Annotated in this window: 99 protein-coding genes and 5 tRNA genes (1 of these 104 running past the window's edge); 49 read left to right on the plus strand and 55 right to left on the minus strand. The window is 45.6% G+C overall.

Going from position 1 to position 115343, the window contains the following annotated elements; genetic code table 11:
* From HUU58_07845 to HUU58_07870, 6 genes are all read left to right on the plus strand, one after another.
* A partial coding sequence (locus tag HUU58_07845) for a carbamoyltransferase (GenBank protein NUN45582.1) occupies window positions 1–375 on the plus strand: 375 nt, incomplete at its 5' end.
* A gap of 12 nt (window positions 376–387) precedes the next feature.
* Complete coding sequence (locus tag HUU58_07850; protein NUN45583.1) at window positions 388–822, plus strand: hypothetical protein; 435 nt, start codon at window positions 388–390, stop codon at window positions 820–822.
* A gap of 6 nt (window positions 823–828) precedes the next feature.
* Window positions 829–1638, plus strand: coding sequence for a twin-arginine translocase subunit TatC (gene tatC, locus HUU58_07855; protein NUN45584.1), 810 nt, complete (start codon window positions 829–831; stop codon window positions 1636–1638).
* Entirely contained in the window at window positions 1622–2143 is a 522-nt protein-coding gene (locus tag HUU58_07860; GenBank protein ID NUN45585.1) for a thioredoxin family protein, read from the plus strand. The genes tatC and HUU58_07860 overlap by 17 nt, the downstream gene beginning before the upstream one ends.
* 9 nt (window positions 2144–2152) lie before the next feature.
* On the plus strand, window positions 2153–3343 hold the full coding sequence (locus HUU58_07865) for an ArsA family ATPase (protein ID NUN45586.1): 1191 nt from the start codon (window positions 2153–2155) through the stop codon (window positions 3341–3343).
* Window positions 3340–6549 (plus strand): PD40 domain-containing protein, encoded by a 3210-nt coding sequence (locus HUU58_07870; GenBank protein NUN45587.1) that lies wholly within the window; start codon window positions 3340–3342, stop codon window positions 6547–6549. The genes HUU58_07865 and HUU58_07870 overlap by 4 nt, the downstream gene beginning before the upstream one ends.
* Before the next feature lie 20 nt (window positions 6550–6569).
* Here the strand turns inward: HUU58_07870 and HUU58_07875 are convergent.
* Both HUU58_07875 and fdhF read right to left on the minus strand, forming a co-directional pair.
* Window positions 6570–6643 (minus strand) — tRNA-Asp (locus HUU58_07875).
* 83 nt (window positions 6644–6726) lie between these two features.
* The gene (gene fdhF / locus HUU58_07880; GenBank protein NUN45588.1) at window positions 6727–9387 is read right to left on the minus strand and encodes a formate dehydrogenase subunit alpha; all 2661 of its coding nucleotides are present in this window, start codon (window positions 9385–9387) and stop codon (window positions 6727–6729) included.
* Between the two features lie 368 nt (window positions 9388–9755).
* Between fdhF and HUU58_07885 the strand changes: the two genes are divergently transcribed.
* The 3 genes from HUU58_07885 (at window position 9756) to HUU58_07895 (ending at window position 12701) form a co-directional block, all read left to right on the plus strand.
* Window positions 9756–10040: a hypothetical protein gene (locus HUU58_07885; GenBank protein ID NUN45589.1), complete on the plus strand. Its 285-nt coding sequence runs from the start codon at window positions 9756–9758 to the stop codon at window positions 10038–10040.
* Between the two features lie 11 nt (window positions 10041–10051).
* Window positions 10052–10678 (plus strand): peptidoglycan DD-metalloendopeptidase family protein, encoded by a 627-nt coding sequence (locus HUU58_07890; protein ID NUN45590.1) that lies wholly within the window; start codon window positions 10052–10054, stop codon window positions 10676–10678.
* Window positions 10679–10814: 136 nt separating this feature from the next.
* Window positions 10815–12701 carry an amidohydrolase family protein gene (locus tag HUU58_07895; protein NUN45591.1) on the plus strand — a complete coding sequence of 629 codons (1887 nt, stop codon included), beginning with the start codon at window positions 10815–10817 and terminating at the stop codon, window positions 12699–12701.
* A 14-nt stretch (window positions 12702–12715) separates the two neighbouring features.
* Here HUU58_07895 and HUU58_07900 read toward each other — a convergent pair whose 3' ends face one another.
* Window positions 12716–13225 carry a TIGR00645 family protein gene (locus HUU58_07900; protein NUN45592.1) on the minus strand — a complete coding sequence of 170 codons (510 nt, stop codon included), beginning with the start codon at window positions 13223–13225 and terminating at the stop codon, window positions 12716–12718.
* A 400-nt stretch (window positions 13226–13625) separates the two neighbouring features.
* Between HUU58_07900 and HUU58_07905 the strand changes: the two genes are divergently transcribed.
* From HUU58_07905 to HUU58_07930, 6 genes are all read left to right on the plus strand, one after another.
* A complete protein-coding gene (locus HUU58_07905; GenBank protein ID NUN45593.1) occupies window positions 13626–14600 on the plus strand; it encodes an AraC family transcriptional regulator in 975 nt (324 codons plus the stop codon).
* Window positions 14601–14729: 129 nt separating this feature from the next.
* Complete coding sequence (locus tag HUU58_07910; GenBank protein ID NUN45594.1) at window positions 14730–16898, plus strand: carbohydrate binding family 9 domain-containing protein; 2169 nt, start codon at window positions 14730–14732, stop codon at window positions 16896–16898.
* A gap of 59 nt (window positions 16899–16957) precedes the next feature.
* The gene (locus HUU58_07915) at window positions 16958–17686 is read left to right on the plus strand and encodes a hypothetical protein (protein NUN45595.1); all 729 of its coding nucleotides are present in this window, start codon (window positions 16958–16960) and stop codon (window positions 17684–17686) included.
* Window positions 17683–18678, plus strand: coding sequence for an amidohydrolase family protein (locus tag HUU58_07920; protein NUN45596.1), 996 nt, complete (start codon window positions 17683–17685; stop codon window positions 18676–18678). The genes HUU58_07915 and HUU58_07920 overlap by 4 nt, the downstream gene beginning before the upstream one ends.
* A 430-nt stretch (window positions 18679–19108) precedes the next feature.
* Window positions 19109–21097, plus strand: coding sequence for an amidohydrolase family protein (locus tag HUU58_07925; protein ID NUN45597.1), 1989 nt, complete (start codon window positions 19109–19111; stop codon window positions 21095–21097).
* A gap of 20 nt (window positions 21098–21117) precedes the next feature.
* Complete coding sequence (locus tag HUU58_07930) at window positions 21118–21846, plus strand: hypothetical protein (protein NUN45598.1); 729 nt, start codon at window positions 21118–21120, stop codon at window positions 21844–21846.
* A 156-nt stretch (window positions 21847–22002) separates the two neighbouring features.
* On the opposite strand, the gene rsgA is transcribed toward HUU58_07930, so the two are convergent.
* The 4 genes from rsgA to HUU58_07950 all read right to left on the minus strand — a co-directional run bounded on the left by rsgA (window position 22003) and on the right by HUU58_07950 (window position 25533).
* Window positions 22003–23070, minus strand: a complete 1068-nt coding sequence (rsgA, locus tag HUU58_07935; GenBank protein ID NUN45599.1) for a ribosome small subunit-dependent GTPase A — start codon at window positions 23068–23070, stop codon at window positions 22003–22005.
* 137 nt (window positions 23071–23207) lie between these two features.
* Window positions 23208–24191: a hypothetical protein gene (locus HUU58_07940; protein ID NUN45600.1), complete on the minus strand. Its 984-nt coding sequence runs from the start codon at window positions 24189–24191 to the stop codon at window positions 23208–23210.
* Window positions 24128–24802: a DUF479 domain-containing protein gene (locus tag HUU58_07945; protein NUN45601.1), complete on the minus strand. Its 675-nt coding sequence runs from the start codon at window positions 24800–24802 to the stop codon at window positions 24128–24130. Before HUU58_07945 ends, HUU58_07940 begins: the two co-directional genes overlap by 64 nt.
* 11 nt (window positions 24803–24813) lie before the next feature.
* Window positions 24814–25533, minus strand: a complete 720-nt coding sequence (locus HUU58_07950; protein NUN45602.1) for a CAP domain-containing protein — start codon at window positions 25531–25533, stop codon at window positions 24814–24816.
* Window positions 25534–25651: 118 nt separating this feature from the next.
* On the opposite strand from HUU58_07950, the gene pbpC reads away from it, so the two are divergent.
* Both pbpC and HUU58_07960 read left to right on the plus strand, forming a co-directional pair.
* Complete coding sequence (gene pbpC, locus HUU58_07955) at window positions 25652–27913, plus strand: penicillin-binding protein 1C (GenBank protein ID NUN45603.1); 2262 nt, start codon at window positions 25652–25654, stop codon at window positions 27911–27913.
* 67 nt (window positions 27914–27980) lie between these two features.
* The gene (locus tag HUU58_07960; GenBank protein NUN45604.1) at window positions 27981–28715 is read left to right on the plus strand and encodes a hypothetical protein; all 735 of its coding nucleotides are present in this window, start codon (window positions 27981–27983) and stop codon (window positions 28713–28715) included.
* Window positions 28716–28730: 15 nt separating this feature from the next.
* On the opposite strand, the gene HUU58_07965 is transcribed toward HUU58_07960, so the two are convergent.
* From HUU58_07965 to HUU58_07975, 3 genes are read right to left on the minus strand one after another with little or no spacing between them, the layout of a single operon-like run.
* A complete protein-coding gene (locus HUU58_07965; protein ID NUN45605.1) occupies window positions 28731–29192 on the minus strand; it encodes a nuclear transport factor 2 family protein in 462 nt (153 codons plus the stop codon).
* 12 nt (window positions 29193–29204) lie between these two features.
* A complete protein-coding gene (locus HUU58_07970) occupies window positions 29205–29822 on the minus strand; it encodes a hypothetical protein (protein ID NUN45606.1) in 618 nt (205 codons plus the stop codon).
* 23 nt (window positions 29823–29845) lie between these two features.
* Window positions 29846–31237 (minus strand): hypothetical protein, encoded by a 1392-nt coding sequence (locus HUU58_07975; GenBank protein NUN45607.1) that lies wholly within the window; start codon window positions 31235–31237, stop codon window positions 29846–29848.
* A gap of 172 nt (window positions 31238–31409) precedes the next feature.
* On the opposite strand from HUU58_07975, the gene HUU58_07980 reads away from it, so the two are divergent.
* The 4 genes from HUU58_07980 (at window position 31410) to HUU58_07995 (ending at window position 34087) form a co-directional block, all read left to right on the plus strand.
* Complete coding sequence (locus HUU58_07980) at window positions 31410–32990, plus strand: GMC family oxidoreductase (protein NUN45608.1); 1581 nt, start codon at window positions 31410–31412, stop codon at window positions 32988–32990.
* A gap of 33 nt (window positions 32991–33023) precedes the next feature.
* Window positions 33024–33398, plus strand: a complete 375-nt coding sequence (locus HUU58_07985) for a hypothetical protein (GenBank protein ID NUN45609.1) — start codon at window positions 33024–33026, stop codon at window positions 33396–33398.
* Window positions 33399–33418: 20 nt separating this feature from the next.
* The gene (locus tag HUU58_07990; protein ID NUN45610.1) at window positions 33419–33826 is read left to right on the plus strand and encodes a hypothetical protein; all 408 of its coding nucleotides are present in this window, start codon (window positions 33419–33421) and stop codon (window positions 33824–33826) included.
* 93 nt (window positions 33827–33919) lie between these two features.
* On the plus strand, window positions 33920–34087 hold the full coding sequence (locus tag HUU58_07995) for a hypothetical protein (protein ID NUN45611.1): 168 nt from the start codon (window positions 33920–33922) through the stop codon (window positions 34085–34087).
* Window positions 34088–34154: 67 nt separating this feature from the next.
* On the opposite strand, the gene HUU58_08000 is transcribed toward HUU58_07995, so the two are convergent.
* A complete protein-coding gene (locus HUU58_08000; GenBank protein ID NUN45612.1) occupies window positions 34155–37454 on the minus strand; it encodes a hypothetical protein in 3300 nt (1099 codons plus the stop codon).
* A gap of 168 nt (window positions 37455–37622) precedes the next feature.
* Here HUU58_08000 and HUU58_08005 point away from each other — a divergent pair, with 168 nt between their 5' ends.
* Both HUU58_08005 and HUU58_08010 read left to right on the plus strand, forming a co-directional pair.
* Entirely contained in the window at window positions 37623–38918 is a 1296-nt protein-coding gene (locus tag HUU58_08005) for a TIGR04013 family B12-binding domain/radical SAM domain-containing protein (GenBank protein NUN45613.1), read from the plus strand.
* A gap of 68 nt (window positions 38919–38986) precedes the next feature.
* Entirely contained in the window at window positions 38987–39718 is a 732-nt protein-coding gene (locus HUU58_08010; GenBank protein NUN45614.1) for a c-type cytochrome, read from the plus strand.
* Between the two features lie 178 nt (window positions 39719–39896).
* On the opposite strand, the gene HUU58_08015 is transcribed toward HUU58_08010, so the two are convergent.
* The 8 genes from HUU58_08015 to HUU58_08050 form a co-directional block, all read right to left on the minus strand.
* Window positions 39897–41000 (minus strand): cyclic nucleotide-binding domain-containing protein, encoded by a 1104-nt coding sequence (locus HUU58_08015; protein ID NUN45615.1) that lies wholly within the window; start codon window positions 40998–41000, stop codon window positions 39897–39899.
* A 264-nt stretch (window positions 41001–41264) separates the two neighbouring features.
* Complete coding sequence (locus HUU58_08020) at window positions 41265–42296, minus strand: dipeptide epimerase (protein NUN45616.1); 1032 nt, start codon at window positions 42294–42296, stop codon at window positions 41265–41267.
* A gap of 5 nt (window positions 42297–42301) precedes the next feature.
* Window positions 42302–42967, minus strand: coding sequence for a site-2 protease family protein (locus HUU58_08025; protein NUN45617.1), 666 nt, complete (start codon window positions 42965–42967; stop codon window positions 42302–42304).
* A gap of 30 nt (window positions 42968–42997) precedes the next feature.
* Window positions 42998–43714 (minus strand): 16S rRNA (cytidine(1402)-2'-O)-methyltransferase, encoded by a 717-nt coding sequence (gene rsmI / locus HUU58_08030; GenBank protein NUN45618.1) that lies wholly within the window; start codon window positions 43712–43714, stop codon window positions 42998–43000.
* A complete protein-coding gene (rnpA, locus tag HUU58_08035) occupies window positions 43711–44034 on the minus strand; it encodes a ribonuclease P protein component (GenBank protein NUN45619.1) in 324 nt (107 codons plus the stop codon). Before rnpA ends, rsmI begins: the two co-directional genes overlap by 4 nt.
* 123 nt (window positions 44035–44157) lie before the next feature.
* Window positions 44158–45249, minus strand: a complete 1092-nt coding sequence (locus HUU58_08040) for a response regulator (protein ID NUN45620.1) — start codon at window positions 45247–45249, stop codon at window positions 44158–44160.
* Between the two features lie 14 nt (window positions 45250–45263).
* Entirely contained in the window at window positions 45264–47066 is a 1803-nt protein-coding gene (locus HUU58_08045) for an N-acetylmuramoyl-L-alanine amidase (GenBank protein NUN45621.1), read from the minus strand.
* 21 nt (window positions 47067–47087) lie between these two features.
* Entirely contained in the window at window positions 47088–47519 is a 432-nt protein-coding gene (locus tag HUU58_08050) for a tetratricopeptide repeat protein (GenBank protein NUN45622.1), read from the minus strand.
* Window positions 47520–47771: 252 nt separating this feature from the next.
* Between HUU58_08050 and HUU58_08055 the strand changes: the two genes are divergently transcribed.
* Both HUU58_08055 and HUU58_08060 read left to right on the plus strand, forming a co-directional pair.
* A complete protein-coding gene (locus HUU58_08055; protein ID NUN45623.1) occupies window positions 47772–48464 on the plus strand; it encodes a type II restriction endonuclease in 693 nt (230 codons plus the stop codon).
* Window positions 48457–49401 (plus strand): Dam family site-specific DNA-(adenine-N6)-methyltransferase, encoded by a 945-nt coding sequence (locus HUU58_08060; protein ID NUN45624.1) that lies wholly within the window; start codon window positions 48457–48459, stop codon window positions 49399–49401. Before HUU58_08055 ends, HUU58_08060 begins: the two co-directional genes overlap by 8 nt.
* Before the next feature lie 18 nt (window positions 49402–49419).
* Here HUU58_08060 and HUU58_08065 read toward each other — a convergent pair whose 3' ends face one another.
* The 12 genes from HUU58_08065 to HUU58_08120 all read right to left on the minus strand — a co-directional run bounded on the left by HUU58_08065 (window position 49420) and on the right by HUU58_08120 (window position 62665).
* The gene (locus HUU58_08065; GenBank protein ID NUN45625.1) at window positions 49420–50238 is read right to left on the minus strand and encodes a hypothetical protein; all 819 of its coding nucleotides are present in this window, start codon (window positions 50236–50238) and stop codon (window positions 49420–49422) included.
* Between the two features lie 121 nt (window positions 50239–50359).
* Entirely contained in the window at window positions 50360–51610 is a 1251-nt protein-coding gene (locus HUU58_08070; protein NUN45626.1) for an ABC transporter permease, read from the minus strand.
* Between the two features lie 32 nt (window positions 51611–51642).
* A complete protein-coding gene (locus HUU58_08075) occupies window positions 51643–52881 on the minus strand; it encodes an ABC transporter permease (protein ID NUN45627.1) in 1239 nt (412 codons plus the stop codon).
* Between the two features lie 15 nt (window positions 52882–52896).
* Window positions 52897–53619, minus strand: a complete 723-nt coding sequence (locus HUU58_08080; protein ID NUN45628.1) for an ABC transporter ATP-binding protein — start codon at window positions 53617–53619, stop codon at window positions 52897–52899.
* A 33-nt stretch (window positions 53620–53652) separates the two neighbouring features.
* Window positions 53653–54948, minus strand: coding sequence for an efflux RND transporter periplasmic adaptor subunit (locus HUU58_08085; GenBank protein NUN45629.1), 1296 nt, complete (start codon window positions 54946–54948; stop codon window positions 53653–53655).
* 35 nt (window positions 54949–54983) lie between these two features.
* Window positions 54984–56303 (minus strand): TolC family protein, encoded by a 1320-nt coding sequence (locus tag HUU58_08090; protein NUN45630.1) that lies wholly within the window; start codon window positions 56301–56303, stop codon window positions 54984–54986.
* Between the two features lie 234 nt (window positions 56304–56537).
* Entirely contained in the window at window positions 56538–57266 is a 729-nt protein-coding gene (locus tag HUU58_08095; GenBank protein NUN45631.1) for a YIP1 family protein, read from the minus strand.
* A gap of 77 nt (window positions 57267–57343) precedes the next feature.
* On the minus strand, window positions 57344–57718 hold the full coding sequence (locus HUU58_08100; GenBank protein ID NUN45632.1) for a VOC family protein: 375 nt from the start codon (window positions 57716–57718) through the stop codon (window positions 57344–57346).
* Window positions 57719–57726: 8 nt separating this feature from the next.
* On the minus strand, window positions 57727–58743 hold the full coding sequence (locus HUU58_08105; GenBank protein ID NUN45633.1) for a zinc-binding dehydrogenase: 1017 nt from the start codon (window positions 58741–58743) through the stop codon (window positions 57727–57729).
* 3 nt (window positions 58744–58746) lie between these two features.
* Window positions 58747–60669 (minus strand): M61 family metallopeptidase, encoded by a 1923-nt coding sequence (locus HUU58_08110; protein NUN45634.1) that lies wholly within the window; start codon window positions 60667–60669, stop codon window positions 58747–58749.
* A gap of 36 nt (window positions 60670–60705) precedes the next feature.
* Window positions 60706–61491, minus strand: a complete 786-nt coding sequence (locus tag HUU58_08115; GenBank protein ID NUN45635.1) for an acyltransferase — start codon at window positions 61489–61491, stop codon at window positions 60706–60708.
* Window positions 61492–61513: 22 nt separating this feature from the next.
* Window positions 61514–62665, minus strand: coding sequence for a pyridoxal phosphate-dependent aminotransferase (locus HUU58_08120; protein ID NUN45636.1), 1152 nt, complete (start codon window positions 62663–62665; stop codon window positions 61514–61516).
* 213 nt (window positions 62666–62878) lie between these two features.
* Here HUU58_08120 and HUU58_08125 point away from each other — a divergent pair, with 213 nt between their 5' ends.
* Complete coding sequence (locus HUU58_08125) at window positions 62879–64987, plus strand: acetate--CoA ligase family protein (protein ID NUN45637.1); 2109 nt, start codon at window positions 62879–62881, stop codon at window positions 64985–64987.
* Here the strand turns inward: HUU58_08125 and HUU58_08130 are convergent.
* From HUU58_08130 to HUU58_08205, 16 genes are all read right to left on the minus strand, one after another.
* Entirely contained in the window at window positions 64982–67174 is a 2193-nt protein-coding gene (locus HUU58_08130) for a hypothetical protein (GenBank protein ID NUN45638.1), read from the minus strand. The two genes, HUU58_08125 and HUU58_08130, sit on opposite strands and share 6 nt — an antisense overlap.
* A gap of 31 nt (window positions 67175–67205) precedes the next feature.
* On the minus strand, window positions 67206–67919 hold the full coding sequence (locus HUU58_08135; protein ID NUN45639.1) for a tetratricopeptide repeat protein: 714 nt from the start codon (window positions 67917–67919) through the stop codon (window positions 67206–67208).
* Between the two features lie 8 nt (window positions 67920–67927).
* On the minus strand, window positions 67928–69691 hold the full coding sequence (locus HUU58_08140; protein NUN45640.1) for a carbon starvation protein A: 1764 nt from the start codon (window positions 69689–69691) through the stop codon (window positions 67928–67930).
* Window positions 69692–69782: 91 nt separating this feature from the next.
* The gene (locus tag HUU58_08145; GenBank protein ID NUN45641.1) at window positions 69783–71588 is read right to left on the minus strand and encodes a S8 family serine peptidase; all 1806 of its coding nucleotides are present in this window, start codon (window positions 71586–71588) and stop codon (window positions 69783–69785) included.
* Entirely contained in the window at window positions 71585–73600 is a 2016-nt protein-coding gene (gene ligA / locus HUU58_08150) for an NAD-dependent DNA ligase LigA (protein NUN45642.1), read from the minus strand. The genes HUU58_08145 and ligA overlap by 4 nt, the downstream gene beginning before the upstream one ends.
* 3 nt (window positions 73601–73603) lie before the next feature.
* Window positions 73604–75052 (minus strand): radical SAM protein, encoded by a 1449-nt coding sequence (locus HUU58_08155; GenBank protein ID NUN45643.1) that lies wholly within the window; start codon window positions 75050–75052, stop codon window positions 73604–73606.
* The gene (locus HUU58_08160; protein NUN45644.1) at window positions 75052–75996 is read right to left on the minus strand and encodes a UbiA prenyltransferase family protein; all 945 of its coding nucleotides are present in this window, start codon (window positions 75994–75996) and stop codon (window positions 75052–75054) included. Before HUU58_08160 ends, HUU58_08155 begins: the two co-directional genes overlap by 1 nt.
* A gap of 12 nt (window positions 75997–76008) precedes the next feature.
* Window positions 76009–77850 (minus strand): bifunctional homocysteine S-methyltransferase/methylenetetrahydrofolate reductase, encoded by a 1842-nt coding sequence (locus HUU58_08165; GenBank protein ID NUN45645.1) that lies wholly within the window; start codon window positions 77848–77850, stop codon window positions 76009–76011.
* 60 nt (window positions 77851–77910) lie between these two features.
* On the minus strand, window positions 77911–79779 hold the full coding sequence (locus tag HUU58_08170) for an excinuclease ABC subunit C (protein ID NUN45646.1): 1869 nt from the start codon (window positions 79777–79779) through the stop codon (window positions 77911–77913).
* Between the two features lie 217 nt (window positions 79780–79996).
* Window positions 79997–80290 (minus strand): hypothetical protein, encoded by a 294-nt coding sequence (locus HUU58_08175; GenBank protein NUN45647.1) that lies wholly within the window; start codon window positions 80288–80290, stop codon window positions 79997–79999.
* A 7-nt stretch (window positions 80291–80297) separates the two neighbouring features.
* The gene (locus tag HUU58_08180) at window positions 80298–81374 is read right to left on the minus strand and encodes an NTP transferase domain-containing protein (protein NUN45648.1); all 1077 of its coding nucleotides are present in this window, start codon (window positions 81372–81374) and stop codon (window positions 80298–80300) included.
* 118 nt (window positions 81375–81492) lie between these two features.
* Window positions 81493–82503: an NAD(P)-dependent alcohol dehydrogenase gene (locus HUU58_08185; protein ID NUN45649.1), complete on the minus strand. Its 1011-nt coding sequence runs from the start codon at window positions 82501–82503 to the stop codon at window positions 81493–81495.
* Between the two features lie 95 nt (window positions 82504–82598).
* Window positions 82599–84221: a tetratricopeptide repeat protein gene (locus HUU58_08190; GenBank protein ID NUN45650.1), complete on the minus strand. Its 1623-nt coding sequence runs from the start codon at window positions 84219–84221 to the stop codon at window positions 82599–82601.
* A gap of 16 nt (window positions 84222–84237) precedes the next feature.
* The gene (locus HUU58_08195) at window positions 84238–84648 is read right to left on the minus strand and encodes an FHA domain-containing protein (protein NUN45651.1); all 411 of its coding nucleotides are present in this window, start codon (window positions 84646–84648) and stop codon (window positions 84238–84240) included.
* 3 nt (window positions 84649–84651) lie between these two features.
* Entirely contained in the window at window positions 84652–86397 is a 1746-nt protein-coding gene (locus HUU58_08200; protein ID NUN45652.1) for an Ig-like domain-containing protein, read from the minus strand.
* Window positions 86398–86545: 148 nt separating this feature from the next.
* Window positions 86546–87238, minus strand: coding sequence for a hypothetical protein (locus HUU58_08205; protein ID NUN45653.1), 693 nt, complete (start codon window positions 87236–87238; stop codon window positions 86546–86548).
* Window positions 87239–87449: 211 nt separating this feature from the next.
* On the opposite strand from HUU58_08205, the gene HUU58_08210 reads away from it, so the two are divergent.
* The 7 genes from HUU58_08210 (at window position 87450) to HUU58_08240 (ending at window position 92937) form a co-directional block, all read left to right on the plus strand.
* Complete coding sequence (locus HUU58_08210; protein NUN45654.1) at window positions 87450–88502, plus strand: hypothetical protein; 1053 nt, start codon at window positions 87450–87452, stop codon at window positions 88500–88502.
* Between the two features lie 20 nt (window positions 88503–88522).
* Window positions 88523–89296: a YggS family pyridoxal phosphate-dependent enzyme gene (locus HUU58_08215; protein NUN45655.1), complete on the plus strand. Its 774-nt coding sequence runs from the start codon at window positions 88523–88525 to the stop codon at window positions 89294–89296.
* Window positions 89293–90177, plus strand: coding sequence for a DivIVA domain-containing protein (locus HUU58_08220; GenBank protein NUN45656.1), 885 nt, complete (start codon window positions 89293–89295; stop codon window positions 90175–90177). Before HUU58_08215 ends, HUU58_08220 begins: the two co-directional genes overlap by 4 nt.
* The gene (locus HUU58_08225) at window positions 90174–91001 is read left to right on the plus strand and encodes a purine-nucleoside phosphorylase (protein ID NUN45657.1); all 828 of its coding nucleotides are present in this window, start codon (window positions 90174–90176) and stop codon (window positions 90999–91001) included. Before HUU58_08220 ends, HUU58_08225 begins: the two co-directional genes overlap by 4 nt.
* 11 nt (window positions 91002–91012) lie before the next feature.
* Window positions 91013–91240 carry a DUF2905 domain-containing protein gene (locus HUU58_08230; protein NUN45658.1) on the plus strand — a complete coding sequence of 76 codons (228 nt, stop codon included), beginning with the start codon at window positions 91013–91015 and terminating at the stop codon, window positions 91238–91240.
* A gap of 74 nt (window positions 91241–91314) precedes the next feature.
* Entirely contained in the window at window positions 91315–91857 is a 543-nt protein-coding gene (locus HUU58_08235; GenBank protein ID NUN45659.1) for an SRPBCC family protein, read from the plus strand.
* Window positions 91858–91926: 69 nt separating this feature from the next.
* Window positions 91927–92937 (plus strand): porin, encoded by a 1011-nt coding sequence (locus HUU58_08240; GenBank protein ID NUN45660.1) that lies wholly within the window; start codon window positions 91927–91929, stop codon window positions 92935–92937.
* Between the two features lie 118 nt (window positions 92938–93055).
* Here HUU58_08240 and HUU58_08245 read toward each other — a convergent pair whose 3' ends face one another.
* Both HUU58_08245 and HUU58_08250 read right to left on the minus strand, forming a co-directional pair.
* Entirely contained in the window at window positions 93056–93943 is an 888-nt protein-coding gene (locus HUU58_08245; GenBank protein NUN45661.1) for an exopolyphosphatase, read from the minus strand.
* Window positions 93944–94039: 96 nt separating this feature from the next.
* The gene (locus HUU58_08250) at window positions 94040–94915 is read right to left on the minus strand and encodes a M23 family metallopeptidase (GenBank protein ID NUN45662.1); all 876 of its coding nucleotides are present in this window, start codon (window positions 94913–94915) and stop codon (window positions 94040–94042) included.
* Between the two features lie 294 nt (window positions 94916–95209).
* On the opposite strand from HUU58_08250, the gene HUU58_08255 reads away from it, so the two are divergent.
* The 6 genes from HUU58_08255 (at window position 95210) to HUU58_08280 (ending at window position 96964) form a co-directional block, all read left to right on the plus strand.
* A tRNA-Gly gene (locus tag HUU58_08255) sits at window positions 95210–95282 on the plus strand.
* Window positions 95283–95404: 122 nt separating this feature from the next.
* Window positions 95405–95478, plus strand: a tRNA-Cys gene (locus HUU58_08260).
* Window positions 95479–95491: 13 nt separating this feature from the next.
* Window positions 95492–95577: transfer RNA gene (locus tag HUU58_08265), tRNA-Leu, on the plus strand.
* Between the two features lie 11 nt (window positions 95578–95588).
* Window positions 95589–95662: transfer RNA gene (locus HUU58_08270), tRNA-Val, on the plus strand.
* A gap of 79 nt (window positions 95663–95741) precedes the next feature.
* A complete protein-coding gene (locus HUU58_08275; GenBank protein NUN45663.1) occupies window positions 95742–96134 on the plus strand; it encodes a hypothetical protein in 393 nt (130 codons plus the stop codon).
* A complete protein-coding gene (locus tag HUU58_08280) occupies window positions 96104–96964 on the plus strand; it encodes an IS3 family transposase (protein ID NUN45664.1) in 861 nt (286 codons plus the stop codon). Before HUU58_08275 ends, HUU58_08280 begins: the two co-directional genes overlap by 31 nt.
* Before the next feature lie 67 nt (window positions 96965–97031).
* Here HUU58_08280 and HUU58_08285 read toward each other — a convergent pair whose 3' ends face one another.
* The 3 genes from HUU58_08285 to HUU58_08295 all read right to left on the minus strand — a co-directional run bounded on the left by HUU58_08285 (window position 97032) and on the right by HUU58_08295 (window position 100200).
* The gene (locus HUU58_08285) at window positions 97032–98177 is read right to left on the minus strand and encodes a hypothetical protein (GenBank protein ID NUN45665.1); all 1146 of its coding nucleotides are present in this window, start codon (window positions 98175–98177) and stop codon (window positions 97032–97034) included.
* A 216-nt stretch (window positions 98178–98393) separates the two neighbouring features.
* On the minus strand, window positions 98394–99164 hold the full coding sequence (locus HUU58_08290) for a response regulator transcription factor (protein ID NUN45666.1): 771 nt from the start codon (window positions 99162–99164) through the stop codon (window positions 98394–98396).
* Entirely contained in the window at window positions 99148–100200 is a 1053-nt protein-coding gene (locus tag HUU58_08295) for a histidine kinase (GenBank protein NUN45667.1), read from the minus strand. Before HUU58_08295 ends, HUU58_08290 begins: the two co-directional genes overlap by 17 nt.
* 569 nt (window positions 100201–100769) lie before the next feature.
* On the opposite strand from HUU58_08295, the gene HUU58_08300 reads away from it, so the two are divergent.
* From HUU58_08300 to HUU58_08345, 10 genes are all read left to right on the plus strand, one after another.
* Entirely contained in the window at window positions 100770–101654 is an 885-nt protein-coding gene (locus tag HUU58_08300) for an alpha/beta hydrolase (protein NUN45668.1), read from the plus strand.
* A gap of 45 nt (window positions 101655–101699) precedes the next feature.
* The gene (locus HUU58_08305) at window positions 101700–101894 is read left to right on the plus strand and encodes a hypothetical protein (GenBank protein ID NUN45669.1); all 195 of its coding nucleotides are present in this window, start codon (window positions 101700–101702) and stop codon (window positions 101892–101894) included.
* A gap of 54 nt (window positions 101895–101948) precedes the next feature.
* Window positions 101949–102986 carry a histidine kinase gene (locus HUU58_08310; protein ID NUN45670.1) on the plus strand — a complete coding sequence of 346 codons (1038 nt, stop codon included), beginning with the start codon at window positions 101949–101951 and terminating at the stop codon, window positions 102984–102986.
* Window positions 102983–103690, plus strand: coding sequence for a response regulator transcription factor (locus tag HUU58_08315; protein NUN45671.1), 708 nt, complete (start codon window positions 102983–102985; stop codon window positions 103688–103690). Before HUU58_08310 ends, HUU58_08315 begins: the two co-directional genes overlap by 4 nt.
* A 293-nt stretch (window positions 103691–103983) precedes the next feature.
* Complete coding sequence (locus tag HUU58_08320; GenBank protein NUN45672.1) at window positions 103984–105834, plus strand: cation:proton antiporter; 1851 nt, start codon at window positions 103984–103986, stop codon at window positions 105832–105834.
* Between the two features lie 94 nt (window positions 105835–105928).
* Entirely contained in the window at window positions 105929–107110 is a 1182-nt protein-coding gene (locus HUU58_08325) for a potassium channel protein (GenBank protein ID NUN45673.1), read from the plus strand.
* Window positions 107111–107131: 21 nt separating this feature from the next.
* Window positions 107132–107638 carry a cyclic nucleotide-binding domain-containing protein gene (locus HUU58_08330; protein ID NUN45674.1) on the plus strand — a complete coding sequence of 169 codons (507 nt, stop codon included), beginning with the start codon at window positions 107132–107134 and terminating at the stop codon, window positions 107636–107638.
* Window positions 107639–107666: 28 nt separating this feature from the next.
* On the plus strand, window positions 107667–109259 hold the full coding sequence (locus HUU58_08335) for a sodium:proton antiporter (protein ID NUN45675.1): 1593 nt from the start codon (window positions 107667–107669) through the stop codon (window positions 109257–109259).
* A 23-nt stretch (window positions 109260–109282) separates the two neighbouring features.
* Window positions 109283–110953, plus strand: coding sequence for an amidohydrolase (locus HUU58_08340; GenBank protein ID NUN45676.1), 1671 nt, complete (start codon window positions 109283–109285; stop codon window positions 110951–110953).
* Window positions 110950–111822: a hypothetical protein gene (locus HUU58_08345; GenBank protein ID NUN45677.1), complete on the plus strand. Its 873-nt coding sequence runs from the start codon at window positions 110950–110952 to the stop codon at window positions 111820–111822. The genes HUU58_08340 and HUU58_08345 overlap by 4 nt, the downstream gene beginning before the upstream one ends.
* 13 nt (window positions 111823–111835) lie before the next feature.
* Here HUU58_08345 and HUU58_08350 read toward each other — a convergent pair whose 3' ends face one another.
* The 3 genes from HUU58_08350 to HUU58_08360 all read right to left on the minus strand — a co-directional run.
* Window positions 111836–112885, minus strand: a complete 1050-nt coding sequence (locus tag HUU58_08350; protein NUN45678.1) for a hypothetical protein — start codon at window positions 112883–112885, stop codon at window positions 111836–111838.
* A gap of 232 nt (window positions 112886–113117) precedes the next feature.
* Window positions 113118–113828, minus strand: a complete 711-nt coding sequence (locus HUU58_08355; GenBank protein ID NUN45679.1) for a hypothetical protein — start codon at window positions 113826–113828, stop codon at window positions 113118–113120.
* Window positions 113800–115343, minus strand: partial view of a hypothetical protein gene (locus HUU58_08360; protein ID NUN45680.1) — the 3' portion only. The gene runs 427 nt beyond the window's last position; 1544 of the gene's 1971 nt are visible here — the last part of the coding sequence; its start codon lies off the right edge, out of view; the stop codon is at window positions 113800–113802. Before HUU58_08360 ends, HUU58_08355 begins: the two co-directional genes overlap by 29 nt.

Genomic DNA, 115343 nt, shown 5'->3' on the forward strand with positions numbered 1-115343 from the left:
GAACGGCGCATCGCCATGACCGAAGAACAGAAGAAACTTTTCGGTATAGACAAACTTAATGTGCCCCGTTCGGATGTTCCGGCGATCACCCACGTAGATTATTCTGCACGTATTCAGACCGTTCATCAAAATGATCATGGTGTGTATTACGAACTGATCAAAGCCTTTTATGATAAAACCGGGTGCCCGGTGATCGTTAATACTTCCTTTAATGTGCGCGGCGAACCCATTGTATGCACGCCTGAAGACGCGTTCCGGTGTTTTATGCGTACGGAGATGGATTATCTCGTTTTGGGCAATTTCGTTTTAGATAAAAAAGAACAAAAACCCGTCCAGGATAATAAAGACTGGATGAATGAATTTGAACTCGATTAAGAAGGACGAAATATGAAAGAAATTATTCGCGATATACGATTTGAAATTCAGCACATGGACCGAAGCCCTGCTTCGGCTCGTCGCTTCGGATTTATTTTAACAACGATTTTACTCCTGATCGCAGGTTGGCTTTGGTATAAAGAACGCGACATCTGGATGTATTGGGCGGCACCCGGAGTTTTAGTCGGATTGATATCTGCCGTCGCACCCAGCGTAGTATATCCGCTGTACACCGGCGCAACGATTTTTTCGATTTTTATCGGATATTTTGTTTCACGGGTCATACTTTTCACCATGTTCACTTTGTTTTTTGCCCCGGTAGGCCTGATCACGCGTCTGTTTGGAAGAGATTTGCTGAAAAAACAAATTGATCCTAAAGCAACCACCTATTGGACCCCAAAAGAATCACCGGTAAAAACACCGGAACACTACGAAAGAATGTTTTAGATTTTTATGGCTGACGAAGAGAAACGAGCCCTACCCGGTTCTACCGGTGGCGATATGACTTTTCTGGATCACCTCGGTGAATTGCGGGATCGCTTGATAAAAATCGTGCTTGCCGTTTTGCTGATGATGGCAATATCGTTTGTTTATAGTAATACGATCATCAAGTGGTTGCTTTATCCACCGATGATCATCCCCGATCTTAAACCGCCGATCCAGTTGATGCGGCCCGTGATCACGCAAGTGCAAGGTCTGATGATGGTCAAAATACAAGTAGGCCTTATCGCAGGTATCGTATTGAGCATCCCTGTCATTGCGTATCAATTATGGCGATTCATCTCTCCGGCACTCAAAAAATCGGAAAAACGTTTTGCCATTCCGCTCATGTTTTTTATCACGTTTTTTTTCCTGCTCGGAGCGACGTTTGCCTACCTTGTCGTCATACCGATCACGCTTAATTTCCTTCTGAGTATGGGAAATATTGATACCGAACTCGGTATTGTGGTTGAAAACATGATTGATGTTGATCAGTACCTGAGTTTTGTTTCCGGATTTATGCTTATCAGCGGAGCGACGTTTGAAATGCCCGTGATTGCTTTTTTTCTTGCCAAAATCGGCATTCTATCACCCCAATTTATGCGCGAGTACTGGCGCCACGCTGCTGTTGCGTGCCTTCTTGTATCCGCGGTCATCACTCCGACGACCGATATGATCACCATGTTTGTCGTTGCCGCGCCGATGGTGGTACTTTATGAAATGAGCATTTGGGTCGCCAAGTTTGCCACACGAAAAAAGAAATCCGATGAAAAGCATAATTAAGTCTCTGTGTACCATCATTCTGATTTCATCGCAATTTGGAATCACCGGTTGCAGTTCCGTTCCTAAAACCGTTTCCCATGCCAAAACGGTAAAAGGTGAAATGATGCTCATCGGCAATATTACGCGCGAAGAATTGTTCCAGGAAATGCCGGTTTTCCAAAAAAACTACGACGTCTACAATCCGGCCGGGAGTGCAATAGAAACGCTTCACCGCATGAGCACACCTACCGATATACTGATTGTATTGGGAACGTGGTGCGGCGATTCCAAACATCATGTACCCTCATTTCTCAAAACACTGGACGCCGCCAAAAATCCAAACTTGACTTACCGCTTATTAGCCGTGGATCGGACAAAAAAAGATTCTCTAGGTGTAACGGCCCAATACAACATCAAACGCGTACCGACCATGATCGTTTTGCAAAACGGCGCGGAAATCGGTCGCATGGTTGAATTTCCACAAAAAACCGTCGAAGAAGATTTATTAGATATAGTTAAGCCGTAAGGGAATCGTTTGACACGTAAACGTATCATTTTCTTTTCGGGTAAAGGGGGCGTAGGTAAAACTACGATCGCTGCTGCTACGGCGTTGCGATGCGCGGATCGCGGTATAAAAACGATACTCCTGAGTACGGATCCCGCTCACAGTATCGGCGATTTATTAGGCCTGCCGATTCATGCTACACCCACTCCGGTTGCACCCAATCTCGATGCGGTTCATATTGATCCCCATGCCGAACTTGACAGCAATTGGGGGCATATCCGCGACTATTTTTCCAATCTTATTCAGACGCTTGGCGCTGACGGAGCCGTCTCCGGTGAACTGGCCATTCTTCCGGGAATGGATAATCTTTTCAGTCTTCTGCGAATCCGGGATTTTCACGATAAATCCGATTATAAAGTCATCATCGTAGATATGGCGCCGACCGGCGAAAGTTTACGACTCTTGAGTTTACCGCAAATCGTATCACTGGCTTTAAAAATAACACGCGTGATCGAAAAATATATCGTTTCTCCCGTGATACGCCCTGCATCGCGTATGTCTAAATCGTTGCGCGTCGTCGTCGCACCGGAAGACGTGGCGCGTTCCTGGGAAGCCATACTTGAAAAAATTTTGGCTATGCGCGATCTTTTTGAAAAAGAATCACGCACTACGACTCGTCTGGTGATGCAACCCGAATCTATGATCATGAATGAAACGCAGCGTGCGCTGACCTACCTCAATTTATTTGGCATGGTCGTGGATCAGGTGATTATCAATCGTATTCTACCGGACGAAACGCAAAAAGGCTATTTTCGCACTTGGCATGAGACGCAAAAAAAATATATTCATGCGATAACCCGTGATTTCACGCCGATACCGATCGCCAATGCGCCTTTTTTTCACCACGAGATACACGGACTAAACGATTTACGTACTCTGGGGCATGCGCTGTACAACCAAGCCGATCCCGCATCGGTTTTTTACAATTCACGCCCCGTACAATTTGTGAATACCAAAAAAGAAAAGTTAATGAAACTCAAAGCGCCCTTTTTGGATGTACAAAATACGCCGGTTTCTCTTCATCGCAGAGGCAATGAAATCATGATCGAAATAGGATCCTTTTTGCGCACCCATACTATTCCCGATTCCATGGCCGCGTTGGAGCCCGAAGGTGCGGATTACAATAACGGTGAACTTATTATTCGGTTTATAAAAAAATGAAAAAGACATTTTTAATTTTCGAAATCCTGCTTTTCGTTTTGATTTTGATTCGATCCGGTTATGCGCAACCGGAAGCTTGGTCGCATGGCGAATTGCAATGGTTTACGATCCGTTCGGCACATTTTGATGTACATTATCATGATTCGCCATACACGGCTCTTGACGTTTCCCGCAAAGGCCCGGAACGCACCGCCCGCGAAGCGGCGGCCATCGCGGAATCTATTTACGAAACGATCACCCATCTCTACGACCATCGCCCCGAAAGGATACACATCATCATCCGCGATACGGATGACTACTCCAACGGCGGCGCCTACTATTATGATAATAAAATCGAAATCTGGGCGTCCAACCTAAACTTTGAATTACGCGGTACGCATCATTGGCTGCGCAATGTGATCACGCACGAATTTGCCCACATGATTTCGATACAGGCTATGATGAAGCTTTCGCGCCGTTTCCCCGGCATCTATTTGCAGTACATAGGATATGAAAAAGAGCGTCGTCAGGACGTACTGCGCGGTTTTCCGAATCGCATCGTTTCCTATCCTGTTGCCGGCGTTATGTTGCCCGTGTGGTTTGCCGAAGGCGTGGCACAGTACCAACAAAAAGATTTGGATTACGAATTTTGGGATGCCCACCGCGATATGATCTTGCGTGATCGCGTCTTAGGTGAACAAATGCTGACGCTTAATCAGATGGGCACGTTTGGTAAAAACAGTATCGGCAACGAATCGGCATACAATAGCGGTTATGCATTAGTGAGCTATATCGCTGCCCATTACGGTGATTCGTCGCTTAAAAAAATCACTCATTATTCATCCAAACTTTTTTATTCGTTCGAACGCGCCGTAAAAGCTGCAACCGGCGATGATATTGATACGATCTACCGTCAATGGAAAAACCTGATTACAGAGCAGTACACGCTTCATACGACGGATATACGCTCATATGCACGTATAGGCAATGAAATCGCCACAGAAGGAACAGGGAATTTTTATCCGACACTTTCTCCGAACGGCCAATACCTGGCGATGATTTCCAATCGCGGTTTTGACTATCTCAGTCAGGCGTCTCTCTATATCGTGGACCCGTCAAACGCGAATATCATTCACGAAATCAAAAAAGCGGAAGGCCCGCTAAGTTGGTCACCCGATAGCCGTTACATCGCCTATGCAAAAAATACCGACGATAACGACTATCATTCGCAATACAATGACATCTACGTGTATGATATGGTTCGGCGTAAAGAATTTCGAATCACCCGCGGTCTGCGTGCATTTGCTCCGGCATTTTCACCGGACGGGTCGTCGCTCGCTGCTATCATCAATGGCGATGGAACCAATAATATCATTCGCATCGTAGGATTTGCCGAGGATTTACTTAATAAAAAAAGTGCTTTTTCCAAAAACATGTTTGTACGTGACGGGATGCACTGGCGGCGTATAACTCATTTTGATGACGGGCGGCAAATTTACGGCCTATGCTATACCGATAACGGACGTACGTTGATTTTTGATACTTCGACCGACGATGGCCGTGATATTTTCAGCGTAGATACTTCCGGAAACCATTGGAAACCGGTGCGCCAAACACGCAAAGATGAACGCAGTCCCGTCGTCAGTCAAGACGGGCGAACCTTGTATTTTTCGGCTGACGAAACAGGAATATTTAATCTGTACGCTATGAATTTGCATACCGGCGATATACGTCAAATAACAAATGTTACCGGTGGCGCATTCTATCCGGCCGTCGGCCAGAACAACATCTTGTATTACACGTTGTATCAGAACACCGGATTCCGTGTGTATTCGATTGCGGATACAACCGGCTTTGATTCAAAACAAACTGTCTACGGACTTGAAAATCCGAATATATTATCCAAACCAAATGATAAACCATATCCCGGCAAGTGGCCTTCGGAACATCGCATATTTACCGTCATACCTCCCCGGACGGATACCGCGGCGCTATATAAAAATACATTCCTCAAATTTTCATTCCTGCCCGTTTTACGTTTGGACTACGGTACTTTCAAACCGGGCGTGTATTTTTACTCCAGCGATGTATTGTCAAAATCCTCTTTTTTCGGCGGGGCCATGTTTAATATCCCGGATATGGAGCGCGATTTATTTGGTATTTTTGAGTATAGCGGCTTCGGTCCGACATTATTTTTGGAACTCTATAATATTACGCGGTCGAGGACATTTCGCGATGACTCCAACCCGGGTAACGATATACCTTACGAATCCATTCAAACCAATTCGTTTGAACTGCGCGAAGTAGATGCCGGAATGGATTGGAGCTTATTTGCTCCGCGCGATGTGCGCGTCAATTATGCACATGTAGAGTCATTTGTTCGTATTCGAGGAAAGGAATACAATTTCGATTTAGAACGGTATAAACTTTTACCTCGAACCGGCGCAATTAAATATTATTACGGAAATGATTTTTCAACCACGTGGAAATTTAACAATGTTCCGCCGGCCATTGATAAAGAAATCAATCCTCGCGGCGGCCGCCAAATAAGTGTATCCATCGGCTATTACATGGACAATCTCATTGATGGATTTGCTTTTCAACCAAGTAGCGGCAGCTATACGACACTATATAAACACGATGCCTATTTGCGAAATGAAAACACATGGACTGAATTTATACGTTTGCCATTTGGTGACCATACTCTGGAAGCACGCTTGCATACAGGTTTTATTCCTACCAAAGTAGATAGTTTTTATAATTTTTTCGGCGGAAGTTTAGTGGGATTGAAAGGTTATTCTTACTACAGTATCGAAGGGCGTTATCTCGGCCTGTTCAATGCCGTATATCGTTTCCCTCTCATTCGCCGCATCGACAAAAAAGCCGGCCCTTTATACTTTGATAAAATTTTTGGCGGTTTGACATTTGGTATGGGCAACGCCTGGAGCACACGATCCACTATGGACCGATGGAAACGTGATGTGGGAATAGAATTGCGTGCAGAGATGTATTCATTTTACGTATACCCTACCCGGCTTACTTTTAATGCCGCCTACGGCATAGACCGGTTTACAGGATATGGCCCGATGATAACCAAGTACGATAGCGAAAACGGGTATTATGACGAACGCCAAAAAGTAAAAAGCGGCGGTTCGTGGCGTTATTATTTGACCGTACTTTTTGGGTTTACACTTTTTGATGAGGCCCCTAAAATGAAAAATCCCTGAGTTTTTCAGGGATTTGACTGCGGGCACGACGAGGCTCGAACTCGCAACTTCCGCCGTGACAGGGCGGTGCTCTAACCAATTGAACTACGTGCCCGTTAAAGCGGCGAAATGATAGTATAATCCGATCCGAAAAGCAAGTTTTTTTTCTGATTTTCGGTAAAATTTATCGCTCGCTCATCATACTTTTTCGATACGCACCTGCGTCACCTTATAATTAGGCGTCGCCGTCTTGTCATCACGTTCCATCCCGATAACGGCATTCAGCAAATTCTCCGGTTCCTGAAACGTCGCATACACTTCGCGATGTTTTACATGATCCGTAACGATCGCCGGTACGAAGGCTTGCCCGTTTTCACTGGTAATACGCAGTGTATCTCCGGTTTGCACGCCCAACTGGGCCGCATCCGTCGGTGCGATCTCCACATAATCCGGCCGCTTGATCTGCGCATTTTTAGAACGCCCGGTCATCGTACCTGAATTGAAATGGAACAAACTGCGTCCGGTAATAAGCGTCCACGGGTACCGTGCATCGTAATGCGGCGCAGAAAAAGGTAACATCTGCACTTCCGCACGGGCGCCAACCGGGAACGTCGTACGATGTAAAATATCCGTGCCCGGATGATCTTCGGTAGGACACGGCCATTGGATACCGCCTTTTTCTAATTTAGGATAGGTAATCCCGTAGCCCGCTTTCCATACACGTCTGATTTCATTCCATACATCTTCGGCGGATTCGAATTCAAAACCTTCACGTACGCCCATCGCATGAGCTAATTCACAAATGATTAACCAATCCGGTTTACTTTGGCCGTACGGTTCGATAGCCTTACGCACGCGCTGCACCCGGCGTTCTCCATTCATGAAGGTTCCGTCCTTTTCGAACGACGAGGTACACGGTAAAAACACCGTACCGAACAACCGCGCCGTTTCATTCATAAACATGTCCTGAATCACGACGAGTTCCATATTCTCAAAAGCACGACGTGAAAAATCCGTATCGGGATTAGTCATATATACGTCATAGCCCACGATCCACATGGCTTTGAATTGATTTTTTTCTGCGGCATCCAACATGTGCATGAGATTAAGACCTTTGTCCGTCGGTAAACTCACCTTCCATGTCGCTTCGAATAAAGTGCGCCCTTCATCCACCGTGCCATATCCCGTAAGATGGGTCGGTTCACAACCCATGTGCGCCGAGCCTTGTACGTTATTTTGTCCACGCAAAGGATTAACGCCTGTTCCGGGTTTGCCCATATTACCGGTTATAAGCGCAAGATTGATCAGCCCGCTCACGGAGTCCGTACCCTGCGTGTGTTCAGTCATGCCCAGACCGTGCATACACATCGCGGGTTTGGCGGTCGCATAAAGACGCGCCGCCTGGCGAATCGTTGCCGCATCCACGCCGCATTGATCCGCTATTTTTTCGGGTGTAAAATCTTTGAGAAATTCGCGCAATTTTTCGTAACCGCTCACATGGGCGCGGATAAATTCGTCATCCGTCAAACCCTCTTCGATCACGGTGCAAGCCATCGCATTGAGCAGAGCCACATTGGCACCGGGTCGAACCGCTAAGTGAATGTCGGCATATTCGGCCAATTCGATAACGCGCGGATCCATGACGATAAGGTGAGCACCGCGCAACGCGGCTTGTTTGATGCGGGCGCCCACGATCGGATGATTTTCAGTCGCATTGGCGCCACAAATAAAAATGGTCGTAGCGCGTTCGATATCATCAAAGGCATTGGTCGCCGCGCCGGTCCCGAGGATATTACCCAAGGCTTTGGCGCTCGGTGCGTGGCAAACACGTGCACACGAATCTACGTTATTGGTCTGCAATACCACGCGGGTAAATTTTTGCGTCAAATAATTGTCTTCATTTGTAGCCCGTGCCGAACCGATAACGCCGACACTGCTCGCTCCGTAGTTGGCGCTGATACGCTTGAGTTCGGATGCGGTAAAGGCATACGCTTCATCCCATGATACTTTTTGCCAAGCCCCGTCACGTCGGATCATAGGCTCTGTGATACGATCACCCGATCCGACAAAACCGTGCGAATAGCGCCCTTTGACGCAGAGATGACCTTTATTGACCGGCCCGTCCATAGACGGTTTTACGGTGACAATTTTTTGATCGCGGGTCCCGACCATCATCTCACAACCCACGCCGCAATACGGACAGGTCGTTTTAGTCCATGAAGTCGGTTCCCCCAACATAAATACGTTCTTATCAATCAGCGCACCGCTCGGGCATGTATCCGCACACGCGCCACAGCTTACGCAACCGCTTTCCAATAACGTCGGACGACCTTCCGGTGTCATCGTGGTCGCAAAACCACGCTGGATGGGATTCCATACGAATTGTCCCTGCACTTCGCTGCAAATACGCTCACAGCGATGGCAATCTACGCACAGACTCATATCAATGCGGATATAGGGATGTGTGGTATCTTTCCATGACGATTTGACCGTAACCGGTTCTTCAAAACGCGGCACGTAGTGTTGAAACAAACGATGCAATTCCTTCTCAGGGAAAGCCTCCACCACTTCTTGCGGGTAACGCGCATGAAGCATTTTCAATAGATCCGTTCTGTATTTTTCGATATGTGCGCTATGCGTTTCGATATGCATATCGGATGTGATCTCTGTACGGCATGCCGGTACCGGTTTGGAAGATCCTTCAATTTCTACAAGGCATAAACGGCAAACGCCGCTCGGATTGAGCCGCGGATCATGACACAGTGTTGGTATCTGAATTCCAACAGACGACGCAGCCTCTAAAATACGGGTTCCTTCTGAAACCTCATGTGTGCGGCCATTGATGGTAAATTTGATCATAATCTTCACCCTTTTGGTAACGAAGTTATGTTCTTGATGTGTTTGAACTAGGGGAATATGCAACTTTTTTTCATAAAAACATGATGATTTTTATCATACGATAACCAATGAACAATATAGCTCTATATTAATTTTTGCTTGAGTAACCTTGGCGGCTCAAAGGCCATTTCATGCACTCTACCCTATATCTGATGCATTCTGACGCCATTTGCTTTTGCTTGCTGCCGTATCGTCGTATTTTTCAATCAAGATCTATTCTTTGGTTACATGAATTTCTTGTGTCCTTACAAACGACAATCAGACGGATATGGGTTTTTATTCGTTATCATTTGATACTCTAGAGGCACCTAAAAACGCGGAGATCATACATGAAAAAAGTATCCACCATATTAACACGGCATCCGCAAGGTAAGCAAGGTGTACGAATAGACAAATCCAAATATGATATGATACGCGGTTTTATACTTTCGACATTAAAGGAAAGAGGACCTATGCCTTTTGAAGAATTGACTGACTATGCTGTAAAGATACTATCGTCGGATTTTGAGGGCAGCGTAGTGTGGTATATCGTCACTGTCAAACTTGATCTTGAAGCACGCAAATTAATAATTCGTTTACCACGGAAATCACCGCAATGGATAAGTCTTTCGTAACCGGAGTTGTTATGCATGTTTTGATTATGATCACTTGTATTTCGTTGGGAAGCTTTAGTTTTGGCAGTTGTCAAGATGGCGAGGCAACCGATTCGACAGTGGTTGTTGCCGATACATCGGATTTCGTGCTGCCATTTCCTGTAGGTAAACGATACAAGGTTTCTCAAGGTAACAACACGATCTGGAGCCATTCACCGAATAATTTTAACGGGGTTTTCCGATATGCGTATGATTTTGATATGCCGGTCGGAACTGTTTTGACAGCGTCACGCGAAGGCGAAGTAATATTTATAAACGATAATTTTGAAGATAGCGATCACACGTTGGGGCACGAAAATGTACTCGTCATACGTCATCGCGATGCGACGTATTCCCGTTATATCCATATCCGCAAACATGGCGCATTGGTCAAAACAGGCGCCACAGTTGCCAAAGGTGACACCGTGGCTTTGAGCGGTAATAGCGGTTATACGCTAGGTATTCCACATCTCCATTTTGATGTAGTTACCGCCCCAACCGGGCTTCCCGATATCAATGCACAATCCATACGCACTATTTTTAAAAATTCAACCGCCTATCCGAATACTCTCCAGCAGAACGAACGATACAGGGCTTTGCCTTATACGTTTTATAAATAATTTTTTTACAATTTTACTTTAATAGGTTCGTATGAAACTACTTATTTTAATCGGTATAAGCTTAAATTTGTTTTCGACATTCTCGATTGTAGCTTTATCTCAAACACACGCGTTCACAAACGTCCATGTCATACCGATGGATAGCTTTCGCATACTGCATCATCAAACTGTCATTATCGCCGACGGTAAAATCGCAGCGATCGGCAATACACGTGAAGTATCCATACCCAAAGAAGCTTCGATCATTGACGGCAAGGGGCAATATCTCATACCGGGATTGATTGACTGCTATGCGCATATTCATGAAAAAAACTTGATGCTTTTTCTTGCCAACGGAATTACGACCGTCCGTAATGTGCCCGGCGCTGCATTTCAGCATGCGATCAAAAAACTCTCTGATACCGGTACATTGCAAGGCCCGCGTATTTACAGCACAGGCCCGGCCGTTACAGGATCCGTTGCAGCCTACCATACTCAAGGCATGCTTCTCAATCCCGATGAAGCGCGATTCGCCGTTCGTGACGTGAAACGCATGGGTTATCAATCTGTATTTTCGTATGTCACGATTACGCCCGATATTTATTCGGCCGTTTTGGACGAAGCACGCCAACTAGGTCTTCCCGTGCAAGGTCACGTTCCCTATATGATCCCATTCAAAGAGTATGCTGAAGGCTCTCAATTATCGTTCGACAACCTGGTAGGTTTACTCAATCCGCGAAGCGGTGATACCTATCCTAAAGAACAACTTATTCAATTTGCCGAAGCATTTCGTAAAAACGGAAAATATGTTATCCCGACGCTGACAATTCACAAAGCACGTTCTTTGGCGCATAAGAGCGATAGTTTAAAATTACGCGCGGAAATGGATTATGTACCGCCGCGGCAGAGAGTATATTGGCATCTGAATTCACTCAATTACCGCTACTCCGGTGCATCCGAAGTGGTTAAAGTATTTTATGAAAACGGTGTAAAACTTTTGATCGGATCCGATGCCGGATTTCATTTTGCCATACATGGTTTTTCATATTTAGAAGAGGTTCAAAATTTTGCCGAGCTGGGCATTTCCCATTACGACATACTTAAATCCGGGACTTCATCGGCAGCGGAGTTTTTGGGATGGGATGATAAAATCGGAACCGTTTCCGTAGGTAAAGAAGCCGATCTCCTGCTGGTACCCGAAAACCCGCTTGAAAAAATCACAACCCTGGCCCATCACAACGGTGTCATGTCACGCGGTGTCTGGTATTCGCGTTCAAAACTTAATGAATCCTTACGATCGTTAAAGAACGAACTGCGAGATATGCCCGGTTCAGATCGGTTTAGCGAATTTTCTGCTCCGGATAAAAACTATCACCTTCTTGCTCATTATGCTATTTCTTACAAAGACATACGATGCGGGGACGAAAAAATATTCAGCACCATAAACAACAAAAACCAAATGAGGCTTCTCAGTCAAAACAGCATAGATCCCCCTTGCCAACGTAACACGACCACAACATGGCTGATTGACAATGAAAATATCTTATTTACCGACGTACATCGTACGTCCATCGAAGGATCAACCCAAGTAACCATGACACACCAATTCCCCTCCTCTACCCGTGTGCATGGCAATCACCCTGTTTACGGGGAATTCGATTATGTGGACTCGCTTAACACGTACCGCATTACCGGTGGCCCCAATACCTCCATCAATCTGGATATGGATATTGTTGCTAACTACCACATGTTGTTTATGAAGTTAAAACCCATGGAGGTTGGAGAAGCGGATTCACTGACGTCTAAAAAAATCGAACTAAATGCGGAAGAATGGGGAAAAAGATGCATCACCGGGGATACGTGGTATAAAATAAAACGTAGACCCGATAACGCATTCGGTGAAAGAAGTTATGAAATAATACAACCCGGATTTAACGGTTCTTCGGAATTTTCATTCCAATCTATTATCACACTGGGTAATGACGGAATAATCAAAGACATCCGATTTAATAATCATGTTACGGCCAAACGCATTGTGCCGTAAAGTAAAAATATCGACTACCCGTGCTTCTCGTGTAACAGTTTTTCTGAGTACGCCAACATGATTGCCGAAAATAGGAAAACCACGTGAATAATCGTCTGCCACATAACTTGTTCGGAATTGTGGTTTTTTATATTTATAAAAACCTGAAGAAGATGAATACCCGAAACCCCAACCAGCGAACCCGCCAACTTCACCTTGAGCGTACCGGCATCTACTTTTTGCAGCCATTCCGGTTTATCTTCATGCTCATCAATATTCATTCGGCTGACAAACGTCGAATATCCGCCGATAATCACCATCACAAGCAGGTTTGCAACCATCGTAATATCCACCAACGTAAGAACACCGAGCATAAGCACCGATTCGCTGATTTCATTTATTGTAAGGCACAGGTGGATCAATTCATTCAGAAATTTATATGCATATAAAATTCCGCCGATAATTAACCCGGCATAAAGCGGAGCTTGTATCCAGCGGCTGGCAAAAATGATACTTTCAAAAGCGGATTCAATTTTTTGTTTCATGGTTGTTGCATACTCCTTAAATGTTCTTTGGCGTGCCCAAAATGAAAAAAGTGAAATTAAAATTCAATCAAATAGTGACCAACCGACACAAAGTGAGCTTGCATGATTAAGCCGACTTATATAAGTTTCAATATTCACATCATATTATTACAAAAGTGCGCTTAACAATACCTTGCAACTTTAATAACGCTGATTGCGTAGAAACTTGAACCATTTTACTCGTACTGTAATGAGTTCCGAACTAATTTATATTGTCAAGATAATCACTATATTTCAATTGCTATTTTTCGCCTTTTTCCTGCTTGTCCAGACAAAAGGAAAGAAGGCCGGTAATTATATTTTTTCCGGCTTCCTGTGTGCTCTGACATTCGGAACCATATACCGATTGTCGTTTCATGACATGGAAACGTGCATTAAGACCTATCCACAATTAGTCATGATCGGAGAATCGTCGGGGTTCATATTGGGCCCAGCGTTGTATTTTTATGTTCGCTCCGTTATCAATCCTGATTTCAACTTCAAAAAATCGCAATTGCAAGCGCACTTAATTCCGTTTTTTTTGTTTTGGTTTTTTTTTCTACCACAACTTCAAATTGATTTTTCCATCGAAGGCAGGCTTTTTTCCACATCATGGAATAGAATATTTCCGTTCGAAGATGTATTTATTCATTTTAGCATCTTCACCCATTTTTCCGCCTACGTTATCAGTACCATATTGTACATCCACTCCTACCGGCGTCAGTTATTGGAAGAATATTCGACCGTGGATGATGTGCGCTTCCGCTGGCTTGCACTATTACTCGTCAGTTTTCTAATAAGCTGGCTTATCGGGGTCGTAAACTATATAACAACATTGTACATCGATCAATTAAGAGTTTTTACCATTACCTACGTTGTTTCAGTTTTTATTTTCTCAAACATGATTGTTGTACGAGGTCTTCGTTATCCCAACGTTTTTTTCGATTTTGCCCCCTTAAATTCGAACCGACCCAAATATTCAAAAAATTCATTATCGCCTGAAGAAATCGTGGATTACAAAGAGCGTCTGACTACATACATGCTTGATAACAAGGCGTTTACTAATCCCGACTTAACGCTGGATCACATGGCCCAGGCGCTTACGGTACCTACGCATATTGTTTCGCAGGTATTGAATGTAGGATTTCAGCAAAATTTTTATCAGTTCGTTAATCATTACAGGATCATGGAGTTCAAAAAACTGCTCAATAACCCCCAAAAACAATCAATGACCATACTTGACGCCTGTTATCGATCCGGGTTTAACTCCAAAACCACATTCAATACCACCTTTAAAAAGGTTACCGGAATAACACCAACCGAATACCTCAAGACCATCAAATCCTGTCAAAAATAGGGCATTTTCACGCCTTAAATCCCCGTTTATTCGTTCGACCTTATTTACCTGAACGATAACAACTCTTAAATAGTGTTAAATTCTCTCTCGAAAATCGATACAATTAATTTTTGTATTGGGAGAATGCTAATGGTTTCACACGTACATACCTTGTTATGTAAACTAATGCGAATCGTTTCGTTTCTCGTATTATTGTCTGATGTGACAAAAGCATTATTTGCGCAGCCATCAGCATTTCAAGCTTCGGCTCTCATCGCTCTGGACGGGATAGTCAACGAGGATGTATGGAATAACAACACAGTATATGAAACTTTTAAAACCCTATCTCCGGATTTCGGTGTAACTCCGTCCGAAAAAACGCGTGTTTATTTCCTTTCCGATAAAAACTATATATATGTAGCTTTTCGATGCGATGATCGTCAGGCGACCACGATTCGAAAAACACTGACCAAACGTGATAATTTGGAAGCCGATGATTGGGTTAGTGTGGAACTGGATATGTTCAACGCTGCACAAATGAGCTACTTGTTTCGCGTGAATTCTTTAGGTATCCAAGAGGATGGTACTATTAATCAGGATACAAAAGAAGATTTATCATTTGACGCCACCTGGTATTCTGCAGCGACTATCGACAGCTCCGGATATTCGATTGAAATAGCCATACCTTTCAACAGCCTACGCTTTCTGCAAACGGACAGCATAACTATCGGGGTTGCGTTTCAGAGAAGTATTGCACGGACATCGGAAATACTCATGTTCCCGGAATATTTTCCTGATCGGGGCTCCCGTCTATTACAACGACAGATCATAAAATTGAAACGACCTCAACAAACCAGAATTTTTGAAATTATTCCGTCTTATACCTTTGCAGCCCACAAAACAAAGAACATCGGGCATTGGCAACGCATAAACAGTAATCATGATTTTGGAATAAGCGGAAAATACGGGTTCTCTTCGGATCTTATTTTTGACTTCACCTACAATCCGGATTTTTCACATATCGAAACAGATGTCGGCCAAATAGATATCAATGTTCGATCGAGCCCTCTGTATCCGGAAAAGAGAGCATTCTTTTTAGAAGGACAAGAAAGTTTTCAAATAGCCGGAAACAACGCGGGATATATAGTCCATTTTCCAAAACTTGTCAACACACGGAACATTGCCGACCCGTTATGGGGTGCTAAAGTCGAAGGAAAGTTCGGTGCAAAAAATAACTTATCGGCGATTGCCGCATGGGATGAAAAATCATATGAGCAACCGAATGGAAAACCGGATAAGGCATTGTTCAGCATTGTGCGATACAGACGGACAGCGCGCGATGATGGATACTGGGGGTTAGGCTATACAGGCAAAACTATGGATTCGTCGTTTAATCATGTCGCCGGCTTGGACGGCCGTTATCGTATCAACGGAACGTCGAAAATTGAGATGCACACCTTTTTTTCAACGACTGAACAAGTAAATAATGATAAAACAAGTAATGGTTATGCCTACGGACTTGACTACGCATTCATCAATCGGCGATTGGAATTGCAACTGGGGGTCCGGGATGTTTCGGAACAATTTCACACACAAACGGGATATCTACCAAGAAATGGCATACTCATGTTTCCGGCTAATTTTTCCTATTCATTCTTTCCGGATACATCGTTTGTCCAGAAAGCTTCGGTTGTTTATTTCGGACATTTAGCAAAAGATCGGTTTGTTAATAAATACGAAACGTTTAATTGGCTTGGCATGGAAATCTATATGCCCTTGCAAAGCTGGTTTTTTTTCGGAGGAAATTATAGAACAGAAGTATATGCTAACAGGCTCTTAAATAAGAGCTATTGGGGTGTTGGCGGATCCACCCAACCTTGGAAGCAATTAGCTTTTAATACATGGATGCATAACGGGCGACAATTTTATTATGACCCTGTCAACCCGTTTTCAGGAAAATATAAAGAGATTGAAATGATCCTCACTCTCAAACCAATGGAAAAACTCAGCAGTGAAACTTCTCTGTATTATCAGGATTTTATCAGAACTTCGAATGATTCGCTGGTGTACGAGTTCACCATAATCCGGAACAAGTTAGTCTATCAGTTCAATCAGTACCTTTTTCTACGGGGCATAGGTGAATATAATGCGTTTTATAAAAAAATGGATTTAAGCGTATTACTTTCGTTCACCTATAATGTTGGTACCGTTGTGTTTATCGGGTATGGCAACCTCTTGGAACGAGATATACCGGAGCGCCAATATAAACCTGTAAAACACAGTTTTTTTGTCAAAGCTTCATATAATATACGCATGTAATAAGACGGTCAACTGTTTCACAGACATCATCACTATACAATAGCAACAAGAGTGAAAATATGATCAATGATGCCGCCAAAACGAATAATCCATTTCGTTTGTTATTATGGACAGCGACAATAAGTTCTTTTGCCGGCGCTGTCACAACGTTTTTACTTTTTACCATTCCGGCACCAGAAGCTCCGGATTTTGAATCGCAGGTGCGCCTTTTTCAGAATTCACTGTATGTGACAAAACTCTGGATTCTTTTTATTCATCCACAATTAAATTTCCTAGCTTGCTTGGGCGTTGTTGTTTTATTGTGGGAACGGCACGCGCCTCTTATGATTATATCCTTACTGTTTATGTTCGTATGGATGTATACAGAAGTTTCTCAGCAAGCGTTTATCATCGATGCGCTCAATCAATTTTGGAGGCCTGAATATCTACAAGCCACTGAAAATACTGCCAAAAATACACTGGCAACGCTGATCAAAGGAGCAAGTGCCTATTCCGATAGCCAATATTTTATCGTGATCTATGCTTTCGGCATAGGAAGCATCGTTATGGGGATGGCCATGATACAAGAAATCGGGTTAATTCGATGGATCGGTATTGCACAGTTATTTATAGGCATACTAAGTTTAGCCTCTTTCATCAGATATTATCTGGGATGGAGTAATATAGGCATGGTGGTGAACTGGTGCTATGAATATATATATTTTTACATTCAGCCTCTTACGCGCATACTGATAGGTATTTGGATTTTTCGCGTTATTTTAAAAAAACAAACTGAGGCCTTGTCATGAAAAAAAGCAACGTTATCAATTTTTGTATTTCTTGCCTGACAGGAACACTGATTGCACTCCCGATCTATAGCCAATCCGAGAATAGGTCGAAAGCGACACCGATTTTTGATCATCACGTTCATTTCCTATCACCAGATTTGATCAATCAATGGAAAGCTTTGGGAATTCCGTTTTCTAAAAAAGATTATTTTTATTCGGATATCGACTCACTCAGTTCGAAGCTGGGAACCCGTCACATGAAACTGATATCAATGGCTCACGTGTTTACCTCACCCGAATTCGGCCCACCCACATCCGACGCCTATGAAGCTGTTAAAAAGGAAAATGATTATTTAGCCGTTCTTAAAAAGAAGCATCCTCAAACCATAAATGCCTATTATGGTATAGATCCGTTGCATGATTACGCAATGACCGAAATAAAACGTTGCCATCGTGAACTTGGGCTTGACGGGATCAAATTACATTTTAACGCGTCACAGGTATATCTGACAGAACCCGAGCATCGAAAAAATGTAAAGGCGATTTTTATCTACGCCTCCGAACATACGATACCGGTCTTATTGCATCTGGATAACAGCCACCGGCGTTTTGGAGCACTTGATGTGCGTTTGTTGGCTGATTCGATATTATCCGGATTGAATGACGTTCAACTCCAGATAGCACATTTTGGGACATCCGGCGGATTCAATGAACGCACAAAAGTTGTAATCGACACGTTCCTTGAACTATTCGCACAACATCATCCGATTACGAAACAACGCTTATACTTCGATATTTCAGCCGTCGGACTGGATAAGGACGGCGACGGAGTTGCCCGGTTAAACGATGAACAATTCAAAGAACTGGCCGCATATGTGCGCAAATTAGGTTTTGATAAAATCCTATTTGGAACGGATTATCCTTTGTATTCCGCTTCAGAATATCTGAACGTACTTAAAAACAAGCTTAACATGACCCAAGATGAAATCATGCACCTTCTGAAGGAAAAATAATTTGTAAAATTTTGAACCATTAAAATACGTATGAACCGTGAAACAGGCCGCGGAACTTAACGCATTGCTATAAAGCCTTATTTATGAAAACGCCAATGAGAAAAGAAACCACCATTCTGACTTTACATCTCTAGGTGAAGCAGGACGTCAACATTTCACAATCAAAATATGATACTATAAGTCGTTCACCACAAAACAATTCGGAAACAAAAAAAATTCGGTTTGTTGAATTAATCGATTTGGCAGTAACGAAACTTAGCGATTCTTTCGATGGTAGCGGGTTGTTTACAGTCAAACTGGATTTGGAAGCACGTAGAATGATATGTCGAACCACTTGGAAAACACCACAGGACTTTTTATTCCGTAATATAAATGAGATGTATTCAGCAAATCGTATTTCTCCTGCATATCTAACGAACCCGGAGGCTATATGAAAATCCATCGAATACTGCCCTTGTTCACATTGTGGATTGCATTGTGTGACTACGGACACCTCATCGCTCAATCCTATGTATTTAATAATGTCAACATCATACCAATGGACAGCATGCATATTTTAAATGATTATACCACTGTTGTTACCGACGGAAAAATTGTTTACATCGGAAAAGATAAGCCCACACAAATACCCCAAAAAGCTCATCATATAAATGGCAAGGGAAAATATCTCATACCGGGATTGATTGACAGCTACGCTCATATTCATGAAAAAAACCTGACTCTGTTTTTAGCTAATGGAATTACGACCGTTCGCAACGCACCCGGAGCGGCGTTTCAGCATGCACTTAAAAAATTATCCGACGGGCGGAAACTTGTTGGCCCGAGGATATATAGTGTGGGGCCTGCAATGACCGGATCCATCACGGCTTATCACACGCAAGGCGCACTTGCCAATGCCGACGAAGCAAGATTCGCGGTAAGAGAAACCAAACGTATGGGGTACGATGCCGTTTTTTCGTACGTAACGATTTCAGCGGAAGTTTATAAAGCCATGCTGGATGAAGCGCAAAAGCTTGGGTTACCGGTTCAAGGTCATGTACCATATATGGTTCCGTATAAGGAATATACCGAAGGTTCTCAAACTTCGTTTGATAATCTTGTCGGCTTGATGAATCTGCAAACCGGTGCAACTTACCCGGCAGAACGTCTATCACAATTTGCCGAAGATTATAAGCGTACTGGGAAATTCGTAATACCCACGCTTACCATTCACAAAGCGCGTGCTTCCTCAGGAAAAACAGACAGTCTGAAACGACAACTGGCTATGAACTATGTAATGCCGCGACAAAAAGAGTACTGGCATTTGAGTTCACATCAATATGTTTATTCCGGAGCAGCGGAGATAGTAAAGATATTCCATCAAAAGGGCGTACAACTTCTTTTAGGATCAGACGGCGGTTTTCATTTCGTCGTACATGGTTTTTCCTATATGGATGAAATTCGGAATTTTGCCGAATTGGGAATACCTAATTATGAGATACTCCGTGCGGGAACGATCAACGCGGCGCGTTATCTGGGCTGGGAACAACGTATTGGGACAATAGAAGCGGGAAAAGAAGCCGACCTTATTTTACTTAATGGCAATCCTCTGGAGGATATCGGTAGCATTGCCGATCACAATGGCGTTATGATTCGCGGAGTTTGGTATTCCCGAGAAAAGCTTGATGAAATGTTAAACTTATTAAGTAAAGAGTGCGCGGACATGCCGACAACGCAACGTATGAAAAATTTTCCAAAGCCTGCGAATTCATATAAACTCCAGGCACAGTATGAAATTTATTACAAATCCGTCCGTTGTGGCGATGAACAGATATTTATTTCTCAAAAAAACCAAACCTCCAAGATACTGAGTTACAACAGTATCGACCCTTTGTGCCAACGCAATACCATCACGGAATGGACATTTAAAGATCAAAATATTCAAGAAACCAAAGTATCGCGCACTTCTATTGAAGGAATCACGGAAGTTAGCATGCGCCGCAACAAAACACATTCAACCGTCCAAGGGGAACATCCGATTTACGGTCCGTTTAATTTCAATGACAGTACCGATACGCGTATAACCGGCGGACCTAATACGTCGATCAATCTTGATGTAGACGGCGTCGGTAATTACTATGTAATGTTCAAGTTTTTAAAGCCATTGGATATTGGTCAATCCGACAGTGTTACTTCCAAAAAAATCGAACTGAATCCTGAAGAATGGGGCAGCCGATCTGTCATTGGTAATTCTTGGTACAAAGTCACACGGGTGTCGGGGAACGATACTGATGCGAATTATAAAAAATATGAAATTATCCAACCCGGATTTAACGGTTCTCCGGATTTTTCTTTCAAAGCCACTGTTACTGTCAATAATGAGGGCTTGATTGATCAGGTCACATTCAACGAAAATGTATTCATAAAGCGGGTGCAATGACCTACAAAGGATAGAATTGTATGAAAATAACATTAACACCCAAAAACACTACAGCATTAGTTTTTCTATCTTTCATCATGCAGGAAACCCACGAACTTGCGCACACTGTAGTAGGAAGAATGATTTGCGGTTGCTGGGGAAAACGAAATTTTAATGTTTGGACTTTATGTAAAGGGTGTTCCGATGAAAAACCATGGTACATTCTCGCCACATATGCCGGCCCTGCATATAGTTTTACGGTAATATGGCTGGGTCTTTATCTTCTACTGAAATCTTCTGCAAAGGTTAAATCAATTGGCTTTGCTTTGATAGTATCCAGCATGCCGTTTTCAAGAGTTTTGACTCCGATAATCGGCGGCGGAGATGAAGTTTACGCTCTTAATTCTTATTGGAACAATCACACATTGGCGTGGATTGTAGCCGTTGTAATTGTATTGACACTTGCCATACCGCCAGTTGTTAAAATATGGACTATCATAGAGAACCGACGAAAAAATCTTTGGATAGTCGGAATTATCTTTGGGCCGTTTATTGCGACAGGTGTGTTTGTTTTTGGAATCCTTCAAACTTTACTATTGGGCAACGGTATTCTCAAAACGTATTGGATATTGGGTTCACCGATGCTCATTACACTATGGTTTATACTTTGTTTGATTGTATGTGCCATTTTGGGAAACTCGCTGACTACGCTGTTACAGCCCAGTGAAACCAATGCGGAGCGAACACGAAATGTGAATTTGATCCACTGAGCATACTTCGGTTTTATTGAGTATTGATGCGAAATAATCCATAGCGCAGACGAATGTATGAATATATCATACGTATCTGAGCGTTACGCAAAACACATCACAAGTCACGTTATAATACAAAAAGCCCTGCTCTTATCAAAAGCAGGGCTTTATTATTTACCGATCTGAACGATTGTTTTTTTTATGCTGGGCGTGAATTTTTTTCCACCGCATTTTTTCCAATCGTGCGGCCGAATTATCTTGCCGCAATTCCAAGTACCGAATCTCTCTTCGCAGTTTCAGATAGCTTTTGTATCGCGCCGCATCCAGCGATCCATCGGCTAATGCCGCTTGTACGGCACAATCTGGTTCTGACTCGTGTCGGCAATCCCGAAAGCGGCATGCCGCCGCAAGCATCTCGATATCTTCGAACGTTCCTGAAAGACTGCTTTCATCCGTCCATAATTGCAATTCGCGCATACCCGGCGTATCCATCAGCAAACCGCCGCCCGGTAAAACAAATAATTCACGATGCGTCGTCGTGTGTCTTCCGCGATCCATATCTTTGCGTGTAGTGCGTGTTGATTGGACATCATCATCCAGCAACGCATTGATGATCGTTGATTTACCGACGCCGGAGGATCCGAGCAGGCAACCGGTTTTACCTTGTCCAAGGTAAAAATTCATCAACTCGATGCCTTGTTTGTGCATCGCGCTCATCGTTATGATGGGCACGGACGGTGCAATAGCCCGCACTTCGGATAACCGAGCATCCGATTCCGCACAAAGATCGACTTTGTTGAGTACGATCACCGGTTCCGCACCGCTATGCTGCGCAGTAAGCAAATACCGTTCAAGTCGGCGCAGATTAAAATCCTGATCCAGACCGCTTACCAGAAAAGCTATGTCAATATTCGCCGCGATCACCTGTTCGCGCGTGACCTCTTCGGTGACTTTACGCGAAAACTTGGTTCGGCGCGGGAGAACATGATGTATCACGGCAAAACGTTCGGCCAAACGTAACTGGATCACGACCCAATCACCGACGACAGGTCGCAATGTGGAATCAATCTCCGCCGATTTGCGAAGATTGCCCGACATTTCTGCCGAAATAACACCGGCTTCCGTCCATAATTCGTAAACCCGCGTCTGCTGAACGGCGATACGCCCTACCTGAAATTCACCGGCGTAAGGTTTGAATGCTGTATCAAAAAAGGGTTGCCACCCTAAATGATCTAACGTCATTTGATTTTGCTCCATTGTTTTAGCAACGGAGTACAAAGCTCCGTTACGTAGTTAATAAGTTTTCGTGAAACTTGAAAACAATGACGGCAATCATAGACTCTCCTTTGTGTAAAAAGTGATATAAATAATTAACAATTTTATTGAAAAACAGCCAACCCGCGATAAAAACCAACCCACAAACGGCCTCGACGATCGGCAAACATAGCCGTTACTTGATCATCAGGAAGTTCGCTATTCGTAGTATTATATACCGTCCACGTTTCACTTTTTAAAAAACCAACGCCACCGGCATACGTACCTACCCACAAACCATACTTATCCACAACAATGGTCGTTACATCATTTTGCGGAAGATCAGTATCTTTGCTGTTATAATTTTTCCATCCCGAAGTCGTATAACGATTGATGCCTCCGCCTTCACCGACCCATAACGTTTTACCGGTATGAAGCAGTGTAAAAATATAAGCCGTCTGAAGCGACGAATTATTTTTAGTAAATATCGTCCATTGATTTTCTTTGAAACGCGCAAGATTGAAACCCCATGTACCGGCCCAAATACTATTATCATCGCCCACACCTACGGATGTCAGAGCATTTGCAGGTAATCCGGAGTTATTTGTATTGAACGTTGTAAAATTATGGTTATCAAATTTTACCAATCCACCATTGGTAGCCAACCAAAAAACACCATCCGATGATTGAGCGATAGCCTGAACGCCATTCGATGGAATTTGCGAATTGGATGTCGTATAACGGCGCACAACGATCGTATCGACCAATAGCAAACCGCCACCGCCTGTTCCCATCCAAATACGACCGCTATCCGCCGGGAAAAAACATCCGACCGCGTTAGCCGGGAAACCCTGTGTACCATACGTTATAGACAAGGTGTCACCATCGTTTTTACTAATGCGGAGTATTTTTTCCTGCGCAGATACCCAATAATAATCACGGGATTCTCCGATAGCATAAACATATATCCGCTTATCCGCCACGTACCAGATACGGTGATCGGTATCCGAATTATCACAACTTATGACAGCTGATAAAAAACAAATCAATCCTGCGGCATAAATTGTGCCTCGAATTCCGGCAACGCTTTTACTATGATATTTTTGCATGTTTCTAAGATCGCTATCAAATCTGCAATTTCGTGCTCCGCAAAATTGTCTTGTCGTGTACGCCGAAGCATGCGGTTGATCGGCTCGTGCATTTTTTCCATTTGATCGTATTCGTATAAGAACTTAAAACGCATAAACCGGTCAAAAATTTCTGTAAATTCAGATGTCGAATTACCAAAATAACGATCCACATCCGTTTGTATTGTCGGTACCGTGATACGTTCCAGATTGCGATAATAGCGCGATGCAAGCGAAGTATCGTTTGACGACAAAACATGATCCAGTAATATTTCTACGACAATATGCGCCAGAAAAAACGGCCTGATATTTTTCTGGGGTGAAATATTCTCTTTGAGCAACTCGCGGATAGGTTCGTAACACGAAACAAAAAAACTTGAACCGTGAAAAGCCGCATCGGCCTCAAAGTGATTGAGCACGCCATGCCACATGCCAGGGCAATCGGCATGAGGAATATAAGCACGAACCGCATTTTCCTGAAAACGCAAAGTACGGTTGATCGCACTCATCAGGTCCGGCAATGCCGCGCCAAGATGAAATTCAGGGGATACTTGTTTTCTTTGATTTATCGCAAAATGTGAAAGATAATTCATTCATTAACGCTTTATTTATCGTCCGTCGCATTACCGTCCGCCGGATTTTCACCGCGGGTATGGACCGCATTTTTTTTAGCACTAAATCCTCCGGCTAAGGTCATGACGCACATATAACGATATTGTTTATGCGTACCACAGGCGACGCCGACTTTACGAAATTCAGGATTAAAAATATTTTCTCTGTGGCCGCGACTCGGTACGCCGTCATCTACGAGTAGCGATATGACAATACGCCGGGCGTCATTGGAACCATAATCAATATTTTCACCGGCCGTACGTTCCCATTGTCCGTAGCGCTCGATGCGATCAAAGGGCGAACTTCCGTCATCGCCGGTATGCCCGGTTTTACCGGAACGGCTCTGTTCTTTCATATGATCGCGAGCAGCTTTGGACATACCCTCCGACGGCCCCAACGTATCTATGGGCTGCGCGTTTTCAAGAAATTGTATACATTCATCTACTGCTTCAACGCCTTCATTGGTCATGAGCGTCGCTTCGCCGGGATAATACACCATATTTCCGTCATATAATTTCTTGAGCGCTTTAAGATGAGTGGCATATCCTTGGGGATCACGACGAACACGGTTAAGCTCGCGCACCACTTCCTTTTCAAGATCCGTAAGATACCACATCGAAGGTTTGGCCGGTGTTTGTGCATGCACAGGAGATAATGCGAAATAAAGAAAAAAAACTCCTATTGCTGCAGCGAAATAACCTCTGTTATACATGTCGGAAACTCCTTTTATTTTTTTGCAATATCGCAAGCCCCTCGGTGAATAGCAAACGTTACCTATGTATGTTTACATTTGTTTTTGAAATTAAATATTAAACTCTCTACACTCTGGCATGCTCAAAATTTTGAAAAGAAATCCGGATTTGATTTTTATCGTATTGGCAGTTGTCGGAACATTTTTTTATCCGATTTCCGGTGATGATTTACATTTTAAGGATGAAGCCTCCTTGCGTATCTATGATCGCAACGGACTTTTACTTCGTGAAGTATTATCCCGTGAAGGGGGACGCGGTCAATGGGTTTCACTGGATCAGATAGATGCGCGAATAATCAAAGCGGCTATCGCGGCGGAAGATAAACGTTTTTTTTCGCATCACGGTATGGATTTATTGGCCCTGGGCCGTGCTATCGGACAAAATATCATGGCGATGTCGGTCGTCAGCGGCGGATCAACCATTTCCCAGCAAGTCATCCGAAATATCTATCATTTCCCGCGCAACCCGTTTTACAAACTGGCCGAATTGTGGTATGCGATTCGCCTGGAATACACATTATCAAAAAATGAAATTCTCGCGCAATATCTCAATCGTATCCCGTTCGGTAATCAGACTTTTGGCGTGGAAGCCGCATCCCGGCTCTATCTCGGCAAATCGTCACAAACAGTAACATGGTCAGAGGCGGCCTTTCTCATGGCTTTGCCCAAATCGCCCACACGCTATAATCCCTATCGCAATGATACGGCCGCTAAAAACAGGCGAATAGCCGTTTTACAGCGCCTTCTTGTTATGCAGGCCATTCCCAACGATGACTACGAACGGGCCGTAAGCGAGCCGATACTACTTCATACGCAATCTCATAATTTTTTTGCACCGCACTTTACGGATTATCTGTTACAGCACCATGTCCATCTTAGCACCGCGTGGCACACCACGCTGGATTTACCCTTGCAACAATCCGCTGAACGCATACTTCGCGAACATATCACCTATCTGCAACCGGAAAATGTCACCAATGCGGCGGCCATCATTTTAGATAATCGTACGGGCGCTCTACGCGTCATGGCCGGTTCGTATGATTATTTTGATGCGCAACACGACGGTCAATTTAATGCGGCGCTCGCACGGCGGCAACCCGGCTCGGCTTTGAAGCCTTTTACATACGCAATAGCTTTTGAGGGCAACTACACGGCGGCCAGCATTTTAGCCGACGTACAAGCATCGTTTTCAACGGCGAACGGCACATTTACACCCATGAACTACGACCGACGTTACCATGGGCCGGTGCGGGCGCGTATTGCATTGGCTTGCTCATACAATATTCCTGCCGTACGTGTTTTGCAGGATGTGGGAGTACCCGTCTTATTATCAAAGTTGCATGAATGCGGAATACAAAGCCTCGATCAATCGCCTGCATATTACGGACACGGATTGACCTTGGGTAATGGTGAAGTCACGTTATTGGAATTAACACGCGCATTTTCTGTTTTGGCCAATCAGGGCGCGCTTATCCAAACACAAGTTTTTTCTGACTCCGTGACCCGCGTTGAACGCGAGCGTATTTTTACGCCGGAAAGTATTTTTCTCGTATCGGATATTTTATCCGATCCGATCGCGCGCATTCCGGCCTTCGGTTATGATTCGCCGCTTTCATTCCCATATCCGGTGGCCGCCAAAACAGGAACATCCAGCGATTTCAGAGATAATTGGACAATTGGGTATACCCGTGATTATACCGTCGGTGTGTGGGTGGGTAATTTTGACAATACACCGATGGACCGCATTTCCGGTATTACCGGTGCGGGTAAAATTTTTCATGCTCTCATGGATGCTTTATATCCTTCGACAGCACCGCACGGTTTTGTTACTCCGCATACTCTCCATAAAACCCCGATCTGTGCCCTATCCGGACAACGTGCGCATCCCGGCTGCGGTGCGGTGATTGATGAATATTTTATGAAAACTTCATCGGTGCTGACCACTTGCACTTGGCACGATCAACGCGGTATAATCCGTTTTGAAACGATACCACAGGAATACCGCGCGTGGTTTAGCAGCGCCGGAAACCACACCTCGATACATGCATCGGCTCCCGACAATATTTCGAATACCATACAAATCATACAGCCATCGAATAACACCGTTTATAAAATAGATCCCAATTTGCGTTTGTCGCACCAAAGTATAACTTTCAGGGTCATCGGGCCCAATCAAACAAAGCGCATTCGCTGGTATATCAACGGGACTTTGTATCGTGAAACGAATGATACATTTGAAATAGTATGGCCTATTAAACCGGGGAAACATACATTGAGAGCACAAGCCGAACATGCCCTTCAAACCAGCGAATCTACCGTACACTTTGAAGTGCTCCCGTAATACAAGTATTTACGATTCGATAACATTGGCCTTATAAATTCAAAACAACTTCGTAGTAAACTACGCTATGCCAAAATTACTTTTTATCGTGTTCACATTCTTAATGATACCGGTTTCTGCTGTAGAGGAAGCGGATCGCGCATTTTATGCGATGGATTACGCGCTGGCCATCCGTATGTATGAAGCGCATCTGAATCAAAAAAATGACAGTGAAGCGTATTGGAAGTTGGCCCGCGCGTATCTGTGTTCCGGTGATATCAGCGCCGGAGCGGAACGTGAGATGTTTTATCGTAAAGCGCTGACCGCTGTGGAATCCTCTATACAACTTGATCGTACTAATTCACATGCGTATGCGTGGTTTGCCGCATGCCTCGGTAGCGTGGCAATTTTTGAAGGCAGTGAATCTAAAATCAAAGCTTGTTACGGCATCAAAGCGGCTTTGGATACGGCACTCATGCTTGATCCGTCCAATGACGTCGCGTGGTCTGTTTTAGGTTCGTATTATAAAGCGTTAGGCGGAATCAATTGGTTTGAACGTCAATTGGCCAATTTGTTTCTCGGCGGATTACCGGAAGGCGGATACGAAGACGCGGAAAAAGCGTTACTCACGGCCGTTTCCTTAGCGCCGGATGTACTGCGCCACCGATTTGAACTCGGTGTTCTATATTACGATTGGGATAAAAAAGATAAAACGCTGGAATGTTTTGAATACGCCATGACGCTCAAACCGGCTATGGCCAGCGATAAGCGCCGCATTTCCAAAATGAAAGAATTTACGGAAAAGCGTAATCTGCCGCGTTGATCGGAATACGTCCATTCAAATATTCGGTTGACGCATTTCCGCTAAAATTTTCCACGAACCGTCATTCTGTTTTTTCCAAACCACAAGATAGGAACCCGACACAGTAGCCGGAGTTAGTCCCAAAGGCTGCACGGAAAAACTGTACGTACCGTATTCTGAGGCCATATCCTGCCCTACTTCGATGGACGTAGTTTTAAATCGCACATCCGTAAAACGTGATTGGTCAAATAAATTAACAAACTGCCGCTCAATCAGCGATTTACTGCGCACCGGTTCGATATTCGCCTGCAATACGACACCTTCTTCGGCAAATAGTCCGGCTATGCGGGTTGCTTCACTTTTTTCGTAGGCCTGCATGTATTCGCGATTGGCGGACTGTATAGCTTTTTTAACCGCCTCGGAATCCGTCTTTTCAGATGTCGGTGCGCTGCATGAAATCAAAAAATAAAACGTTAACAGGTACAACTTAACTCGCATGGTTTGCTCCTTTTACCACAATGGAATGATCGGATCAAGTATAGCCAGGATCAGACTTGTAACGATGGCCACGACAATGAGTACGCCATTAAAGCCGAGCACGAGCATCGTCGTTCTGAGTTTGGGGCGATTGATACGGTCAACCCATTTTTTTACACTTTTGATCGTAAGAAAAACAGAAAGACTGACAATCATCGAAGCCAAAATCAAACGGGCCGTTGTCGTCTGAAATATCCCTTCAAGGAAAAACAGGCCGCTTTCATACGAAGCGCCGGAAATGATTTTGTTCAGATAATCGCTCCATTGGATGATCAATGCGCTAAGCACGATCACCTCCAAAAAAACGAAAAGGAGAAAACTTACGATGCGCTCCCGGTCCACCGTATGATTGATTTCATCTTCGATTTCCGATAGGAGCGAATTGATCTTCATCATCACGATGTCATTGCCGCTTTGGGACGCGTGTTGGTCTCTAATTTTGATGAGTTCGTCCTGCGATTTGACCAAATCAATAAAATACTTCGTCTTTTGAAGTTTATCCCGCTTTTGAAGGTAAAAAACAATCAGCGGAACAAACACCGCCGATGCCGCACCGATCGCGCGCATGAAGTCTAATGAATTACTTTCCATACATTTTTCCGTTTAAGTAAAAACTAGGACGTAGTTTTTTTCCTGCGCTTTATGGTTCGCACAATAAGGACGACAAAAATAATACACATCCCACCGAAAATAGATCCGAAAAACAAAAAACGTTCCCCTCTTATTTTTTCATGCACGACACTTAAAAACAATTCCGAATCGGTAAAAACCGTATTGGAATAATCCGGATATGTCAGATAAAACATGATATGTTTATCCGCAGGAACGCGTTGCAATGCAGATCCGGGCTCGGGTTTGGTTTTTATTTTCCGATTGAATTCATTCATTTCTTCCGACGGCGCTTGATCCGGATTGAGCCATTCCAATGCATAAGCCAGTTGGGTCGCGTCGCGACTTAGGCTCATACTGCGAAGCAAATGTTGTCGCCAAATAGCTAAACAGCGATTCGCCCACGATTTTAATGTGGTATCCGAATTTTGCTTTGCCGCTGATTTGACAACCTCAACGATATCTTTCCATGCTTCCAATGAAGGAAGCTGAGTATCAACATTTTCGGAATCTCCGACCTCTGATACCATGCGTGAAAATCGTATTAAATGATCTTCCATTTTGGCTATGGACGATAATCCGGTCACATCATACGATGCGGATTCCCGCATGGCTGAAATACGACGCGGATGAACAGCGATTTCTACAAACCAATCGGATGCCGGTTCCCAGTTTTTTTTGATCCAGCGCCCGTCTTCAGGCCATTGGCTTACACCGTCAAAGAAAACAAGCATCTCATTTTTTTCCAAACCAACTGTACGTACATTGAGTTCGGCTTCACCGATGAGTCCATCCCACAAAGCACCGGTACGAAATACATAACCGGCATGTATAACATACGACGAATCGGCCGAAGGGCCTTGATGCAACAAACGTTGTTGGCTACGCCCGATAAACGGTTGACGGTATTCGACGGTTATGGAAGTCTTTTGTTTTTTGGAAAACGTGACTTCAAACAACCACCATGTTTCGCGCACGGTGTGACCGGGTTCGATGGCTTGAGTTACCATTTCATAACGTGCCTGGACAGGTGTGCCATTAATTAGCACACGAAAATCAACCATCGGAAAACCGGACATTAAAGCCGTCTGAAGCGGAAATCCCACGGTCATGGATATATCGTCGGATTTGAGATTTTCCATTTCAAAATCGGCATGCACAGCCATCATCGTAGGATACAATACGATCGAGACCGACTCACGAGTCATAGCGACGCCCACGGACTTTGTCGGCACATCTTTTTTTGCCATGCTCTGGCTCGGCATCAAAGGCGATTTGCCCGGAATGGATAAATTAAAACCGACCGCGGTTTGCATCGGCGCTACATCCGCATATACGGACTGGTTCGTAATAAACGACACATAAATTCCGACAGCCATCAAGTAAACGAACTTCATACATCTTTCGTGCAAAAATTTTTGTGAACGGTTCCAATGTAGTGGAATCCAAAGTATAACGCAATACACCGAATGTTTCTTTCACTATTGCATTGCATTCTTTACATTCATTACCACGTTGAATAACTTCGTCATACTATGACTTGCACGGAATTACACCGGATACAATGATATGCGTCACGATGTAGATTTTGTCATTATCGGAAGCGGGTTTGGCGGCTCGGTGTCTGCGTTACGTCTGGCCGAAAAAGGATACAATGTACTTGTAATCGAAAAGGGAAAACACCTTCGCGCAAGCGACTTTCCTATGACCAACTGGAATGTGCGACGGTGGATGTGGATTCCACTACTGCGATGTTTTGGATTATTCAAACTGACTTTTTTTCGCCACGTCACCGTACTTTCCGGTGTCGGTGTAGGCGGCGGTTCGCTGGTATATGCCAATACTCTTCCGGTGCCCAAAGAAAATTTTTTTACTTCGCCTTCCTGGTCTCATCTTGCCGATTGGAAAGAAGAATTAAAACCGTTTTATCCGCTGGCGCTTCGCATGCTCGGTGCTACACGCAACACACGCATGGACGCGGGTGACTTTGCGCTTCAGCGGATGGCTAAGAAGCTGGATAAAGCCGATCATTTCGAATTAACGCAAGTAGCCGTTTTTTTTGGCGAACCTGACAAAACCGTGCCGGACCCTTATTTTGACGGAAAAGGCCCGGAACGCACAGGCTGCAACTATTGCGGCGGATGTATGCTCGGATGCCGCTTCAACGCTAAAAATACATTAGATAAAAATTATTTGCATCTCGCTCAGAATCTCGGCGTGAAGATCCAAGCAGAAACGGAAGCGATTGCGGTCACTCCTCTGAACGATAACAACGGCAACGAGGGTTATCGCATCACGATACGTTCTTCGACCCGGTGGTTTTCTAAACAAAAGAACGTAACCACAAAAGGTGTCATTTTCGCCGGTGGCGTTATGGGCACGGTACCTTTATTACTTAAATTGAAAAAAGAACACTTACCGCGCTTGTCGGATCGCATCGGATGCCAGGCTCGCACCAATTCTGAAAGCTTACTTGGAGTAACGACGTTTGATAAAAACACCAATTTTTCCACGGGCATAGCTATCAGTTCCATTTTGCATACGGATGAGCACAGCCATATCGAACCGGTACGGTACCCGGCGGGTTCCGGTGCATGGAGAATACTTGGGTCACCCATGACCACCGGAAAAAACTGGGTTACACGTTTATCGAAAGCCTTGTGGGATATACTTCGCCATCCCATACGCAATGCGCGGATATATTTCGTTTCAGATTGGGCACGTCGCACGCAGATCCTTCTTTTTATGCAGACGATCAATAGCACATTGCGCTTTTCTCTCGGATCATGGGGTATGAAATCCGCGATGGAACAAGGCACCGCGCCGACCGTATTCATGCCGGAAGCGCAATCACTGGCGAAACAATTTGCCGAAGAAACCAACGGTAAACCGGTCGCACTGCTGACGGAAACATTGCTCGGCATTCCGACCACAGCACATATTTTAGGCGGATGCGTCATGGGACGTGATGCATCCGAAGGCGTTATTGACAAAGATCATCGTGTTTTTGGGTATGAAAACATGTACGTGTGCGACGGTTCTGCGATCTCCGCCAATCCCGGTGTCAATCCATCGCTTACGATCACAGCGTTGACCGAACGCGCCATGAGCAAAATCCCGAATGCATCGGAAAAATTAAATTCACTATAAATGCATTTAACAAAATCTAAATGAGGATTTCCTATGAAATGGATCGTGCTGGTCGCAATGATTTTTTCAGCAAATAGTTTTGCTCAGGAAAACAAACCCAAGTACGAAATGCGTGAGTATTTTTTTGTGATGCTCAAAAAAGGTCCTAATCGTAGTCAAGATTCAGTGACGGCTATGAAATTGCAGGAAGGTCACATGGGTAATATTACGCGCATGGCCGACGAAGGCAAACTCGCCATTGCAGGACCGTTCGGTGATAACGGAGACTGGCGCGGCATTCTCATTCTGACCGTCAAAACGATGGAAGAAGCTAAAACCGAAGTGGAGAAAGACCCCGCCGTACAGGCCGGACGATTGATATATGAAATCCATCCGTGGTGGAGCGCACGCGGCTCTAAGCTACCGTAATATGAAGGGGAATTCTAAAAATGGCTGATACAAGCTCAACATGGAAAAAATTGGCGGCGGAGTGGTTTACAATTTTCATCAGCATTACCGCCGCCTTTGCACTGGATCGGTGGAATGATGCGCGCAAAGAAAATGAATTGGAAATCAAAAGCGTGCACGCATTAATACAAGAAGTGCAAGCCGATACTCTCAGCTTATCAGATGCGTTACGCCGAAATAAAAAGAATATGGAAGCGCTGCTTCGCTTTGATCTGCTGATTCAGCAAAACAGAGTACCTGCAGACTCGTCGGTACTTTATGCGATACGCATGCTCAATATTTCTAATTTTGCATCCTCTAAAACAACGTATGATATGCTCAAGTCTTCCGGAGGACTATCCGTTATTCGTGATTTTGAAGTGCGTCAAGCATTAATTGCAACGTACTGACAGTTCGAATACCGGTCTCTGGTAGAAAATATGGGGCAAAACTTCATACAAACATTTGCCGTACCGATCTTATTCCGTTCCGTAGACTTTAGTATGCTGCGTACAGAAAATCAGGAATTCTACAAAACAACCGAATTTCGCAATACTTTGATCGGCAGCATACGCCAGATGCAACAAAAAATAGCTTATTACGATAACTGTTTAACTTCAGCGCGGGAACTTCATCAACGCTTGATTCATTACGAAAAGACCATACAGTAAAAAATGGCATATGGCGTACGTATAGCAAACTAAAATAAAATTTTTGGTAATAATTCAGATCGGAAGTCTATTCGGCTTTAACGGGAAGTTCGATGATGATTTCGGTTTCTTCGCGTTGATCCGGATTGAGGTATATCCTTCCCTTGTGACGTTCGATGATTCCATAACAAACCGTGAGCCCTAAACCCATTCCTTTGCCCACCGTACGTGTCGTGAAAAACGGATCGAAAATTTTAGACCGATGCTCCTCCGCTATCCCCTCTCCATCGTCGCGAATGCGTATGCGAATTGCTTCTTTAGCATGAAGCCGGCATGACTCCGTGCGAATACGAATATGACCGGACCGCGTAACACCTTTGCGCCACTGCCCCTCAATCGCTTGTACGGCATTTATCAATACATTCATAAACACCTGATTGATTTCTCCACTCAATCCGTGCACTTTGGGAATGTCATTAAAATCTTTATAGTATTCGATGGGCAGTTGGTTCTGCGCTTGCAGAAGTTTGATGGTCGCCTCAAGCCCTTCATGCACATCCACGGATTCATCTTCCGATGATTCGACGCTGGCAAAATGTTTAAGACTGATTACGATATTACGAATACGATCTGCGCCGTGTTTAAACTGATCTATCAAGGTAACGGTTTCATCCACCGCTTCATCCAGGGAAGCATAACCGGCATCCGTTAAAATCTTGAGCATATTTTGATTTTGTTCCGCTGTTCCACCCTGTTCGATCAGCTTAAGTAGTTGGCGAAACGTCGCTTGATGGGCATGTAAAAAATGAAGATTGCCGTAAATGAAGGTCAGCGGATTATTAACCTCATGCGCAATACCGCCCACCATGCGACCGAGGGCCGCCATTTTTTCAGAGTGAACTAATTGCGCCTGCGATTCTTTTAATTCCGTCGTACGTTGAGTTATTATTTTTTGCAATTCGCGTTGTCTTGCGGTCAAAACACGTACACGCCAGTGATACAATCCCCATGCGCATACGGCGGCCAGCACGGCGCACAATGCATAAAACCACAGTGTCTGATAAAAAAAAGCTTGGACATGGATACGAATCGCCGCCGGCTTGGAAGACCAGTTACCCATAGCCGACGCCGCTTTGACCTCGAACGCATAGGAACCCGGAGGCACATTGGTGTAATACGCCACGCGACGTGATCCGGCCAGATGCCAATTTTCATCCAACCCATCCAAACGATATTGAAAACGGATTTTACTGGCTTCAGCAAAATCCAAGGCCGTATAGTGCAACTCAACATGTTGCGTACCCGGCGGTAAATCAATAGACGAGGCGTCAGCGGGAATCCAATACTGTTTTTGATCGGCGATGATATATTCGGCTATCGGAATTAAAACCTGCGCATTTTCGGTCAACGATTCCGTTTTGATGCTGCTCAGGCCGCCGGCCGTCGCAAACCACATCGTACCATCCGAGCCGATAATGCCCGGTGATTGCGACGCACCGTTGCACTGTATGGTTTTGAGGCCGTCCTCAATACCGTAGTATGAACTGTGAACCGTGGGGATTTCTCCTCGAATAAAGGCGGCTACCTGATCTTTGCATATCATAAAAACGCCGCGATTGGAGCTCATCCACAGATCGCATGGTGATTTGAATAGGATCGTAAAAATTTTATCGGAGTGTAATCCCTCATTCACCGTTAAAATGGTCAATTCACTCGATTTATTTTGTGACGGAATTTTTGTGTTTTTGATCAGCCATGATTTATTGACCCGCACCAATCCGCCGTCCGTACCAACCCATAAAACAGAATCCCCCTCGAGAAACATCGCCAATATATTCGATGAAAAAGCGCCGCTATGCCATGTTTGAATACGGCCTTCGCTGATACGGTTGAGACCGGAAATCGTACCGACCCAGACACTGCCGTCCGCATCCGGCAAGATCGTATATACGTGATCGTTGGATAAACCGTCGCGTGAAGTGAATTTTCGGAAGAGCATATTGTGCGGCTGTGCATGTTTCAAGTCCGGAGCTAAAGCCATAGATATTCCGCCGGATGTGCCTACCCAAAGATTACCGTACACATCTCTTGCAATCGCTCGGATGACATTACTTCCCAAACCGTGACTCTCTGTATATACTTGCGTTTGTTCACCGGAGCGACGATTGAGTCCGCCACCGTACGTTCCGACCCACAATTGATCGGGCTCGGAAAAAAGCGACAAAATGGAAATATTCGAAAGCCCGTCTTTCGGCGTAAACGTGCGCCATACCGGCTTGCCCTGCGCCCACTGCATGCGTGTCAATCCGCCGCGCGAACCAAACCACAGATCATTATTTCGATCCATAGCAACAGCGCGAATGTAATCATCGGGCAAGCCGTCTTGAGTAGTATAGGTTGTGAATGGACCGTTCATCAGACGATGCAATCCACCATTGGTACCGATCCAGATATGCCCGTCGCGATCAACGAATAAACTCCAGACCGATTGATTGGTAAACGCTTCATCTACCGTATAGGATTGCGGCAAACCTTCGCTGTTGATTTGAATGAATGCGATACGTTTTAATCCGCTTCCGCTGGTACCGATCCAAACCGAGCCGTCGGGATCGGAACGAATCGCATACACCGCACCGACAGTCAGCGCACCACGTAAGGTGATAGAAGACCATGCGCCATGCCGATACGTGTAGACGCCGGAACCATTGGTACCGATCAGCATATAGCCCGAAGGGCTTTCCGTGATAGCTTGAATACTCGTCAACGAGGAACCGTTCGGATCGGAGTGCCGCGTAACGGTATAACCCGATATATCGGAAAAACGACTGCCCGGTATACTGAATAATCCGCCGTTGGTGCCAATCCACAACATACCGCTTTTCGTCACACACAAAGCGTTAACCGTGAGCTGGGTAAGGCCTTGATCGGTAGAAATCACTTTGATCTCTCCCTTGTAATACGCCGCCAAACCGCCACCCGCCGTGCCGATCCATAAGGTGCCGTCTTCTCCTTCGGCTATAGCCGTCACGATACGATGCGGGAGCCCGGAATTGATATCTATCGTCGTAAAAAGTCCGCGATGCAAACGGGTCAAACCCCCGCCATTGGTACCGATCCACAATGTACTATCACGCGTATACAACAAAGATAAAATACCGTTATTCAAAAGCTGAGGCGTATTACGACGATCAAATACTGTAAAATGTACACCGTCGAATCGTACTAAGCCTTCATAAGTCCCGAAGAAAATATAGCCTTCGTGCGATTGAGCAATAGCGTGAATTGTGTTTTGAGGAAGACCAGTCTCCGTGGTCCACGAAGACTGAACATATTGCGACAGCGTCCGTTGCGGATCAAGTGCCAACCCGTGCGCAGTTGGCCTCAGCACAAAGATTATGAATAATGAGACGACAAATCGTAGCATAATTTTATATAAAGAAATTAGAACCCGCGATGTGAAAACCTTCAACAATATTAATATTTTGACTAAATAAAACAATAGGCCGGTATAGTTTTTAACATTGTTTGTCGTCAAAAAATTTATGAATATCATTTTATGCAACCGCTCACGCTTCTTATATATTACAAAGGTGTCAATACGTACGCGCTGAATACTCTCATCGGAGCCGTACAGCATGGCATTAAAGATCCGCGTCTGCATATCGCATTAGCTTTTCGACGCGACGAACTTTATCTCAAAGCCTTATCGGCACATAATCAAGGTCACCGCGTCGTCGTAGGTTGGTCTTTTTATTCTACGCATAGTACCGGCGTACAAGAAGACCTCCATTGGTTTCGAGAACAGCCGCATACATCCGACATAACACACCTCGCGGGAGGCGTGCATGCCAGTTCCGAACCGCACGCCACGCTCCGTATGGGATTTGATTGGGTCGCGATGGGCGAGGGTGAAATTATCATCGTCGAATTGCTGCGGCGTTTATTAAATGGGGATGATGTCTACACCACACCCGGATTGGCTTTTATCCACGGAGAAACATGGAAACGTAATCCGCCGCCGCCGTTGATACAACTCGATGATTTCCCGCCGTTTGCAGACCGATGGGTACGTGTCAATCCTATTGAGATAACACGCGGTTGCATTTATGCTTGTAGTTTTTGTCAGACCCCTTTTATGATGAAAGCGCGCTTTCGTCATCGTTCCGTCGCTTCGGTAATGCGTTATGTTCAGGTTATGAAAGAAAACGGCGCGTGGGACATTCGGTTTATTACACCGACATCCTTGTCCTACGGTTCCGATGACGCATCGGTCAAACCAGAGGCTATCGAGGCGTTGCTGAAAGGCGTGCGACAGGTTCTGGGTGATCGCGGGCGTATTTATTTTGGAACGTTTCCTTCGGAGGTGCGGCCGGAACACGTGACACCGGATATTCTCCGGGTGTTAAAAAAATATGTACACAATGATAATCTGCTCATGGGCGCTCAATCCGGTTCACAAAATATGCTCGACCGCATGCATCGCGGGCACGACGTCGCCTGCATCGAACAGGCGGTACGTTATTCCGTCGAAGCCGGTTTTTTACCCAATGTGGATTTTATTTTCGGATTCCCTGACGAAACAGAAGAGGATATCACGGCTTCGCTGCAATTGGCGGAACGATTAACCGATATGGGTGCTCGAATTCACGGGCATACGTTTATGCCGCTGCCCGGCACACCGCTTCGATCATCCCCGCCAGGCCATCTTTCGGAACGCATAATCGAAAAATTACATAAATTCGTTTCAGCCGGAAAAATGTACGGCCAGTGGATTGCGCAACGTAACATGGCGTCAGAATTGTCTAAAAAAAGCTCCAGAAAAGAAACCGTCCGTGCAACCTGCAGTTCCTAATTGCGTATTAGGAACTGATTACACCTATTATACCTTTATACCCTACCACTTAACTTCAGGAGCCTCCTATGCGTAGTCTCTTAATGATTGCTTTTTTATCTGTCGCATCGTATGCCCAAGCACAAAATTGGCAATGGCCGGACTCATCAAAAAACCTGCAGGTTCTTCCGCCAAATACACGTGGCGCCGAATTAAGAAAAACTATGTCTGAATTTATCAATGGGCTTGGTGTTCGTTGCGTGTATTGCCATGTCGGTGAAGATAACAAATCGCTCTCGACATTTGATTTTGTCTCCGATGCCAAAGAAACTAAAAATACGGCTCGGAAAATGATGACGATGGTCAAAGTCATCAACGAAACGTATATCGCCCATGCGAATGAAAACAAGTCCAAACCGCTCGATGTCACGTGCGTCACATGCCATCGCGGCGCACCGCTGCCGGAACGCATTGAAGATATACTCGCTTCGACGTATGCGACATCAGGCATTGATTCGGTCAAAAACCAATACCGCTCACTGCGCGGCGCATATTATGGAAGTTTTACGTATGATTTCAGAGAAGGTGTATTGCTGCGCACGGCATCACGCATCAAAAAAGCAACCGACCCTTCCGATGCCATCGCTTTGGTGGAACTCAATAATGAGCATTTTCCCAACTCTGTACGAACGCTTATAACGCTCGCCACACTTCATCAAGAAGCCAAACACATTGATGTGGCAAAATCCTACGCTAAAAAAGTTTTGGAAATTGAACCCGGAAACGAAGCCGCTAAAAAATTAATAGAGAGCCTGAAGTGATAACAAATACGACGCCTAAAAAATTTGCATAAAAAAAGAAGCTGTATCTGGCATTCGACTCAGTCGTGTCTGTTGATACGCGTTTCCGTTATTGTAGCTATAACAGAATGTATTCAACGGCACGAAATGATCTCAAACAACGGCCGGATACAGCTTCTTAATTTTTACGCCTTATGAACTAAGGCAGCATTTTTTCAATGGTATTGGCGATATGCGAAACGTCTTGCGCATCCACCACGGCCGAATTAGACACGCTTTTTAATTGGTTCACAACAGCTGAGTCTGTACTCGAATCCGTAATGAAGATAAACGGAATATCCAAATAATTAGCCGTCTCGCGGATCTGCATACAAAAATCATATCCTGAGATTTCATCATACTTAAAATCTGAAATAATCACATTAGGTTTGACGGTTCGCAACGCACCGATCCCGTCGGTGATGCCGTCCGCTGTTTTGACCGTGTGACCAAGACTGCTTAGATTTTTTTCAAGAACTTTGCGAACCACCATACTGTGATTGATCACGAGTATTGAACCGGTTTTTTTGCTTTCTTGTTTGGGCGCTTCCGTTGAACCGCCGGAGCTCAGTCCGTCCAACGCAATCAAACGCGGCTTGACGACGAATGTACCGTCTTCCCAACCCATCAGCGTATCCATCGCTTCGTCTTCACCCAGTGTGCCAAACTTAATCGTTTGCAAAACACCTTTTTCAAATTCGATCACGGCCGTTTGACCCGCATTGGATACTTCGAGTGCACCGGTAAGCGAATTGGCTTCGCAAAAAGCCAGGACTTCGGTGATATGTTTATCACGCAGGCTGCCGGATGGCCCCGCGGGTGCTTGCGATTTAAGTTCTTTGGCTTTTTCGGAAACCACGGCGTTCGTCTCGCGGAGACGCTGGCTCATGATTTTGCTCATGGCAATGGAGATCGAAGGATACTTTTCTAAAATGATATCAAAGTCATCCTTGTCCAAAATAAATGTTTCCGTATCATCAGCCGCCGATACGGTAGCCGAACGCGGTTCACCGGTGAGCAATGCCATTTCACCAAAATAATTGCCTTGCCCGATCTGTGCTAAAACTTCGCCGTTCGCTGCGCTGACAGCGACTTTACCGCTCAAAACGATCCACATTTTATCACCGGGATCACCGATTTTACAAATGGGAGTACCGTTTTTGTATTGTTTGAACTTGAGCTTTTCAGTTATAAAATCAATGCTATCGCGACCTAGCGAGCGAAAGAAAGGTACTTGTTTGAGAATCTCGCCTATTTGTATCATTCCATAAACTCCGAAGAAGAATCACAAAAAAAATTCTGATAAACGCGTGAAAGTAACATTTTTGCTATTGTATAGCAAGATTTTTTAAAATCAGCCAAAGCGAAAGTATAATAAGTACTACCCATAGCCATCGAAAAATCGAGGGTTTGCGGGTATCATTACGTCGAAACCGGATGGATTTACGAGACGTCGGTTCCGCTTCCGGTTTATACCGGCGCGGGGTGTATGAAAAATGACGATGCTTGGGTAATCGCGGTAACACGGTTAATGAATACCTTGTTCTGTGACGCCGATCCCATCGCTTTCCGGTAAAATAAGTTGACCCTGATGATTGATCGTTACACCACGAAAAGGATCGTCGCGAATCAAAAGATGGCCGTCCAGATCGGCTTCGTCCGTCAGCGGCGTCAGATGCGCCGCGGCCGTCATGGCTAGCGAAGTGCTGACCATACAGCCGATCATTATTTTCATATCCAAAGCGCGCGCCGTTTGTATCATACGTAAAGCTTCCCACATTCCGCCGCACTTGTCCAATTTGAGATTGATCCCGTGAAATGCGTGATGCAATCCCGGAATATCCCGCGACGTCATGACGTTTTCATCAGCAATCAGAGGTAATGGTGAACGCGCTTTGAGCCATACCATATCCTCTAACGATTCTTTCGGCAGAGGTTGCTCGATGTACTCTACGTTTTGGGTGGCAAGCCAGGTTATTTTTTTGATGGCTTCGTCACGTTGCCAGCCTTCGTTGGCATCTACACGAATGGTTTTATCGGTACAGCGTCGAATGGTCTGCATGATGGTATAATCTTCATCGCCGTTCCCCAGTTTTATTTTCAAAACAGGGTACGCCTCCGCTTCTTTGACTTTTTCGGTCAACACATCGGGTTCATCCATACCGATGGTAAATGATGTGCGGCACGTCTTATGAGGATTTAATCCCCAAAGCCGGTACAGCGGCATTTGACAGGATCGTGCCAGCCAATCGTAGGCCGCCATGATCACACACGAGCGGGCTGACGGCTGATGCGGATATTTTTGAAGTAGCACCTCGTGCAAAGTCTGAATATCCGCGGGCGAGGATATGTCGCCGATCCATCGTGCGGTGTCCGATAACATCGTCTGAACGGATTCCGGCGGTTCACCATAGTAACGCGATGGCGAAGATTCGCCACGTCCTACGATACCGTCATGCATCAGCGTCGCCGTAAAAACAATTTTTTCCGAATACTGCGAACCCGAAATAATAAACGGATGCCGCAAATGCAACGTACGTGACTCAAACTGAAGTTGCATGCAATCTAACTCGCTAACATCACGATAAACGCGTTGAGCATCTCAAGTAAATATGCAAAAAAAGGACCGATCGCCGCATTGATCACGCCAAGGCTCATCATCACGACGAGAATAAATAATCCGATAAAACCCAAACTGCGATACTGCTCACCAAGATGGGGCGGCAACAAACTTGCAACAACGTGCGAACCATCCAACGGCGGAATCGGAACCAAATTAAACAAAGCAAGCAACAAATTGATTTGAATGCTGTATTTAAGAATTGTCAGCGCGAATTCACCGAATTGCAAACTCGACGCGGAATCCGGTGATGCGGCCTTCCATACTAAGGACAACAAAACGATGAAAAGTGCCGATATGAATGCGATGATAAAATTAGATGCGGGTCCGGCCATCGAAACTAAAATATCGTCTCTGCGAAAGTGACGAAAATTGTTAGAATTTACGGGCACGGGTTTGGCCCAACCAAACATCAACCCTGCACTGCTCAATGCCAGTACCAGAGGTACGATGATCGTTCCCCATAAATCAACATGGCTGATCGGATTGAGTGTAATACGCCCTTCGCGATAGGCCGTATCGTCTCCGCACCATTTGGCTACAAGACCGTGCGCACATTCATGTACGACGACGGCTAAAATCAAAACCGGCAGATAAATGAGTTGTTCCAATGACGTAACCTTTCTGTATTTATTTACAACTTAATTTTCTTCGTTTTCTTCTTCCGACATCAACGCTTTTTCGGCGTATTTCTTCCCCGCAATCAGGATGACAAATTCACCGCGCGGTGCATGTTTTTCAAAATGCGCGATTAATTCCGACGGCGTACCGGAAACCGTTTCTTCGAATTTTTTGGTTATCTCGCGCGCTACGACCATAGGGCGTTCGCCGAGATATTCGCGCGCTTCCGACAGCGTTTTCATCACACGAAATGGCGATTCATACAAAACGATCGTACGGTCTTCTTCCGCGAACATTTTCCATCGTGTTTGGCGGCCTTTTTTATGCGGTAAAAAACCTTCGAATACAAATCGATCCGTGGGTAAACCGCTCACCGATATAGCCGCCAAAGCGGCACTGGGCCCGGGCACGGCGGAAACCGGTAAACCCGCTTCCCGCACGGCGCGTACCAGCTTGAATGCCGGATCTGAAATCGTCGGTGTACCTGCATCGGAAACCACGGCCACGGATTTTCCGGACATCAGCAGTTGTAATATCTCCGGTATTCGGCGCAGTTCATTATGTTCAAAAAGACTGACCGTTCGTGCCGTGATACCGTAATGATCAAATAAAATTTTTGACTGACGCGTGTCTTCGCAAGCGATCGTATCGGCTTCTTTGAGCACACGGATCGCTCGCAGTGTGATATCTTCCAGATTGCCGATCGGTGTCGCGACGATGTATAATGTTCCGCTCATAATCTAAATCCTTCCGCGGCACGCAAAACATCCGCTTCCAACTCTTCAAACTTCGCATGGCGAATCGCCGGAAAAGCAATTAATAAAATATGCCATCCGCGAAAATGAAATTTGTTTTTCCTGAAAATTTCACGCAAACGACGTTTATACAGATTGCGTTGCACGGCATTGCCGATACGTTTGCCGCATACAAAAGCAGCCATCAAATCGGATGCCTTCGCGCCTTCTTGCGGTACGATGATCAGTTGCACAAATCGCCCGTTTCTCCGTCGGCCATTCTGAAACATGCGTTCAAACGCATCTTTATGGCGAATGATCATACGCCGCGGCAATCGGCGGTTAATAAAAGCTTCGTCTATCGGATCATTCATAACGGTTACGGGCGGAAATGATGTAGAGGAAATCACAACGCAAACCTTGTTTTTTCGTCACAAGGAATCTATTCATCGTAATGGCAGCTGAACATAAAACGCGGCGCCGCTCGGAAAATTCTTAGGCGGACTTTCAACCCATATTTTTCCGCGATGCGCTTCGGCAACATGTTTACAAAATGTCAGGCCTAAGCCGGTACCGGCTTTGTTATGTTGATCTTTAGCCTGACCAAATTTTTCGAAAATGGTTTTTTTGTACGGTTCCGGAATATTCGTGCCTTGATTGACCACGCCAAAAACAACGTCACCGTTGTCGAGCTGTGTCGCGTCCAGTATGATCGTACTCTTGGATTCGGCAAATTTGATCGCATTGGCCAATAAATTGGTAACCACCCTACCGACTAATATTTTATCCACTTCGCAAAATATCTCATCCCGATCGGATTGTACGCTCAATTGCAATCCTCCGCGCATCAAAAGCGGTTTGGCCCGTCCGGCGATGTCACGCAGCATATCTAAAAGAGAAGTGTCTTCTTTGCGAATCTCCATCTTGTTGGCTTCCAATTTGCCGATATCCAGCAAATTATTGATCAGCAGCAGTGAATCTTCGATATCGGCAGACGCGATGCTGATAAAATCGAGTAACTTCTCTTCGTGAATATTATCGCGCAAAAACTCAAGTGACATTTTGATGGAACTCATCGGTGTACGCAGATCGTGCACGATCATGCTTGTCATGTCTTCTTTGAGCCGTTCCAATTTGGCGATTTCGTCAAATAACGCTTTCGATTGCAATAATGCTTTCATACGCGCGGCGAGAATCACCGCATCAAACGGTTTGGTCAAAAAATCTTCCGCGCCGGCTTCGATACCTTTGACGTTATCTTCGACTTTATCCAAAGCGGTAATCATGATCACCGGGATGTGGCGCGTCCTGTCGTTACTTTTGATTCGACGGCAAACTTCGAAGCCGTCCATTTCCGGCATCATCACATCCAGCAAAATCAGGTCCGGATTTTCAGTGCGAATCAATTCCAGCGCATCTTTACCGTTGGTGGCGACGATGACATTGTGACCCATCGGTTCCAGAAAACTCTGCATCATCATGAGATTGAGTTCGCTGTCATCCACCGCGATAATAGTTTTCCCCGTCTGTTCAGGCATAAAGCACCAAAGGTTTATTTCATAAATTGCCGCAAACCGTCGCGAATTGCTTCCGCGCACGTTTGCTGAAACTTGGGATCGCGGATTTTTTTCTCCTGATCCGGTAACATGATAAATGCGTTTTCCACGAGCACCGCCGGCATGCGGCTGTTGCGCACTACGGCGATATTGCCCTGAAAGACACCGTAGTTTGGTAATTTAACTTTATTTACGAGAGATTCGAGTATTTTTTCTCCCAAGAGCCGGCTGTGCGGATGATAATAAATCACGCTGTGACCGAAGTTTGAACGGAGCGGATTAACACCGTCCGGTAAGGCATTGTGATGAATACTGACGAATAAATCGCAATTATTCGCATCGGCAAACTGCACGCGCTCGTACAACGTCAAACCCTTCGTCGTATCGTCGTGCGTCATCAATACCTCCGCCCCGTCGGCGATGAGCAGTTTTTTCAACCATTGCGCAATTTCGACATTAGCCTGTTTTTCCGTCGTACGGCGCGGCCCGACAGAACCCGGATCTTTGGTATGCCCGGGATCAATACATATGCGCAAACCTTTGAGCGATGTTTGTTTAGGTTTGTGGTAAATACGCCATACCAAATTGCTGTTTTCGTAGCGCACCTCGTAACCCCAGCTCAAAGGAGAATGTAAGCTGACCGTCACACAAAACACGTCGCGTTCCGGCTGCGACCAATGAATCTGCGCGATATCCGGATCCTCCGTTTCAAATCGTATCCAGTCTGTATCCGCTTTGCCGCCGTAGACGAACAGTTTGAACATTACCGGCGAAATTTGTTCGACGCGATACGGAAGTTTTTCCGACATCGTAAGTTTGATCACTGATGTACGTTCATCGCGACGCACACGAATTACGGGTATGGTGCTTGCGGGCACCGGTGTCCCGGGTGCCGCGTAGGTCAATTCATCTTCCGAAACCCAAGCGGAGTGATTTTCGGCAAAACGCAGGCGCCGCCATGACCCGATACTCCCGTCAATCAACACGCGTAATCCACCTTGCAAAAAATAATAAAACGATTGCCCGGGCATCGTACGCGGTTGATGGTAAGGCCCATTTAATTCAGCAACAAGGCGCTCATGTTTGGGCCAAAGATCAATGAAACCCCGCGCGACGGATGTGATCGATTTCTTTTTTTTCTCTACACGAAACGCAACACGAGACCGTTGATACGATATGCCCTCACGAAGACGGTACGTCGCGGAATACATGCCCGGTATCGGTTCCGAACGTGTATCACGATCTTCACCGTATACCGCATTGGGAAAATCATCCATCCTATCCGTTTCGTATTCAGCCATCGGATAAGGACCGTCTATTATTTTTCCGCTCGAATCTATAATAATAAATTCAACCGACGCATGCGGGGTGGCACGGCAGGCGATCGGAATATCATCACCTGTCTGGAGACGGTGCACACGCGACGGCTTAAGTGATAACGAATCAATTTGTGGGCTGTCAGAATCTAATGGTCGTGGTAAAAGTGGAATACGCACACGATGATAGCGTACGATCGTACAATCTTTTGTTTTGATTTCAAAACGCATTTGAAAAACCGAGTCTTTTTGGACATTGGTTATCGGCAAAAATTGAATAAACGCACCGTCTTCATGTGTCGGCGTTGACATGGTATTAATCCGAAGCGACTGGTGTGCGACTTTGACGCACCCAAAAACAAATAAAGAATCATTTGATCCGATCAGAACGCCTTCGCGGGGATACACCACGTCAAGCACTTTGGTCTGAGCATACGCGTACCCGTTTACCCATAGAAATAGCAGGATCACAAATCGTGTCACGTGAATATCCGTTGTTTTGGATTAATTTCTTCGGTCAATGAGAATTTGCAGGCGCGTCACGGCGTCTTTGGCGGATTGATAATTGGGATAGAGATGCAAAGCGCCACGGTATTCGGCGATCGCTTCAAACCAGCGTCCCTGCATTTCAAAAATCCGCCCGAGGTTAAAAAAAGGATAATGTCGGGCTTCGTAACGACGCGCATGTTTGGCTTTTTCAAGCCAAGGGATGGCATCTTCCAATCGTTGGAGCGAGATTAGGTAGGCGCCGATATCGTTATAAGGATTACCAAAGTCGGGATCTACAGTGATGGCGGCTTCGCATTTACTGATCGCTGCCGCATAATCACCGAGGTGACTATACGCCCAGCCCATAAATGTCAACGCTTCTGCCGTCGGATGCAACGCAAGTGAACGCTGATATTCATCTATCGCGTCCTGTAAGCGCCCGGCCATTTGCAATTCGTATGCTTTGCGAAAATGAACGCCGGCTTCGCGCAGAACCGTATTTTCGCCTTTTTGAAATGTTTCGTCGAACACGCCGTTTAAAAATTGAACCTTTTGATTTGCCGGTTAATCTACCACGGCGCGGTACGACATTCAAGGATAGAAATAATAATTATCCTTCTAAATGAAATATTTACTTTTTGCGTTACGTTCTGTAAAATACTTACATATTACAAACGCACGCTATGTCACGGTATTATGATTGATTTCAAAACAGAATTCCAAAAAGAAATTGAAGAACAATTTGCAAATGGACTTGAATGGGAATTGGTCGGCATTCTCACGAAAAATTCAGGCGTTTACACGCTATCATACGATTCTAAAATCTTATCAGGGATTTTTGAGATTCTATGCGAGCCGATCATAATTCGGGTTGCAGAGAAGCACCATTTGGTTGTGGAAAAAGCTAAACAAAACCAATACCCTGAATTCACCTTATTTGATCCCCATCATCCTCATGAAAAAATAGCCGTTGATATCAAATCTACGTATAGACAGTTTACCTCTGAAAAGCTTTTAAAGCCTTTTGGATTTACTTTAGGTTCTTATCGCTCCTACTTAAGATATCCTAACAAAGGAATTCTTTATCCATACGGTGAATATATAAAACATTGGGTTATTGGTTTCTTATATACTCGCAACACACAAAATCGAACAACAGAAATTCGTCAGGTAATCGAAGCTGCTCAGTTGCAACCACCCTATTCTCATATTGAATATTTCGTTCAGGAGAAATATAAAATCGCAGGACGAACACCGGGAAGCGGCAACACTACAAACATCGGATCCATTAAGAGCAATGATATAGATGTGTTTCGTAGTGGATTACAGGGTTTTCGCAGTCATAATGAATTCGAAAATTACTGGAGTAACTACAGAGGTGCTAATGAATAATTTTTTTCCCAGATTTATCGAAGAGGTGAAAGCCCCACCGATCAAATGCCAAGGTATCAAAACAAAATTAATTGCTTTCATCGCACAAAATATCCAATGGAATGGCAACGGACGATGGATCGAACCGTTTCTTGGATCGGGAGCGGTATTATTTAATCTCAAGCCTAACCGTGCTCTGGTATCAGATACTAATAAACACATTATACAGTTTTACAATGATCTGAAATCCGGCAAACTTGATGAAAAAATCGTGCGCGATTATTTGTCGGAAAACGGTGCAATTCTTTCCAAACAAGGGGGTGATTTTTTCTATGAACTGCGTAATCGGTTCAACGAAAGCGGTGGTAGCCTTGAATTTCTTTTTTTAAATCGCTCTTGCTTCAATGGATTGATGAGATTCAATTCTGACGGACGTTACAATGTTCCGTTTGGCCATAAGCCGCAACGATTTAGCAAGGCGTATATAACTAAAATAACTAACCAAGTTGCCTGGGTGCGTAATCTTATTCGTAACAAGGATTGGGAGTTTGTTACCTCGGACTATACCTATGCATTACAGTCTACCACTCTAGAGGATTTCATATATCTTGATCCGCCCTATATAGGACGACACGCCGACTATTACAATACATGGTCTGAAAACAATGCCGTACAAATGGCGGAGCTTATCAAAAGAACGAATGGCGGATATGCAATTTCGATGTGGTATGAAAATCGATATAGAAAAAATAATTATATCAATACGTTTTGGAAAGATGAAATCATTGAATTATTCAATCATTTCTACCACATCGGTTCCTCCGAAGATTTGAGGAATGAAATGGTTGAAGCACTAATAATCAAACGTGGTTATTCTGCAGTCAATAAACCATTAAAGCGAATGGAAATAGAACTCAATTTTGATCTTTCACCACTTCCTGTAATAGCACAAGCTTAGTATTTGAAATAGAAACAGCTAATCCATTTTCCTATCTCTTTTCAAACTTTCAGATAAAGTCGTTGAAATCCACACGGACAATGGTTCAGCCCGTTCCATTTCCGGAGGACGACCGCCGGAACGGCTGCCTCCCGGTCGGCCACCACCACGCGGCCCGCCCAGCCCACCTTCACCCATCGGCGGCATACCGCGCCCGCGTTCCATCTTGCCTGTTTCTAATCCGATGCCGAGGTTCTTTCCCGGCCTTGTATTAATCGCACAGACATTGCGCGGATCATTTTGCAACGGTATTCGCAATTCGTAAAACATGCCATTCGGATTGTGCGTCAGGCGCACTTGCAGTGTAGTTGATTCTTTGGTGCCGATGCGTTGTTTATCATATTTGCCGGGACCGATGATCTCCACCTCTTCGAGCAATCTATCGGACATCTTTTCCAAAGGATTATCCCTCTTTGTATCGCGCTCACCGGGCATGCCCATCATGATCATCGGAGGAATACCAAGATCGGACAAGCCTATCGGAAAATGAATTCCAAAGCGCTTATTTTTTCCTCCCGTCGAATCCAACCATACCGTAAGTCCTGCGGTCATCCATTGCATGGCCATACCGCGGTTAAGCGGTGACAATGCCAAATAAAGATAGTCATCGTCGTTGCGAATACCTATCGCAACACCGGTTTTTTCGATGATCTGCATCTGACCTTCCCAATCATCGTCATGACCATTGATTAATATATTCTGAGTTACGCGTTGACTTTGAACAGTAACGCGCGAGGCGCAGCCGGATATGAGAACCCATACCGACAACATCAAAAGAGAAAATTTAATCAAGCTCATGATCCTCAATCTATTCAATAAGGTAAATTTGCCTTTTAGACGCGATAGTTCCAAAAAAGTTAAAACAAAAAAAGGCTGTGATCAACACAGCCTTTTTCTCTGATTATTTTCAAAAATTCGATTATTCAAACCGCAACGATTCGATCGGATCCAGTTTGGATGCTTTGGAGGCCGGCCAAATACCGAAAGCGATACCGATTCCGCTACAGAATACGAGCCCTATAATGGCCCAATCAAGCGGCAGTTTTACAGGTACGCTCATCAGAATGCTTACGATATTTCCGATAGCCATACCAACCATAATACCTATTGCTCCGCCGATTTCACACAGTACGATCGCTTCGATCAAAAACTGCTGCATGATGTCTTTACGTTTGGCACCGATAGCTTTACGAATACCGATTTCTTTGGTACGCTCCGTCACCGAAACGAGCATGATATTCATAATACCGATACCCGCAACGATCAAAGCGATACCGCCCATTACGATGGCTACCAGTTTGATGATCACCGTCATTTCGCCGAACGCACGGATCATCGTATCATTGGAATACATATCAAAGTCATCTTCGTCGAGCGGTTTTACGCCCCGCACTTGCCGAAGCAATCCGCGCACTTCTTCCATCACGTTTTCGACATTCGCACCCGCACGCGCTTTGACGGTAATATTCACCGAACGCGGCATGCCTTGATTGTCTTTCAGACCAAACTGATCCACAAAAGCTGAAATAGGAATACAAGCGCTGTTATCGCCGGACCCGGAAGCTGAAGCGCCCATTTCTTCATATATACCGATCACCGTATACTTATGACCGTTGATTTTGACAATCTGATCTATTGGATCTTTGAAAGGAAAAAGCTTTTTTGCAATCGTCGTACCGATCACGATCACGTTACGACCGACTTTGACATCTTCTTCGGAAATAAAACGACCGACACCCACCAACTGGTTATTATTGATCTGAAATTCCGGTGTACCACCGGCTAAAGATACATTAGGATTAGTTTTTTCCTCTTCGTGCTGCAACACGGAACCTTGTTCCCAAAGCTCAGCCCCGACGAGCTCTGCATCACGAATACGCTCGCGTATAGCATTGGCCTGTTCGATGGTAAGCGGCTTGCGTTGCCTGATTTTTCGCCAGTTTTGCCCGGGTCCGCCGATCGCCGGCCATTTCTGGACCTGAAAAGTGCCCGAGCCCAATTGGCTCATATCGGCTTCCATTTTACCTTGTATCACAGCGATGCCCGTCATAACTGCAATGATAGATGCTACGCCGGCGACAACACCGACCAACGTCAAAAAGGAACGAAGTTTATTGGCAAATACCGCATTAAGCGCCATCTTCAGATTTTCACGCATATCAATTTTCATAGCGACCTCTGTTCCTGAAATTCATTCCTTTTTTATTCGTAACGCAACGCATCAATCGGATCCAGTTTCGAAGCTTTGAGCGCCGGCAGAAGCCCTGAAATAATGCCTACCATGATCGCCATCACCACAGCCACAATCACAATACCGAGAGACAACGACGCGGCAAAAAAAGTATCAATCACGACACTGAGCAGGTACGACAATACAAGCGCAATCGCACAGCCGATCAAACAAATCATGGCGGCCTCAAATAAGAACTGGATCAATATCGTGCGTCGTTTGGCGCCAATGGCTTTGCGAATGCCGATTTCTTTGGTTCGTTCGGTCACCGATACAAACATAATATTCATCACGCCGATACCTCCGACAAACAGCGAAATACCCGTGATCAAAATACCGACCAAACCCACAACGCCCATGATGCTGTCATAGATTTTCAAAAAACTATCCTGACGATTGACGGAAAAATTATCATCGCGCGACGGTGATAGCTTACGAATTTTGCGCATCGCACCGATGATTTCATCCTGCGTTTCATCTAATTTACTGACGGACTGCACTTTGACAGCGAGACTCAAACCACGCGAGCGACCGAACGATTTCATAAACGTCGTAATCGGTATGGCCACTTGGTTATCAAAATTAGGGCCGCCAAAATTACCCAGGAGTTTTCCTTGTTTTTCCAATACGCCGACAATACGGAAATTGTACGCACCGACGCGTATGCGACGTCCGATGGGATCTACATTCTCAAAGAGTTGCTTTTTCACTTCGGCACCGATCACGCATACGTACTTGGAATTTTGTACATCAATCGCGCCGATATAACGACCGAATTCAGGTGTAGTGGACGAAGTAAGTAATTCTTTATCCGTTGTCCCCTTGATAAAAATATCATCGAGCGTCTTGGATTCATATTTGACGGGACGCATTGTACCCACCGTCGGATTAATCGCCACGACTTTGTCGCCAAGTGATTTTTCCAAGCGTTCGGCTTCTTCGAGATTGATTTGCGGACGATTGCGATATTTCCACCAGTCATCCATCTGTATCCACGGCTGACGCGTAACATACAGCACGTCATTTCCTAAAACGGATAATTGCGATTGAAACGATGTTTTCATTCCGTTCATCACGGTCATCGTCGTCGAAACGGCCGTAATACCGATCACTATGCCGAGCGTGGTCAAAAAGCCGCGGGCTTTATTGGCACGTATAGCCGTCATGGCGATACGGAAAGCCTCGAGTGTTTCGTATATAAATCGTTTCATAATAATTCTCGAAGGTTATTGGGCTTCCGCTTCCACAAGTACTTTTTTGAAAACCTTGCGGCCCGTGATCGCTTCATCGGTTTCGACAACACCGTCTTTAAGACGGACGACGCGATGCGCATGGGATGCGATATCCTCTTCGTGGGTGACCAAAATGATCGTATTGCCGGCTTTGTGAAGCTGCTCAAACACTTGCATGATTTCTTCGCCGGTTTTGGAATCCAAATTACCCGTCGGTTCGTCCGCAAGTATGATCGAAGGATTATTGACCAATGCACGTGCGATAGCAACGCGTTGGCGTTGACCACCGGAAAGTTCGTTGGGTTTATGTTTCATACGCGCACCGAGCCCTACTTTTTCGATGGCTTCGATCGTCAAACGCTTGCGTTCCGCCGGCGCATGGCCCGCATAGATCATCGGCAATTCTACATTGTGAAACACATCCGAACGCGGTATGAGATTAAAATTTTGGAATACAAATCCGATTTTGCGATTACGAATCTCCGCCAGCTGATCATCATTCATCTGCGCGACATCTTGCCCTTCGAAAAGATACTCACCGCTGGTCGGTGTATCCAAACAACCGATAACATTCATCATGGTGGATTTACCGGAACCCGAAGGTCCCATGAGCGCGATATAATCGTTTTTTTTGATTTGCAGCGACACGCCACGCAGTGCATGCACTTCTTCGGTTCCGATTTGGTAACGCTTGGTAATATTACGTATATCAATCAACATATTGTTTTCCTCAAAAGCGTCCGATGTATATTAATTATCGCGTGCTTCTTTGTTATCGTCTTTATTCGGCTTCTTTTCGTTATCCACTTTGACTTTGGAACCGTTCTCCAAAATCTTACTGATCGCGCGGAAGTTTCCGACGACGACTTCATCGTTTTCTTTGATACCGTCAAGAATTTCGATATGCGATTCGCTCTGAATGCCCGTCTTAACCGGACGCGCTACGGCCATACCGTTTTCGATGACAAATACGATTTCTACCACACCGTCTTTATTGGGCACGAACTGCGTATTGGTATCGCTGGCCATAGCCGCACCTTCTTTTTCGACGCCTTCTTTACGTTTGAGGCGCTCGGGTTCGCGTACCGTGACGCATTGGATCGGTACTTTCAACGTATTACCGCGTACATCCGTCGTAATATCCGATGTCGTAGACATACCGGGGCGCAGCATCAGAGGCGTATCGTCCAACGCGATCTTCACTTCAAATTCGGTTTTTTCTTCCGATGTGCCGGTCGCTTTTACGGTTGCGGAGTTCGCGATTTCCGTCACACGTCCGCGCAGTTTTTGTTCGGTCAAGGCATCCACTTCGATCACGGCCGTATCGCCGATTTCAACGGCCACGACATCATTTTCATCCACATTGACGCGTGCTTCCATTTCATTGAGATTGGCAACGATCATGATCACATCTTGCGAAAATTGCGAGCCGAGTGCAATTTCACCGACTTTTTTATTGAGTTTGCTGATCGTACCATCGATGGGTGCATAAATCGTCGTTTTGCTGAGATTATCCGCTGCTTGTTGCGCGCTGGCTTCGGCTGCCTGTACCTGGCTCTCGGCCGATTCGACCGAAGCGCGGGTAGTCGAAAGTGTTGTTTGTGCCACTTCCAATTCTGAAGCCGAGGCTAATTGTTTGGCGGTTAAATCTTTGACGCGTGCAAAATCCTGCTGCGCTTTTTCATAATTGGCATTGGCTGTTGCCACTTGCGACTTGGCCCTCAGAAGTTCGGCTTTGGCCTGATCCAGTTGCGCATCGTAAAACGTACGATCTAATGACACGAGCACTTGGCCGCGTTTCACTTTATCGCCTTCTTTTACGGTAAGTTGTAATATTTTAGCGCTGACATTGGAGCTGATCTTGATATCCGTGACCGGTTGGATTTTACCGGAGGCACTGACGGTTTTGATCACATCGCCGCGTTTGACTTTTTCAGTCTGCACTTCGACCGCATCTTCTTTTTTACCGCGAATGTTGAGAACGATCACTACCGTAAGCACCAGCGTTAAACCGACGCCGATCAAAATTTTGTTACGTTTAGACATAGCTCTATCTCCTAAAAAGGGTTTCTCAAAATTACTTATTGAACATCCAGTGTGCCAACGGCCAGCAAGTACTGTTGTTTGGCATACACAAAGTCATACGCAGCTTGCGTATAGTTGGCTTCGGCCGCCGCATAACTGGCATTGGCTGTAATCTGATCCAAAATCGTGCCCGCCCCGAGATTGTATTTTTCTGTAGCCAAACGAAGATCTTCTTTGGCCGCTTTGACGTTTTCCTCGGATAGTTTCATGTTATCGTAGGCGGTCTGCATATTGAGCAGAGCGATTTTCACGTCCAAAGCAACTTTACGTTTGGTGCTCTCAGCATTACTGCGCGCTGTCTGCAACGATTGATCTTGTTGAATCACACGGCTGTTGGTTTCAAACCCACTAAAAATGGGTATGGAAACGCTCAAACCTATTGAGGTGTTATCGTTATTACTGTAATTTGCAAATTTTAAATTCTTATCACCCCATTGATACGACGCAAAAGCATTGACCGTAGGATAAAAACCGCTTCGTGCAATACTTACGGTGCGACGCGCACTTTGGACACGACTTTCGGAGGCTAAATAATCCTTGCGATTTTGAAGCGCTTGTCCATACGCTTCATCGAAATTCATCTGATTCACGTCAAGACTTGAGGCAATAATTAGCTCTTTTAACTCGAGATCGGAATTGACATCAATACCGATCAGACTAGCCAATGAAGCTTTGGAAGTCTTGAGGTTATTTTTGGATTTGCTGACAGATAGCTTATCCGAGCCGACCTGCACACGTTGTTTGTACACATCGCTCAAAATCTGCGCGCCTAATTTATTGCGCTCTTCAAGACGCTTGAGTTGTTCTTCGCTACGCTTGAGATTTTCTTCATTGATGCGAAGCAATTGCTGATTTTTAAGAACATTGATATACGCTTCATATACATCCAACGTCACGCTTTGACGCGTTCGTTCAAAATTGTATCGTGCCGCCGATTCGTCCAGACGTGCTTGTGATGCTTCTGTCCAATTACGAAAACCATCAAACAAAACGTAATTGGCTGTTAACGAGTAACTATAGCTATTGAATGCACTGCCAGTCGTGGTATCTCGATTCGTCATGGGGCTTGTACCTGAAAGTGTATTCATCATTGTGCGACTCGCGCGCATTGACGCATCAACCGTCGGTAAAATTTTTCCTACAGTTTTAGGCAATACGTTAGCGGATGCGGAATTGTAGTCGTTTTGTGCGGAAATGACCTGTACGTTGTTTTTCATCGCGATGGTCAACGCTTCTTCAATTGTGAGCGCTTGTTTTTGCTGCGCCGTAAGATTGGCGGCTAAGGCGATCCAAACAATGGTCAATAAATGTTTCATGTCTCCTATTCTCCTCAAAATTCGGTAATTCATACAAACAATCGAGTATTCGGCGAATTTATCAAAATGTTTCACTTTTTCCCGAAAAATTATCCTTTTTTTCGTTTAACGGTATTTCTTATACCGATTAGACTGTTTCAGACAAAAAATGTTGCACATACAAAAGCCGTTTTATTATGATTCTTTATCATAAAAAAACGGCTATACAAATTAGACCATAGAATTTGCTAAAAATTAACCTCCGACACGCATACCCATCAGCGCCATACCCCACTGTGCCAATACCCAGACCAACCACAAACCAAAAACCAAAATCATCGATTTTGATTTAGGCGCTTTGAACACTACAGCTATCCCTATAGACATCACGATCAACATCCATATGGTAAAGATATCAAATTTGCTCATGATCAAGTAGGTCGTCGTATGGCCGAGTTCTTCTCCGATGAGGATGCCCAGTCCGGTATCCACGCGCATGCTTTGATTGATATACATGATCGGCAGCTTGATCAGAGCGCCCAAAAGATCCACGATCCCGGACCAGGAGAAAATAGCCAGCACTTGCGTAAAAGTAGCCGCTGACTTAAGCACAGCGCTCCCGCCCAACCTGAGTATCAACGCCGAGATAAAATATGCGATAACGATAACGACCATACCCACAGCGAAACCTACGACCCAAAATTTTTTCATCATCTCGATAGACTGATCAATAATGCGTTGTTTGTCGCCGTCAGGTATATTTTTATTTTCCATAATGGAAATGCGCGTTTTTTCGGCGCTTTCTTTTTGGATCACATCCTTCATCAATATACCAACTGCGATCATGGCCAGCAAAGCAAGCATCATGGGCAAACCCCATGAGGGCCGTGCAGCTATGTCGGTAAATGTCTTTTCAGGCTCGGTGATCACGCCGATTATCCGGTCCAAAGCACCTAACGGTTTAGGTTCTGTCATTGTCTCCATAGTATCTCCTGATAACAAAGGGATGGTTTTTATTTACTATCGGATACGTTGCCGCAAATTACTTTTTCTTACAGGTTTCATTTATTTTTTGACCTTTCTTCCATAATCCCGAAGGTATTGTCTTCCGGATCCTTGAAAAAAGCCATCCAAAGATCATGATCCGGCATCGGCGCTACCAATTGAGGCTGATGAACAACAACCACACCCACGGATTTTAGACGTGCAAATTCCTCATCAAGGCGAGATGTCTTATAATATAGAATGGGCCGGGACAGAGCGTATTCACCGGGCTCAGCAATTCCCAACATCAGGCGAACACCGCCAAGATCAAAAAAAGATAACCGGTTCGGAACAGTAAACAGATGCGTCAGGCCCACCGTGTTTTTGTAAAAATCTTCCATTACGTCCAGATGGGTCACATGCATTGCGATTTGACCGAGCGTTTTTTTCATACAAGACTTTACGGTTTAAGGATAATTTTACCAAACTGTTCACTTGATTCCATACGATGAAATGCGGAACGGCATTCGGCTAAAGAAAACACTTTATCCACAGCCGGCTTCAGTCGGTATTGATCGTAGATCTTAATCATAGCTCTAAAATCATCGATAGTTCCCATCGTGGAGCCTTGTATAGTCAGTTGTTTCCAAAAAATTTTTCGCAAATCTATGTGTTCCGGATTACCGTTAGTTGCGCCATACGTCACATAACGGCCGCCCGGTTTCATGAGATTGAGCCATTCGCCAAATGATGCGCCTCCGGTGCCATCCACGATGAGATCGGGTTCGATCCCGTCCGAAGCCATCTTTTTGAACATATCTGTTGCTTTATAGTTATAACCGGCGGATGCACCGAGCGAAAGCGCGCGTGCGATTTTTTCATCATGACCGGACGTCACGACGACCTGCGCACCGACGGTCATTGCCATTTGCAGAGCCAATGCCGCTACGCCGCCGCCGACGCCTGTGATCACGACCGTTTCACCCGCATCGGCTTTACCCTGTTTCATAAGCGCACGATACGCCGTCAAACCCGCCAACGGCAACGCCGCCGCTGCTTCATCCGAAAGATGCCCCGGCGCTTCGGCTAAATTTTCTACCGGAACCGTGACATACTCCGCAAGCGTACCCTGATCGGGCATGCCCAAGATTTTGTAATTTTTTCCCTGTGCCCTCGGGTTGTTCCCCCAAAACAAACCGGGATGAACCACAACACGGCGGCTGACCCAAATATTATCTTTTATGTCACCGACTTGCTCAACAGTGCCGCATGCATCGGAACCCAAAACAGCCGGAACTTGTATTTTGGCATATTTACCAAATACTATCCAGAGATCACGATGATTCAGAGCCGCTGCATTAATTCGGATCAACGCTTCACCCGGCTTCGGCTCCGGTTTAGAGATGTCGGTATAATGCAAGTTTTCAATAGAACCGACCGCCTGCAATACCGCCGCTTTCATGGTTTCCTGGTGCACGATTTACTCCTCCGGTGTTATTTGCAAAAGCACGCCGTCAAACGGGCAGAATTCGTATTGAAATTCGTACGCACGCCGGCACTTTTTACAGTACCGATACAGCAACGGCTTGTCTATAGATTTAGATGAAAGCCATGCCGCGCGAAAGTTTGATTTTTTTTCTGTCAGTGACTTACCGGTTTGCTCAACCGGGATAATTTCCAAGGACGGATCCACTGCAACTTTGACCCGTGAAGTGCCTTTGAGACCGCGCTGTTCATAAACAATCGTTACGCTGTCATCGGGTTTTAATTGTTTCAAAACCTCTTCCCACGCCTCAATAGAACGCACGGCTTGATCATTGAGCGAAAAAATTTTATCGCCGCGATCCAGACCGGCCAGATACAGCGGATCTCCTATGAGCGTGGCATCTTTGATGAGGATACCGTCGTCATCGGCTGCGAGCCGCACTTGTCCTAATGTCGGTCTATCCGCATGCGCAGCACGTGTGACGAAACCGGCATAATCCAGCAGCTTTTTATAATCCGGTAACCGGTTACCGCGAATCGTTTCATCAAAAAAACGTTGCGCCCGTTTTTTATCGCCGATCAGATCACCTAACGCCGATTCGAGATCGGCTGAAGTATAGGGTTTTTCCGTTTTACCGTACGCTTTCCACAAAAGCTGCATGTAGTCATCCAACGTTTTGCCATGTTCCGTGCGCAACGTCAGATCCAATCCCAAAGCCACCGTAGCGCCGTACCAATAATACGTCGAAAATATATTTTTACGATTCTGCGCATCCACCGAAGTCGCGGCATCGGTAAACGCCGCACGTTGGCTCATGTGTGCCGGACCGCCAAAATTTTTAGAGGGATCCACGACTACGTTATTCATCAATTTGGTTAATACCTTGCAATACCGGTCCACGCTTTGAATGCCCGCCCGTGTAATGATCAAATCATCATAGTAGGAAGTAAAACCCTCGGCAAACCAAAGTTCCTCCGACATATTGACCCGCGTTTTATCAAACGGTTCTAGCGATTTGGGACGAAGGCGTTCCACATTCCACGCGTGAAAAAATTCATGCGCCATCGTAGATGCGATATCCAAGAAATCACCGCTAATAGAATCCCGATTGGTGATCACACTTGAATTGCGGTGTTCCATCCCGTCCCAGGACGCATACGGCGTCAACTCCATCATAAAGGCATACCGTCCCTGATCAAAAACCGGAAATTCGCCAAAAACCGCACGCGCTTCGCGGACGATCACATCGCCGACTTTAGCCAAATATTCTGTCTGTTTCGGCGTTCCCGTATGATGAAGTATCAGCGAAAAAAGAATATCACCACTTGTCGCCGGAACGCGCCATGACGATTCCTGAAATGCGCTGATCTCAATAGGGCTATCCATCAGATAAGCCAAATCCGAAGCAATGTATACTGAAGCGCCGGACTCTTTGAGTTGTGTAGCGATGCGCCATGTTTTATCCGGAAGCGTAAACCGAAGGCGGATATTGCGATGGTCTGCGTTTTGTGCATACACAAACATCGCCGGGGGATTGATATGCGCGTGCGACGCATCGAGCGATAAATACGTGCCATCTACATGATCGCCGTACACTGTATAAAAAAAACGCACCGTTCCATCATGACCGGATACTTGCCACCCGTAAGGATCATTTTGGGTTACATCAAGTTTTTTTCCGCGCCCATCCTCGGCTCTAACCGAATACACATTTTTGATAAATTCGTGCAGTGCATAACGCCCCGGTGAGGAACGGCTCATCCGAATATCCAAAACGGGTGACGAAATATCCGAAAACACGGCCGTCACTTCCGCCTCATGATGGCGAATGTTGGGAAAGCGAACTTCATAGTTAACTTGTTGCGCAGATACACTAGCGGATACACAAACCCACCATAACAGGGTACGATAATTCATATTAACCTCTACTAAGATGAGAAAATGAAAAAGGCCTCAGAGATAAAATTTTGTTCTTCGATCTTTGAAAAGATCGTTTTTCGGCGTCATGTTTTTTTGACGTGACTTGGTCAAATCAATCTTTGCGATATAGACTTCTTCCTTTTGTTCCGGCGCACGATGTAGTAACACGCCTTTGGGGGCAACGATCTGACTTTGTCCCGTAAAGGTCAGCTCGCCGTGGGGACGTGTTTCCTCGCCATAACGATTGGCTGTGACACAATACACCATATTTTCGATGGATCGGGTAATCATGGCATTTTGGCAATAGTTCAAAACCAGATTGGAAGGATGAGCGATGATATCCGCGCCCATAAGCGACAGCGTGCGCGTCACTTCGGGAAAAATCCAGTCGAAACAAATCATCATACCGACCCGTGCCGAAGCGATTTTATGAACGCGCAGCGGTTTATCGCCCGGTGTGAAACAATTTTTTTCAGTGTTAAATAAATGAATTTTACGGTACACATCCACAATGCCTTTTTTACCGATCAGCAAGGCGCTGTTATAGTTTTTTCCCCCGTCCCGTTCATTGAACCCGGTGATCACGTGCATACCGTTTTTTTTGCATAACTCGACCAGTACTTCCACGACAAATGATTTTTTCGGATCTTCGGATAACGCATACGCTTCCTTACGATCGCGAAAATAATATCCCGTTGTGGCCAATTCAGGTAATACCATCAGATCAGCCTGCTTCTTTTCCAAAAGTGCGTAGATTTTGGCAGCATTATAATCTATATCTCCAAATTGCGGTTTGAATTGCACGTATCCGATTTTCATGTTTTCATTCCTATACAGATTTTTATGACGTTTGTCCGTTTTGCAATAATACATTTCGAATAACCTGAGCCGACGATGTGATTACAGATTCCGGTTCACCCGTAAAACAGAGGCGTATATACGAAGAAAAATCTTTGCCAAAATCACCGCCCGGCGCGACCAATACGCCGCCCATAATCATTTGCTCAACCAGTTGATCAAATGCCCGACCTTGCAAATACGGCGCTGCATCTAAAAAAACAAAATACGTTCCCTCCGGTTTAGCGACCGGCATGGCCAGTGCTTCCACCATCGCATCGCGCAGTTGTTGGTATTGGGCATTGATCCCGTGCATCCACTCGTGCCGACGCCGCAACGGTTCGACCATCATATACTGCCCCACCGGCGAAGGGCTATATAACTGGTGCACCATGACTTTATTCAATGCATGGATAAGTTCAGGCTCCGCGATCGCGTAGCCGAGGCGCAATCCCGCGAACATAAATATTTTAGAAAACGTAAAAATGCTGATGGTTTGTTCGCGTATACCCAACGTAGCGGGGGAAATCGTTTTACGCCCGTCAAATGCCAAACCGTCGTACGCTTCATCGCTGATCAGCCACAACTGATGCTGTTTTACAAAATCAACGACAGCCTGCCATTGTCGAGCATCCAACATTTTTCCTGACGGATTATTGGGCGAATTGACATACACGGCCACCGTTTTGGAAGTCGTTGCATTTTTGAGCTTTCCGAAAATATCCATTTCCGGTTGGTCATATAAGTCCATGTACAGCGGAACTTCGACCACTTTTCCGCCCGCGGCACGCACCATTCCCGTAAAGAATGGCCAGCACGGCGTTAACACGATCACTTCGTCGCCGGGATTGATCAGAGTCATCATCGCCGCACTCAACGCATTGCTCGCTCCGGCCGTCACTAAAACATGATCCCGAGTGGAAGTGATACCGTTGTCTTCGCTTACTTTTTCGGCAATGGTTTTACGCAGTTCATCCACGCCGTACGTGTTGCAATATTTGGTCATATCACGGTGTGCCGATGTGAAATAGTCGGCCAAAGGCATCGCATACGGCGGCCATAACGCCGTATCTCCGATATGCAATTTAGCAACCGATGTCTGCTGTTTGATCAAATGACGGTATTTTTCGTACACCGATCCGGTAAGCTCTTTCACGCGTTCGGCTGTATGAGGATATTTTGGCATGATGGGAATAAAATTAATTAATATACAATGTCGTTATGTTTGATGCTTTGGAACTTTAACTTTATTGAAAATTTTATCGCATAAAAGTAAACATGACAATGCTCATGTATTTTGCCGCCGGAATGCATATATTTTTTGCGGTTCAAATTACTGATAAAACTACAACCCGCAAAGGAAAAAAACGTGCACGCTCTTGACGCTATATTCAAACCCCGCAACGTCGCCGTGATCGGCGCTTCGCGCAAAAGCAAAACTATCGGCCATGAAATCATTCATAACCTCATCGAATGCGGTTTCACCGGCGCGATATATCCCGTCAATCCGAATGCACCGGCCATACATAGTATCAAAGCTTATCCGACCGTCAAAGATATTCCGGACGAAGTGGATCTAGCCATCGTCACCGTGCCCAAACAACTGGTACTCGGCGTCGTGGACGAATGCGCGGCCAAAGGAATCAAAGGTCTGATCGTCATCACGGCGGGATTCAAAGAAGTCGGCGCGGAAGGTGCGGCACTTGAAGATCAACTCATGGCCAAAATAAAAAAATACGATATGCGTATGGTCGGCCCTAATTGTATGGGCGTGATCAATACCGATGAACACGTCAATCTCAATGCTACGTTTTCGCCGACCCAGTCGCGCTCCGGTAATATCGCATTCATTTCCCAAAGCGGCGCGCTCGGCGTAGCCATTCTCGAAAACGCCGAATCGCTTGAACTGGGCATTTCCAATTTTGCCAGCATCGGTAATAAACCGGATATCTCCGGCAATGATCTTTTGGAATACTGGCGTGATGATTCGCGCACTAAACTGATATTGATGTACCTTGAAAGTTTCGGCAATCCCCGGCGCTTTATCGAAGTAGCGCGCAGTATTACGCGATTCAAACCGATATTGGCCGTCAAATCGGGACGTACCATGGCGGGAGCGCGTGCCGCATCGTCTCATACCGGCGCCTTGTCCGGTTCCGACACGATCGTGGACGCGATGTTTCGCCAATCGGGCGTGATGCGCGTATCCTCCATCGAACAGCTTTTTGATGTAGCAATGGCTTTTGACAAGCAGCCGCTGCCGCACGGTGATCGCGTTGCGATTTTGAGTAACGCCGGCGGACCGGCGATCATGGCCACGGATGCGCTCGTAAGCAACGGACTAAAATTGGCCGAGTTTACACAACAAACCAAAACTGCGCTACGTCAGATTCTTTCACCGGAAGCCAGTGTTAATAATCCGGTGGATACGACGGCCGGCGGTGACGCGCAGATCTACGGCAAAGCGCTTGATATTATCTGCAAAGATCCTAATGTGGACAGCGTACTGGCAATTTTTGTTCCACCGATCACAGTGTTTCTGCGCGACGTGGCCGAACAAATCGTCGCGATCAATAAACGTTTCCCCGATAAAACCGTGCTCAGTTGTTGTATGAGCCAGGAAAAAATTCACATCAGCTATATGCGTACACACGATATTCCGACTTATACATTCCCTGAATCGGCGGCGTTGGCGTTAGCGGCGATGAATGAACACCGTAAATGGCGGCTTAAGCAGGAAGGTACGCTGCGCAAATTTGAAGTTGATAAAGCCGCAGTCGAAAAAATCATTCGCGACTGTTATGCCGCAGGAAGAACGTATCTTTCGCAAGACGAAGTATTCGGTATTCTCCGTGCATACGGATTGCGCACGGCCTCCAGTACGATCGTCAAAACGGAAGCCGAAGCCGTAGCCTTTGCCGCAAAACTCAATAAGCCCGTCGTACTCAAAGTGCATTCGTCCCAGATCGTACACAAAACGGACGTAGGCGGCGTTATCATAGACCTGCGTACCGAAGCCGATGTACAGCGCGGTTATCAGACGATCATCAAAAATCTTACGGCGCACCATCTGCAAGACAAAATCGAAGGCATGCTGGTACAAGAAATGGTTAAAGGCGGTAAAGAAATCGTACTCGGTATGAGCCGCGATCCTCAGTTTGGCCCGGTGCTCATGTGCGGCCTCGGAGGTATCTACGTCGAGGTGATGAAAGATGTCGCGTTTAAAATCGCACCTTTGACAGATATCGATGCGCGGGAGATGATCGAGTCCTTGCGCAGTTATCCGTTGTTGCAAGGTATCCGCGGTGAAAAACCGGCGGACATCGCAACCGTCGTCGAATATCTGCAACGGCTTTCGCAATTGGTCACGGACGTGGAAGCGATCACTGAAATGGATGTCAATCCGCTGATGGTATTTGAAAAATCCGAAGATTGCAAAATCGTAGATGCACGGATCAAATTGAAAGAACCCTCATAACATATCGCTGCGTTTGCGAATCCACCACTCAGCGCTGAGCAAAAGGATGATCAAAATCAAAAGCGCCGCGGCATTCCAGACGGGAATATTTTTTTCGCGTTCGAAAATCAACGGTTGAAAATTCATCACACCGGCAAGTGAATCTATACCGGATGAGGCAAAAAAACGCCCGCCGGAGGCCGATGCGATGGTCTGCAGTGTCCGCGCATTCATCGCTGTCGAACTCATTTCCAGGCTAAATGCTTCAACGGTGACAGCGGTTTTATCCGTGCCAATCAATGCACCAAAACGTTCCGCCGAAGAAGTGATAGGATAATCCCCCGGCATTAAGCCGTCCAACGTTATTTCGTATCTTCCGTTTCCGAGCGGCTGCATCGCATGCATATGGCTCGCGCTGCCGTTCTGCAAAGTCACATTCACATTCGCATCGCTTATCGGGCGAAACTGTTCATCATATACCTGCGTTGTGAGCATCACCGCTTCACCGCTGCGATATACGGATTTGCCTGCGCGCACGATGACCGGTTTGGTATCATCTTTGGCCGCAAGCCACTGTACGCTTTGTTGAATAAACGCAGGATATACCGCGTTCGATTTATTTAAACCTTTGATAATAAAATCCGCTTTCCAGAATCCATAGCCCGTAAAGGCTAATGTTTTTTGCTGCCGCAAGCGTTTGGTTATCAGCAGCGGAATATCGTTTCGTAAACGCAAGGTATTCGTGGCTCGCGACATATCTACCCGCGCAAGAACATCCGACTCTTCGGATGCCGCCACAGCATAACGGCTGATCCAAACCGGTGGCAGATCGGCCCACTGTCGCATGGTCTCTCCCGGATCGTCGGAAACGGCCACGATCGTGCTCTGGCTGGCCGATCCGCTCATACCGATAAAGACGGAGGATTCCTGCAAACTCGCGTCCGGTTTAGCTTTGATGGGAAGTCGCGACTGAATGGATTGTAATCGCCCGACTTCGATATAGATTCCGAAGAATATGGCTGCACTGCGATTGTTATCGGATATGTCCTGCAGAAAGCGTTGTAACGTCGAAGGATCGGAAGTGTTCGTCGGATAGTCGTTAAAAATATAAACATCCGCTTCCGTCGGTGACGTTCGCCCGGGCGGTTGTTCCAACTCGGTTAGCGTCCCGTTTTTTTGTTCGACGTACGCACGTACGTCCAAATTGGGATTTTCGATAAGGACGCTGTAAATAAAACGATGATCCGGACCGGGCGCTCCGGAGATCAGTGTAACGGATGTTTTGTTTTTGAGAACACGTATGACGAAGGCGCGTTGATTGTTCCGATCGGATAATTCGCCGAGCAAAGGACTTGCGCGCACCGTATATTTCTGATCACCAATTTCATCGGGTATGACATCCATCGTCACCTGCGTCAGCGCTCCGTCTTCCGGTAACACAACGATTTTGTTTTGCACGCGCTTTCCGTTGTGCAAAATTTCGACATCAATACGTTTTCCCTGATAGCCGTACGATGAAAGCGTCACGGTTACCGGGATCGTCGCTCCCAGATAAGCGGTTTCATTGTGTGAAATTTGAACAATGGCTACGTCGCGAGATTCCGCTGGATCGCCGATACCAAGCGTAAAAACCGGTACATCGGATACTTGAGCAAATCCACCAGGATCGCCGCCGATATTGTATTGGCCGTCCGTTATCATTACATACGCGGCCAGGTGTTTGCCTATAAACAGCGATTGGGTTTGCTCCAGCGCGGTACGCATATCGGTAGCATGGCCTGTCAAGGCTAGCGTATCGGATGGCTTATGATCGGACGGATATAAACGATCACTAAAGGTAAAATATCTGATATCCCACGCATCGGCATGATCCGCCCACATACGATGATCGAGTACGCCGCGCCGTTGCTGTTGGCGATCACCTTGCGCATCGCGAATGCTCATGCTTTCGGACGCATCAATCAATACCGCAACTATCGGTTTTTCTTTTTCTTCGTACTGCAAATCAAGTATGGGTTCAAATAAAATAAAAAAAGCAATGGCAAAAGCCGCGCTGCGCAAAATTATAAGAATCCGGCGACGAACTTGAGACACGGGAGGAATGGTTTCACGGTAGAGCCAAGCGGATAATCCGACGGAAAGTCCGACAATCACGATGAGGAAAAAAACACTCCAGGCAAAAGTTAACTGTATCGAAGTATAAGACAAAAGGCCTCGTTGTTCATTAATATATACAAAATTACCAATCTTTTTCCGTCTCGGAATCCGACTTGGCTTTATCTTTTATTTTCTTTTTTTGATAATCTTTTTCCTGATTTTTGAGCGCATCCAGTAATTTTTCAGCCTCTTTTTTGGTCAAACCGGATTTATTCGGATCGGACTTCTTCTTATTTTGTTGTTCGTCGTTTTGCTGTTCTTCTTTGTTTTCATCCTGCGGTTGATTTTGATCGTCCTGATTTTTTTGATCCTGTTCTTTTTTTTCCTGCTTGGATTGATTCTTATCCTGATTTTTTTGAGGCGGCGGTTGCTGCATCTGCATTTGTTTCAACGCGTATTCTAAGTTTTTTCGTGCGTCGGCGTCATCAGGATTTTTACGCAGAACGTTTTTGTAACCCTCGATACTTTCTTTAAGCTTTTTCTGCTTGTATTGAATATTCGCCATGTTATATGCGATCTTATTTTTGAGATCGGCATCGCTCGTGTTTTCCAATGCGCGCTGATAAAATTTGATCGCTTCGTCATACTGCTCCAAACGGTACAGCGCATTGCCGGCATTGTAATTCAACTCCGGATCATTGGGATTATCATTGAGCAAATTTTTGTACGCTTCCATAGCGTGAAAATTATCGCCCCGATCGTAGAGCTGATCCGCCTGACGCCGGGCAAGGCCTGTTTGTGCCGATACGACGCCGGTGAGCGTAAGAATGATATAAAACAGTAAATAGTTTTTCATATCCCGTCTCATACGGATTTTTTGGAACTGAGTTCCTTACGTAAATTATAAAAATAACGGAAAGTCATTATTACGACACCCACCGTGAGCAGCAACAGTATCGCATCGGCGATCGTCAATGCCCAGTTGCGTGCATCCAAATAGCGTTTAAATAAAAGCGAAAGCGATGTAATGGTCGTAAGGCACATAAAAATCGCCGGGATCGCCGTAAACCAAAATGGGCGCGATTTCTGTATAAGCCATGCGGTAATAGCCGTCAGTGTAAGCGCCGCCAGCAGTTGATTGGCTGAACCAAAAATCGGCCAAATCGCGGTGTATGCATTGGTAAAACCAAGCGCGATCATGCCGATCACGGGTACCAACGTATTAAAAAATTTATTACGAAATATCGGATGGGGATTTTCCATCAACGTGAGCCACAATTCTTCAAAAAGATAACGTGTCAGACGCACGATGGTATCTATCGTTGTGACCAGAAATCCCTCGAGCAGAATAATACCAAATACCGTACCGTACACCACCGAAATACCAAGCCCTTTGTCTAAAGTATGCCCTACGCCGACGGCAAACGCTAATGGCGCATTACCGGCTTTAGGGTTTCCAAATTCGTCATGCGGCCAGACGATGTCGTGATAATCCGTATAACCAAGCCCGCCCAATATGATGAGTGTCACGCAAATGCCCAACAACGCTTCCAGAAGCATCGCACCGTAACCGATCATCGGCGCATGTTTTTCGCTGCCTATTTGTTTGGATGTCGTACCGGTCGCGATCAGGGCATGCGCTCCGGATACCGAACCGCAGGCAATTGTCACAAAAAGAAACGGCCACATATAACCAAGCGCCTGAAATGATTCTGCGGAAAAATTGAACGCCGGCGCGTCGATCACTACACCGGCCAAGCCGCTTCCGATAATACCGGCAACCATTACGACAATACCGAAGTATAACAACTGTACATTGGTAAAATCCCGCGGTTGCAAAACAAGCCAAACCGGAATCCAACCTGCGATAAAACAATAAGCGCAGATCACGATCATCCAAATTTTAGGATCAAGTGTCACGGGATAAACAAATCCTACCCAAACCGAAACAAAGCAAAAAATAAAAGCCAGTAAGCTGACCGATAAAATACCGGATTCTTTTTTATAGAGAAGATATCCGATCAATGGCGCAACTAAGGTCATAACAATCACCGAAGTTGATGCGATGCCGCCGATGACACCTTTTAAAACGCCATTATCCGTAACCGTTTTTAAAATATTCTGATCTTCCGGTAAGCCAAATTCTTTTAGGGGGTACAGCGACGTGAGGGATACGGCGGTCAATTGTAAAAAAGCCGCGCAGACGAGAATGCAGAGCAATATGGCAAACGCTACAAAAAACAAAAATCCGGTTTTTCCAAGAGTACGTTTGGCAATCTCCGCGATGGATCGCCCGTCTTCACGAACGCTGACGAACAACGCTGAAAAATCATGCACCGCGCCGATAAACGTCACACCTAAAATAATCCACAACCACGTCGGCATATAGCCGTACAACAAAGCCATCGTCGGACCTACGATCGGCCCGGCCGCAGCAATGGATGCAAAATGATGCCCGAGTAATACGACAGGTTTGGTCGGAACAAAATCAACACCGTCATTTACCCGCTGCGCGGGGGTCGGTCGAGATACATCTACACCCAACCACTGTGCAACACGGCTACCGTAAAAACGGTAAGCCAACCATAATGCACCGAGTGAAACCAGCATTGCTACGGCAATATTCATGCGTTACTCCGACGAAATGTCCAAGGTTTGAAAATCCGTTTTAACAAACAGGTAAAATTTATTGATTAGTCTGTTTTTTTCACTAAGTATTTTATTTCACCAGTAACATGCGTTTGGTTTGACTAAACCCGTCGGCGGTGAGCCTGTATAAATATACTCCCGACGCTACGCGATGTCCGGATTCGTCACGACCATCCCATTGCACTTCATAGTTTCGTCGTTGCGAACGAAATCCATCGTACAGCGTTCGTACACGTTGGCCCAGCATGTTGTACACGATGATGGCAACATACCCATCCCTAAGTACATCGTACCGAATCGTTGTTTGCGGGTTGAAAGGATTAGGTGAATTTTGATGGAGTTTAAATTTGTCCGGAAGTATGCCGCCGCTATCGATTTGACCAAAATAATTAATTGCATCCCACGCATTGACGACACCGTAGCCGTAATGATTATCCGGATTGTCGGCACGATCTGCCGTAGCTTGCAAAGCATACCGCACTTGCGCAGGAGTTAGATCCGGATGTGCGGACAATAGCATCGCACAAATGCCGGCCGTTAGCGGGCACGCAAAGGACGTTCCAGAAACACCGACATAACTTGTATTTGTCGTCGAACCCGCTGCACGTACATTCGATCCCGTCGCCATGACATTGGGTTTGATCGCACCGTGCGTAGTAGGCCCTACCGAACTGAACGAAGTACGTATTCCGGAAGTATTAACCGCACCGACGGCGATCACACTATCGCCGTCCGATGGCGCACCCAGAGTATTTTTAATCACGACCGTCGCATCGCCTTCATTACCCGCGGAATTGACCACGATCACACCACGGGCCACAGCCATATTGGCCGCCTGCGTAATGCGCGTCGAATCGCCGGTCATCCATTGCCAGTTGTAATCCGTAGAATCATAATGATTGCAGCATGTCGCGTCAAACTGAATATACCCCAGCGAACTACTGATGATATCCGCGCCCCGACGCTCTGCCCATTCGATAGCGGCAATCCAATTATCTTCTTCCGCCGGCGTTTCGCTTTCGGTATTTTCTGTTTTAGCAAGTAAAAACGAAGCCTTATAAGCCGGTCCGATCAATTGGCCGGGTTTATAGCCCCCCATCGTCGAAAGCGTTTGTGTACCGTGACTCCCTTCGCCCAAATCACCTTCATCACTGACATCGTCATCCCCGTTGACAAAATCACTATCGGCCAACAATCGTCCTTCGCTGATCATTTTGGAAAAAACTTCATGGCTCAGATTATCAAAACCGGCATCAAAAACAGCGATCGTAACTCCTTGGCCTGCAAAACCGTATTGATGGACTTCAGGAACTTTTAGCAGACTCAATTGAGCGAGGGAAGCGCCATAGTCCAAAGTTGATTTTTTGGAAAGCGGCAACGGCATGGGCTTAGTTTCTGTTTCGGCAATACGTTTTGTTCTTTTCATGCGCTGGATACGGTCAATCCGTTGGATAAATGACCATTCGGTAATTTCAAGAATACGCCTGGCCGGCACTTCGGCGCTCACGGCATTAAGCCAACGCGATGTATGACGAATTTGTACACCGGCTTGACGAAGTAATTCGATATAGGAAGTTTCTACCGGCCAATCGGCTTCATCCGTCGCATGGCGCGTTCCCTTTTTTTGACGGCGCATTACCGCCTCCGGCGATATCCCCAAGGATTCAGAGTTGAATTTTGGCAACGCCGTTTGACCTTTATCCGTAAAATAAATCCACACGTGCACGTTAGTCTCCGGTTCCGAATCGGCGAGAACAGCTTTTAGACGTGGCGATATTTTGTAGGATTGTTCATCATGCACTGATAGCAAAAGCGGGGCCGTGATCAACCCAATTAACAGAACGGATAACCATTTTAATGTCAATGTTCTTTTCATTGGGCTTCGCTGATCATTTTAAGGAATTCTGTCTCGTCTATCACAGGAACATTCAGTTCCTTGGCTTTATCTAATTTGGAACCCGCCTCCGCACCGGCCAAAACATAATCCGTTTTTTTACTGACGGAACCCGATACTTTTCCGCCGCGATCTTCGATCATTTTTTTAGCGTCATTGCGGCCAAGTGAAGGCAACGTCCCCGTGAGTACAAATGTTTTTCCGCTAAATATCGAGGGTAATTCTACAGCGGATGAAATATAAATCGTCTGTACGCCCGCTTGCGTCAGTTTGTCCAGCACTTTGCGGTTTTGTGCACTGTCAAAAAACTGTTTAATACTCAGCGCCGTGCGTTCACCGATACCTTCGATGGCCGTGAGTGTTTCTACATCCGCTTGGCGCAGTGCGTCGAGGGATTTAAAATGTTTGGCTAAATCCTTGGCGCTTTCTTCGCCGACAAAACGAATGCCTATGCCGTAGATCAATCGCTCAAGTGAATTATGTTTACTGCGTTCAATAGCCGTGATCAAATTGGTCGCACTTTTTTCACCCCAGCGTTCCAACGCAAGCAACGCCTCTTTTTGAAGGTAATACAAATCCGCAAAATCATGAATACACCCGGCATCAACCAATTGCGCAACAACGGCTTCACCGCAATTTTCAATATCCATCGCATCGCGCGAACAAAAATGTTCGATACGTTTTTTGATCTGTGCATCGCAGGTGATGTTTTCACAACGCCATGCCGCCTCGCCTTCCGTTTTGACGACAGGTTCACCGCAAACCGGACACGCTTTGGGAAAGCGGAATACGTGAGCTTCCGCAGGGCGTTTATCAAAAACCACTTCGGTGATTTTGGGAATCACATCGCCGCCTTTTTCGATACGCACGGTGTCGCCGATACGAATATCTTTTTCCTGCAAAAAATCTTCGTTATGCAAAGTCACACGGCTGATCGTGGAGCCGGCTAGAAATACGGGTTCCAATTCCGCTACAGGACTAACCGTACCGGTACGTCCGACTTGCAATACAATATCACGTACGCGGGTTTCGACTTTTTGTGCTTTAAATTTATACGCAATGGCCCAACGCGGGGATTTGGCTGTCGCACCCAACGTTTCCTGCTGACGAAAGGCATTAACCTTGATCACCGCGCCGTCAATTTCAAAAGGTAAGGTGTCGCGTTTGGCTTCCCATTCTTCGCAAAACGCAAATACTTCATCCAGTGTTTTGCACACGCGATATGTTTTCATTACGGGAAAATGGAGCGATTCCAACGCCGTCAGGCTCTCCGAATGCGAAAGCAATTTTTTTTCAGCGCCCAGTTCACGCAGGTAGTATGAAAAAAACTTCAAGGGACGGGCCGCTACCAAACGCGGGTCTTGCAATTTGAGTGTTCCTGCCGACAGATTGCGCGGATTCGCAAACGGCGGTTCACCTGCTTCCGTACGCCGTGCGTTGACTTTGATGAAATCTTCGCGCAACATCAACACTTCCCCGCGCACTTCGATATGTTCCAGGTGCGCATTGGTCGCATCCAATCGCAGCGGGATCGAACGAATCGTTTTGAGGTTGATACTGACGTCCTCGCCTTTTTCTCCGTCCCCGCGCGTAACCCCTCGTACGAAGTGACCGTATTCGTAAATCAGGCTCATGGCAACGCCGTCAAATTTGAGTTCGCAAACATACTCAAATGATGCCCCTTCAAGCCCCTCCCGCACGCGGCGGTCAAAATCGGAAAGTTCCTCACGGCTGTAGGTATTACCGAGACTCATCATCGGTTGGTGATGGCGCACCGTCGGAAAATGTTTGGTCAAATCCGAACCCACGCGTTGCGTCGGCGAATCAGGGGTCACCAATTCCGGATGCCGCGTTTCAATTTCACTTAATTCACGCATTAGTTTATCGTACGCTTCATCCGTGATCGCCGGCTGCCCAAGCACGTAATACAAATAATCGTGACGATTGATTTCATCACGCAATTTGTGAACTTTTTTCTGAATATGATCGTGCATGCGTCAGGCCTTCAGTAAATTTCTAAAAAGACGTACACCGTAGCGCGCATAATTCAATAATACCTTCGGCGAATTGGCCGACCGTGCTGTTTTATAAATATAGGACGGCGACAGATACAGACTTCTTAAACCCGATTTCCGGTATTCGACCAACTGATCCCGTGATAAAAAGAGACTGCCGGACGCCGGATCCGCAAAATAGTCGTGACCGAGCGGCGCCGAAGTAAGCAAACCCATCGATTGAGCGATCGTATATAATTCCGTTCCTTCAAAGGGTGTGGCTAAGTGGATTTCATAAAAATCACAAGCCAGTTCCCGTGCCAGCGCGATTGTGTCTCGGATGGTTTGATCATTGTCCCACGGAAGTCCGATCATGAAAAATCCGTACATCTTTAAGCCGCCTTGCCGAACTAAAGCCGCGGCACGTCTTGCATCCTCGACCGTGGCTTCTTTTTTCATTTTTTTCAAGACGTCATCGTTGCCGCTTTCAAAACCGAATGCGACCAGCCAACAACCGGCTTTTTTCATCCATGCCAAACGTTCCTCATCCACGGTATCTACACGGCTATTGGCCACCCAGGCAATGTTCAGATTACGACGAAGAATTTCTTGACACAGTGCGATAACAAATTTTTTATTGATCGTAAACGTATCGGCTTTGAAAAAAAAATTGCGAATACCATAGCGAGTAACGCATTCCTCCAGTTCATCTACGATATTTTGCGGGGAACGCGAACGGACGCGTGCACCGGAAATTGCGGGCGTCAAACAGAATACACACTGCGACGGGCAACCTCGTGCGGTTTGAATCGTAGCCTGCGCTTCACCGGTATCCGGACGGACGTACAGGTCGTTTTTTAGCAAATCTCTTGCCGGAAACGGTATGGCATCCAGATCGGTTTCAAACGCTTCGATGCGCGTGCGCTTCCATGTACCGTCAGGCAAACGAAATATAATATTGGGAATATCCTCGGGCGCTGTATGCGCGTGTAAACCTTCGACCAATCCTTTTATTTCTGTTTCCGCTTCACCGACAAGAGCATAGTCCATCGCCTCGAAAACAGGTTCAGACAGACCACGCAAATCGCCCGCCCAAAACCAAGCGCCTTTGGCGACAGTAATTACCGAAGGATTATTTTTTTTAATTCGGCGAAATGCCTCCATATCGTCGCGCAGCGTAGCGTTGGTGATACTCATCACGACAAGATCCGGATTGAGCGCAGAAAATTGTTTTTCAAAATCATCCCATGTGCAGCCTTCGGCCGGAAAATCGGTAATCGCACAACGGATGCCTGCCGCACGCATAACGGACGCCATGTAGGCCAGATCGTTGGGTGCTCGAAGCGAAACCGCCGAAGAGGCCTCCACATTCGCTTGGCAACGGTCTTCGCCACGTTGGAAAAGTGCGCCGGGCGGATTAAAAAACCAAATGTGACGTATCGGTGATCCCATTATAGTCCTATGGGCAATGCCACGCGGTGAATAGCGACCATCATCAGCGCCGTCCATAAAATAACTGCGGCCATTAAGGGACGATCTGAGAGTATTAAGCGGGTATGATCGAGGCGTTCCTCATTGCGGTGTATCACGTAGATATAACGCATCGTGCCGTAAAACACGACCAAGACCGTAGAGAGTATAATATATTCGTGTTGCCAGGTTCCCCGCGCCAAGATATAAAAAACATATGAACCGATAACCGACGCGGCCGATAATAAAATCAGCATGTCTAACAAATACGGTGTATAACCGCGGGTGTGAAACGCTTCCGTACCGTCATAGACGATCTCATAACGGCGTTTACTAAATGCGATTAACGCGGACAGAAAAAAGGTAGTAACCAGCATCCACGTCCCGGTGGGTATATTCACAGCGGCAGCGCCCGCCCAAATACGAATCACAAAACCCAAAGCGATGACCACCGCGTCCACGATCACCCATCGTTTCAAAAACCAGGTGTAACCGATATTAAGCGCCACATATCCCGCTATGACATAGGCCAACGCCGGTGCGAGTGCATACGCTCCCCCGATGGAAGCGAACGCCAGTATCGTCGCCATAAAAAGCGCATCATGCACCGATACCAGGCCGCGCGTTATGGGCCGAAGCTGTTTGGACGGATGACGCGCATCTTCTTCCCGATCCACCACATCATTAAAAAGATATACGGCACTGGCCGCCAAACAAAATAAACCAAAGGCTGCCGAAATGTACACTATCTGAACAGACGTCCATTCCGAAGCCGAGAACAGCAGCGGTACCAAAACAAAAATATTTTTTATCCAATGCAACGGTCGCATGGCCGCCAGCATATTACGCCACAATGCACTCCGGGATGACTGGCGATGGGTTGCTTCGGAGCGGCCTATCTCTGTTTTGATTTCTGTGGGTTTCATAGATATAGTATTTTACAAAACTTCCAGCACATCGAACGCCATTTCAAATTTATTAAATGGCGGCATTATGTAGACGCCGTCCACCATAGACTTCGCTTCGCGAAGAAATTCTTTGGCTATCAAAACGCCCTCCTCCTGCCCGCGGTCGCCGGCTTTAGTCATACGTTCCCGGATATTTTCAGGAATCGTAATATCCGGAATTTCATGATGCATGAAATTCGCATGTTTGGCATTTTTTAGAGGCATGATACCCAAAAGAACCGGGATTTTGCCTTTGTATTTTTCGGCAAAATCTTCCAGCGGCTTGAGATCATACAAAACCTGTGTCATTGCAAAGTCCGCTCCCGACGCGATTTTTTGATCATACCGGTCATACTCGCGCGCCATATCTACGGCTGTCGGATTAACCGCGCACGACTTAAAAAAATTAGTACGCGAACCGATGGATTTCCCGGCTAAATCAATGCCGTTATTCAGATTGCGAATCAAATTAATCAAGCCGATCGAATCCACATCGAAAACCCCTGTGGCGTTGGGATAATCACCGACCAGCGGCGGGTCACCGGTAATGCCGAGTATCGTGCGAATGTGCATGACGTGCGCGCTCATCAGTTCGGACTGCATGGCGATCAGATTACGGTCACGGCACGAAAAATGTAATATCGTTTCGATCTGAACGCTTTGTTTAATCAACCCGGCCATAGCCAAAGGCGTCATTCCGGCTTTCGCCAACGGATTGTCGGCAATATTGATGGCATCCACATTATGCCGGCGGCACATTACCGCACCTTCGATGACCTTATCGTAATTCAGTCCACGCGGCGGATCCAATTCCACGCTGATAACAAATTTTTTATCGCGAAATTTATCGATGAGCGAGGAGCGTAGATGCGATGTAGGTTGTTCGGCTTTGGACGATTCTTCCGTTTCGATGACCACCGTTTTCTTTTCGATCTTTTTCGGCGGCTGATCGCCGATAGCTTTTTTGATTTGACGAATATGCTCCGGTGTCGTACCGCAACATCCACCGATAATATTAGCACCGGCCTGCATATAAAGTTTGGCGTAATCGGAAAAATAATCCGGCGACGCCAAATAAATGTATCTCCCACCGACGAGCCGCGGCAATCCGGCGTTGGGCTGAACGGAAAATCCGATATCCGGAACGATATTTATTTTTTCCAGCACTTCCAGCAGCGCCTGCGGTCCGACGGAACAATTGGCACCCACGACATTAGCGCCCGCTTCTTTGAGTACACGCGCCACTTCGGATGGTTTATTACCCATCAGCGTTTTGGCTTCATCGTTAAATGTCATTTGCGCGACGATGGGAAGACCCGTGACACTACGTGCCCCTGTGACGGCTTCGCGCGCTTCCTCGAGATCACCGATCGTTTCGATCATCAAAAGATCGGCGCCGTTATCGGCTAGAATTTTGGCCTGTTCGGCAAAATAAGCCCGCGCTTCGGCATGCGTTATTTTTCCGATCGGTTCCAGTGGTTTACCCAACGGCCCTATCGAACCGGCCACAAAAATACGCCGACCCAACGCTTCTGTTTTATATTTAGCCGTCGTCACGGCAATACGAACCCCCGCGGCATTCACAGCTTGAATTTTCTCTTCTAAGCCGTGATGCATCAGACGAAAACGATTACCGCCAAACGTGTTGGTTTCGATAATGTCCGCCCCGGCATCAATATAAGCTTCATGTATGGCACGTACCATTTCCGGATGAGATAAATTGATCTCATCAAAACAGTGATCAAATGAAATTCCTTTTTCATACAAAACCGTACCCATCGCTCCGTCACATACCAATACCCGTTTGGCGAGGGTTTCTAAAAATTCACTCATACCTGTGTCTATTCCGATTATGGTTAATTATATAAATAATACAGCGTCGGAGGCCTTTCTTCAATGACTTTCTTCGTCGTCACGGCTTTCGAAATACGCATAGATTTGGCGTGCCACATCGCCGGGAATGCCTTCAACCAGCATGATTTCCTCCAGTCCGGCCTCGGATAACGCTTGAACGGAACCAAAGTGTTGTAGCAATAACGTACGCCGCTTTTCGCCGACACCTTCGATCTGATCAATTTCCGATACCAATGTGCGCTTATCGCGCAAACTGCGGTGAAATGTAATGGCAAACCGATGCGCTTCGTCTCTCACATGTTGTAGAAGTTTGATGGCCGAGGACGTTTTGGGAATCATGATCGCATCATGCACATCCGGTATGAAAATTTCTTCCAGGCGTTTGGCCAAACCGACGATGGCCTGCCCCTCCGATCCCGCGCGCGAAACGACGATGCCAAGTGCTTCCAACGCTTTTACCGCAGCTGACAACTGCCCTTTTCCGCCGTCCACGACGATCAGATCGGGAAAATCCAAACCTTCCTCAAGTACGCGCAGATAACGGCGTGTGATGATTTCATGCATACTGGCAAAATCATCCGGGCCTTCCACCGTTTTGATTTTAAATTTTCGATAATCGCCTTTTTTCGGTTTGCCGTCCACAAAGACCACCATGGAAGCCACCGGATCCGTACCTTGAATATTGGAATTATCAAAACATTCGATACGCCGCGGAATACGTTGTAAGGACAGATCGCGTTTGAGACTCTCGAGTACGCGCGGTACGAATTGCTCTTTGGCTTTGAGACGCTGGAGTTTAAGTTCGCCTAAAAGAAGTTCCGCATTGCGCTCGCACATGGTTACGAGTTTATGTTTTTCACCGATTTTAGGTACGACCAATTCGACGCGTTCACCGGATTTTTGCGTTAGCCAGGTGGTCAGTGCATTTTCCTCCGACAGCGCCTGCGGTAAATAAATATGCCGGGGTACAAAATCCGCCTGCATATAATATCCCTGAAGCAACGATTCGAGCACTTCTTCCGGCGCTTTATCCGTGACGTGGCTGAAATAATAATGCTGGCGTCCGATCAGTTTACCGTCTCTAATTTTAAATATAACGCCGCACGCATCATCCGCTTCGATCGCTACCGCCGCTATGTCCCGGTCAGCCATATCTTCAAACATCACTTTTTGCGCGGCCGTATAATTTTCGATAGATGCAATCCGATCACGTAAACGCGCCGCTTCTTCAAACTTCATCGCGTCGGCATACGATTGCATGGCGACTTTCAGTTGGCGAATCAACTCACCGGTTTTGCCGTTAAGGAAACGCGTCATTTGATCAACGACAGCGCGATAGTCTTCTTTAGTGACGAACCCTTGGCAGGGACCGTCGCATTTTTTGATATGATAGTCGAGACAGAGTTTGATTTTTTTGGATTCTACCAATTCCGGTGTGAAATAATGCCGGCAGCTTCGAATCGGAAAAATGCGATGGAGTGTTTTGAGCGTGTGCCGCAAATTTTTCACATCTGTATAAGGACCGAAAAATTTTCCGCCGCCGCGCTCTTTTTCGCGCGTTACATAGATGCGGGGAAACATCTCATCCGTAACTTTGATGTAGGGAAAACTTTTATCGTCTTTAAGTTCGATATTGTAACGGGGCTTATGTTCTTTGACCAAATTGGATTCGAGGATCAACGCTTCGATTTCCGAATCGGTTTGAATGATCTCGAGATCAACCACTTTGGAAACCATGACCGCTACTTTAGTATCATCGCGTTTTCCTTCTTGAAAATACTGGCGCACGCGATTTCTTAAAATTTTGGCCTTGCCGATGTATATGATCTTACCTTCACCGTTTTTAAAAAGATAACATCCCGGCGTTTTGGGTAAGTGTTCGAGTTTATGTTCCAGAATATCATTCATGGCTGCAATTATACATTTTTTCCGATTGATATGCCACAGGCGCGGCGTCTAGTAGTTAAGCAAAGCGAGACATACCGAGATGAGCACTGTTCGACTCAATACGAATCTCTACTCTACGAGCAACGTATTCTAATTAATCAACCATTCAAATCAACGGACAAAAAAACCTCTTCGTTTCAACAAAGAGGTTTCATAAAAATGAAAAATTTTATTCCGGCTATTCTTCCGAATCTGTCAATTCCAATTCATCCTGCGTTGCGCGTTTGCGCTCGCTCTCGATGATGGTCATAACCGGCTTAGGCACTTCGATACCCGTAAGATCGAAAGGAGCCAATTCTCGCGCTAAAATATTGATCCGGCGATCAATCATGTGACGTTTATTGAGCAAAATCCACTGCGTATCATCTTTGACGCACATGCCTCCGGCAAAATCGCCTTTTTCATGCCGCACCTTCAGTCCTAGCTTCGCAGCAATATCTTCTAACGTATCGAGTATTTTTTCTTTTTTCATGAGCTACTTATAAAAGTTCGTTTTTTTTCTGCGCCTGCAGTGTTTCTACTATCTTTTTTACATCCTGGGCACGATCACGCGGACAGATCATCAAAGCATCTTCGGTTTCAACAACGATCAAATCACTGACTCCGACAAGCGCGATCGTTTTTCCCGGGCTGAATAATAATGAATTATTAGCTTCGATGCAAACGGCTTGACCGATGACCGCATTACCATTTTCATCTTTATTTGAAAGCTGATACACCTCTTCCCAGCTTCCGACGTCATTCCAGCGAAAATGACCTTTGAGAACATAAACTTCTTTAGTGTGTTCCATCACGCCGTAATCTATAGATATACCCTTGATACGACGATAGACCTGATCTACTGTTGCCGTATAATCCGCTGTACCGATCGTCGGTTTGATTTCTACAAGGCCTTCATACAGTTCCGGAAGATGCATTTCGATCAATCGTAATATTGTCGAGGCTTTCCATACAAACATCCCGCTATTCCACAAAAAATCACCGGTCGCAATAAAACTTTTCGCCGTTTCAAGGTTCGGTTTTTCGGCAAAGGTTTTCACCCGATAAGCTTTTTCACCGCGGGCTTCGAGCGATTCGTTTTCTATAAATTGAATATAACCGTAGCCGGTTTCCGGACGCGTAGGTACAATCCCGATCGTCACACACGCCTCCGTGCGAAGTGCTACTTCAGCCGCGGCCTCAACGGTTTTACAAAATACGTCATCCGGTGTGATAAGATGATCGGCGGCTAAAACTACCATCACACCATTCGGATCTTTTTCCATCACATGGAGCGCGGCAAGGCCGATACAGGGAGCCGTATTACGACCCACCGGTTCTACGAGAATATTCGGCGAAGGCAATTGCGGCAATTGGCGATGCACTTCGGATGCCTGCGCCTGATTGGTCACAACCAAAATTTCAGACGGTTTTGCGATGGAAGTGATACGGTTTACCGTATGTTGTATCATCGTATGTTCGCCGAAAATATTCAGCAGTTGCTTGGGACGATGCGCCCGGCTGCGAGGCCAAAATCGGGTCCCCGATCCGCCCGCCATAATCACGGGATATATCATATTTTTTTCATTCACGTTAAAGGATGTCGTTTACCAAAAATTCATCGATGGTAGCATGTTTCAAAAAATGCGCGTGAAAATAAGAGGGTTTGAGGTGAATGGCAAGCAAAAGTCCTGATCATTCCCAGTCGGCTTTGAGAACCATACGATAGCGTACTTTATTTGCTCGCAGTCTGGCGACAGCCTCCTGTGCCTGTTTCATAGGCAGTTCTTCGACCATCGGACGTACATGATGTTGTGCGGCAAAATCCAGCATCGTTCGCATGGTCTCAGGACTTCCGACCACACTGCCGGTTACGATCTTTTGACCGTCAAGCAGTATATCCGGAGAAATGCGAATTTCCTCAGCAGGATAGCCTAACAAACACAATACGCCGCCCCAAGTCAAATGCCGCAACCAATGATTCCAGTCCAGCGAAGCGGCGGTTGCTGCGATCATCAGGTCAAACGTACCCTTTGGTGCAGAGTCTGTTAAAGCCGCCTGATGTGCGCCTAATTCTTTCGCTAAGGTAAGGCGGTCCTCAGACAGATCAAACGCGGTGACTTTACTTCCCATACGCGCCGCAAATTGGACGGCAAGATGCCCTAGCCCGCCCATACCGATAATCCCGATGTGTCTTGTTTTCGGAGTAACCCACGTTTGCAAGGCACTAAAAACCGTAAGCCCCGCGCACATAAGTGGCGCAGCATGAACAGACGGCATCGTCTCGGGAATAAGATAAACAAAATGCTGATGCGCGCGCACGTATTCGGCAAATCCGCCGTATTGATTAACGCAGGTTCGTTTTTTTCCGACTTCACACAGATGAGCACGACCGGTGGTACAAACTTCGCATAGCCCGCAGGAACCGCATTGCCAACCGATACCCACACGCTGGCCGGGCTTCAGATCACGAACGGAAGCCCCGGTTTGAATAATATGCCCGATGATTTCATGCCCCGGTACGAAAGGAAAAGTGCATGCCCAGTCGCCGTCCATCAGATGTAAATCGCTGTGACACAAAGCACAGTATTCGACTTTGATTTCGATTTCATCAGCACCTAAAGACGCTCGATCATATTCAAAAGCAGAAAGTGGCGCACCGGGAGCGTGAACAGCTAAAGCACGTATTGTTTTAGATTGGGACATTTTAATCTGTACGCATGCAGGCGTTAATTATGCCAAGAGAAAGAAAACGATGACTTCGTATTTATTAACGAGAATACATGTCGTGGCATTCTATTTTAATTAGAACCGCCGCCCGCGCGATCTTCGTTTATCTCAATATGCGTTGTGGTTTCGCCGGAGCGAACCATTTTTTCGCGGCGTTCCATTTCGGCCAAACCTTTACGCGCCATCGTATTGTCGGGATTGTTTTTCAGCAATTGCAACCAGACTTTGCGGGACGACTCGAAATCTTCTTTCCACATGTAAACATACCCGAGGTTGACATAGGCATCGGTATAATCCCGCTTGATCTGAATAGCCAGAAAAATATGTTTCAGGCTTTCTTCCCAGCGGTGTGCTGTACCCAACATATAGCCGAGATTATTGTGCGCTTGAGCATTGTAGGCGTTGATTTCAATCGCCTTCTCTGTCATAATCATACCGGAATCGGCCTGACCGTGATAAAACATGGCCACACCGAGATTGACATACGCATCATCGTAGGTCGGATCTTGTTCGATAGCTTTATAGTAGGTTCGAATGCGCTCCGCATGGTTTTCCGTTTTTAATGCGGCTTGCAAAAGCGTGTACGCCGTCGCTTTGCGCGCACCGCTCAAGATTTTACGTACATGATCGAGATTGTATCGCGCCCCCGCCATCGCCGGATCAGCGACCAGAGCCTGTTCAAAATAGGTGACCGCTTTTTTATAAAACTCATCCGAACGGTTTTTATCGCCGCCCGCCAAAGCCTGATTACCGAGAGTAAAATACACATAACCAAGATTATTCAGTGCTTTGCTGGATGATGGTTGATACGTCAATGCGCGTTGGAAAAAACCGATCGCTTTGGGATAATCACTACGGGAAAAAAAGATCGCGCCGATTTCGGTGTACCCTTCGTGCATTTCCGGGCGCAACGAAACCGCTTTGCTCAAATGTTTCAATGCATTATCGTAGTCCAGCTTTTCCAAATACGTTTTACCGATAAAGTAGTGAATCTTATAGTTAGCCGAGGTGTCCTCCTCGAGATAAGCAATCGCGGATTGAAATTTTTCTATCGCTTTATCGTACGATACATCGGTAAATAATTTCAAACCTTCTTCGTAGGCCTGCGTGCCGATCGTATAATCTACCCAATGTACCGCTTCGGAATCGCCGGGCAGATAGCTTAGCATCGTTTCAAATGAGGCCCGCGCTTTGTCATAATCGCCTTTGACAAAATAGACAAAACCCAACTCACGATACACGTCTATCAAAGTCGAATCCGATTCGATCGCACGTTTGAATTCTAACTCGGCTTTAAAATATTCCTGCCGCTGATAAAACAATGTTCCAAGCACGTAGTGCGCCGCCGCTATCGTCGGGTTGTCGTCGGCATGCTCCAGTATTTTAACCCACACGGGTAGCGCTTCATCAAAATCGCCTTTTTCGTACAGCGAATCCCCCACAGCACGAAGCTCTATCTTTTCCTCAGCAGAAAGCACGGTTTTCGGAACAGAAACAACGGTGATTACAGGTTCAGAAGGCCCCTTTTTTTCTTCCGCAAGAGTTTCTGTTGTATGACCATGCTTGTCGGTCGAAGCAGATGCCGTCGTATTATTTTTAATACCCGGTTCCGGTTGTACAGCTGTGCGCGATGAACATCCGATCATCACCGACACAGTGATGCCTACCACCCATAACGAAAGTTTTATTCTCATCTACTGCCCTCTATTTTTAATTGTGTGTAAAATCATCGGGATCAACGGCTTTTTTTAACATCGCTTGATTGATTACGATCGTTTTGGCTGGTGCCTGATCAGGGGTAAAATTTTTTCCGATGACCGATTCTTCATCAAGGATTTTCAGTTCAAGATTGCCGATTTTCACCAAGTCGGAGAAGTTAAGTTCTGTAAAATAACCATGTTCCACTTTTTCGCCGTTCACCGAAGTTCCGTTCGTACTTTGTAAATCGGTAATATACATCAGGTTTTTTTTCCACTTGATCTGCGCATGATAGCGCGATACGGAGTTATCGTCAATCATGAGCGTATTGTCAAATGCCCGACCGATGGTCACTTCCTGGTTTTCTTCCACGCGAAAATTTTTTCCGGTTTTGATCTGATGCAAATAATAGATGCTTTTCATGGCTTATTTCCTGAAACGAATTTGAATATTAGATGTTTCCCAGTTTTTACGAACCGTCACCGTATCGTTATAACTTGCAAATCGCTCCGGTCGAATGATCGGCGCTGTTTGGCCGAATGAAAATACGCCGTTACTATCCCGGTCACGGAATGCAAGAAAATTATACTTCCCGGGCAGCATCCCGTCCAGAGTAAAAGCCCCCGGTGATGGTACGATCAATGTATAATCGCGCCCGCTGCGATTGAGATTACGTGCCGTTACATGGTACATTCCATGATCATCGGAAGATTCGTCCGCAATCATACCCGATACCGTACCGACGGTGTCTTCCGGCATGGCGACCAAACGCCAAACCATCGTCGTGTCAAACGCCGGACGACCGGACCAATCCCGTAATATCTTACCGTCCACATGCACCTCATACGGCATACGCCCCCGGAGGTTGCGCGCCGGTATGAATTTCCCGGATGCCGAATGCATCCAAAAAAAAGTTCCGTTTACCGGGTTACCTAAAGTATCACGCAACACAAAAGCATTTTCCCACGTTGGACGTTCCAATCCGCGGTCGGATTTCCATCCGATAAAATCATTAACTGTGATCAACCCCGGCGTACCGTATGGGGAAGTCCATTCAATCTTGGCGCGCGCTGTTTCAAAACTACCCTCCGCGCGAAAATTAATTTGCTGAAAGGCAATCGAGTCGCCGGACAATCCATATATACCGCGCACATCGAGAATATACACGCGTTGGGAAGACATACTGTCACATAAAAGTCGAATTTCTTCAGTTGCGCCCGTCGTGACAAAATAGGCATCGCGTATCGCTACATCGGTACCGCTCAGGCTATCGCGAATTGAAAAATGCGAAGCTATATTTTCTGACCCGGCTTTGGTACCGTCATATCGACTTTCAGCCAAAACGCGGTTGATGCGAATCAAAACTTCATTAGACCCGGTCATTTGTGCCAATTGTACAGCCATCGTCGTGGTGTCTTCTCTGAATACGGCGATATCCACAAATAACGCTTCTTTTGATGTATCCGCCAATATCACATCGCGCGGCGCAAGGCCGATCATATCCTGCATCGGATGATACCTAAAATCTTCGCCTTGATCGGCTACGGCATAAATGCGGTAGGCTCCGTCAGCTAAATACGAAAACCGATATTTGCCCTGTGCATCCACTTGGGTAATATAGTCGGCTCGTTTGGTGTAAATCATGCTGTCGCGTGAGGATGAATGACCGTTGAGTCTGTACGCCCATACACTCGGTTTAGTTTTGCCTTCCGATACGACCGTACCGGCGATGGAACCGGCGTCTATTTTATCACCTGTCGAAAAAGCAAAACTCCATGCACTTTTAAATTTATTCTGATGTGCATCCATCGCGTCCGTGCCGATCGTGATGACGCAGGTACGGTTTTCTTCCAGCGAGTCTTTAAAACGAATCGTCAACGTCGCATCATCCCACGACAGATCCGGATCACGTGCCGGGAACGGTGCGATAAACAACGCTTTTTCAACCGAAGCTTTATTCATCGCTTCGGAAAAAGCCACCGTAACCTCCGTCCGACGGGATACTCTGGTCGAATCTTTGGCAGGAAACGTCGCTATCACCGTCGGCGGTTCCTTATCTTCCGGACCACCCCCTGGCGCACCGATCGTCGCACAGCCGCATAACAACAATAAAACGAAACTCCATCTGCGCGGGTCGTCTAATCTCAAAAAAAACGGTTTGATAATGTTCAAAAATTTTAATCCTATGGGCGAATTGAGGAATAGAAACGGCTAATCGAATTATAAAAAAGTAATTTCTCTTTTCAAAAAAAAACAAACCCCGTGTTGCAGGTTTTTCCCACATACACGGGGCCGTGTATTCATCATAATTTTTTGTTGATCAATTAAAACTGATCGGCCATGAATCAATCAGAAGCGACGGATGTTGCGCATCCGGGTTTTCTTCGCTGTCAAAAGGCAGCAAGTGCCCTTCATCAAAGAATTCAAGACGGTATGTGGCATTTTTAAGATTGGTCAACTGACCTTCGTAGTATCCGTCCAGTAAAACAAACGCGCCGACTTTAGCATCACTGGGTTTGATTTTTTTGTTTTTTCCGGTGCCTTCAACTTCGTTTACTTTGCAGATTACCTTAGCCGTTTTGATAAAATTTCCGTTCTGATCCAAAACTTTAATTTTCAGCGGAATGCGCTTCTCAGCGGCATTCGATTCCGCGATGGATTCGTCTTCCATAAATTCCATCGTCGGCGGAACCACGGTTACAGTTACCATTCCGACTTTGTTGTTTTTATTATCCATCACTTCGATTTCGATTTCCCCGGAAAAAGGACTCGAAAAAATCGCCTGATTGACATACCCCTGATCGCTGTTGGTATAACGGAAATCACCAATCGAACCGCCGCCTTTACGAGCGATGGCATTGAGCTCGACACCGGAGCGACCCGGTGAAACACGTATGATCGCTTCCTGGTCACTGCACAAAATCGTATCCGGCGAAATACGAACCTGGTATTGTTGTGCTGACAGTACGCCCGCACAACACCATACGACGAAAATCATCCAACGTTTGTTCATAGTTTTTTTCTTCCATCGGTTAACACTAAAACTTTGCAATTATAATCAATACAATCGCATCACGCAACACAAAAACGGGTTTATCATCAAGAGGGTATTATTCCACGGATATAATCTGAACAAACCGCATATAAAATATCATCATAATCGTTCACTTCATGCTTCCAAAAAAATGCCTGCAACATCTAAGTGCCTGTTTTACAATGGCAGCATGAATGTCCGTTCTTGTATCGCAAGCATACAAATAGGCATTTTGGTTGATTTTCAGATATATACGGCCTATCTTTGTTTTTGTATTCAAACGATGAATCGTATTGTTTTTTCTATGTCAACAGCAGAGCATATATCTCCGGCAGCTTCCGCTATGACGGAAACGCCCGATTCGGTTTTTCGCTCTCAGCGTATCCTCGCGCTGGACCCGCAGGTATTTAATTCCGAAGAAATTCAGGTCATTCATCTGTCGTTACTGCAACCGGATGCGTTTCGAGAATTGCTGGATCGTTTTAATTATCATCAGTTGAATAATCTCCTCGATGCTTTGATAAAAGACGGTGTATTGTATTATCAGGAAAAACACGGTGTGACAACGACGGAACGCACCATTCGTACGCGCTGTGAAAATCTTTTGGACTACAAAGAGCGTATCGGCTGCGTGGAACCAGTCGAATCCTGCCTGCATGAAGGATGTATTCATCTCAAACCCGCTTGCGCCGTGCGCAAGGTCAAAGAAGATGTACTCAATGTGGCACGTCTTTTTGAAGCACGCAAAAACCGCAGTACCGTTCCCCATGTTGCCATTGAGCTTTTTTTTAAAAAACTCATCGAAGATTATAATTGCGTCGGATTGATATTAGCTGATAAATGGGGCACGCCTAAAGTTTTTACGACCGACGGGAGTGGTGTGCTTTCCGTTATTTCCGAAGGTAGCCGTCGATTGACTGATGCAATTACCGACAGAGAATTCCGTTTTACCAAAACCGGTGATCCGTATCAGGTATTCAATCAAAAGTTTCACATTGATGCGAAGCTGGCGGAACGCTTACATGCCGTGGAAAAAAATCCCGATCTGACTAAATTCATCAAACGTATTACATTTTCCAGTATCGGCATTGAGATCGCTCACGAAAGAATAATCTTATCGGTCCTGTATATGGGTGATAATTTGCTGCACCAGTTTTTAGGTAAAACTATAAGCAGCATTGAACGTATTAAACTCGAAACCGAACCGGAATTACGCATTCGTGCCGGTTTTGGTCGAAAATAGAAATAAAAGGAACTTGTTTTATGGATATAGAATTGCAGGCTACGATTCGTGCCAATATAGAAACGATTCGAAAAAAAGCAAAAGAGGCCGCTCTCAAAGCGGGGCGCGATCCCAAAGAAATCCACCTCATTGCGGTAACTAAAACTTACGGTATTGATTATGTCCGCGAAGCTGTTGCCGCCGGCATTTCTCTTATTGGTGAAAATAAGGTTCAAGAAGCCAAAGAGAAATATACAGAACTTGAACAGTCCGGCAATGTACCGGATTTCCAACTGCATTTGATTGGTCACCTGCAAACCAACAAAGCCCGTCAAGCCGTAGATCTGTTTGACATGATTCATTCTGTAGATTCGTTTCGTTTGGCCAAAGAAATTGATCGTCGCGCTTATACGGTGGATAAAACTATGCCGATCCTGATTCAGGTCAATACATCCCGCGAAGCCACCAAATATGGCGTCGAGCCGGATAACACGCTGGAGTTGATCAAACAAGTTTCTGAATTGAAAAATATTCGCATCCAGGGACTCATGACGATCGGCGCATTGACGGCTGTACAGGCCAATGATCCCGAAAAAATTCGCAGTTACTTTCGCCGCTTGCGCGAACTGCGCGACTTTATCCGTGAACAAAATATACCTAACGTGGAAATGAACGCGCTCTCCATGGGGATGAGCAGTGATTTTGAAATAGCCATCGAAGAAGGCGCCAACTATATCCGTATCGGAACGGCCCTTTTCGGAAAACGCAAGCGCGCCGCTAAACCGGCCGCTCCTAAATCGGAGGAAACGCTGTGAAACTCAATCCCGGCGACATACAACATCAGGAATTCAAACGCGTCATGCGGGGTTTTGATCCCGACGAAGTGACGGCTTTTCTTGAAGTGGTAGCTGAAAACTACAAAGAAATTCTCGACGAGAATAAATTAATTCAACAAAAGCTCAAAGCGATTCAAGACGAAACCCAATACTTGCGCCTTCGTATCCAAAGCAGCGAAAAAAGTCTAAATGACTACAAACAGGAAATGGTCAAGGTCGAAAAACTCATGGATGCTCGGGTGGATGCGGATTTGATTTTAGAACAGGCCCGTGCCGAGGCCGAACGCATCCGGACGCAAGCGCAGAAGGAGAACGAATCACTCGCTCAAGAAGTCAATTTTCTTCAGCTGCAAAAAACCAAAGTGGCAGCGCATTTACGCGAATACCTGAAATCTCAAATTGCGCTTTTGGAAATCGTGGGTGATCAAAAGGCCGAAGCCGCTGCTAAAACAATACCGGTTCCCGAAAAGGTCGAACCGCGCGTAGAAAAACCCGCCGAAATTAAGGAAACTGAACTGCCTCCACCCATTATCCCGGTAGCCACAGAAGAAGAATTGAAAGCCGGCCTGGAAGAAGGTATCGGTTCGTTTGTGCAGGATCTCAAACTTGATGATCTGCCTCCGGAGTTAGCCGCGGCGATCCGCGAATCGGCTGACGATACGGCGATTACTGACCCGGAACGCCACGAAAAGAAAAAAAAAGTGATCGAAGAACTCGAAAAGCTTACGCACAATGCTACAGGTATTTTTAAAAAATCGGATTTCGAAAAAATGCTCGGCGATTCTGCGGATAAAAAATCCCATGAACTGCTGGATCAGATACATAAAGAATTAGAGAAAAAACGTTCGGAGAAATCATGAGTCCTTTGACGGCACAAATTGCAGAAGCGGTTAACTATATTCAATCCAAAACGAAAACACAGCCGTCTGTCGGGGTTATACTCGGCACGGGGCTTGGCGGCTTGGTACAGGAGATACGCAAAGAGATCGAAATTCCCTATCAGGATATACCGCATTTCCCGCTCAGTACCGTCGAAAGTCATGCCGGTAAATTAATCTTCGGTACGCTCGGCGGCAAACACGTCGTCGCTATGCAAGGGCGCTTTCATTTTTATGAAGGCTATACCATGCAACAGATCACATTCCCCGTTCGCATCATGAAGTTCCTCGGCATCAAAGCGCTACTTGTATCCAATGCCTGCGGCGGCATGAATCCTCAATACCAACCCGGCGATATCATGATCATGGATGATCATATCAATCTGCTTGGTGATAATCCGTTGCGGGGAAAAAATGAAGATACGCTTGGCCCCCGTTTTCCTGATATGAGCGAACCATATTCCCGTACATTGATCGCTTTAGCTGAAAACATCGCTCTGGAAGAAAAAATCAAAGTTCAAAAAGGCGTTTACGTTGCTGTGATGGGCCCTAATCTCGAAACCCGTGCTGAGTACCGTTTCCTTCGTTATATCGGCGCCGATGTTGTCGGTATGTCTACTGTGCCCGAAGTAATCGTCGCAAATCATATGGGTATCCCCTGTCTCGGATTTTCGATTATTACCGATGAGTGTTTCCCCGATTCACTCCAACCGGTTGATCTGCCCAAAATCATCAAAACCGCCGGTGAAGCCGAACCCAAAATGACACTGATCATGAAACGCGTCGTCGAAAAAATGAACCTTTAAACGATGATCGTATGGAGCCATTTCACGATTTCGGAAAAATATTGATGGCCCTCGGCGGTGTTTTGATTACCGTCGGAGCACTTCTTACGTTTTCCGATAAAATCCCTCTGATCGGGCGCCTTCCGGGTGATATTTTTATTCAGCGGGAAAATTTCTCGTTTTATTTTCCGCTCACGTCCGGTATCCTGCTGAGCGTGATTCTCTCTGTGTTACTCTGGTTTTTTCGCAGCAAATACTGAGAAACTTAAACCCTGACGATCCGTAGAAATTTATACTATTCTTTCTCAAAAAAACCTTACCCACGGAGGTTCTCATGAAAGCACTTCGCATGTTGCTCATCGTATTAGGCATCCTCATTGCATTGCCGCTTGTGGTTGCTCTTTTTGTAAAAACACATTACGCCGTCGAGCGGAGCGTAACGATCAATCAGCCCAAGCAGATTGTATTTGATTACGTAAAGTTTCTTAAAAATCAGGACCAGTACAGCAAATGGGCTACAATGGACGCCAACATGAAAAAAACCTATCGCGGTGAAGACGGGCAAGTTGGATTTGTTTCGGCATGGGAAAGTCAAAACCCGGATGTCGGTAAAGGTGAACAGGAAATCGTAAAAATCACTGATGGTGAGCGCATTGATTTTGAATTGCGTTTTTTTGAGCCGTGGCAATCCAAAGAACCGGCGTATATGACTACTAGTGCGGCTACGGACAGTACCACGCTCGTCAAGTGGGGCTTTAGCGGACACATGGATTATCCGATGAATCTTTTCTTGCTCTTTATGGACATGGAAAAAATGATCGGCGATGATTTGGCTACCGGCCTTGCCAATCTTAAAAAAGTGATGGAAAAGAATTAGTTTTTAATAAAAAATTCGGGTCTTGTTATGCGATTTTTTTTTCTATGTTTCATAATCTCAATCCGTGCAGTGCCGACATACGCCCAGAACGACAATACGGACTGGTCGTGGTCCGGCTTCGTTGACGCGTACTACGGATATGATTTTTCTAAACCTGTTTCGGGAGACAGACCCGGGTTTCTTTACAATCATTCGCGGCACAATGAATTCAACGTAAATCTAGCACTGCTACGAATGAAGGCTAAGTACGATGAAGCGTATGCACACATCGGTATTATGGCCGGAACATATGCCCAATCCAATCTTTCCGCCGAACCGGCAACCTACCAACACCTTTATGAGGCTTATGCCGGTATACAAATCAATTCAAAAACTGCACTTGAAGTCGGTTTATTTGGCTCACATATAGGCTGGGAAAGCGCCATTTCAAAAGATAATTGGACATTATCGCGGTCAATGGCCGCCGAAAATTCGCCGTATTATCTCAGCGGTGTGAAGGCAACATATGCGTTATCGGATAGATGGACCTTTGCCGCTGTGGTTTGTAACGGATGGCAACGTATCCACCGCTCCTCTAAAAACGTAACTCCGGCAATGGGCACGCAGATTGTATACAAGCCTTCCGATCGATTGACCATCAACTATAGTACTTTTATCGGAAATGATAGGGCTGACAGTACGCGCCAGTGGCGTTATTTCGACAACACCTACGCCATTTGGCAGGTTAACTCAAAATTAGGCATAACGGCAGGCGTTGATTTCGGCGCGGAACAGAAATCCAGAGGAAGTTCACAATATTATACATGGCTGACATGGGCTATTATAACGCGGTATGTCCTCAATGACATGTGGAGTGTTTCCGTGCGCGCTGAACAATTCATGGATAAGAATCAAGTCATCGTTTCGACCGGAACGGCACACGGATTCCAGACAGCAGGTCTATCAGCCAATCTGGACTATGCTTTTACCAAACAATCCGTATTCCGAATCGAAGGTCGCCGTCTTCAAAGTCGTGATGCTATTTTTTCAGGCGATAAATCAAATCTATCCGTTCTTAGCTCGTTGGCAATAAGTTTTTAAATAAACCAACGTACCGCCCCGACGATAAAATGCACTATAATTTGTAGGTCTCAAAATTGGACTCAACAAAAAAGGCAACCTTCTTCAGGTTGCCTTTTTTATAGGTAGATTATTCTCTTTATCCGTTTTTCTTTAATCGCTCAATGATCTCTGCGACTTTCGCTTCGGCCTCTGCTTCAGGAAATTGACATGTTCCCGCGCCCTTATGCCCGCCGCCACCGTACTCATGCATAAGCTCCCCCACTACCGTTTTACAGCTGCGGTTAAAAATGCTGTGTCCGACGGCGCATACGGTGACGCCGGGTTCTTTGCCTTTGAATAAGCGCACCGATACATTGGCTTTGGGAAATAACGTATAAATAAGAAACCGATTGCCAGAGGGAAATTTATCCACGGAACGTTGATCCGTGATGATGACATTACCGTCTTCACGAGAATATGTCGTCAATGCTTCTTTAAATTTATCCTGATCAGCTAAATATTTATCAACTTTAGATTTGACATCCGGTAATTGCAAAAGCTCATCAACCGTATGCACCATGATCCACCCGATCATGCGCTGGAAATAGTCCGTAAATGCATCAAGACCGGAGCGCGGGTCTAGTGTATAGGAGAGCAGCACCCAACCTTTAGGATTCATCACATCTTCCATGGTCAACTGCGCGCTGTCCACGCGATCGGTTTCCTCAAGTAATTCTTTGAATGGTTTTAATTCGTCGGGTTGTTCGTAAAAATCATAGATCACCCGTGCACAACTCGGTGCTACGGCAAATTTTCCGCGGTATTCTGCATTTTGATGAATAAGTTGGCTTTGATGATGATCAAACCATAAAGCGCAATTAGGGTGATAAGGAAGATTGGCTATGATATCGCGATCGGTAACAGGTACTTTACCATCCTGCATTTCTTTGGGCTCGTAAAATACAACTTCATCTATTTTTTCCATGATCGTGATAAAAACGGCACATGTAAGACCATCCAAATCGGTACGCGTGATCAGACGCATTCGAAAAATCCTCCATGAAAAACAAAAAAGCGACAAGCAAAATTACTTAAAGGCAACAATAGATAATTTATCTATAAAATGCAAAGAGAAATCTGACTATTCCGGAAGAATAAACTGAACATAACGACCAAATAAGTCTATCGGATTCATAAAAAACTGAAATTTACTGTTTTTGGGCGTGTCGTATCCGCGCATCCAATATCCTCCGTCCACCGTCTGCGCATCCATCGCGCTTTGACGCCGAATCCCGAGGTGCAAATGCTCCATCCCATACCCGTTGCGGCTGTCATCATTGATAAATCCGATAATATCGCCTTTACGGATGCGATCTCCGGCTTTCCATTTCAATTCCGGTTCGCCATCATAACAACGATTTCGAATATGTCCGTAGATGGACATAAATCGTTGTGGCACCACGTCTTTATTCCATAGACCGCGATATTCATGTTCGACCACGGCTACGAGTTCGCCATATCCCTCGGCACCACCGTAGTTTTGAATGACGCCGTCATATATGGCGCGAACCGTATCCCCTTCGAGTGCACGAATATCAATACCGAGATGATTAAAGTCAAAGTAGAACAAACGTCCCCACATAATGCGAAATTTGATGCGGTTTTGGTCTTTTTCGGTTTTCAGAGGGAAAAGAAATGGCGAAGCAGGATCAATTTCTGCAATAGCCTGAATCGGACGGCGATAACGAAATACGTAGTTATAGTAAAAATTTTTTACAGAATCAGCCTGAGCCAAAACCAATGCGTTACGCAAGTACTCCGTATCATACAGTGTTTTCCAAAGCTCCGCTTCAAGATCTTTGAGATCATGTCGAGTCTGAGCGATCGAAAGCTGAAGTGAATCCCGCTCATGGAGTAACTGGCGATATTGGGCTTCATATGGATCAATAAATAATGCACACGCGCTTAGCCCGAAAACGCAAACGAATACAATTATTAGTGCTTTTTTAGAATTCATAATGGCTGATAAATTAATAAAAACATGATACGTTATGCAAGCCAATTCAGTTTCAATAAAAACAATGTCAGTTATGTTGATAACTTGTTTACAACGTTATTTTCGCCACTTATGTCATGACATTTTGACTTATTTGAGTGCGCTAAATTAAGAAAAGAACATATTTAAATATATGTATTTATTTAACTTAAAAATCATTTTTTGTTTTTATTCAAAATTTCTTGACATGGGAAATATTTTTATCTATATTACTGTCCCAGTTTTGAATTAGGCATTTGGTTTGTTCATATATATGCGAGAGTAGCTCAGTTGGTAGAGTGCAACCTTGCCAAGGTTGATGTCGCGAGTTCGAATCTCGTCTCTCGCTCTCGTTCGTGTAATCCAGATGGGATCCGTTGTGATTACTACAACGGTAGAGTAAGTGAAATGAGTAACCAGATTCTCGACCTATCGGGGCTCTGGTTATTTTTTTGTGGTCTTTGAAAAGATGGCGAAGTAGCCAAGTGGTAAGGCAGGGCTCTGCAAAAGCCCCATCGACAGTTCGATTCTGTCCTTCGCCTCCAGCGTGTGTCTAAAGCTCGGATGGCGGAACTGGTAGACGCACAGGACTTAAAATCCTGCGGGCCTCAAAGCCCGTACCGGTTCGATTCCGGTTCCGAGCACAAATTATTAAGGACGCGTAGCTCAGTTGGTTAGAGTACTACGTTGACATCGTAGGGGTCACTGGTTCGAGTCCAGTCGCGTCCACAAAAAATCCCGCTTTTTGGAGCGGGATTTTGTATTTTTGAGTCGTCCTGAGATGAGTTGACAGTGGGAGAAAAGAAGTATGATGTTTACGGGCAAAAAGATCAAAGTGTTAACCCCGCAAAAACGGTATGCGGAAGCTTTCAAACGCCAAGTCGTACGAGAATATGAGACAGGGGTTTTGAATAAAGATCAATTAATGGTAAGGTATGGGATTAAAGGTCATTCTCTGGTTTTGGAATGGTGCCGCAAATATGGTAGATTAGCCTACCCTAAACAAGTCAGCCAAGGTCGCCCTATGAAAGATATACAGAAGCAACGTCTTAAAGAATTGGAGAAAGCTTTAGAGATGGCCCATTTGAAGATTGCCGTGTATGAGAAAGCAATAGAGCTAATTCAAGAGAAGGAAGGAATAGAGGTTTTAAAAAAGTCTGGTTTGAGGTCATTACCAGACTTCAAGGAACCCGGAAGATAGCTTTGATGTGTCAATATTTAGGTGTCACAAGACAAGCCTATTATAAACGCTTACATAAGCAATTGCGAGATGGTTTAAATCAGGAATTGGTGAAAGTGATGATACAAGAGATTCGTCAACATATGCCAAGAATTGGCGGTCGTAAATTACATTATCTTTTGAATCGTCGTTTCAAAGACCAATCCATGCACTCTATAGGGAGAGATAAGCTCTTTGCCTTATTGCGAGAAGAGGGTATGTTGGTACTCAAAAAGCGCAAGTATACAAAAACAACGTACTCCAAACATTGGATGCGAACGTATCCCAATTTGGCGGCTTTGATGAGGTTAGACGCACCGGAGCAGTTATGGGTTGCTGATATTACCTATGTTGCGTTAGCTCAGGGTTATTTGTATCTACATTTGATTACCGATGCGTATTCTAAGAAAATTATGGGATACGTCTTGAGCCCGGAACTTTCAGCCAATATATCTTTAAGGGCCTTGAAAATGGCCTTAGCTAATCGTTATTATTCTCACCAGCTAACGCACCATTCTGATCGAGGTTTGCAGTATTGCAGTGGACTATATACGGATTATCTTCGCAATCATCATGTACAAATCAGTATGACGGAGCATGGAGATCCGTATGAAAATGCAATCGCTGAACGGGTCAATGGTATACTCAAAGACGAATTCGGTTTGGGAGATACTTTAGAATCGTTTACACAGGCTAACAAGCTCGTGCATGACAGTATTCAAATTTATAATCATCAGCGTCCGCATTGGAGTTGTGGGCTCCTAACTCCGTGTGAACGGCATCTGCAAAAAACAAAAAAGCCCCCAAAATAACTTGGAGGCTTAACTTAAAAAGTGTCAACTTTTTTAAGGACAAGACATTTATGCCTATCTCATCACCTCAATATGATGCCAGATCTTTTAGTTTGGCTTCAATACCCTCTCTCAGTGTTTTTTTAAACTCCTCATTTATTGTTTGATCACTGCTAAGTTTGGTAAGCGCAAGACTGTAATATTTTTTCGATTCCTGCATTTGCCCCATCGTATAGTAGCATTCGGCCAAACTATCATGGCTGTTGGCCGACCCCGGGAACAATTTTACATTAGCTTGAAAGACAGCCAATGCATCAGGAAATTTTTTTTGACCCAAATACTGGTAACCCACGCGATTCAACGTTTGCATACCATTGATAGGATGCGCTGTCACTAAACTGTCCAGATGAGCGAGTAAGAACTCCCCGCCTTTTTCTTCTGTAATACGCGTTAATTTTAACCCTTGCATCGGCGCTAAAAAAAAGCGGTTATTGGGAAATTGAGAAGTATAATGTTGTAACAAGGATTCGGCTATATCTAACTTATTTTCAAAATATAAATTGATGTTGTTTAACACAAAATGCGCCTCATTTTTATTGAGCAAACCCTCATCATAAGTTTTTTGGATATACTTGAGCGCCTGCGTTTTGGGAACATCCAAATCAACTACCCACGCTAAAGCACCTTGCCACCACGCCTGCTGGGTTGAAGCGAAATAATATAAAACACCAAGAGGCAAATAAGCGTCGGCATAACCCGGTGCGGATTCGATTACGGATTCCAGCAAATTTTTACCGGTTCGCGCGGCAAAAAAAGCCGAAGTCCATTCGCGTTTGGCAAGCAGCGCACGACTTTTAAAGCTATAAAATGAGCCGAGGTAAAATTGTTGCTCTATAGACTCCGATTGTTTTTCAGCCTGTGTTATCGCTTCTTCGCAGGACTTCAGCAAGAGTGTACTGATGGAGTCACGGCTGGCGCCCTGGCTGGCAAAGTACCGCGCATGGAAGTATAACGAAGTTTTTAAAAAATGACCCCGCAGGTTATCCGCATTGTTACTCAGCATCGCGTTGATTTTTGATTCAGCACCCGCCAAATCGCCGTTATGAATTTGAAATAGTACATCTTTATCGTCTTGCGATAGTGCATTCGGCTCTTGCACACCAGCCGATCTATCACGGCAAGACGTCGATCCTATGCAAGTTATTGTTAGCCATAACCAAATAAACGTTTTCATAGCTTCTCCTTCAGTTAGATTAAACGATGGGGTTAGGTTTTATGAAATCCATATTAATTTCTAAAATTTGTGTGCAAGGTTTGATATTACCTGCGATGTATATCGCACCCTAGTCTATACCAATTGATTACGATGACAGAATTAAGTCGTTGCAATTAAGGAACGAAAGGGTCGAAATGCGGAATAGAAGGGATTTTACAGGTAACGAAAAGAATCTCAGCGGCGCATGAGCAGATCAACATTGCCACGAAAAGCGCGTCCAGTGACAAGTCGGGTGGCGTCTGAAAGTATCACTACGTATTCACCTTTATGCCAAGACTGCATTTCACGGATCGCGCGGATATTGACTATATAAGAGCGATGAATGCGATAAAACTGCGTCGGATCAAGATCCCGGGCGACCTCGATTATGTTTTTTGCAGTCTTGATGGAGCCGTCGGTGGTATGCATCATGGTGTTTTTTCCAGTCGCCTCGATCCACAGTATATTGGCCGTTTCAACAAAATGTATTCGTATCCCGTCTTTCACCGGGATGCGCGGCATAAACGCTTCCGGACGCGGCAAATTCTGCAGCAGCCGTTTGAGGTTATCCGGTAGTTGTTGTTTTCCGATCATTTGTATAGCTCTGTCCAGCGCTTCATAAAAACGCGCATCGTCAAACGGTTTGAGCAAATAATCCAGAGCATGGAGTTCAAACGCACGAATCGCATGTTGATCAAATGCCGTTACGAAAACCACGCCCGGCACGGCGGCCGGACCTAGCGTACGCAACACTTCCAATCCGTCCATCTCCGGCATCTGAATATCCAGAAACAACAAATCCGGCTTGTATTCCAAAACCTTATCGCATACGTCATAACCGTGGACGCATTCCGCTACCACACGGATGTCTGAACGTTTCGCCAGCAAATGACGAATGCGTTTTCGCGCCAATACTTCATCATCTGCGACGATCGCCGTTAATTCATGATCAAGCTCTGTCTTCATAAGGAATTTCTATCGTTACGCTAAATTGATCTTGTATGGTCAGAATTTTCAACGCCGCCCGCTCGCCGTAAGCCAACTGCAGGCGAGATTCCGTATTTTTCAGTCCAATCCCCTTTTCCAATTCGTTGACCGGTACCGATGTGTTTAAGATCGTTATATTAAGATTTTCCTCATTCCGAAGAGCGCGAATAATGATCACTGACGGTGATGCCACATGAGCAACGCCATGACGAATGGCATTCTCAACCAAAGGTTGGAGAATCAGAGAAGGGACCAATGCTTTTTCAACTTCCGGAGCCACCTCATAGCGGACTTGCAGACGATCCTGAAACCGGACGGATTCGATCGCCAGATAATCCGCGATAAATCGTATCTCTTCGCCAAGCGGTATTTTTGAACGTTCCGATTGATCCAACGTTTTGCGCAACAGATCACTCAATCGGGTGATCATTCGCCGCGCGCCGGGAACATCGTCATCCATCAGAGCCGAAATCGAATGCAACGTATTAAACAAAAAATGAGGTTGTATCTGACGGCGCAACGATTCCAAACGCGATTGCTGAAAAAGACTTTCCAGATGCGCTGCTTGCAATCGTTCTTGCTGATGCGCACGCACGAAATGCACAACATACGCCACGGCGACGATACACCAGTAGATCAGAACACTATTCATAGTACTGCCGAGAATTTTAGCCCAGGCAACCGACGACGGCAGGGGCGTATCCGGCGGATACAACGCTATATAGAACCAAAACGACGCAGCGCGGTGTATATAACCGATAACAAATCCAAGTACAAAATGTACGGACAATGAGGCTGGGGCGGACGCACCATGAAGATTCCATCGCTTTGCGAAACTAACAACTACCGGTGTCAAAATCGCCCATATCAATGCCTGTGAACCTTCAAACGATAGGCGGAGCCACAAGTCAAACGACTGGCCAATCGCAATGCTAAAAAAATAGGACTGGAGAACAAAAAGTGCGGCGAACAGAGCCCAAATCAACGTAGTCCACAAAACGAATATGTACTTCATATTTTTCATTCTAAAAGGCATATATTTTCAAATATGATACGTTTGATTTTACGATACGTTCCTTAGATTGTAAAAAAAAGTATTGGGAAAACCAAATTTGCCAATCCAAGGCTGCATTTGGTCAAAATCGGGTTTTACCTGCATGAATACCTCGGAAAAGCTTTCATTCGTAACTCCCATAAACTGTACATCAATCTGTAAATTTCAGTAGGAGATTGATCATGAATTGCCCCCTCTCTTAATGACGAACTAACTTATTCGAGTATGATCTTATACAAAAAGTTATTTAAGTACCCTAAATTTCAGTTAGCATTACAGCTTTTTTTCTCAAAAGAAGTAAATCCGTGCAATCTTAATGACAACGCAACCTAGCAAAAAGCCTAAATGATAATTATAGTGACTTTGCACATACGGATAAAACATTTTTCCGTTAATATAGAGTCGGTTAACGTTTATCCTTTATCTCCGACCGCTCATCCCCTTGATCCGCCGTTCATCCCAATTGGCTAACCCCCTCTCGTTTTTTCGTATAGATTTCACTTGTTCGTTAATAAAACAAGGAGAAATGTATGCGTTTGTATTCGATCTCATGGCTTATCGCAGCGGTGCTGGCCTCGTTACTTTTGACCGTTTCGGGGCATACGCAAACCCGGACGGACTTTGGTCAAGTTATTGTTTACGGACAAGGTCCTGACATCATCTTGATACCGGGACTGGGTTGTTCCGGTGAAGTTTGGAAAACAACGGTCGGGCAAATTGAAAAAACCAATACATGCCATGTCGTAACATTAGCCGGCTTTGCGGGCGTGCCGGCCATTTCAGGTGATTTTCTCGTTCCGCGTCGCGAGGCGCTCGTGGCTTACATTCGAAAAAACTGCAAAACCAAACCCATCGTGATCGGTCACAGCCTCGGCGGATTTTTGGGCTTGATGATCGCATCAGAATACCCGGATGTGATCGGAAAACTGATCGTCGTTGATGCCGTACCTTTCCTCCCTGCACTGGCCAATCCGGCAGCAACGGTAGAATTGGCCAAACCACAAGCCGCGATGATGGAGCGTATGCTGCTCAATCAGGATGCCGTCAATTTCGCGCAATCACAATATGCCACGATCCGCACGATGGTCAGTGATTCGACGCAGTCGCGTACCGTCGCCGAGTGGAGCATCGCATCGGACCGCACGAGCTTGACTGCCGCTATGCGTGAAATGATGACGACCGATTACCGTAAAAACATCAGCACGATCCGCGTTCCTACGCTGGTGCTCGGTTCATGGGGCGGTTATAAGACTTTCGGTATGACGTCGGATATGGTACTGGATTTATTTCAACAAAACTATGCCGCGTTGCCTTCGGTTACCATTCACATGGCACCGACAGCACGGCACTTCATCATGCTGGATGAACCAACCTGGTTTTTCAGTGAAGTACAGTCGTTTTTGAAAACAAATTAACAATATACTCAAAACCATTCTTTGAATTATTTGAAAGGAGTCCGTATGTTCAAGCGTCTTTGTCAAAACGTAAAACACCGACCCGGCTTTGCCGTATCCGCCGGCATCGGTATCGCGTTGGGTACCAGTCTCAATGATCTGGCAATGGGATTAGCCATCGGTATGCTGATCGGATATGGTATGCTTTCATGCCGCTGTATGATTTTCAAAAAACGTACTCCCAATCCTACGGCGCAATGATGATGAGTCGGGTAAAAAATATAGCTTACATTTTATAGACTAAGAATCTGTGGTATGAATCAACACCAGCGTATGTATTGGTTATGTCAGCTCGGCGGCTGGTTGGGCTATGCCGCGATCAACTGCCTTTTTATGGCGGGATTTTATCATCTCACGGTACCGCTTGTTTTGGCCAATGTTTTTGTCAGTGCGGTGGGATTGATCGGCACCCATGCTTTTCGAATCGCTATCCGTCGGCATGATATGCTGAGCTGGCCTCTTTTACGGCTCATACCGATTATTTTATTCAAAACTATACTGGTCGCCGCGATCATGGAGTGCGGTGTTTTTTTGAGCAGCCACTTCGTTCCCGATACACCTCGTGAATTTCGATTCGCCGTCACATTAGCGCGCATGTTCAACTTCAGCGTCGTGGCGTTACTTTGGTCTGTGATTTACTTTAGCATTCATTTTTTTCAGGATCGTAAAAATTCGCAAATCAAAAATCTGAAACTTGAATCCGCTCTTAAAGATGCGGAACTGATGACGCTCAAGTCGCAGATGAATCCGCATTTTCTTTTTAATGCGCTTAACAGCATTCGCGCGTTAGCCGGCAGCGACGGTGCACGTGCGCAAGAAGCGATTACCAAGTTAGCCAATATCCTTCGATACGCGTTGCAAAATGCCGCAGCGCCTGAAGTCACGCTGCAGGACGAGCTGCAGACCGTACAAGACTATGTCGCGCTTGAAAAAATACGCTTTGAAGAGCGTTTTAATGTGACGTGGCGAACCGCACCGGGATTAGAACAAATAAAAATACCTTCCATGTTGATACAAATGCTGGTAGAGAATGCCATCAAATATGGTATTGCCGACCGCACGCAGGGCGGTACCGTCATCATTCAAACCGAACGCATCGGCTCTACGCTGGAGATCACAGTGATCAATGACGGGCATGTCAGACAAACAGACGCTTCCACGGGTATCGGTAATGCTAATATCCGCCAACGGCTCGCCTTACTGTACGGATCCAGTGCCACACTGGAGCTTACCGAAAAAAATGCTCAGGTTTATGCCAAAGTCAAAATCCCGATACGCGAGGAAAAGCCATGAATGCTCTGATCGTAGATGATGAAAGGTTGGCCCGTGAGGAATTGCGTCGTTTATTATCATCGCATCCGGATATTAAAATCGTAGGCGAGGCACGTCATGCCGAAGAAGCGCGTGAATTGATTGCAACACTTCGACCTGATTTGGTTTTTTTAGATATCCAAATGCCCGGTGAAGACGGCTTTGCCCTTCTCGCTTCGCTGGAGTCCACACCGGAGATTATTTTTACCACCGCTTATGATCAATTTGCCCTCAAAGCATTTGAAGTGAATGCGCTCGACTACCTGCTCAAACCGATTGATCCTAAACGCCTCGCCGATGCATTGCAAAAAATTTCGTCGCAGGAGAGCTCCGCTACACCGACCGGACCGCTCACGGACAACGATCAGGTTTTCGTCAAAGACGGTGACCGTTGCTGGTTTGTACGTCTCAAACAAATTCGCCTGATGGAATCCGAAGGCAACTATACGCGTTTATTTTTCGACAAAGAGAAACCTTTGATTTTGCGTTCCCTCAACCAACTTGAAGTGCGCCTCGATCCCAAAGTATTTTTCCGTGCAAGCCGTCAGCATATCATCAACATGCAGTGGATCGAAACGATCGAACCGTGGTTTGACGGCGGTCTCAACGTAACTTTAAAATCCGGCCCACAGGTCAAAATATCCCGCCGCCAAGCTCAAAAATTCCGCGAACTGACAAGTCTTTGAAGATACAAGAGAGGTCTTCATTCTTCATTCTTCATTCTTCATTCTTCATTCTTCATTCTTCATTCTTCATTCTTCATTCTTCATTCTTCATTCTTCATTCTTCATTCTTCGTTCTTCATTCTTCATTCTTCATTCTTCATTCTTCATTCTTCATTCTTCATTCTTCATTCTTCATTATCCTCATTTTCCCTCCGATTTTATTTGCATGAAATAGCATTTTACTTTATGTTTTTTTGCTAACCGTTTGGTTCGACAATAAATTCATTTTTTCATATTAATGCGAGTACCCAATTATGCTGAGTTCCAAAACTTTACGCATCATTATCCTTGTGTTTGCCGTTACGGCTCTTTTCTGTTTTCTCCCCGGTGCCGCTTTTGCAGGCGGCGGTGAAGAAGGCGGGCATAGCCTTATACAAAGTATCGGTATAAGCATTATTGCGGCGACGGTTTTAGCTTTTACTTTCCATTTTTTGAAGCAACCGTTGCTTTTGTCATATATTGCCGCCGGTGTGATCATCGGTCCTATCGGATTGCATTTGATCAGCAGTAAAGAAGATATCGAGACCATTTCAGAAATCGGATTGATACTTTTGCTCTTCATGATCGGCCTCGAAATTGACATGAAAAAGCTCAAAGAATCCGGAAAAGCTCTGATCATGTCGGGCGTATTTCAATTTGTGCTTTGCGTTGCGCTCGGCCTGGCTTTTTTCCCTTTGTTAGGATTTAGTATCGGCGGTGGTAAGTACGACCTGCTCTATCTCGCCGCATGCTGCGCGCTGTCCAGTACGGCGATTGTAGTAAAGCTTTTATATGCTAAGTTTGAACTGGACACACTCGCCGGACGCATTACGCTTGGTGTACTCGTATTTCAGGATATTTGGGCGATCGTAATTCTGGGTGTACAGCCCAATCTCGCCAACCCGGACATTTTGACCATCCTGATGTCTTTTGGCAAAGGCGGCTTGCTCGTAGGTATTGCTCTTTTGATCAGCAAATACATCCTTCCGAAACTTTTCAAATCCATCGCTAAAATTCCGGAGCTTGTACTCGTGGCTTCGCTCGGATGGTGTTTTTTGATTTGCTCGTTGGCCGGATTTCTCGGCCTCTCGATCGAAATGGGTGCCCTCATTGCCGGCGTCGCTATTTCGACGTTCCCGTACAATTTGGACGTGATTGCCAAAGTCATCAGTATCCGTGATTTCTTTGTGACATTATTTTTCGTCGCACTCGGTATGAAGATACCGAATCCGATGGATGATCTCGGTATTCTTGCGATTGCGGCCGTAACGGCGGTATTTCTTATCATCTCACGCTTCTTATCTGTTTATCCGATATTGTACTTGTTAAAGCAAGGTAATCGTATCAGCCTTTTACCGTCCATCAATTTGGCCAATTTGTCGGAATTTTCGCTCGTCATCGCTTCGCTCGGATACAGCGCAGGTCATATTGACAATAAAATTTTATCCATCATCATTTTTGTTTTTGTGATCACATCTATCGGGGCGCCGTATCTGATCAAGTACAGCCTTCACATTCAGACGGCGTTGGGTAAGTTTCTCCCCAAGATCGGACTCAAAGACGTTCAAACCGTGATCGAGAAAAAAGAAGAGGAAGAAGAAAAAGATATCGCTTTGCTGGGCTTTTTCCGTGTAGCCAGCTCATTGATCAAAGAAATACAGGACGACAAAAACGCCAATAATGATAAAGCCGAACACGAAGACCTGTTCGATAAAATCGTCGTGGTGGATTTTAATCCCAATGTCCATGCGAAACTCCAAGCGCTCGGCGTCAAAGCCATGTACGGCGATATTTCCAATATGGATACGCTGCATCACGCCGGTATTCATGGCGCCAAATTGGTTATTTCCACTATTCCGGATACGGTGCTGGTCGGAACGGACAATCTCAAAATGATCCGTCAGATACAAAGTCTGTGCCCTCACGCTAAAATCATCGTGACCGCTGAAAGCGCACAACGCGCACAGAAGATGTATGCCGAAGGTGCGGATTATGTATTTCTACCCCGCGTTTTGGCTGCCGACCACCTCAAACAAGTCATCGGCGAAGCCCTCAACGGCGATCTGGAGAAAATTAAAAAAGCCCATATCGAAAAATTAAAAACGGTGGACGAAATCATAAATTAGGTTTATATTAATCGCGGGAATGAATCAGGAGCATTCCCGCTTCATCACTATAAATCCTATTGATCCTCGTATCAGAGAGGTTTTCGTACGACGTATGCAACGATTTTGGGAAACGCGTTTCTACCGCCGTTTCAAGCGGCGCGCTCTTGAAATAGCCAACAACACCTACGTTCAGATTTTTACCGGCATTTTGCTCTGCGTACATATCGGCGGACTCCTGATTAGTTTCTTCGAAGACACTTCGGCGAATCAAGCTTCGACGGCTATCCGAACCTGGTATGAAGGTATTTGGTGGGCGTTTGTCACCGTTTTTACCATCGGTTATGGAGATTATTTTCCGATAACGACCGGCGGTCGTTTTTTAGCCGTGATGATCATGGTAAGCGGTGTTGCTCTGATTTCACTCTTAACTGCTACGATTTCCTCCGCGTTTGTCGAACAACGTATCCGAAAGGGCCAAGGTTTGGAAAAAGTAAAACTCAAAGGCCACGTGGTGATTTGTGGCTGGAATTTTAACGTCGAGTCCATCATCAAAACACTTGAAGCCGAACTCGACTATCCTTCGATCGTATTGGTCAATTCCTGCGATCCTTCACCGATCGGTGAAATCATCAATGCGCATACGAATTCGGAAATCAGTTTCGTCGCCGGCGATTTTTCGAAGGACGCCATATTGGACAAGGCCAACATCCGGCACGCCGAATGCGTGATCGTCGTAGCCGACTCCAACGAACTCACCAGCAATAAGGCCGACGAAAAAACGATCATCACCGTTCTTACGGTCAAAAACATGAACCCCAAAATTCGCGTTTTTGCCCATGTGATCAATCCCGACAACGCCCCGCATCTCCGGCGCGCCAAAGCGGATGATATCGTCATCTCCGACAAATACAGCGGCTTTTTACTCGCCATGCATGTTACGAATCCCGGTGTGCCACGGCTTTTCGATGAACTTCTTTCCATCGAAGGCAACGAGATCGTGCGACTTCCTATCCCGGATACATTTATCGGTAAACCCTTTTGGGAACTGACCAACCACTACAAAGATAAAAACGATTGCATGTTGATCGGGATCGCTCAGGAAACACGAACGATTGCTATGGACGATCTCTTATCGGATGACAATTCGTATTTGGATCAATTTATTCGCGCCAAACTTCAGGAATCCGGCAAACGTTTTGCCGAAGAAGAGCGCGTCAAAATAAAACTCAATCCCTCGAAAGACCTTGTGATCGAAAACAATATGGTGGCCGTGGTATTGGGTAATAAATTTTAATCGTCAAAAACCGGATGATTTATGCTTGAAGTAGAATTCTTAAAAAAATTTCCGCTTTTCAACGGTCTCAGCGATTCGCAGCTGGGAAAACTTAAATCCATCATGAGCGAAACGGATTTCGCGGCTCATCAAGTCGTAATTCGCGACGGTGATCATGGCGAAGAAATGTTTGTACTTTTAGACGGTGATGTCGAAATTTCCAAACCCATGATGCTTAAAGTGGAAACCGAGATGGCCAAGGGCAAAGATAAATCGCTGATTCGTCTCAGTTCCAAGTTTTATGCCTGCTTCGGCGAAATGGCTTTGTTCGAAGAAAAGAGCGAACGCTCCGCTACGGTAACCACCGTGACCCATTGCCAAATGGCTATCATCACGCGGCATGATTTCACGAAACTCGTTGAAACGGATTACGAACTCGGCTATATTATTTTTAGGAATATGGCCAAGATTATCAGCGACCGTTTGAAGAAAGCGAACAAGGATATCCTGAAACTAACCACGGCGTTCGTTTTGGCCGTACAACAATGAATGGTATTATTTTTCCGACGGAGTCCCGATGCCTGCTCATGACCTTTTGGTCACCGCGATCCTGTTACTATTCATTGCGATTATCGTTTCGATCGGTATTCGCCGTATCCGTTTGCCCTACAGCATCGGCTTAGTCGTTGCGGGTTTTGCCGTCGGTTATCTCCGCGTTGTTCCTTCGTTTTCCATCACCCCCGAATTAGTTTTTTACATTTTCCTCCCGCCGCTTCTTTTTGATGCCGGTTTTAATGCAAACCTGACTAATCTTAAGCAGAACTGGAAAATCATATTTACGCTGGCCGTACCCGGCACGATCGTGTCGGTCGCGCTGGTCGGTTCGATCGCACATTATGCCATGGATGTTCCCTGGATGTCGGCCTTACTTTTTGGCGCTCTGATCGTTCCGACAGATACCGTTTCGATTCTATCCGTATTTAAAGAACTCAAAATTCCCACACGTCTCTCCACCATCGTCGAAGGCGAGAGTTTGTTCAATGATGGAACGGCCATCATCGTATTCAAACTTATTCTCGGGCTTATCCTTGCCGAGCAGTACAATGTCACTGATATCAATTATGCTTCGTTTTCGTGGCACTTGCTTTTATCGTATACGGGCGGGCTTTTGCTGGGTGCCGCTGTAGGTTACGGTGCCGGTTGGCTTATGCGCCGTCTCAAAGATCCGCTTGTCGAGATCATGTTCACGGTAATGCTGGTTTACGGTATGTACATCGTTGCCGAAAAAATCGAAATCTCCAGCATTATTGCGGTGGTGACGGCTTCTATGATGATCGGCCATTACCGGCAAAAACTCGGTATGTCACCAACGACACAGATCGCACTTTCATCGTTTTGGAATTTTACTGCATTTGCGATCAATTCGATATTATTTATTCTGATCGGGCTACAGCTTAACTTTAATAACCTGCTCGAAAATATCGGCATCATTCTGATCGGGCTTTTGGCTGTCAATATCGGACGTATCGCTTTCATTTACCCCTTTTCAAACATTCTCAATATTTTTCTTGGTCGAAGTGCTTCAACCAAACACGCCGTTATACCGATCAAATGGCAACACGTCATGGCGCTCGGTAACCTCAAAGGATCGCTCTCGATGGCACTCGTCATTAGTTTGCCGGAATCGCTGTTGTATAAAAACCAACTAATGACCCTGACATTTGGGATCGTTTTTCTTTCGCTCGTTATCCAAGGCACAACTTTGCGTCCGATTTTACGTAGATTTCAATTGCAAACAATACCACCCGAGCAGATCGAATTTGATAAACGGCAAGGCTTGATTCTTTCGGCGAAGGCCGTTTTGGCCTCATTACAATCGGAATATACGAGCGGCATGATTACCACTTCGGTTTATAATACATTAAAAGAGCAATACGAATTTACCATCGAAAATGCGGAAAAGAGCCTCCATCGTTTGCAGGAAAAAAATCCGTCTTTAGCGGATGCACACTTGCAGTCTGCTTATTATCAGATGTTGATCCTTCAGCGTACCGTCATACAAAACGCACAGACGCACAATATCATCAGCGATGATGCGGCGGCGGATTTGTTGAAAAATTTTGACCAACAGATGGCCGCGCTCACGTGGAGCAATCAGGATAAAAGTTAATTTTATATACGAAAGAACCACCCATGCACCGTTATATACTGATCATCATTTTGATGTGCCTCAGCGCATGCGGCACACGCGCCAATATTGACATGCTTGTCGTCAACGGTAAATTTGTCACGATGGACGACGAACTAAAGAATAACGAAATCGAATCCATCGCCATTCGCGATGGCCGGATCGTTGATATGGGCAAGGCCGAAGTGATGAAAAAAAAATATGTGGCCAATCGTATCGAAGACGTCAAAGGTCAACTTGTGCTTCCCGGATTAATCGATGCGCATCTGCATATGCTCAATATCGGTCATTACCTTACGCAACTTGATCTTGTAGGCACGGAATCGTACGACCAGGTCATTACGCTGGTTCGTGATCGTGTGGCGAGTACAAACAAAGGCGCATGGATTCGAGGCCGGGGTTGGGATCAAAACGATTGGTCTAAAAAAGATTTTCCCGAACATGCCGCACTGACCGCCGTTTCGCCGGATCACTTCATCGTTCTTGAGCGCGTTGACGGGCATGCGGTATTGGTTAATCAAAATGTTTTGACAGCCGCCAAAATTAACCGTGAAACGCCCGACCCGCGGGGCGGTAAGATAATGCGCAATGCGCAGGGCGAACCCACCGGCGTACTCATAGATAATGCGATAGACTTGCTGACACCCTATATTCCCAAATATACACTTTCCGAAGACAGTCTCGCGTTGGAAGCCGCGATGAGCGCGTGCCTCAAAGTCGGTCTCACATCCGTACATGACGCCGGCGTTGATACCAATCATATTGACGTGTATAAAGAATTGGGACGCCGCAATAAACTTCGCGTGCGGGTTTATGCCATGCTCAATGGCTTTGATCGCCGGCTTTTGGATATGTATTACAAAAAAGGCCCCGAGAAAAATCTTTTCAACCAATTCCTTACAATTGCGTCTATCAAGCTGTATTCCGACGGTGCACTCGGTTCACGCGGCGCGGCATTGCTGGAACCGTATTCTGACAGTCCGCAATCCAAAGGCCTTGAATTGATGATGAAACCCCGCCTTGAAATCATCGCCACCGATGCGCTAAAGTGGGGCTTTCAGGTATGTACCCATGCGATCGGTGATCGCGGCAACCGCAATACGCTCGATGCTTACGAAGCCGCCATGAAAGCGGTGCCCGACAGCGCAACATATAAACGCTTTCGTATCGAACATGCCCAAGTCGTTAATGAAGCGGACATCCCGCGTTTTGCAACCCTCGGCGTGATTGCTTCGATGCAACCCACACACTGTACATCGGATATGTATTGGGCGGAAGAGCGTGTCGGCAAGGATCGTATTCGGGGTGCCTATGCCTGGCAGAAATTTATCAAAAACGGTGTGCGTTTGGCCGCCGGTTCCGATGCACCGGTCGAATCGCATAATCCATTGCTCGGTGTCTATGCGGCAGTTACGCGTCAGGATGCCAAAGGATGGCCACCGGGCGGCTGGTATCCCGATCAAAAATTATCCATACTTGAAGCCTTACGCGCTTTTACGATAGACGCCGCTTACGCGGGTTTTGAAGAAACTCAGAAAGGCAGTCTCACTGTGGGAAAAATGGCGGACATTGTCGTTTTATCCAAAGACATTACAACTGCGGATCCGCGTGAAATTCTCAACACCCATGTCGTGTGGACGATGGTCGGCGGCAAGATCGTATATCGCCAACCATGAAAATTCGTATTCGGATCGGAGGTTTTCTCCTTCTTTGGTACATACCGCGCCTGACGACGCAGCAGATTTTTTTGATGATCGGCGTCGTGTTATCCGTTTTGATCAATCTTGCGGCAATTTTTTTCATCGAAATCGTAGTCAATCCTACCAAACCACCGCAACTTATCAGCGATAGCGAAAAAGCCGTTTTACTAAAATTACTTGAAGAACCGGATATGAGTAAGGTGCGTGATTTGCTTGAGCAACCGAAAGCCAACGATAAGGTCGCCCCAAAACCGGATGCTTTATCCGATCGCAATTCTACCACAGACGTCAAACCACCGGACGAAATAAAAAATTTCGGGTCGGTTGATGTGACACAAAACCAAGAACCGCGTCCTAAAACAGAAAATACAACTCCGCCGGATGAATCCACCGATGAAGATCGTTTTCAGAATAATATGAACGTACAGCCTTTTTTGAAGCGCAATACCAATCAGAAGTCCGTTTATGAGCGATTAACCGGTCAGGAAGATCCTTCGCAACAAGGATTTGCCGGACAAAATTACGAACTCAATACGTATAAGTGGGAATTTGCTCCGTATATGCTCGCATGGAAAAATAAAATGACTTCTAATTGGTATCGCATCACATCCAAAATATTTTTCAGTCAGTTTGCACGTGTCGGAGAAATACTCATCTACGTCAAAATGAACAGACAAGGCCAATTGGTTGACTCCAAGGTCGTGGATTATAATTGCGATAAATCCTTTGTTGCGCCCGCGTATGCGTCTGTCGTAAATAGTTTTCCGCTTGATCCATTACCGAATGATTTCCCGGAAGACATGCTAGAAACGACATGGACCATTTCGATCACCAATCAGAATTAATCCCGCTCCCGTATTATTCCAATCGGCAAATAAATCCCCATCCGCCGCCTAATTCACTGACAGCCAGGATCAACTCGTTATCCCCTTTTTTCAGAGGTATATAAAGCGCATCATTTTCGGAATCCATGATCCCCAAAAATCCCGGATCGCGAAAATACTGTGCACTGCGCCCGCGATAGAGTATTTGCCCGTTTAGGAATACGCACACTTCATCGCTGTATCCGATATACAGTTTTTTGATTTGATCGCGATCCGACGTGATTTTTGTTTTAGCATAAACTATTTTAGAACCGGGTTGCGCTTCCAATCGTTTAGAAAAATCATTGGCAAAAGAAACCCGCAGATGCGGTGCTTCCCGATAACGATAAAGCGTCACCATGCCCGGCGCCTCTGTTTCTACCGATTGCCATACTATTGATTTTTTCTCAGCTTGGGTCAGCGGTGATTCGACGTTACGTGACAGCGCATCCATCGACGGTGAAATTTCCCATTGCTTCAACACATTAGGCAGCATAGCCGGATGTTTTCTCACCCACGGAGCATCCGTAGTTTTTTTAACTTCGAAATTGGAAAAATATGTCGCGCCGGTTAAAACCGCTAAAGCGATAGAGCCTTTCTGAATTCCGCTTTTTAGATCGTCCATCACCAATACCGGCTTATCCATATTTTTTACAAACAACCGCGCTTGCGCTCCGGAAACTTCGAGCCGTAAATGGAACCACTCGTTTTTAGGTATATCCACAGCGCCGATAAATCCCGGCCCGCTGTACAGCTGCCAATTGAGCCCCGTATTGAGGATCGGGGTATATTGCATGGCATCAGCAAGTCCTGATTTGTGTTGGCGGAGATATACCCATTCTCCGTTTACGCCGTCTTCGGATATGCGAAATTGTATCCCAAAAAAACCACGCGCCGCAGGTGTCGAAACGTCAACGTCCATAACACCGTCACGCAATTCCAAATTTTTTAAGACGGCGGCGCCGCCATTGAGAAAAACACTCTTCCGACCTTGATAATCTACAAACCCGCTTTGGCCTTGCAGATCCCATATCGTAGAATCCATAGCCATAACCTGCGAAAAAACATTTCGCGCCTGGAGGAGGCTTGTTAAAAAGAAGGCCGCAATAAAAATAAATACGCGCATGTCGCCCCTAGGTTAAATTAATGTAATTTGTTACGTAAATGGTACGACGTGCGGATACTATTGTTTCAAAATGAATTTAAGAAAACCGACTCCGACGAGAATCACAGACACCTATTTTATTCTAAAAAATATTCTAAAAAGCGAATTCGATTCATTGCCCTGATGTCGTTAGTTTCTTCTTGGCTGTTTCATTCCAGCGGATAACCATTTGACCAAATTCATCATCTCTTTTTAACGCCATAAAACGATTGGTCTCATCAAAAAGAAATCCATATAAACCCAACTTCATATATAGTGCGCACAAGCGATCAAAATTACTTGGTTCAAAATATAACGAAGGAAATTTGGAAATTAGTCGTTTGAGACTTAATAACGCTGTTTCCGCATACTGATGCTCTTCAAACCAGTAGATTGCGCGCATACGCTCGGTCAAATACGGTACAGATTGATTTTCAGCGCGTGTTTCGTTAACCCGGCCATAGGTAAGGCCAAATTTTTGATCGTTGGTTCGTTCAACCGGTTGCGAGGGAAGCTGCTCCGCTTCGATGCGCGTGATCGCAGAAACCAAGTCGCGTTTGTTATTAACAAACATATCTTCGATGTAAAAATACCCGCCGGCCGGCGCATCATATACATCCGTTTCGCGATAGATTTTGAGCGTGGCATCGGCTTTAGTCAAAACATATGTACGCGGCGCTATTTTTTCTTTACTCCCTAGAGGCTGCCACTTCATGGATGTAACATCCAGATACATCGCATCGCCCTTTTCGAGTTTTAGCCAAATTTCCGATTGTCCCATCAATGGTGAGGTAAGAAGAATAAAACATATCGCCTTAAAAATCATATACGTGTACCGTTCCATGGACTACTCCGTTTTTTTGAATCACTTCATCATAATACTGGCGCACACCTTCGCGATGCGCATGTTCAAAACCACCGTTTATAACAGTTGTTTCCAGCGGCAACCAAATCGTCACGCGTCCGGTTTTATCGGGGCGGGCAACATATTCAAATTCGGATAAACCCAACTGATCCACGGCATTAACCGGAATACTCGTATCCACAAGCAAAAATACATGCCCTATGGAACCCGGTTTGGCAGTTGGAATATTGATATTTTCAGTGAGCGTCGGGCGAATATCCACCACGGCGCAAGCATGGCCTATAGCCATAAGATTGGTAGCCATAAATGCAACAAGGTCTTCGCAATCGCCGGACTTTTGTCGCAGTGTCTCCGAAGGATATTGCACACGTTCATTGACAAAAGTCGTGGTAGGATCGGATACATAACGTAAATTTTTGCCGACAGCCGTTACAAATTTTTTTAACGCATGAAACTTATTATGAAAATCTGAATACGCGGAATCGGTTCCTATGGTCAACAAATTACTTTTGGCAAACGATTGTATTTCAGGCTCATCCGGAGCTATAAAGTAGCGCAATCCCCACGTATCGCCATCCCAGCTATGGATATCATATAATGTCACCGGAAAACTGGACAGTGTGATGTGTTTGCCGCGTACTTCACCGGTAATTTTCACCTGAGCCACCATGCCGGATTGTTCTACGCTCTGATCCGGTATGTAAAAAAATAAGGGCACCGATTTGATCTCATGTGGTGCTAAATCAATCGAAGACGAACGAAATATTTCGCCCCACGCACCGGCTTCGGCATGTATGACAACGCTCAGGTGTTCATCCGACGCATTATGTACATCCATCTGTCCCACCGGATTGTATGCATAATAGGCGCGCTTGGCCGTATAAACTTTTGTCTGAAAAATTTTCATATTCACCATTTTTACGTAATCGGCAGCGCGGCTTCCTGACAAATCATAACGCAATCCGATTTGCACCGTTTTGTGAGGCAACTGATTGGTAAGTTTTCCGCTCGATATGTCGCCGTGACGATTAAGCCATTGACGAAAATTTTGTGATCTGAAATTTTCCGCCAAATACCATGTGCTTTCGTAACCGGCAAGTAATGTGAAGCCGCCACTCAAATCGTAACTTAGATTTAATTTCCACACTTGATAATCCGACGGCCGCAAACTTCTGTAATATTCATTGTTCACCTGTAACGCACCATATTTCAATTGTACATTACCGCCCCAAGCATCCCGGCCTACACGCGTGGTCATCGAATGCGAACGGTAACGATATTGAACATCCAAAAACCCGCTCAACTTATTTTTCAATGCATAATGCATGCTGTCGTTACCCATGCGTATCATTCGCCAAGGCAATATGCCTGTCGTTACGGCAAACGGACCCCAATAGCTTGTCATCGCACCATAGCCTAATAGTGACGAACGGCGATGGGATGCAAATTCATAATCCACGTAATACACTTTTGATGTCAGTTCTTTTACCAAAG

This window comes from bacterium (assembly GCA_013360215.1).
Classification (GTDB): Bacteria; CLD3; CLD3; order SB21; family SB21; genus JABWCP01.

Excerpts from the sequence above, each read along its gene's own strand:
- HUU58_07850 (NUN45583.1), top strand. The coding sequence starts at position 388 with ATGAAAGAAATTATTCGCGATATACGATTTGAAATTCAGCACATGGAC.
- tatC (NUN45584.1), top strand. The coding sequence starts at position 829 with ATGGCTGACGAAGAGAAACGAGCCCTACCCGGTTCTACCGGTGGCGAT.
- HUU58_07860 (NUN45585.1), top strand. The coding sequence starts at position 1,622 with ATGAAAAGCATAATTAAGTCTCTGTGTACCATCATTCTGATTTCATCG.
- HUU58_07870 (NUN45587.1), top strand. The coding sequence starts at position 3,340 with ATGAAAAAGACATTTTTAATTTTCGAAATCCTGCTTTTCGTTTTGATT.
- fdhF (NUN45588.1), bottom strand. The coding sequence starts at position 9,387 with ATGATCAAATTTACCATCAATGGCCGCACACATGAGGTTTCAGAAGGA.
- HUU58_07885 (NUN45589.1), top strand. The coding sequence starts at position 9,756 with ATGAAAAAAGTATCCACCATATTAACACGGCATCCGCAAGGTAAGCAA.
- HUU58_07890 (NUN45590.1), top strand. The coding sequence starts at position 10,052 with ATGCATGTTTTGATTATGATCACTTGTATTTCGTTGGGAAGCTTTAGT.
- HUU58_07895 (NUN45591.1), top strand. The coding sequence starts at position 10,815 with ATGGATAGCTTTCGCATACTGCATCATCAAACTGTCATTATCGCCGAC.
- HUU58_07900 (NUN45592.1), bottom strand. The coding sequence starts at position 13,225 with ATGAAACAAAAAATTGAATCCGCTTTTGAAAGTATCATTTTTGCCAGC.
- HUU58_07905 (NUN45593.1), top strand. The coding sequence starts at position 13,626 with ATGGAAACGTGCATTAAGACCTATCCACAATTAGTCATGATCGGAGAA.
- HUU58_07910 (NUN45594.1), top strand. The coding sequence starts at position 14,730 with ATGGTTTCACACGTACATACCTTGTTATGTAAACTAATGCGAATCGTT.
- HUU58_07915 (NUN45595.1), top strand. The coding sequence starts at position 16,958 with ATGATCAATGATGCCGCCAAAACGAATAATCCATTTCGTTTGTTATTA.
- HUU58_07920 (NUN45596.1), top strand. The coding sequence starts at position 17,683 with ATGAAAAAAAGCAACGTTATCAATTTTTGTATTTCTTGCCTGACAGGA.
- HUU58_07925 (NUN45597.1), top strand. The coding sequence starts at position 19,109 with ATGAAAATCCATCGAATACTGCCCTTGTTCACATTGTGGATTGCATTG.
- HUU58_07930 (NUN45598.1), top strand. The coding sequence starts at position 21,118 with ATGAAAATAACATTAACACCCAAAAACACTACAGCATTAGTTTTTCTA.
- rsgA (NUN45599.1), bottom strand. The coding sequence starts at position 23,070 with ATGACGTTAGATCATTTAGGGTGGCAACCCTTTTTTGATACAGCATTC.
- HUU58_07940 (NUN45600.1), bottom strand. The coding sequence starts at position 24,191 with ATGCAAAAATATCATAGTAAAAGCGTTGCCGGAATTCGAGGCACAATT.
- HUU58_07945 (NUN45601.1), bottom strand. The coding sequence starts at position 24,802 with ATGAATTATCTTTCACATTTTGCGATAAATCAAAGAAAACAAGTATCC.
- HUU58_07950 (NUN45602.1), bottom strand. The coding sequence starts at position 25,533 with ATGTATAACAGAGGTTATTTCGCTGCAGCAATAGGAGTTTTTTTTCTT.
- pbpC (NUN45603.1), top strand. The coding sequence starts at position 25,652 with ATGCTCAAAATTTTGAAAAGAAATCCGGATTTGATTTTTATCGTATTG.
- HUU58_07960 (NUN45604.1), top strand. The coding sequence starts at position 27,981 with ATGCCAAAATTACTTTTTATCGTGTTCACATTCTTAATGATACCGGTT.
- HUU58_07965 (NUN45605.1), bottom strand. The coding sequence starts at position 29,192 with ATGCGAGTTAAGTTGTACCTGTTAACGTTTTATTTTTTGATTTCATGC.
- HUU58_07970 (NUN45606.1), bottom strand. The coding sequence starts at position 29,822 with ATGGAAAGTAATTCATTAGACTTCATGCGCGCGATCGGTGCGGCATCG.
- HUU58_07975 (NUN45607.1), bottom strand. The coding sequence starts at position 31,237 with ATGAAGTTCGTTTACTTGATGGCTGTCGGAATTTATGTGTCGTTTATT.
- HUU58_07980 (NUN45608.1), top strand. The coding sequence starts at position 31,410 with ATGCGTCACGATGTAGATTTTGTCATTATCGGAAGCGGGTTTGGCGGC.
- HUU58_07985 (NUN45609.1), top strand. The coding sequence starts at position 33,024 with ATGAAATGGATCGTGCTGGTCGCAATGATTTTTTCAGCAAATAGTTTT.
- HUU58_07990 (NUN45610.1), top strand. The coding sequence starts at position 33,419 with ATGGCTGATACAAGCTCAACATGGAAAAAATTGGCGGCGGAGTGGTTT.
- HUU58_07995 (NUN45611.1), top strand. The coding sequence starts at position 33,920 with ATGCTGCGTACAGAAAATCAGGAATTCTACAAAACAACCGAATTTCGC.
- HUU58_08005 (NUN45613.1), top strand. The coding sequence starts at position 37,623 with ATGCAACCGCTCACGCTTCTTATATATTACAAAGGTGTCAATACGTAC.
- HUU58_08010 (NUN45614.1), top strand. The coding sequence starts at position 38,987 with ATGCGTAGTCTCTTAATGATTGCTTTTTTATCTGTCGCATCGTATGCC.
- HUU58_08015 (NUN45615.1), bottom strand. The coding sequence starts at position 41,000 with ATGATACAAATAGGCGAGATTCTCAAACAAGTACCTTTCTTTCGCTCG.
- HUU58_08020 (NUN45616.1), bottom strand. The coding sequence starts at position 42,296 with ATGCAACTTCAGTTTGAGTCACGTACGTTGCATTTGCGGCATCCGTTT.
- rsmI (NUN45618.1), bottom strand. The coding sequence starts at position 43,714 with ATGAGCGGAACATTATACATCGTCGCGACACCGATCGGCAATCTGGAA.
- rnpA (NUN45619.1), bottom strand. The coding sequence starts at position 44,034 with ATGATCATTCGCCATAAAGATGCGTTTGAACGCATGTTTCAGAATGGC.
- HUU58_08040 (NUN45620.1), bottom strand. The coding sequence starts at position 45,249 with ATGCCTGAACAGACGGGGAAAACTATTATCGCGGTGGATGACAGCGAA.
- HUU58_08050 (NUN45622.1), bottom strand. The coding sequence starts at position 47,519 with ATGGCCGGGCGCTTACAGGACGCGATAGATGAATATCAGCGTTCACTT.
- HUU58_08060 (NUN45624.1), top strand. The coding sequence starts at position 48,457 with ATGAATAATTTTTTTCCCAGATTTATCGAAGAGGTGAAAGCCCCACCG.
- HUU58_08065 (NUN45625.1), bottom strand. The coding sequence starts at position 50,238 with ATGAGCTTGATTAAATTTTCTCTTTTGATGTTGTCGGTATGGGTTCTC.
- HUU58_08070 (NUN45626.1), bottom strand. The coding sequence starts at position 51,610 with ATGAAAATTGATATGCGTGAAAATCTGAAGATGGCGCTTAATGCGGTA.
- HUU58_08075 (NUN45627.1), bottom strand. The coding sequence starts at position 52,881 with ATGAAACGATTTATATACGAAACACTCGAGGCTTTCCGTATCGCCATG.
- HUU58_08085 (NUN45629.1), bottom strand. The coding sequence starts at position 54,948 with ATGTCTAAACGTAACAAAATTTTGATCGGCGTCGGTTTAACGCTGGTG.
- HUU58_08090 (NUN45630.1), bottom strand. The coding sequence starts at position 56,303 with ATGAAACATTTATTGACCATTGTTTGGATCGCCTTAGCCGCCAATCTT.
- HUU58_08095 (NUN45631.1), bottom strand. The coding sequence starts at position 57,266 with ATGGAGACAATGACAGAACCTAAACCGTTAGGTGCTTTGGACCGGATA.
- HUU58_08100 (NUN45632.1), bottom strand. The coding sequence starts at position 57,718 with ATGAAAAAAACGCTCGGTCAAATCGCAATGCATGTGACCCATCTGGAC.
- HUU58_08110 (NUN45634.1), bottom strand. The coding sequence starts at position 60,669 with ATGAATTATCGTACCCTGTTATGGTGGGTTTGTGTATCCGCTAGTGTA.
- HUU58_08115 (NUN45635.1), bottom strand. The coding sequence starts at position 61,491 with ATGAAAATCGGATACGTGCAATTCAAACCGCAATTTGGAGATATAGAT.
- HUU58_08135 (NUN45639.1), bottom strand. The coding sequence starts at position 67,919 with ATGAAAAACTATTTACTGTTTTATATCATTCTTACGCTCACCGGCGTC.
- HUU58_08140 (NUN45640.1), bottom strand. The coding sequence starts at position 69,691 with ATGAATATTGCCGTAGCAATGCTGGTTTCACTCGGTGCATTATGGTTG.
- HUU58_08145 (NUN45641.1), bottom strand. The coding sequence starts at position 71,588 with ATGAAAAGAACATTGACATTAAAATGGTTATCCGTTCTGTTAATTGGG.
- ligA (NUN45642.1), bottom strand. The coding sequence starts at position 73,600 with ATGCACGATCATATTCAGAAAAAAGTTCACAAATTGCGTGATGAAATC.
- HUU58_08155 (NUN45643.1), bottom strand. The coding sequence starts at position 75,052 with ATGGGATCACCGATACGTCACATTTGGTTTTTTAATCCGCCCGGCGCA.
- HUU58_08160 (NUN45644.1), bottom strand. The coding sequence starts at position 75,996 with ATGAAACCCACAGAAATCAAAACAGAGATAGGCCGCTCCGAAGCAACC.
- HUU58_08165 (NUN45645.1), bottom strand. The coding sequence starts at position 77,850 with ATGAGTGAATTTTTAGAAACCCTCGCCAAACGGGTATTGGTATGTGAC.
- HUU58_08170 (NUN45646.1), bottom strand. The coding sequence starts at position 79,779 with ATGAATGATATTCTGGAACATAAACTCGAACACTTACCCAAAACGCCG.
- HUU58_08175 (NUN45647.1), bottom strand. The coding sequence starts at position 80,290 with ATGAAAAAAGAAAAAATACTCGATACGTTAGAAGATATTGCTGCGAAG.
- HUU58_08180 (NUN45648.1), bottom strand. The coding sequence starts at position 81,374 with ATGATATATCCCGTGATTATGGCGGGCGGATCGGGGACCCGATTTTGG.
- HUU58_08185 (NUN45649.1), bottom strand. The coding sequence starts at position 82,503 with ATGTCCCAATCTAAAACAATACGTGCTTTAGCTGTTCACGCTCCCGGT.
- HUU58_08190 (NUN45650.1), bottom strand. The coding sequence starts at position 84,221 with ATGAGAATAAAACTTTCGTTATGGGTGGTAGGCATCACTGTGTCGGTG.
- HUU58_08195 (NUN45651.1), bottom strand. The coding sequence starts at position 84,648 with ATGAAAAGCATCTATTATTTGCATCAGATCAAAACCGGAAAAAATTTT.
- HUU58_08205 (NUN45653.1), bottom strand. The coding sequence starts at position 87,238 with ATGAACAAACGTTGGATGATTTTCGTCGTATGGTGTTGTGCGGGCGTA.
- HUU58_08210 (NUN45654.1), top strand. The coding sequence starts at position 87,450 with ATGAATGTCCGTTCTTGTATCGCAAGCATACAAATAGGCATTTTGGTT.
- HUU58_08215 (NUN45655.1), top strand. The coding sequence starts at position 88,523 with ATGGATATAGAATTGCAGGCTACGATTCGTGCCAATATAGAAACGATT.
- HUU58_08225 (NUN45657.1), top strand. The coding sequence starts at position 90,174 with ATGAGTCCTTTGACGGCACAAATTGCAGAAGCGGTTAACTATATTCAA.
- HUU58_08230 (NUN45658.1), top strand. The coding sequence starts at position 91,013 with ATGGAGCCATTTCACGATTTCGGAAAAATATTGATGGCCCTCGGCGGT.
- HUU58_08235 (NUN45659.1), top strand. The coding sequence starts at position 91,315 with ATGAAAGCACTTCGCATGTTGCTCATCGTATTAGGCATCCTCATTGCA.
- HUU58_08245 (NUN45661.1), bottom strand. The coding sequence starts at position 93,943 with ATGCGTCTGATCACGCGTACCGATTTGGATGGTCTTACATGTGCCGTT.
- HUU58_08250 (NUN45662.1), bottom strand. The coding sequence starts at position 94,915 with ATGAATTCTAAAAAAGCACTAATAATTGTATTCGTTTGCGTTTTCGGG.
- HUU58_08275 (NUN45663.1), top strand. The coding sequence starts at position 95,742 with ATGATGTTTACGGGCAAAAAGATCAAAGTGTTAACCCCGCAAAAACGG.
- HUU58_08285 (NUN45665.1), bottom strand. The coding sequence starts at position 98,177 with ATGAAAACGTTTATTTGGTTATGGCTAACAATAACTTGCATAGGATCG.
- HUU58_08290 (NUN45666.1), bottom strand. The coding sequence starts at position 99,164 with ATGAAGACAGAGCTTGATCATGAATTAACGGCGATCGTCGCAGATGAT.
- HUU58_08295 (NUN45667.1), bottom strand. The coding sequence starts at position 100,200 with ATGAAGTACATATTCGTTTTGTGGACTACGTTGATTTGGGCTCTGTTC.
- HUU58_08300 (NUN45668.1), top strand. The coding sequence starts at position 100,770 with ATGCGTTTGTATTCGATCTCATGGCTTATCGCAGCGGTGCTGGCCTCG.
- HUU58_08305 (NUN45669.1), top strand. The coding sequence starts at position 101,700 with ATGTTCAAGCGTCTTTGTCAAAACGTAAAACACCGACCCGGCTTTGCC.
- HUU58_08310 (NUN45670.1), top strand. The coding sequence starts at position 101,949 with ATGAATCAACACCAGCGTATGTATTGGTTATGTCAGCTCGGCGGCTGG.
- HUU58_08315 (NUN45671.1), top strand. The coding sequence starts at position 102,983 with ATGAATGCTCTGATCGTAGATGATGAAAGGTTGGCCCGTGAGGAATTG.
- HUU58_08320 (NUN45672.1), top strand. The coding sequence starts at position 103,984 with ATGCTGAGTTCCAAAACTTTACGCATCATTATCCTTGTGTTTGCCGTT.
- HUU58_08325 (NUN45673.1), top strand. The coding sequence starts at position 105,929 with ATGCAACGATTTTGGGAAACGCGTTTCTACCGCCGTTTCAAGCGGCGC.
- HUU58_08330 (NUN45674.1), top strand. The coding sequence starts at position 107,132 with ATGCTTGAAGTAGAATTCTTAAAAAAATTTCCGCTTTTCAACGGTCTC.
- HUU58_08335 (NUN45675.1), top strand. The coding sequence starts at position 107,667 with ATGCCTGCTCATGACCTTTTGGTCACCGCGATCCTGTTACTATTCATT.
- HUU58_08340 (NUN45676.1), top strand. The coding sequence starts at position 109,283 with ATGCACCGTTATATACTGATCATCATTTTGATGTGCCTCAGCGCATGC.
- HUU58_08345 (NUN45677.1), top strand. The coding sequence starts at position 110,950 with ATGAAAATTCGTATTCGGATCGGAGGTTTTCTCCTTCTTTGGTACATA.
- HUU58_08350 (NUN45678.1), bottom strand. The coding sequence starts at position 112,885 with ATGGATTCTACGATATGGGATCTGCAAGGCCAAAGCGGGTTTGTAGAT.
- HUU58_08355 (NUN45679.1), bottom strand. The coding sequence starts at position 113,828 with ATGGAACGGTACACGTATATGATTTTTAAGGCGATATGTTTTATTCTT.